The following is a 110,529-nucleotide window of genomic DNA, read 5'->3' on the forward strand; positions in this document are numbered from 1 at the left end:
CGGTGCCGGAGACGCCGAGCGCTCCGGCCAGACCCAGTGCGAGGTACCTCAGGGATGCGCGCATGGGCTCAGCCTGGCACCGGGGCCGCGCCCCCACCAGGGCCGACTCCTACATTTCGGCTACCGGCGCCGGCGTGCCCAGGCCCGGCGACGACGCGATCAGCCGGTGCACCACCATCTCGGCGTCCGTCGAGGGGTTGCCGAAACGGTGCATCGTGACGGACACGGCCTGCTCCGCGAGGAACGGGAGCATCTCCACGCGCGAGGCGCCGACCACCGGGCCGGCGAGCAGCGCGACCTCGGGCCGCTCCGCGAGCGCCCCGGCGAGGCCGGGCGCGGTGCCCACCACCCGGATCCGTCCGGCCCCGCTCGGGTCGGACCAGTCCGCGGCGACCCGGGCGAACGCCTCGTCGCCGCAGGGGTCCAGCACGGAGCGGAACAGTCCCTGCACCTCCGCGGGCATCTCCTCGGCGGGGGCGAGGACCGCGCGGGCGCCGGAGCGCACCGCGGCGAGCCCCACCCGGATCACGTCCGTGAGCGGGGCGTCCTCGGCGGCGCGCACGACGACGTCGCGCGGGCGGTAGCGGAACAGGTTGGCCTCGGACTGGAGGCCGGTGGGGTCGTGGGCGCGGCCGAACTCCCGCTCCCACCACGCCTGGTCCTGCTCGGCGCAGGCCGTCAGCCAGGCGGCGTCCGGCTCGGGCACGAGGGGACGGAGCTCGGCGAGGTGGTGGGCGACGGACTCGGAGGGCTCCACGCCGGTCTCCTCGGAGGAGTCCCCCTCGGACGGGGCTTCCTCGAACGGGGCCTTCTCGAACGGGGCCTTCTGCCACGATCCGAGCTGGACCAGGTAGTTCGGGCCGCCGGCCTTGGCGCCCAGGCCCACCGAGGACCGCTTCCAGCCGCCGAAGGGCTGGCGCTGGACGATCGCCCCGGTGATGCCGCGGTTGACGTAGAGGTTGCCGGCCGCGACGAGTTCCAGCCACGTGCTGACCTCGTCGGGGTCCAGGGAGTGCAGCCCGGCGGTCAGCCCGTACTCGACCGCGTTCTGCAGCTCGATCGCCTCCTGCAGGTCCGCGGCCTCCATCAGCCCCAGGACGGGGCCGAAGCACTCGGTGCGGTGGAAGAAGGAGCCCGGGGCCACCCCCGTCCTGATCCCGGGCCGCCACAGCCGCCCGGTGTCGTCGAGCTGCCGCGGCTCGAGCAGCCACTGCTCCCCCGGGTCGAGGCGGGTCAGGGCCCGGTGCAGCTTCTCGCCGGGCTCGGAGATCACCGGGCCCACCGAGGCCTGCAGGTTCTGCGGCCAGTCCACGACCATCGAGGACGCGGCGTCGAGCAGCTGCCGGCGGAACCGCCCGGATCCCGCCACGCTGCCCACGAGGATGCCGAGGGAGGCCGCCGAGCACTTCTGCCCGGCGTGGCCGAACGCGCTGGTCACGAGGTCCCACACGGCCCGGTCCCGGTCCGCGCTGGGGGTGATGACCAGGGCGTTCTTGCCCGAGGTCTCCGCGGTCATCGGCCGGCCCGCCCGCCAGGACTGGAAGAGCCGGGCCGTCTCGTAGGCGCCGGTGAGGACGATGCGGTCCACCCCGGGGTGGGAGACGAGCGCCTGCCCCACCTCCCCCTCGACGGAGTCGACGAGCTGGAGCACGTCCCGCGGCACGCCGGCCTCCCACAGGGCCTCGACCACGGCGGTCGAGCAGCGCCGGACCTCCGGGGCGGGCTTGTGCAGCACGGCGGCGCCGGCGGCCAGGGCCGCGACCGTCGAGCCGGTGGGGATCGCCAGCGGGAAGTTCCACGGCGGGGTGACCAGCACGAGCCGGTCCGGGACGAACCGGGCGCCGTCCACCGTCTCGAGCTCGAGGGCGCGGCGGGCGTACCAGCGGCAGAAGTCGATCGCCTCCGAGACCTCCGGGTCCGTCTGGCCCAGGGTCTTGCCCGCCTCCGCGCCGGCCACGGCCAGCAGGTGCCCCCGGCGGGCGGCCAGGACGTCGGCCGCCCGGTTGAGGATCTCCGCGCGCTCGCGGGCGCCGCGGGCGTGCCACCCCTCGGCGGCGTCCCGCCCCGTGCGCACGAGCCGCTCGACGTCCTCCGCGTCGACGGGATCGGGCACGGGCAGGGCCTCGTACCACTGCCGGTCCGTGATCCGGGCCGCGATCCGGTCCGCCCACGCCTGGTTCGCGGGCACGGAGACGTCGGTGTCCGGCTCGTTGCGGAAGGGCTCCTCCAGCGGCAGGTGCGCGGACCCGGCGTCGGGCGCGGTGCGGTCCTGGACCCGGGCGGGGGCCGGGGCGGCGTCGGCCCGCGGGTCCAGCGCCTCGAGAGCGGCGCGGAAGCGCTGCTCCTCCCGCGCGAAGACGTCGTTGTCCGGGGCCAGCTCGAAGATCCCCGACATGAAGTTCTCGTGCGAGGCGTTCTCCTCGAGCCGGCGCACGAGGTAGGACACGGCCACGTCGAACTCGGCGGGGCGCACGGCGGGCACGTAGAGCAGCAGCTGCCCGACGTCGGCGCTCACGGCCCGCGCCTGCTCTACCGCCATGCCCTGGAGCATCTCGAACTCGATCCGATCCGTCACGCCGCGGCGCTCGGCGAGCAGGTGGGCGAAGGCGATGTCGAAGAGGTTGTGCCCGGCCACCCCCAGCCGCAGCCCCGTCATCCGCCCGGGCACGAACAGCCAGTCGAGGACCCGCTTGTAGTTGGTGTCGGTCTCCTGCTTGCTGCTCCACGTGGCCAGGGGCCAGCCGTGCAGCTCGGCGTCCACGCGCTCCATGGGGAGGTTCGCGCCCTTCACGAGCCGCACCTTGATCCCCGCGCCGCCGGCCTCGACCCGCGCGGCGGACCACACCGAGAGGCGCCGGACCACCGCGAGCGCGTCCGGCAGATAGGCCTGCACCACGATCCCCGCCTCGAGGCCCCGCAGCTCCGGGTGCTCCAGGACGCGGGTGAACACCTCGGTGGTCAGGTGCAGGTCGGAGTAGACCTCCATGTCGAGGTTGATGAACTTGCTCCCGGCCGGGGCCTCGGCGGCGGCGCGGTAGACGGGCAGCAGCCGCTCGACGACCTTCGCCACTGTCCCCTCGAAGCCCCAGTGGGACAGCTGCGGGACCACGGAGGAGACCTTGACGGACACGTAGTCGACGTCGTCCCGGTCCAGCAGCGCCGCGGCGTCGGCGAGGTGCTTGTCCGCCTCCTCCGCCCCGAGCACCTCCTCGCCCAGCAGGTTGATGTTGAGGCGGTGGCCCTGGGCCGTCAGCCGCTTCACGGCCTGCCCGAACGGCTTGGGGCGGGCGTCGACGATCATGTGGCCCACGAGCTGGCGGAGCCTGGTCCGGGCGGCGGGGACGACCACCTGGGGCGCCGAGGCGGAGAGGGCGGCCCCGAGCCGGATCTGGGCGCGGTCCGCCGCGGGCATGGTGCGGGGCACGATCTCGGCGAGCGCGTGCAGGGCCCGCCCGGCGGCCCGCACGTCCTCGGTGCGCACCACCCGGTCCACGAAGCCGACGGTGAACTCGAGCCCGTGAGGGTCCTGCAGGACGGTGGCGAGCCGGTCGGCGGCGCCGCCGCGGTGCCGGCGGCCCTCGGCGGCGCGCACGAGCCACTCGCGGACCAGGGCGACGGCCTCGTCGGCCAGGGCGCGGGAATCGGGGACGGACGGGGCGTCGGCGGTCATGGCGGCACTCTCCTGGAGGCTCCGCCCGGCAGCGGTGCCGAGGCACTCCCTCGGCCGCCGGCCGCGTCCACCGGGCGTCACGGTGGCCGGTGAGTCCACGCTACGGCGGGAGCGGCCGGGGCGGAAGAGCCCTATCCGCCCGCCTGCCGCAGGATGTCCGTGGCGAGCCGGCCGAGGACGGCCTTGTGCGGGGCGAGCATGGCGTACCAGTAGGCGCGGCCGGCCGCGCCCGCCGGGCGGAACACCGTGGTCTGGCGGTAGACGGTCGTGCCGCCCGGCCCCGGTTCCAGGCAGATGTCCAGCCAGGCGTCCCCCGGCATCCGCACGACGGACCGCAGCCTGAGCCGCCGCGGCGGCTCGAGGGCCTCGACCGTCCACCAGTCCAGGCGTTCCCCGGCCGCCAGGTGGTCCGGGTCCTCGCGGTGGCGCAGCTGCCCGGGCGGGAGGCCCAGGCGGTTGGCCGTGGCGCGGGCGGCCCAGATGCGGTCGGTGCTGTACCAGCCGCGCTCACCGCCGATGCCCTCGACGACCGCCCACACCGCGTGCTGGTCCGCCGTGGTCGTGCGCTCCACGGTGTCGACGTAGAAACCCCGCGTCTGTGCCATGCCCCTATCCAAGCACGCGCTCCGGGCCCGGACGGGAATCCGGGCGTGGAGGGTCCCCGGCGGTCCGGCGCGGGCCCAGCAGGGCGCAAGGCGATCCCGCCTGGACGGACTCGAGGATCCGGCCCGGACGGTTCCGGGGAACTCAGGCCGGGTGGATCCCGAACCGTACGAGGTGCTCCAGCAGGCCGTCGGTGGTCTCGAGCCCCGGCAGCTCCTCCGGGGTCACCCAGCGCACGGCGTCGGCGTCGTCGCCGGGGCGCAGCGTTCCGCCGAGGAACGTGGCCGCGACGTCGTGCACCTCGTACTCGAGGTCCGGACCAGCGGGAACGCGCACCACCCCCAGCTCGCGCTCCGCGCGCACCCGGGCCCCGGTCTCCTCGAAGGCCTCCCGGACGGCGGCCTCGGCCACGGTCTCGCCGGGCTCCACCCGGCCGCCCGGCACACTCCAACGCCCGCGCTGGGGCTCCGCGCCCCGGCGGATCAGCAGCAGCCGGCCGTCCTCCCGGACGACCACCGCCGCGGCGGCCCGGACGATGCGCATGCCCCGACCCTACCGGTGGCGGAACCCTCCCCCTTTCCAGACCAATTCATTGAAATGCGCTCCCTGCGGTCCTACCCTGGGGACACCCCCCCCCATGGGGCCGGACTCGTCAGGACGAACGAGGAGGTGCCACCGTGACGTCGTCGATGCGGCGCTCTCGTGCCGCCGCCGTGCGCCTGGCGCTCCTCTCCGGCCTGGCCACCCTCGGATGGCTCCTGCTCGGGGCGTCCGGCGCGCACGCCGCGGAAGGTTCCGCGGGCGAGCTCGGCAGCCACTTCGGCGGCACGGTCCGCGACGTCCTGCCGGCAGAGCCCCTCGCCGTGGCGCCGCCCCCCGCACCAGCTCCACCGGTCGGGCTCCGCAGCGGTCCGGTCGTCGAGGAGGTCGTCGGCACGGTCCGCGGCCTCCCTGCAACGGGCGGGGAACTGGCCGCACCCGTGGCCGACGCCGCGGACGGCGCTGTCGCCTCGGTGCCCGTGGCCGGCGGCACCGTGGTGCCAGGAACCGTGGGCACCGCCACCCGGGAGAGCACCGGACCGGTCGAGGACCTCACCGTCACGGTGGGCGCGGCCGCGCGGCCCGTCACGGGGACCGTGGACGAGCCGCTGGACCGGGTGTCCGTCGTCGGCCATGACCCGGTCGCCGTTGCGGGCCTTCCGCCCCTCGGGCACACGCCGGTGGGCGCACCTGCCCTGCCCGCCACGCGGACGGCTCCGCTCGACACCGTGTTGCCGCCCGAGGCGCCTGGGACACCGGCCCGGTCGGACCCCGCCCCGTCGCGGGACGCCCCGCCGGAGGCCCGGGTCGTGAACGCCACCGCATCCGCAGAGCGCGGTCCGGCCGCGAGCGCCGAGCGCCAGCTGGGAGGGACCGTCACGCCGACTGCGGTGCCCACCAGCGGCACGGGCGCCTCCTCCTCCGCCGCCCTTCTCCGTTCGGCGGCTCGTCCGGAGACCGGCACCGGTGCCGCACCTCGCACCGGTGCTCCGGGGGTCGCTCCGGGCGGCACGGGCTCCTCGTCGTCGGGCACGGGCAGCGCCGGATCGCCGTTCGGCGACGCCGGGTCCGGCGCCTGGCCCGGCGTGCCGAGGGAGGCCGCCGTCCTCGACCTCACGGCTCGGCCGGCGGGCGGCCCGACCGTACTGCTTCGCGCTGCCGTGGAGGAGCTGCCGACGTCCCCGGCGTCCGACCCCGGTTCCACCCCTGATTGATGAGGTCTGTCCTGCCCGCCACGGGCAGGCGCAGTCCTTCCCGGTCGCCCTGCGGCCATCCCTCATCGCTCCAGGAGAACAGTCATGCACCAGGAAATTCGTCGCGGCCTGTACGGCCTCGTGTTCGCCGCCGGTCTGGCGGCCCTCGGCTCGTCGGAGGCATCGGCGGCCGAGACCTCGGGCCAGGCCGGCCTCGCCGGCGGCAACCAGATCACCCCCGTGATCACCGCCCCGGTCACCGTCCAGGGCAACCCCATCACCCTCATCGGCAACCCCACCACCAGCACCGGCAACGGCCAGGACCCGTCCGGGACCCCGGCCGGCGTTCCGGCCGGGGGCGGCAGCACGGGCGGGACCCACGGGATCGCCCCGGTCGGCGGAGAATCCGCCTCCGCCGGACTCGTCGGCGGGCCCACTCCTCCGACGGCCTCGGGGGCGGACGGCGCCCGGAGCGATGACCGGACCCCGTCCGCGGCCACTGCGTCGACCGCCCCCGCGGACCACGCCGGCGCTGTCGGGGCGATGGCGGCGGGCGGTGACGTCCGGGGGTCCGCCGCGGGAACCGGCGGGGCGCACGACTGTCGGACGCCCGGGGCACCCGCTGACGGTGCCGCGACCGGGTTCGCCGACGACTCCTCCGCCACCGGTACCGATCCGACCGACTCCGCGCCCCTGGCCGAGCTCGCCACCGGAGGCGGGATGCAGACGTGCAGCCCGGTGGTTGCCGGCGCCGCGACTCCTGCGGCCGCCACCACGGCGGCCGGGATCCCGGCGCCCGCCCTGGGGGCAGCGCTGCTGGCCCTGGTCGGCGGTGCGGCGGTCCACCGGTGGGACCGGATCCGCAAACTGCGGCGATAGCCGGACGCCGCGTCGCCCCGGGGTGGAGTCCTGTACAGCTCGCCCCGGGGCGCCGCGGCCGCCGTGGCCCAGGCGAGGCGCACGGGGGCGCGAGTAGAGTGCGAGTGCCGCCCAGCACACCGTCGTCCCACCGGAAGGGCCCTCCGTGACCGACTCCGTCCTGTCCCGCCTGCACGACCCCGCCCGGAAGGGCTTCGCCAGCGACAACCACGCCGGCGTCCACCCCGAGGTGCTCCAGGCCCTCGCGACCGCCAACGGCGGCCACGTGGGCGCCTACGGCGCGGATCCCTACACCGAGACGCTCCAGGACGTGGTCCGCCGGCACTTCGGGGAGCAGGCGGAGTGCTACCCCCTGTTCAACGGCACCGGGGCGAACGTCGTCGCGCTCGCGGCGATGACCGACCGCTGGGACGCCGCGATCTGCACGGCCACGGCCCACGCGCACGTGGACGAGTGCGGGGCCCCCGAGAAGGTCGCGGGCGTGAAGATGCTGGCCGTGCCCACGCCGGACGGAAAGCTGACCCCCGAGCTGATCGACCGGGAGGCGCACGGCTTCGGCTTCGAGCACCACGCCCAGCCGCGCGTCGTCACCGTCACCCAGTCCACCGAGCTCGGCACGGTCTACACGCCCGAGGAGCTGCGCGCGGTCTGCGAGCACGCGCACGGCCTGGGCCTGACGGTCCACCTGGACGGCGCCCGGCTCGCCAACGCCGCCGCGGCCCTGGAGGTCCCGCTGCGGGCCCTGACCACCGACGCGGGCGTGGACGTGGTCTCGTGGGGCGGGACGAAGAACGGACTGATGGGCGCGGAGGCCGTCGTGGTGCTCGCCCCGGACGCCGTGCGCCAGCCCCGGTTCGTGCGCAAGCTCTCGACCCAGCTGGCCTCGAAGATGCGCTTCGTGTCCGCGCAGCTGCTGGCCCTGCACACGGGGGACCTCTGGCTCGAGGCGGCCCGCCGGGCCAACGCGATGGCTCGGCGGCTGGCGGCCGGGATCGCGGAGGTCCCCGGCGCCCGGGTGACGCAGACCCCCGAGGCCAACGCGGTCTTCGCGGTGCTCCCGGCCGGCACCACGGCCCGGTTGCAGGAGCGCTGGCCCTTCTACGTGTGGGACCCGGCCGTCGGCGAGGTCCGCCTGATGTGCTCGTGGGACACCACCGAGGAGGACGTGGACGGGTTCGTGGCCGCGCTGCGGGAGGACATGGCCGCCGCCCACTGATCCCGGACGGCAACGGATGCCCGGCTGACCACGTCACGGCGTGGTCGGCCAGGCCCCCTCTGGTCACTCGGCGGCGGGGTCATACCGGGGTGGTGCAGGCCCCGGGGAACCGGTCGACGGCTCAGACGATCCCGGAGATGATGTCGTCCACGACGCGCTCCGCCCACCCGTCGATCCGGTCCGGGCTCTGCTCGCGCAGAGGGCCGTGGACGACGAGCTCGGCGAAGCCGTGCACGGTGCTCCAGCAGGCCCACTCCGCGCCCTCCCGTCGCCCAGGAGAGAGCTCGCCTGCCTCGACCATGCCGTCGAGGGCCTCCACGAGCAGCGCGAACGGAGGCGGCCGGCGGCAGGGGGAGTCGTCGAGCACGCCTTCGGGCGCTCCACGGGGTCCGAAGAAGGCCGTCTCGAACCACCCGGGCTCGGTCACGGCGAAGGCGATGTAGCCGAGCCCCACCCCGCGGAGCCGGAGCCGTGCCCGGTCCCGGGGGTCGACGTCCCGCGGGGCAGCCATCCGCGCGCGCATCTGCTCGGCCATCCTGTCCTGGATCTCCTGCGCCACCGCGGCCAGGAGCGCCTGCCGATCGGCGAAGTGCCGGTACGCGGCGTTCGGCGAGACCCCCACCTGCCGCGTGACCTCACGCAGCCCCAGAGCCGTCGCCCCCCGCACCCGCGTCGCGGCGAGACCGGCGTCGACCAGGGCCCTGCGCAGATCGCCGTGGTGATAGGAATCCCGGGTCCGTGGCACCCTTGACCCTCCTCCCGATCGGTGTGTACGGTGTACACACTCTACTTGTTCACGGTGTCCACTTGAAGACGGCGCACCGGCTGAGCACGGACGGAGGAGACCCGGCATGCGGGCTCTGGTCATCACCCAGAACAGCACCCTCGACGGCTCGGTCGAGATGCTCGACGACTGGTTCGATCTCTCGGGGGATCCGGATCATTTGGCCCTGACCCGTCGCCAGGGTCAGGACACCGATGCCTGCCTGCGCGGCCGACGGCTGTTCCCCGACGGTCAGGTCATTCCCCAGCTCCGGCTGCTCGACGCGCGATCGTTCGGCTCCGGCGTCACCTACACCGCGTACCAGCCGGCCCGAGGCCGGACACAGGAGGACACGTCATGACCAGTGCAGGACGGCCCCGCGTCGTCGATCAGGACACCTGGCAGCGTGAGCTCGACGCGCTGCGCGTCCGGGAGAAGGCCGCCACCCGCGAGCTGGACGCCATCGCGGCGCAGCGCCGCCGGCTGCCCATGGTCGAGCTGCCGGACTACACGCTGGAGGGCGAGGACGGGCCGGTGCGGCTCGTCGACGTCTTCGCCGGCAGGCGGCAGCTCATCACCTACCACCACATGTGGTTCCCCGGCGAGACCTGGCAGTGCGGCGGCTGCACGAGCTTCACCTCGCAGTTCACCCGCCTGGACTTCCTCGACAACTACGACGCCCGGTTCGTGGTCGTCACCCAGGGCCCGATCGACGAGGCCCTCGCCTACCGCCGCCGTGTCGGCAACCGCATGACCTGGTACTCGACCGCCGGCAGCCCGTTCGGCGCCGACGTCGGAGCGCCTCCGGGAGGCGGCTTCGCCCTGAACGTGTTCTTCCGGGACGGCGACACCGTGTACCGCACCTGGCACAGCAGCGGGCGCGGCGTCGAACAGGTCAGCCACACCTTCCCGCTCATCGATCTGCTGCCCTGGGGACGCCAGGAGGAGTGGCAGGACTCCCCCGGCGGCTGGCCGCAGTCGCCCACCTACAGCGGGTGGCTCGGGTCCGAGGACGTCGCCGCCCTCTACGGCCCAGAGTCGTGAGGTGCCCGGGCGGCCACGTCACGGCGTGGCCGCCCGGGCTCCGGCAGGATCACGCCGGGGTGACGTAGGCCCCGGAGATCCCCCCGTCCACCAGGAACGTGGCGGCGTTGACGAACGAGGCGTCGTCGCTGGCCAGGAACGCGACCGCCGCGGCGATCTCCTCCGGCTCCGCGAACCGCCCGGCGGGCACGTGCACGAGCCGGCGCTGGGCCTGCTCCGGGTCCGCGGCGAACAGGTCCTGGAGCAGGGGGGTGTTGACCGGACCGGGGCACAGCGCGTTGACCCGGATCCCCTCCCGGGCGAACTGCACGCCCAGCTCCCGGCTCATCGACAGCACCCCGCCCTTGGAGGCGCTGTAGGAGATCTGGGAGGTCGCCGCCCCCATGACGGCCACGAAGGACGCGGTGTTGACGATCGAGCCCTTCCCCTGCTCGCGCATGTACGGGATGGCGTGCTTGCAGCAGTGGAAGACGCTGGTGAGGTTGACCTCCTGCACCCGCCGCCACGCGTCGAGGCCGGTGTCCAGGATCGAGCCGTCGTCGGTGGGGTTGATCCCGGCGTTGTTGAAGGCGATGTCCACCGATCCGTAGGCCTCGAACGTCGCCGCGTAGAGCGCGATCACGTCCGCCTCGTCCGCCACGTCGGTGCGCACGAACAGCCCCCCGACCTCCTCGGCGGCCTCCTCCCCGGCCGTGGGGTTCAGGTCCGCGACGACGACGTGCGCGCCTTCGGCGGCGAGGCGGCGGGCCGCGGCGAGGCCGATGCCGCTGGCCCCTCCCGTGATGACGGCGCTGCGGCCGACCAGGCGGCGGGCGTTGACCTCCATGGGTTCTCCTTCGGTGGTGGGGGTTTCCCCGGGACGGGACGAGGGTGGTGCAGGGGCGCCGGCCGGTGGCGTCAGTCGGTGGCGAGGAACACGTTCTTGGTCTCGGTGAACGCCTGCGGGGCGTCGGGGCCGAGCTCCCGGCCGAAGCCGGACTGCTTGAAGCCGCCGAACGGCGTCCAGTAGCGCACCGAGGCGTGCGAGTTGACGGAGAGGTTCCCGGCCTCGACGGCGCGGGACACCCGCAGTGCCCGCCCGACGTCCCGGGTCCAGATCGACCCGGAGAGCCCGTACTCGGTGTCGTTGGCGATCCGGACGGCGTCCGCCTCGTCCTCGAAGGGCACCACGGCGAGCACGGGGCCGAAGATCTCCTCCCGGAACACCCGGGAGTCCGGGGACGGGGTGAGCACCGTCGGCGGGAACCACCAGCCGGGGCCCTCGGGGGCGGTGCCGCGGAAGGCGACCGGGGCGTCGTCGTCGAGGAAGCCGGCCACGGAGTCCCGGTGCGCGGCGGAGACCAGGGGTCCCATCCGCGTGCCCTCGTCCCACGGGTCCCCGCAGGCGAAGTCCCGCACGGCGGGCTCGAGCAGCTCCAGGAACTTCTCCAGCACGGAGCGCTGGACGAGCACCCGCGACCGGGCGCAGCAGTCCTGGCCCGCGTTGTCGAGAGCCCCGGCGGGGGCGGACGCGGCGGCCCGCTCGAGGTCCGCGTCCGCGAAGACGATGTTGGAGTTCTTCCCCCCCAGCTCGAGGGTCACGCGCTTGACCTGCTCCGCGCACCCGGCCATGATCCGCCGGCCCACCGCGGTGGAGCCGGTGAACACGACCTTGCGGACGGCGGGGTGGGTCACGAAGCGCTCCCCCACCACCGAGCCCTTGCCCGGCAGCACCGTGAGCACGTCCTCGGGCAGCCCCGCCTCCAGCGCGAGCTCCCCGAGCCGGATCGCGGTCAGCGGGGTGAGCTCGGCCGGTTTGAGCACCACCGTGTTGCCGGCGGCGAGCGCCGGGGCGAGGCCCCACGCGGCGATCGGCATGGGGAAGTTCCAGGGCACGATCACGCCCACCACGCCCAGCGGCTCGTGGAAGGTGAGGTTGACCCCGCCCGGGACCGGGATCTGCTGCCCCGAGAGCCGCTCGGGCGCCCCGGAGTAGTAGGTCAGCACGTCCCGGACGTTGCCTGCCTCCCAGCGGGCGTTGCCGATGGTGTGCCCCGCGTTGCGGACCTCCAGGCGGGCGAGGTGCTCGAGGTCGGCGTCCACCGCGTCGGCGAAGCGGCGCAGCAGCCGGGCGCGGTCCGCGGGGGCGACGGTCCGCCAGGTCTCGAAGGCCCGCCGGGCGCGCTCGATCGCCGCGTCCGTCTGCTCCAGGGACGTCAGCTCGACGGTGCCGACGACCTCCTCCGTGGCGGGGTCGATGATCTGCGTGGTGGTCATGGGATGCGGGTGTCCTCTCGCTGTAGAGCGTGGTCTGCCCGGCCGGTCTCCCCGGGCCGGTCCCGCCGGGCGCGGGCGTAGCCGTGCGCCACGCGGACGAAGCCCTCGAAGAGGCGGGGGTCCTTCCGGTTCTCCTCCGGGTGGAACTGCACGCCGAGCGTCCAGCCGCCCTCCGTGGTCTCGACGGCCTCGACCGTCCCGTCCACGGCGCGGGCGGTCACCACCAGCCCCTCGGCCACCGTCTCCAGGGCCTGGTGGTGGTAGCACGGGGACCACGCCGTCTCGCCCAGCAGCTCGCGGCAGCGGCTGCCCGGCTCGGTGGCGAACTCGACCTCCCCGTACCGGCCCGGCCCGGGCTGGTAGCGCGCGGCGTTCTCGTTGACGTCCGGCAGGTGTTGGATCAGCGTGCCGCCGAGCGCCACGTTGAGGATCTGGGCGCCGCGGCAGATCGCGAACAGGGGCACCCCGCGCTCCAGCGCCGCCCGGGTCAGGGCGAGGTCGTGCTCGTCCCGGGAGGGCTGGGACGCGGTGAGTTCGTGCCGTTCGGCGCCGTAGAAGCGCGGGTCCACGTCCACGCCGCCGATGACGACCAGCCCGTCCACGAGCTCCAGCACCCCCGGGTCCGTGCCCACCGGGGGGAGCAGCAGGGGCGTGCCCCCGGCCGCGGCGACCGCCTCCACGTAGGCGCCCGGGACGATCGCCGCCACGGAGCTCCAGACCCCCCAGGACCCCTCCTGGTAGTAGGTGGTCAGGGCGATCCGCGGCCGGTACCCGGTGCCGCCCGGCTCAGAGTCGCTCGAAGCCACGGCGCAGCTCCCAGTCGGTGACGGCCGCCTCGAAGGCCGCCAGCTCCACGTCGGCGTAGTGCACGTAGTGCTCGACGACGTCCTCGCCGAACAGCTCCCGCGCGAGCTCGGAGCCGGCCAGCAGGTCCCGGGCCTCGCGCATGGTCGAGGGCACCACGGGGGCGTCGGACTCGTAGGCGTTGCCCTCGGTCATCGGCTCCAGCTCGAGCTCCTGCTCGATGCCGTGCAGCCCGGAGGCCAGCATCGCGGCCAGCGCCAGGTACGGGTTCACGTCGCCGCCGGGGAGCCGGTTCTCCATCCGGGCGGACTGGCCGCTGCCCACGAGCCGCACGGCGCACGACCGGTTGTCCACGCCCCAGGCCACCGAGGTGGGGGCGAAGCTGCCCTCGACGAAGCGCTTGTACGAGTTGATGGTGGGGGCGTAGAACAGCGTGAACTCGCGCATGGTGCGCAGCACCCCGGCGATGAAGTGCTCGTAGGTGCGGGACCGGGCGTCCCGGTCGCGGTCCCAGAAGACCAGTTCGCCGTCGGGCCCGCGCAGGGACATGTGGATGTGGCAGGAGCTGCCCTCGCGCTCGTTGGGCTTGGCCATGAAGGTGATGGACTTCCCCTGCTGGTGGGCGATCTGCTTCGAGGCCAGCTTGTAGACCACGTGGTTGTCCGCGGTGACCATGCCCTCGTCGTAGCGGAACGCGATCTCGTGCTGGCCCAGGTTGCACTCGCCCTTCGCGGACTCCACGGTCAGTCCGGCCGCGTACATGGCGTTGCGGATCTCCCGCAGCAGCGGCTCGACCCGCTGGGAGCCCAGCACGGAGTAGTCCACGTTGTACTGGTTGGCCGGGACCAGGTTCCGGTAGTCGGCGTTCCAGGCGTCCTCGTAGCTGGTGTTGTACACGCAGAACTCCAGTTCGGTGCCGGTGACCATGGTGAAGCCCATGTCCCGGGCGCGGTCGAGCTGGCGGCGCAGCATGGACCGCGGCGACATCGGGATGGGCTGCCCGCCGTGGCCGGTGAGGTCGCACTGGATCATGACCTGGCCGGGGTTGTGCGGCATCAGCCGGATCGTGTCCAGGTCCATGTCGAACTCCATGTCCCCGTAGCCCGAGGACCAGCTGCTGATCGAGTACCCGCCCACGGTGTTCATCTCCGTGTCCACGGCCAGCAGGTAGTTGCAGCCCTCGGCGCCCTCGTCGAGCACCGAGTCCAGGAAGAACTGCGCGTGGTTGAGCTTGCCCTGGAGCCGGCCCTGCATGTCGGTGAAGGCCAGGACCACGGTGTCCACGAGCCCGTCGGCGACGTGCTGCCGCAGCTGCTCGACGGTGAGCATCCGGTCGTTGCGCGGGTGCTGGGGAGTCTCGGTCATGGGTCCGGTCCTTCGTCGCTGGGATCGCTGGGATTGTTGAGGTGGGTGGCGGTCGGGGCGGGGAGTCAGTGCAGGTCCGCCTCGGCGGAGCGGATCTGCGCGAACTCCTCCTCGGGGGCGTGGCCCACGAGGCGGTGCCGGCTGTAGAACCAGTAGTAGGCGAGGAACACCACGAACACGAGGGCGGTGATGGACGCGGCGAGCACGTCGACCAGGAACGTGGCGACCACGGCCACGAGCGCCAGCACCAGGGCGATGCCGGTGGTGACCACGCCGCCCGGGGTGCGGTAGCCGCGCGGCAGGTCCGGCTCGCGCAGCCGGAGCACGATGTGGGAGAGGTTCAGCAGCACGTAGGAGACGGTGGCGCCGAAGACCGCGATGTTGATGAGCAGTCCGCCGTCGCCGGTCACGGCCGCGAGCACGAAGCCGATGGTGCCCGGCACGATGAGCGCCACCCACGGAGTCCTGCGCTTGCCCGTCAGCGAGAGGAAGCGGGGCAGGTATCCGGCCCGGGAGAGGGCGAACAGCTGCCGGGAGTAGGCGAACATGATGGAGAAGAAGCTCGCGACCAGCCCGGCCAGACCCGCGTAGTTCACGATGGTCGCCATCACGCTGTCGGCCCCCGCCGCGGTGCGGATGGCCTCCGGCAGCGGGTTGTCCGAGGTGCTCATCGCCTCCGACCCGGCCGCCCCGGGCACCAGCACCAGCATGAGCGCGCCGGAGACCAGCAGAAAGACCATGGCCACGATGATCCCGCGCGGCATGTCCCGGCGGGGATCGGCGGTCTCCTCCGCCGCCAGGGGCACGCCCTCGATCGCCAGGAAGAACCAGATGCCGTAGACCAGGGCCGCCATCGCCCCGGCGTAGCCCATGGGCAGGAACGCGCTCGCCCCCACGGCGTCGTTCGGGACGATGTCGAAGAGGTTGGCGGCGTCGAAGTGCGGCACGAGCGCGACGACGGTCACCCCCAGCGCGAGGACCGCGACCACGGTGATCCCGAACATCAGCTTGAGCGCCTCACCCACCCCGTACATGTGGATGCCCATGAACACCAGGTAGGTCACGAGGTACACGGGCCAGGAGTTGGTGATGCCGAACAGGCCCAGCGCCTCGATGTAGCCGCCGATGAACGTGGCGATCGCCGCCGGTGCCACGGCGTACTCGATGAGCACGGCCATCCCGGTGGCGAAGCCCCCGAGCGGGCCGAGGGCACGGCGGGCGAACCCGTAGCCGGCGCCCGCCGTGGGGAGGGTGGAGGAGAGCTCGGCGAGGCCGAAGACCATGCAGGTGTACATCAGGCCCATGAGCACGAAGGCGATGAGCAGCCCGCCCCACCCGCCCTCGGAGAGCCCGATGTTCCAGCCGGAGAAGTCCCCGGAGATGACGTAGGCGATGCCCAGGCCCGCGAGCAGGACCCAGCCGGCGGCGCCGGACCGGAGCTGGCGGTGCTGGAAGTACTCGTCGGTGCGGGCGGGCTGTGCTGGGGATTCGGGCATGGGACGATCCCTCCGGGATTCCACAAAGGTCTGAAAACAGACGTTTGGCGCGAGTGGTCACAGTTTGTGGGGTGCCCCGCGCCCCGTCAAGACCCCGCGGCGGGAAGCCGGGCAGGGCACGGGACCGCGTCGCGGTGTCGCCGGTCGCGCGGATGCCGCAGAATGGTGGGCATGAACCAGACCAGCACATCGACTCCCGACCGCTCCGGCTCCGCCCGTTCCTGGGCCCTCATCGCCATCACGGCGGGCTTCCTCGTCTCCGCCGCCCTGATCATCGCGGTGGGCGTGGTCGCCATGGACCTCACCCACTAGGACCTCGGCCGGGCGTCCCGGCCGGGAGGAGCGCCACCGTGAGCGATCCCGTCCAGCACCCCCGCATCCGGCCCGTGCGCCAAGGCAACGCCTTCGAGGAGGCCGTGGAGCGGATCCTCGACTCGATCCGGCTCGGCCTGTTCCGCAGGGGCGAGCGGCTCCCGCCCGAGCGGGAGACCGCGGCGATGCTCGGGATCTCCCGCGCCACGCTGCGGGAGGCCCTGCACGAGCTCCAGTCCGCCGGGGTCCTGGACGTGGTGCGCGGCCGGTACGGCGGGACCTTCGTGACCGGTCGCACCGCCCTGCCGGACGAGGCCCACCCCCCGGTGGATCCCGCTGACGTCGAGGACGTGCTCGTGTTTCGCGCCGTCGTCGAGCCCGCCGCGGCGGAGCTGGCCGCGGCGGCGGCCCTCAGTGCGGCCGCCCGGGAGCACCTGCTCGCGTGCCTCCGGCAGGTCGAGGAGAGCTCACCGGAGGACTACCGCCCCGCCGACGCGCGCTTCCACATCGCCGTGGCCGAGCTGAGCGGGTGCCCCAGCCTGGTCCGCGCCGTCGCGGAGGTGCGGTCACGGGCCAGCGACCTGCTGGACCGGATCCCCGTGCTGGCGGTCAACCTCGAGCACTCCGACCGCCAGCACCGCGAACTCACCGACGCCGTCCTGGCGGGCGATGCCCCCGCCGCCCGCGCCGCCTCCCTCGCGCACCTGGAGGGCACGGCCGCGCTGCTGCGCGGCTTCCTCGGCCACGGGGAACAGTCCGACGACGCCCCCGGGGACGACCGCGGCCCGGTGTGACCCGCCGCCGTGCGAAGAACGGGCCGGCCTGTGGGACCGGTGCTTATACTCGTCCGCAGTGACACGGGGTGCCGGCGCCGCACGACGAGCCGGCTGAGATGACACCCGTCGAACCTGATCCAGTTAGGACTGGCGAAGGGATGTCCTGTCGGGACCGGCCGTGACCGGCCCGCGTCTCCTCGCCCTGACCCCAGGGAGACCCATGCAGATCGCAGAACAGATCGTCCTCGTCACCGGCGGAGCACGAGGGCTGGGCCGCAGCGTCGTCGAGGCCTTCGCCGCCGAGGGCGCGAAGGTCGTGGTCAACTACCGCGCGTCCCGGACGGCCGCGGAGGAGCTCGCGGAGCAGCACGGCCCGGACCGGGCCGTGGCGCTGGCTGCCGACGTCACCGACGCGGAGCAGGTCGCAGACATGCTCCGCGCGGCCCGGGAGCACTTCGGCTCCCCCGTCACCACCGTGGTCAACAACGCGCTGGCGGACTTCTCCTTCAACGGCGACTCCCGCTCCGGAGCCGAGGAGATCCGATGGGAGGAGTTCGAGACCCAGTTCGCCGGCAGCGTCCGCGGTGCCCTCAACACCGTGCAGCAGGCCCTGCCCGGCATGCAGGAGCGGGGTTTCGGCCGGGTCGTCAACGTCGGCACCAACCTGTTCCAGAACCCCGTGGTCCCGTACCACGACTACACGGCGGCGAAGGCCGCGCTGCTGTCCCTGACCCGCACCCTCGCCAAGGACCTCGGCGCGCACAACGTCACGGTCAACATGGTCTCCGGAGGTCTGCTGCGCACGACCGACGCGAGCGCCTCCACCCCGGAGGAGGTCTTCGACTACATCGCCTCCGCCACGCCCCTGGGCCGGGTCACCACACCGGCGGAGTTCGCCGACGCCCTCCTGTTCTTCGCCTCGCCGTGGGCGCGCTCGGTCACCGGGCAGAACCTGGTGGTCGACGGCGGGCTGGTCCTCGACTGATGGGGGCCGCCGTGACCGCGCCGCGACAGCTGCACCTCAACGCCTTCCTCTTCGGCGCGGGCCACCACCAGGCGGCCTGGCGGCACCCGGACTCCTGTCTGGAGCGGCTCGGGGACATCGCCCACTGGGAGGCTCTCGGGCGCACCGCCGAGCGCGGCCTCTTCGACGCCGTGTTCTTCGCCGACGGGCACAGCGCCGGCGATGTCGGGGACGGACCCCGGTGGTTCCTGGAACCCCTGACGGCCCTGGCCGCCATGGCCCGCGCCACGGAGCGGATCGGACTGGTCAGCACCGTCTCGACGACCTTCTGGACCCCGTTCCATGCCGCCCGCCTGCTGGCCTCGCTCGACCACATCAGCCGGGGGCGGGCCGGCTGGAACGTGGTCACCTCCATGTTCGACGCCGAGGCGCGCAACCACGGCCTCCCGGGAATGCCACCGCATGCCGACCGCTACGCTCGGGCGGCCGAGTTCATCGACGTGACCCATCGGCTGTGGGACTCGTGGTCCGACGACGCCCTGGTCGGCGACCGGAACGGCCCGTACGCCGACCCCGAACGCGTGACCCGGATCGACCACGCGGGCGAGTACTTCCGCGTGGACGGACCGCTGACCGTGCCGCGCCCGCCCCAGGGTCGTCCGGTCCTCTTCCAGGCGGGCGCCTCCGGGCCGGGGCGGGACCTGGCCGCTCGTTACGGTGAAGGCGTCTACGCCGTGGCCTACGACCTGGAGAGCGCCCGGGAGTACAGCACGGACCTGAAGCAACGGGTCGCCGCGGCCGGGCGGGACCCGGGGTCCGTGGCCGTCATGCCGGGGCTGGTCGCCTACGTGGGCTCCACCGAGGAGGAGGCCCGGGCCAAGCAGGCAGAGGTGGACGCCCTGCTGCCCGTGGAGCAGTCCCTGGCCCAGCTGTCCGCCTTCGTCCAGCAGGACTGCAGCGACTGGGAGCTGGACGCCCCGGTCCCGGAGCTGCCCCCGATCGAGGAATTCACCGGGCCGCAGGGCCGGTACGCCACGATCCTGCGGATCGTGGCGGTCGAGCGGCCCACGGTGCGGCAGCTGCTGGGCCGGCTGGCCGCCGGCGGCGGGCACTGCACGGTCATCGGCACCCCGGAGTCCGTCGCGGACCGGCTGGAGCTGTGGTTCCGCTCGGGCGCGGCCGACGGGTTCAACTTCATGCCGCCCCGGCTCCCGGACTCCCTCGACGACTTCGTGGACCACGTGGTCCCCGTCCTCCAGCGCCGAGGACTCTTCCGCACCCGGTACACCTCGTCCACGCTGCGCGGGCATCTGGGGCTGCCGCGGCCCGGCGGCGCTCAGTGACGTGCTGCGGAGCCCGTTGCGCCGGATGACTCCGGCGCAACGGGACGGTCGGTCAGCACGTCCTCGACCGGTCGGCGCAGGCTGTAGGGGAGTTTCGGGCCATGGCCGAAGCGCACGACCAGCTGAGCGCGCTCCTCGGTGAGACCGAGCCACGTCTCGAACCGGGGGCGCAGCCCGGGGACCTCGATCGGCTGGTTGATGAAGGCCGTGCGGAGGTCGAACGCTTCGGCCTGCAGCGCGAACCGCTGACAGGCCCGACCCGACTCCACCCCCGCGGACCGGTCGTCGCCCGGGGTGACGAAGACCGCCACGCCGGCGGAGCTCTTCAGGTGCTCGGCGTCGGCCTGCGCCTGCGACTCCGCCCGGAGGAGGATTCATGCCAGCAGCGTGCCCAGCGAGGTCGGCACGGGCGGCCGGCCGGTGGTGCGGCCGGCGAGCCCGTCCCTGCTCCGCAGCGCGGCGGCGGGGCTGAAGCGGATCCAGGACAGGAGTTCACGGCGGAAGGCCGTGCCGTTCAGCTGCACGAGGTCGCCGGAGGTCACGTGCTCGGCGACGGCTGCCAGTTGCCCGGGCTCGGTGCGCCGGAGGCACCGCACCTGACCCAGGTTGCCGGCCCGTTCGAGCGCCGCCAGGTCGCCCGCCCCGACGGGGCGGCCGTCGTAGGCTCCACGGGTGCACTGCCGCGTCTCGATGGCCGCCGCCAGCGGGGTCGCCGTCGCGGTCCCCGGCGCGCCGAGGGCCACGACCACGAGTCCCCGGCGGAGCCGGCCGAGCGGTACTTCGCCGCCCTGGCCGCGCGCTCGAAGGAACTCGTCTGGTTCGAGAACTCGGCCCATCTGCCCCATGCCGAGGAGAGGGACCGGTTCACCCGGTTCATGGTGGAGCACGTCCTGCCCGTCGCCACCCGCCACGTCGGCCGGTGACCTGCGGCTCCTCCGGCGGGACGCCGGAGGGTCGGACACGGGCGGACCGTTCCGGCCCGTCCGTGTCCGACCCGCCGGTCAGACGAACAGCGCGGTCGCCCGCATGAGGGTCATCGTCACTCCGTAGGCGAGCGGGACCCCGACGAGGACCCAGCCCAGTGCCAGTCGTGCACGGCTCATGTCATGCCTCCTTCTCGACGAGCTCGGTGTCGGACGGTGTGCTCTGGTGCTCGGGCTCGTGGTACTTGGCGTCCACCGGCTTCACCAGGAGATTGGCGACGAAACCGATGACCAGGAGCCCGACCATGGTCAGCAGCGCCGGCTGGTACGCCTGCGCCGTGAGCTCCCCGGGAGTGCCCTGGGCGTCGAGGAACGCATTGACGATGAGGGGCCCGGCGACGCCCGCCGCGGCCCAGGCCGTGAGCAGACGGCCGTGGATGGCACCCACCTGGAAGGTCCCGAAGAGGTCCCGCAGATAGGCCGGCACCGTGGCGAAGCCGCCGCCGTAGAACGAGATGATGACGAAGGCCAGCAGCACGAACAGCAGCGTGGAGGTCGAGCCGAACAGCGCCAGCACGGTGTAGAGGACCGCCCCGACGCCGAGATAGACCATGTAGATGCGCTTGCGGCCCAGCACGTCCGAGGTGGTGGACCACACGAAGCGCCCGCCCATGTTGCCGATGGACAACAGGCCCACGAATCCGCCGGCCACGGCCGCCGTCACGAGGGATGCGCCGTCCGCCTGGCGGAAGAAGTCCTGGATCATGGGAGCGGCCTGCTCGAGGATGCCGATGCCGGCCGTCACGTTGCAGAACAGCACGATCCACACCAGCCAGAACTGGCGGGTGCGGATCGCGTTGCGGGCCGAGACGTGGTTCTTGGTGACGAGGGCCTTCGACTTGACCTTCGACGGGTCGAAGCCCTCGGGCTTCCAGTCGGCGGCGGGGACCTTGATTGTGAACGCCCCGAAGAGCATGTACGCGAGGTAGACGACCGCGAGGGTCAGGAAGAGCTTGCCGACGGCGTCCCCGCTCGCCACCCAGCCCTCGGTGCCGGAGTTCGGGTCGTAGAAGTTGAGCAGGGCCGCGGAGAGGGGGCTGGCGATCAGCGCGCCGCCGCCGAAGCCCATGATCGCCATGCCCGTGGCCAGGCCGGGGCGGTCCGGGAACCACTTGATCAGCGTGGAGACCGGCGAGATGTAACCGATGCCCAGGCCGATGCCGCCGATGAACCCGTAGCCCAGGTAGACGAGCCAGAGCTGCTCCGTGAAGATTCCGAGCGCGCCCACCAGGAAGCCGCCGGACCACAGCAGCGCCGCGGTGAACATCGCCTGGCGCGGCCCGCCGGTGTCCACCCACGTGCCGAGGACGGCGGCGGACAGCCCCAGCATGACGATGGCGATGGAGAAGATGATGCCGATCTGGGTGAGGCTCGCGTCGAAGTGCGCCACCAGCGCGTTCTTGTACACGCTGGTGGCGTAGGCCTGACCGATGCACAGGTGCACCGCGAGGGCGGCCGGCGGTATGAGCCAGCGGTTGAATCCCGGTGGTGCCACCGAGTGCTGCCGATCAAGCCATCCCATGCCCCGACTCCTCATCTGCTGCGGACACTGCGCGAAAGGCGCGTTCCGGACGGACCTCATAGGTTCCGGCCCGGCACCCAAGGGTGAAGCATGTCACATCAACGAGAAAAATGGGAAGCAACCTGCCGACCGGCCCCGCGGACCGGGTCGTTCAGCCGCCGCGGAGAGACCGCCACGCACGCCGCCAGAAGGCGACGAACCCCTTGTCCGCCACGACCTGCTCGAGCCGTTCGATCTGCCGGGTCTGGGCGCGGACCACGTCCAGGAGTTCGTGCGCCAGCTCCTCGGCGGCGTCCAGCCGCCGGTGCAGGGCGCCGGCCTCCTCGGCGGCCGCGCGACGCAGGTAGAGCGGCAGGCCGATCCCGTGCTCCGCGCTCCACTGCCTCAGGTGGCGGTCGCGGACCGCCAGTTCGCCCCGCGCTGCGGAGGATCCGTCCGCCCGACCCTCCTGCGCGGGCGGGCGGACGGGGAGCAGGCCCACGGTGAACGTCTCGAGGAAGCGGAGCGTGAACTCCCAGTCCGCCGCCGCGTCGAGGGTCTCGTCGTAGTCGCCCAGCACTCCGTGCACCGCCCGCCGGTACAGGAACGGCGAGTCGACCGCGGTGCGGTCGCCGTCCAGCACGTCGGTGAGGGTGAGCACCTCCCGGTCGGACGGCACGAGGTCCCGTCCCGGCCGACCGGGCGGGACGTCCTGGCCGGCCCCGGGTCGCTCCCTGGTCGACACCACGACCCCGTCGTCGGTCACGAGCGGGTCCTCGAGGTGGGCCACGGCGCGCTGCAGGAGGGTGGGCGGCCAGGACTCGGCCCCGTGGTGCAGGACGACGAGCTCCGACTCCCCGGCCCGGAGACCGCGATTGGCGGCCGCCGCGGGGCCGAGGGCTCTGCGGTGGCGGAGGACCATGACGCGCCCCGCGAGCTGGTCCCGCCGTGACGCCAGGGCCTCGTCCACCTCGGCGGCATCCCCGCCGTCGTCCACGACGACCACCCGCCAGTCGGTGAACGTCTGCGCCAGGAGGTCGTCGACGGCGCGGTCCAGGCGCGCCGGGCCGTCGCGGTGCCGCAGCACGACGGCGACCGTGGGCCGCTCGGGCGGCACCTCCGGAACGGTGTACCGGCGGCGGAGAGCGCGCACCACCGGGGCACCGACCCCGCGCGGCGCGGCCGCCGTTGCCGGCGCGGCCTCCGGGTCCCGTCCGCGGAGCGCCCCGGCCACGTCGTCCCACCACCGGGCCGCGGCCTCCCGGACGGCCGGCTCGGCGTCCGCCAGCGCGGCGCGCACGGCCCCCCGGTGCTCCACGGCCTCCGTCGCCCACCGCTGGACGGCCGCGCGGGTGTCCCACGCCACGTCCCCCGGGCTGAGCAGCGACGCTAAGGGGACGACGCCGTCCTCCAGCCCCCACCGGCTCATCACTCCGTTCATGCTCTCCAAGGAATATTTGTCCGGGCCCACGGGCAGCACGACGGCGTGCGCCGCCAGGCCTAGGGCCGCGCCACGGGCGCACGTGGTCAGGACCCAGTCCGCCCGGAGCGCGGCGGCGTCCGCCTCCCCGGGTTCCGCGAGGACCCGGCGGACGTCGTCCCGCAGCAGCGCGGCCACGTCCGCCGCGAACTCCTCGTCGGCCGAGGCGCCGCCGCAGGCCAGGAGCGTGACCGTTCCTCCCGTTCGGTGCACCAGAGCATCCAGCAGAGCAGCGAGCACCGGCGCGACCTGCTCCGGCGGAAAGGGACCGGCCGGCCGCTCCACCGCGGCGACGACCCGCGGCGGTGGCGCCGGTTCCTCCGGCTCCCCCCGCTGCCCGGTCGACCCGTCCTGCGCCTGCTGCTCCTCGCCCGGCCGCTCCGGTTCCCGCCGCCGATCTGTCACCCCGCCCTGCTCTGGTGGGCGCGCCGGAGCAGGGGGACACGGGAGGAGGAGTGCGTCCTCCCAGCCGATGCGCAGGCCGGAGTGCTCGGGGCACAGTCGGCGGGCCACCGCCAGGGACGCCTCGTTCCGCAGCCCCACGAGGGAGGCGACCGAGAGCAGTCGGCGCACGGCGTCCTCGGGGACGGCGCCGGCGTCGAGGCCCAGCCCGACGACGACGACGGGCCGGCCGGCCTCCGCGGCGGTCCGCGCTCGGTCGAGCCAAGGACGGAGCTGGGAGTCGTCCACGAGGGCGTCCGACCCGAGGCCGGCCAGCAGGAGCGCCTCCCCCTCGGGCCGCCGTGCGGGAGCACCGCTTCCGGACTCGAGCTCCGGGACGTCGCCCCCGGGCGCCGCGAGCACCGGACCGGCCTCCGGATCGACGAGCCGGGCATCGAGGCCGCGCAGGGCGAGTTCCCCGAGGAGTCCGTGGAGCTCGCTCGCCGCCCCCGATCGGAGTCCTGGCCCGCCCGGTCCCGGGAGAACGTCGATGTGCATGACGGAACGGGCCTTTCCTCGACCGGTGCGTGCTCCCCCATTCTCCCAGCCGCAGCCTCCCCGGTTCGCCCGGGGCACGAGCGAGCCGGCCCCGCCGCCACCCGGGCCCCCCGGCACGACCGGTCCGGCGGCGTGCGGTGTGCGGAGTTGCAGGTCCGCACGGAATCGCCTTGCCCGCGCGCGGGCGGTTCCGCCACTGTGGAGGAACACACTGCACCATCTCCGCCGGCGGCGCCCGCCCGGAGGATCCCCGCCCCGATGCTCCGGCCCCACCGCCAGATATTCCGACCATGGAATATGGGTGGTCACCGCCGGCCTCTCCCGGAACGCGGACCTCTCGTTGCCGGAGCGGGCCGACGATCCCGACCGCGGAGATCCCGCCCACCTCACGGCGGGAGACCTCGAGGAGCCCCACCATGTTGAACGCCGCCGTGATCAGCCCCCAGCCCATGACGCGCATCGCGATGCAGCGCGAGGCCGTCGAGCACCCCGAGCACGGCGTGCGGGTGAGCGCGGTGGCTGGGAACGTCCCCGACTTCCTGGCCGACCCCTCGGGCGAGGAGATGGTGGTCCTGCTGAGCCTGAACACCCTGGACGGTCGCAGCCTCGTGCAGAACATCACGGACCTCACCGCGCAGGAGCACACCGTGGTGATGCTCGTGCCGCCGGACGACCTCGTCCGGGTCCGGTCCGCGTTCGCCTGCGGGGCGGCCGGAGCCGTGGGCAAGTGGGAGCCCATCAGGACCGTCTTCCGGACCATGCGCCTCTCCCGGCAGCTGGGGCACTTCGTGAGCGACGTGCTCCAGTCGTCCCTGGCCGAGCTGCCCAGCAGGGCTCCGGCGAAGCTCTCCGCCCGGGAGCGCCAGGTGCTTACGCTCTACGTGGAGGGCCTCCAGGAGCAGGAGGTGGCCGGGCTGCTGCAGATCGCGGAGTCCACGGTGGAGGAGCACCTCAAGCGCATCCGCCGCAAGTACGCCGTGGTGGACCGGCCGGCCCGCACCAAGCTCGAGCTCTACAAGCGGGCCATCGAGGACGGCATCATTCCCCCGGTGCTGCCACTCGCCTGAGCACGGGCCGGCCGTTCCGTCCCGCCACGGATCGTCCTGTCCGGCCTCCGCCCGGCCGAATGGTGTCCGGACCGTTGCGCCGGGACGGTTGTCCCGTGCCGAGGATGCTCCTACCCTGGTGGCAGCACCTTTGAGCGCCGTTCCGCGTCCCCCCGCACCGGAACTCCAGCCCCGGCGGGGTCGAGCGCCCGGACCGCTCCGAGTCCGCCCGAGTCCCGTCCGGCACCGCCGACGACGGTCTGCGCACCGTCGTCGAGCACGAGCAGCAGCCCGGGGGCGCGTGCCCCCGCCCACAGGAAGCCAGTCCCATGAATGCCGTGGACCGCGGGGAGCATGAGCACGAGACCGCCCGAGAGCTCGAGAAGTTGCGGACTCGCCTGACCGGGACGCTGGTCGAGCCCCACGACCCCCTCTACGACGAGGCGAGGCGGGTCTGGAACGGCATGGTCGACGTGCGACCCCGAGCCGTCGTGCAGGCGGGTGCCGTGTCCGACATCGACCCGGTGCTGGCCGCCGCGCAGCACACGGAGCTGCCGCTGGCCGTCCGCGGCGGCGGGCACAGCGTGGCCGGCCACGGGACCGTGGAGGGCGGACTCGTCCTGGACCTCGGCGCCCTGCGGCAGGTCGAGGTGGACCCCCGGACCCGGCGCGTGACCGTCGAGCCGGGCGCGACCCTCGCCGATGTCGACCGCGCGACGGTCCCGCACGGGCTGGCGGTGCCCCTCGGCGTGGTGAGCGCCACCGGGGTCGCAGGGCTGACCCTGGGCGGGGGCGTCGGCTGGCTGACGCGCAGCAACGGCCTGAGCCTGGACAACCTCGTGGACGCCGAGGTGATCGCCGGGACCCGGGAGCACCTGCACGCCAACGCGGAGCACAACCCGGATCTGTTCTGGGGCATCCGCGGCGGCGGGGGGAACTTCGGCGTCGTGACCTCCTTCACCTTCCGGGCCCGGGAGCTGCCCCCGTCCGTGCTGGGCGGGAACCTGTTCTACGGGCGCGAGAAGTGGCGCGCGGCCCTGCAGGCCTTCGCGCGCTGGACGGACGACCTGCCGGACGAGATGAACGGCATCATCTCGATCCTCCGGCTGCCGCCCAGCTTCGGGATGGGCGACCAGCCCTGGCTGATCATCGGCTTCGCCTGGATGTCGCCCGACCACGCCGAGGGCCTGCGACTGGTCGAGCGGCTGCGGGCCGACGCCCCACCGGACGAGGAGGAGGTCGGCCCCGTGCAGTGGCCCGAGTGGCAGTCGGCCATGGACGAGCTCTTCCCGAAGGGGGCGCGCGGCTACTGGAAGAACGCCTCGCTCTCCCGCCTGGACGACGAGGTGGTCGACGCCCTGCTCGGCGTGGCCTCCGAGATCACCTGGTTCGGCACGGGCATCGACGTCCATCACATGGAGGGGTTCTTCGGGCGGGTGCCCGCCGGCGCCACAGCCTTCCCCAACCGGTCCGCGCGGTACTGGCTCAACGTCTACGGCTTCTGGCCGGACGCCGCCGAGGACGTCCGCCTCACGGCGTTCGCCCGGAAGGCCCACGCCGCCGTGGAACCGTTCGCCGACGCGGGCCTGTACGTGAACTTCCTCGGCGCCGAGCAGGGCCCGGTCACCACCGAGGAGGCACGCCAGACCTACGGGGAGCGGACGCACCGGCGTCTCGCCGAGCTGAAGAACCGCTACGACCCGGGCAACCTGTTCCGGCTCAACCACAACATCCTGCCGAGCGCCGCCTGACGGCGCCCGCTGCCGGAAAGGGCCCGGTCGACGCCTCCTGGCAGGAGGTCGAGGCCCAGGACCCCACGGGTCGCGGCTGAGGGCTGGGGTCAGGGCGCGCCGAGCAGCCGCAGCACGGCCGCCGCGACCGCACCCAGGACCACGACCAGCAGGAACGGGGCCCGCAGCATCAGGGCCGCTCCCGCCACGAGCAGCGCGCCCAGCCGGGCGTCGAGCACCAGCGCCTGGCCGGAGCCGAACGCGTTCATGACCACGAGCGCGGCGAGCAGGCCCACGGTGACGGTGCCCGCCATGCGCCCGACGCGCGGGTCGTCCAGCACCCGGTCCGGCACGAGGTAGCCGACGAGCTTCAGGGCGTAGGCGAGCGCGCACGCCCCGAGCACCCAGACCCACATGCTCACGCCCCCGCCTCCTTCGCACCGGGGCCGGACGGCGCACCGGGGCCGGAGGCCGCGCCGGCGCCGGACGCCGCCCCGGCCGAGCCGGCCGGGCGGGAGCGGCCCAGGAACGCCGCGACCACGGCGGCCACGAGGATCGGCAGTCCCGCCGGCAGCACCGGGATCGTCAGGGCTGTGACGAGGCCGCAGACCACCGCGACCGCCACGGGTTCCCGGGCGCTCAGCCGCGGCCACAGCAGGCCCAGGAACGCGGCCACGGCGGCGCCGTCCAGGCCCCACCGGGCGGGATCGCCCAGGGCGTTGCCCAGCAGGGCGCCCAGCACGGTGAACAGGTTCCAGAGCACGAACACGCCCAGGCCCGCGGTCCAGAAGCCGCGCCGCTCCTCGACGGGGTGGACCTGGGAGGACGCGGCCGCGTTGGACTCGTCGATGGTGACGTGCGCGGCGAGGAGCCGGCGCCAGCCGCGCGGGCGGACGAGGGCGTTCATGCTCATCCCGTAGACGGCGTTGCGGATCCCCAGCAGCGTGGCGGCGCCCAGCGCCGAGGCGCCGGCGCCCCCGCCCGAGACCACGCCGATGAAGGCGAACTGGGAGCCGCCCGTGAACATGAGCGCGGACAGGGCGACGGTCTGCCAGAAGGTCAGTCCCGCCGCCACGGACAGGGCGCCGAAGGAGATGCCGTACAGCCCGGTGGCCACGGACACGGACAGCCCGATCCGGACCGCCGGCGAGGACCGCCAGTCGACCGGAGCCGCGTGGCTCATCGAGCGCCTCCGGCGGCGGCGACGGACGACCCGCCCGTGCCCGGCACGGGCTCCCCCACGGACTCGGCCACGGTTTCGTGCGGCGCGTCCGCGGCGCGGCGTCCCTGGGCGGTGTCGAGCGCGTCCAGGGCCTGGACGAGGGCGAGGTGGGTGAAGGTCTGCGGGAAGTTGCCGGTCATCCGCCGGAGCTCGGGCGACCACTCGGTGGAGAGCAGCCCGAGGTCGTTGGCGCGCGACAGCACGGAGTCCACGAGCTTCCGGGCGCTGTCCGTGCGCCCCGACCGCGCGTACTGGGCGGCGAGCCACAGGGACGCGCCGAGGTGCGGGTTGTCCTGGCCGGGGAAGCCGTCCACCCCGATGACCCCCGCGTACGCGTCGGGGTCGTCGGGCTCCACCGGACCCAGGACGTTGCGGTAGCGGTGGATGAGCCCGCTGGGGTGGCGCAGCTCCTCCTCGATCCGGCGCACGGTCCCGAGCATCCGCTCGTCGTCGTAGGCCACGAAGCCCACCTGCGGCAGCTGGAGCAGGGAGGCGTCCACGGTCTTCGCCCCGTAGTACTGGACGAAGGAGCCGACCTCGGGGTCGTAGCCGCTCGTCCAGATCTCCTCGGCGAGCGCGTCCCGCAGCTGCTCCCACAGCGGCGCGTCGCCGGGCAGGCCGTGCAGGCGCACGGCGTCCACGCCGCACTGGAGGGCCGCCCACATCAGCACGCGCGAGTGCGTGTAGTACTGCCGTTCGCCGCGCATCTCCCAGATGCCCTGGTCCGTGACCTCGTAGTTCTCCACGACGGAGCGCAGCATCGCCTGCTGCAGGGGCCAGGAGAGGTGGTCCTCCACGGCGCCGCGCCGGCGGAGCCTCTCGAACACCACCATGACGTGCCCCACGGCGTCCGACTGGTGCTGGCCCGCGGCGCCGTTGCCCTCGCGGACCGGCCGGGAGCGCTCGTAGCCGGGCAGGTCGAGCTGGTGCTCGCGCCCGCGGCGCTCCCCGGCGACCCCGTAGATGTTCTGCAGGTCGTGCGGGTCGCCCGCCACGGCGCGCAGCAGCCAGTTGCGCAGCTGCGCGGCCTCCCGGTCGTGGCCGTGGTCGAGCATGACCTCGAGGGCCATCGCGGCGTCCCGCAGCCAGGCGAAGCGGTGGTCCCAGTTGCGCTCCCCGCCGACGACGTCCGGCAGGGACGTGGTGGGGGCGGCCACGAGCCCGCCCGTCTCCTGGTGCATCAGCGCCCGCACCACGAGCAGCGAGCGCCGGACCACGTCCGAGCGCGGGGCCACGGCGTGACCGCGGACGGGGACGATGTGCACGGGCTCGTCCTCCCCGGCGGCCGGCGGGGAGTACAGCCCGGACCAGTCCTGCCACAGCTCCACGGTGCGGGTGAGCTGCTCGTTGACGTCGACGGGCGCCGGGGGCGTGCGGTGGGACGGGAAGTGGGTGAGGACGAAGTCCCGTGCCTGGCCGGCGGAGACGGTGAAGGTCCCGCGGTGGCGGCGCTCGTCGTCGTCGTCCGTGGACTCGGGGAGGGGCTCCCCGCGCAGCACGAGGGCGTCCGGGCCGGCCATGGCCACGAGCATGGGCGGTGCGGGGTCGCCGCCGCCGGGGTCCTCCTCCCCCTCGAAGCGGCTGATCCAGGGGACCACGGCGCCGTAGCCGAAGCGCACCCGCAGCTCGTGGTACATCTCGACCTCGCCCGTGAGGCCCTCGACGCGGCGGACCACGTCCGTGCGGGAGGTCAGCGGGAGGAAGTCGGTCACGCGCACGGACCCGGAGTCCGTGACCCACACGGTCTGCAGCACGAACGTGTTCTCCACGTAGAACCGCTCGGCGACCTGGGCGCCGCTCTCCTCCTCGTCGAGGACCTCGCCGTCGGGCCCCTCCGCGACCGTGCACGCGGGAGCGAGCAGCCACCGCCCGTGGTCGGGCTCCCCGAGCAGGGCGCCGAAGACCGAGGGGGAGTCGAACCGGGGCGCGCACAGCCAGTCGATGGACCCGGTGCGGGAGACGAGCGGACCCGTGCGCATGTTCGAGAGCAGGGCGTAGTCCTCGATCAGTGAAGCCATGCCTCAAGATTGGCACATTGCCGGGCCGCACCGGGCCGGGCGCTTGAACGATACCCCCAAGGGGTATACAGTGACGGCAGGACGACCGAGGAGGACCCATGACCCAGACCCTGCCGCCGCACGGCTACACCCAGGACAAGGACGCGTACCTCAAGCGCCTGCGGCGCATCGAGGGCCAGGTCCGCGGCATCCACCGGATGGTCGAGGAGGACAAGTACTGCATCGACATCCTCACCCAGATCTCCGCGATCCAGTCGGCGCTCAAGGCCGTGAGCCTCGGCCTGCTGGACGAGCACCTGAACCACTGCGTCGTGGGCGCCGTCGAGGCCGCCCAGGAGTCCGGGGACGTCGCCAGCGTCGACGACAAGCTCCAGGAGGCGTCCGCGGCCATCGCGCGCCTGCTCAAGAGCTGACCCCGCCCCACCGGACGGACGCACCGCCCCCACCGAACCACCCCACCGAACCATCCCCGCCGAACGAACCCACCGAACCCCCGAGGAGACCATCGTGCAGACCACCGTCAACGTTTCCGGCATGACCTGCGGCCACTGCGTCATGTCCGTCACCGAGGAGCTCACCGAGCTCGAGGGCGTCGAGTCCGTCGACGTCGACCTCGTGGCCGGCGGGGTCTCCCCCGTGGTCGTGACCTCCACCCGCGAGCTGTCCGAGGACGAGATCGAGAAGGCCGTCGAGGAAGCGGGGTACAGCGTTGCCTGAGACCCGCACGGCCGTCCCCACCGAGGTCGCCGGGCCGCTGCGCACCCTCGAGCTCGAGATCACGGGCATGACGTGCTCCTCGTGCGTCAGCCGGGTCGAGAAGAAGCTGGGCAGGCTCGAGGGCGTCGACGCCTCCGTCAACCTCGCCCTCGAGACCGCCACCGTCCACGTGCCCGAGGGCGTGAGCGACGAGCAGATCGTCGAGACGGTCGAGAAGGCCGGGTACGGGGCCGTCGTCACGAACGCGCCCGGGGACGACGACGCCGGTGCCGCGGACCGCTCCGACGCCATGACGAGGGTCGCCGGGCGCGAGGCGTCCTCGCTGCGCTCGCCCGAGTCCCTGCGCCGGCGCCTCCTCGTGGCGGCCGCGCTCTCCGTCCCGGTGTTCGTGATCTCGATGCTGCCCGGCTTCCAGTTCCCGCACTGGGGCTGGGTGGTCGCGGTCCTGAGCCTGCCGGTCGTGACGTGGGCGGCGTGGCCCTTCCACCGCTCGGCGGCGATCAACGCCCGGCACCTGACCTCCACCATGGACACCCTCGTGTCCCTGGGCGTGTCCGCCGCGTACCTGTTCTCGCTGTGGAACCTGCTGCGCGAGCCCGGCATGACGGCCGGCGCGATGCTCGGCCACACGATGGACATGAGCGGGCACCAGCTCTACTTCGAGACGGGCGCCCTCGTCACCGCGTTCCTGCTGCTGGGCCGCTACCTGGAGGCCCGGGCGAAGACCCGCTCCGGCGAGGCGCTGCGCGCGCTGCTGGAGCTGGGCGCGAAGGACGCGGTGGTCCTGCGGGACGGCGTCGAGACGAGCCTGCCCGCGGAGCAGCTGCGGCCGGGGGACCTGGTCGTCGTGCGCCCCGGCGAGAAGATCGCCACCGACGGCGTGGTCGTGGACGGCCGCTCAGCCGTGGACACCTCCCTGCTCACCGGTGAGTCCCTCCCGGTGGAGGTGGAGGTCGGGGACACCGTCACCGGGGCCACGATCAACACCAACGGCCGCCTGCTGGTCGAGGCCACCCGCGTGGGCGCCGACACCACCCTGGCCCAGATGGGCCGGATGGTGTCCCGGGCGCAGGCGAGCAAGGCCCCCGTGGCCCGGCTGGCCGACCGGATCTCCGGGGTCTTCGTCCCGGTCGTCCTGGTGATCGCCCTGGCCACGCTGGTCGGCTGGCTCCTGCTGACCGGGGACGTGCACGCGTCCTTCGTGGCCGCGGTCTCCGTGCTCGTGATCGCCTGCCCCTGCGCCCTCGGCCTGGCCACCCCCACGGCCCTGCTCACCGGCACGGGGCGCGGCGCGCAGCTGGGCATCCTGATCAAGGGCGCCGAGGTGCTCGAGGACACCCGCACCGTGGACACCGTGGTGCTGGACAAGACGGGCACCGTCACGAGCGGTCAGCTCTCCGTGGCGGCCGTGACGCCCGTGTCCGGGTACTCCCGGGACCAGGTGCTGGATCTCGCGGCCACCGTGGAGCAGCACTCGGAGCACCCCATCGCGCGGGCCGTGGCCGCGGCCACCCCGCACCGGTTCCCGGTCTCCGGGTTCGTCTCGGCCCCCGGCGGCGGCGTCCGCGCGCACGTGGCGGACGGGATGCACTCCCGCTCGGTGGTGGTCGGGCGCACCACCTGGCTGTCCGAGAACGGCGTGCGCCTGGACGGCGCCCAGCTCGACGCGCTGCGCCGCGCCCAGGAGGGCGGGTTCACCACGATCCTCGTGGCCGTCGACGGGGCCCTCGTCGGCTTCGTCGACCTGCGCGACACCGTCAAGGACGACGCCCGCGAGGCGGTCCGGCGGCTCAGGGGGCTGGGCCTGCGGCCCATGCTGCTGACCGGCGACAACGAGCCCGTGGCACGGGCCGTCGCCGCGGAGGCCGGCATCGCCGCCGAGGACGTCGTCGCGGACGTCAGCCCGGAGGGCAAGGTCGCGGTGGTCCGTGACCTCCAGGACGACGGCCGCGTGGTCGCCATGGTGGGCGACGGCGTCAACGACGCCGCGGCCCTGGCGCAGGCCGACCTCGGGATCGCGATGGGCGCCGGCACGGACGCGGCGATCGAGGCCGCGGACATCACGGTGGTGCGCAGCGACGTCGGCTCGGTGCCCACGGCCATCGCCCTGTCCCGCCGGACCCTGTCGATCATCAAGTCGAACCTGTTCTGGGCCTTCGCCTACAACACGGTGGCCATCCCCGTGGCCGCCGCGGGGCTGCTCAACCCCGTGATCGCGGGCGCCGCCATGGCCTTCAGCTCCGTGTTCGTGGTGCTGAACTCCCTGCGGCTGCGGCGCTTCGGCCGCTGAGCCCGCCGGGCACGACGGCGCCCCGGGGAGGACCACGGTCCTCCCCGGGGCGTCGTGCGTCCCGCGCGGTGCTGCTCAGGCGCCGGCCTGGCCGGGGTCGACCGGGCTGTCCTCGTTCTCCTCGAGCTCGGGCAGCTCGGACTTGTAGTCCTCCTGCGCCACGTCCGTGGCATCGCGGTCGGCGTCGACCTCCCGCTTGTCGGCCATCCTCTGCTGGACCTTCCGCTCGAACTCGTCGTCGCCCTCGGTGGGCGGTTCCGGCTGCTGGCTCATGCTGGTTCCCGTCGTCCGGTCTCGAGCAGGGCGCGGGGTCCGGCCCTGCTGCTCAGGTGCCGTCCCAATCTACCGAGGGGACGGACGGCCGCGACAGGGCTGTCCACGGAACATGATCCCCCGGCGCGGGGGTCCGGAACGAGCGGGGACCTGCGGCGAGCGGGCGCCGCGGGCGAGCGGGAGCTTCAGGCGCGCGGAGCGGGGCCGTCGTCGTCCGTGCCGTCCACCGGGCCGGTGCCGTCGGCGGAGCGGCGGCCGAGGAGGTCCTCGCCCTCGGTGTCGGGCCGGACGCGCTGGCCGAACTCGGCCTCGCCGGGGGGCCGTGCAGCCGCCTGCCGCCGGGCCCGGGCCTCGGCGTAGAGCTTGGCCGAGGAGCGGTTGACGCCCGTGCCCGTGCCGAGGTGGGGGTCGTTGGGCTTCTCGACGATCATCAGCGTGGCGCTGACCACGAGGGTCACGATGAACACGACACCGGCGGCGATGAAGGCGAGGTCCAGGCGCAGGGCGTTGTCCGTGCCGCCGCTGGCGAAGATCCCCACGGCGACGAACGCGACCGCCGCGAGCACGGCCGACAGGATCAGGGGGCCCTTGACGTCGGCCCGGGAGCCGCCTCTCGAGCCCTTGCGCTGTGCCACTGGTCCTCCTCGTGAACTGATGTCCCCGGCGGGCCGGGGCCTGCCGTGCGATGGCCCAGTCTACGCGGTCCCGGCGGGGGCCCGTCCCCGGCGGTCCTCGTGCCGGAGGGTGAGGGCGGCCAGCAGGTGGGTGACGCCGATGACCACCGCGGCGGCCCCCACCACCCCGAAGAGCGCCTTGGCGCCGAGGTCCACCACGAGCACGAGGCCCGTGGCGGCGAGGACCGTGACGAGTCCGGCGATGGTCCAGTCGCGGCCCAGCGGGAAGCTCGTGCGGAACTTCAGCCCGAGGGCCAGCTCGGTGAGCCCGGCCAGGCCCATGATGGACGCCGCGTAGACCACCAGCCACGCGGGGGTGTCGGCGCCCAGGATCGTGAAGACCCCGCCCAGGAGGTACAGCACGCCGTAGGACTGCGGGATCTGCCGGGTGGGGCCCATGTCCACGTGGTCGTTGCCGTTGAGGCGCAGCTGCAGGAGCACGCTCGCCGCGCCCGTGAGCACGAGGTACAGCCCCACGCCCCAGGCCACCACGGGCAGCGTCGGCTCCTGCCAGAACACGGTCACGCCGCCGAAGACCAGGGCCACGAGCGCGCGCAGCAGCGTGGGCGCGAACAGGTCGCGGTGGATGCCGGTGCTCGGATCGGGGTTCACGGTGCGCCTTTCGGGGGACGTGCCGGCCGGGAGGCCTGCGGGGCACCGGTCAGTCTAGCGAGCGGAGCCGTGCCCGGTCGCCGAGAGCACCCGGGCCAGGACCGCCAGGGCGTCCGGCAGGGCGTCGCCCTCCGGGGCGGCACCGGTGGCGCCGAAGCCGACGACGACGCCGCGGCGGCCGCCCCGCGCGCCGTGCGCCCAGTACGAGCCCAGCGCCGCCACCCGCACGCCCGCGGCGGCGGCACGGTCCACGACGTCCTGCTCCTCCAGCGGCACCTCCCCGGTGAACTCGAGGACGGCGTGCAGCCCTCCGTCCATGGGCACGGCCCGCACCCCGCTGACCCCGGCGAGGGCCGCGGTGAGCAGGTCCCGCCGGCGCCGGTACTCCCGCCGCATCCGGGCGGTGTGCCGGCGCAGTCCGCCGTCGGCCAGGAAACGGGCCATGGCGTCCTGGGCGACCGCGGAGGCGGGGTTGCCCAGGTCCGTGCGCAGCAGCAGCAGGTCCTCCCGGAGGGCGGGCGGGGCCAGCAGGTAGCCGACCCCCAGTCCGGGCGCGAGGACCTTGGTGAAGGAGCCCAGCGTGGCCACGTGGCCGCCGCTGCCGAGCAGCCGTCCCGGGGCGGGAGGCTCCGGGACGGCGCCCCCGGCGTGGTCGAGGGAGGACAGCGCGGGGAGCGGCTCGCCCACGTAGCGCAGCTCGGAGTCGTAGTCGTCCTCCACGATCAGCGCGTCGTGGGCGCGCGCCCAGCCGAGCAGCTCGAGCCGGCGGGCGGCGGGCATCGACGCCCCGAGGGGGTACTGGTGGCTGGGGGTCACGATCACGGCGTCCGGGGGCCGCTCGACCTCCCACTCCCCCGGACCGGCCCACGCGCCGGACGGCAGCCGGGCGGGGTCCAGCCCCTGCTCGTCGATCGGCACCGGCAGCACCTCGTGGCCGAGCCGCTCCGGCACCCGGCGCAGCGAGGGGTAGCCGGGGTCCTCGACGGCGACGCGCAGCCCGCGGCCCGCGTGGCCGCCGAGCACCGCGAGCAGGAGCTGGAGCCCGTCCCGTGCGCCCGCCGTGACGAAGAGGTCCTCCGGGTCCCGGACCACGCCGCGCATCAGCCGCAGGTGCTCGGCGATCTGACCGCGCAGCGGCTCCGAGCCCTGGGGCGGGGGCGCCCCCGTCCCGGCGGCGGCCGCGGCGTCCCGCCACGCGGCGCGCCACTGCGGGGTGGCCAGCCGGTCGGTGTCGGGCCGCCCGGGCGTGAGGTCGATCATGGGCCGCTCCCGGGTCCGGCGCGGCGGCACCGCGGGCGGGCGGGGGCCGGGCCGGGCCGCCGGGGGCTCCGCGCGGGAGCGGGCGAGGTCGGGGTGGACCACCGTGGCCCCGTTGGTCGCGTGCAGGTAGCCCTCGCCGTGGAGCTGGTCGTAGGCGGTGACCACGGAGCCGCGCGAGATCCCCAGCCGGGCGGCGAGCCCGCGCGTCGAGGGCAGCGCGTCCCCGGGGCGCAGGGCCCCGGAGACCACCAGCTCCCGCAGCTGCTGGACGAGCTGGGCGGGCAGCGGCGCGGGATCGGACCGGTCCACGCGCACGGGCAGCTCGACGTCGTGGGGATGCCGCACGGGAGCCTCCTCCTCCGGCAGTTCCTGTGGTCCAACAGATTCTATCGATGGTGGACCTGTCGGTGGACCACTTTCGGCCGGAGGATGGAGCCCATGACCGATCTGCAGACCACCCCTGCCCCGAACTCCGCCCGCACCACCGCCTCGGACGCGACCCCGCTCACCGGCTCCCCGCTGGTCAAGCGCGGTCTCGCCGACATGCTCAAGGGCGGTGTCATCATGGACGTCGTCACCGCCGAGCAGGCCCGCATCGCCGAGGACGCCGGCGCCGTGGCCGTCATGGCCCTCGAGCGCGTGCCCGCCGACATCCGCGCGCAGGGCGGCGTGGCCCGCATGTCCGACCCCGACCTGATCGAGGGCATCCAGGCCACCGTCTCGATCCCCGTCATGGCCAAGGTCCGCATCGGCCACTTCGTGGAGGCCCAGGTCCTGGAGCACCTGAAGGTCGACTACATCGACGAGTCCGAGGTGCTCTCCCCCGCCGACTACGTCAACCACATCGACAAGCAGCGCTTCACCGTCCCGTTCGTGTGCGGGGCCACCAACCTGGGCGAGGCCCTGCGCCGGCTCGCCGAGGGCGCCGCGATGATCCGCTCGAAGGGCGAGGCCGGCACGGGCGACGTCTCCGAGGCCACCAAGCACATCCGCACCATCCGCGGTCAGATCGCCGAGCTGCAGGCCCTCCACAAGATCTCCCCAGACGCCCTCTACGTGAAGGCGAAGGAGCTCGCGGCCCCGTACGACATCGTCCTCGAGGTCGCCCGCACCGGGAAGCTGCCGGTCGTGCTGTTCACCGCCGGCGGCGTGGCCACCCCCGCGGACGCCGCCATGATGATGCAGCTCGGCGCCGACGGCGTGTTCGTGGGCTCCGGCATCTTCAAGTCCGGCAATCCCGCGGCCCGGGCGCAGGCCATCGTGAAGGCCACCGCCTACTTCGACGACCCGGAGAAGATCGCCGATGCCTCCCGCGGGCTCGGCGAGGCGATGGTCGGCATCAACGTGGGCGACCTCCCCGCCCCGCACCGGCTCGCGGAGCGCGGCTGGTGACCTCCGGGCCCCGCGTCGGCGTCCTCGCCCTGCAGGGCGGGGTCGCCGAGCACGCCGCGATGCTGCGGGAGCTCGGCGCCGAGCCCGTGCTCGTGAAGACCGCCGAGCAGCTCGCCGGGCTGGACGCGATCGTCCTGCCCGGCGGGGAGTCCTCCACCGTGGACCGGCTGCTGCGCCTGTTCGGGCTGCGGGAACCCCTGCGGGAGGCCGTCCTCGGCGGCCTGCCCACACTCGGCACGTGCGCCGGGCTCATCCTGCTCGCGTCCGGCATCGAGGACCCCGCTCCCGGTCAGCAGTCCCTCGAGGTCCTGGACGTCACGGTGGCCCGCAACGCGTTCGGTCCCCAGACGGCCTCCGAGGAGGTCGTGCTCGCCTGGGGCGGCGGTGGGGACGTGGTGCGCGCCGCCTTCATCCGGGCCCCCGCGGTGACCCGCGTCGGCGAGGGCGTCGAGGTCCTCGCCCGGCACCGGGGCGCGGTGGTCGCGGTGGCGAGCGGGGCCGTCGTCGGCATCTCGTTCCACCCCGAGCTGACCGGGGAGACCACGGTGCACCGGCACCTGCTCTCCCTCGTGGCCGCCCGGCGCGGTCTCCCCGCCTGAACGGTTCCGCACCGCCCCATCAGCTTCGCACCGCCCCATCTGCTCCGCACTGCCCCAGCGGTCCCGCGCGCCCGGCGGTCTCCCGCTCCGTGCGGGACGGTCAGTAGCTGCCGGACGCCCCGCCGCCGGTGAAGCCGCCACCGCCGCCGAACGAGGAGCCGCCCTGCCCGTCCCCGCTCGGGCCGCCGCTCGAGCCGCCGGAGTACAGCGCCGGGTTCGCGAGGTAGAGCGGCAGCCACACGGCGGGGTTGGTGAGCGCGTCCGGCTTGCGGTGGTGGTAGCGGTACGTCCGGTACGCCGCGCGCTGCTCCTCGGTGAGCCGCAGCTCCGGGTCGCGCTGCCGGGCCGCCCGCAGCTCCTCGTCGGCGATCCGGCGCCGGCGGCGCAGGTCCGCGGCGATCCACCACGCCACCAGCACGCCGACCAGGCCGAAGCCGCCCGCGACCCAGCCGAGCAGGGCCCAGTCGAAGGGCTCCCGCGGCGGCTCCCTGCCCTGCGCGTAGACGTGGATCTGCTCGACGGCCTCGCCCAGGCCCTGGGCGTAGCGCCCGTCCGCGAAGGCCGGCGCCAGCACGTCCTCCACCACGCGTTCCGCCTCGTCGTCGGAGAACCGCTCGCGCACCCCGTCCGCCGACTCGATCCGCAGCTCCCGGTCCTCCGTGGCGGCGACCACGAGCACGCCGTTGTCCGCCCCGGCGTCGCCCACCTCCCACGCGGTGGCGACCTCGCGGGCGTAGTCCTCGATCGATCCGTCCGTCTCCGCCACCGTGAGCACGGCGAGGCGTGCGGCGTCCGTGCCGGCGCTGCGGTCCTCGATCAGGGCGTCGAGCCGGCGCTCCTGCTCCTCCGTCAGGACGTCGGCGGAGTCCAGGACGTTGGACCCGGCCGGCGGGTCGGGGATCTGCACCGGACCCGAGCACCCGGTGAGCGCGGTGACGGCCAGGGCGGTCACGGCCAGCGCTCTGCGGTCCACGGTGTGCTCCCGTCCGTCCGCGGCCGGTCCGCGGGCTCGTCCCCAGGATGGCCTGCCGACGCCGGTCGGCGGATCCGCCCGCAGGAGGAGCCCCCGGCCGCCCGTGGCCGGGGGCTCCTCCTGCGGGCGGACGGGTCAGTCCTTCTTCCGGGTCGGGACCACCATCACGGGGCCCTCGCCCTCGTTGAGCACGGCCTGGGACACGGAACCCATGAGCAGCCCCCGGAACCCGCCGTAGCCACGGCTGCCGACCACTACGAGCTCCGCCGACCGGCCGGCCTCCACGAGCTGGTCCGCGGGCCGACCGGAGAAGACGTAGGTCTCGACGTCCAGGTCCGGGTGGTCCTCCCGGACCGACGCCGCCACCTGGTCCACGAGGGACCGGGCGGGCTCGGTGAGCTGCTCGCGCACGGCCCGGTCGAGGTCGGCGGAGCCCGTCGGCATGCTCAGCGCCTCCGGGACCACGGTGATCAGCGCCAGGCCCGCACCGTGCCGGACGGCGTACCGGCCGGCCGCCAGGACGGCCGGGTTGTCCCGGCCGAGCCGGTCCACACCGACCGCCACGCGCCCCGCGAAGGGGCCGGCCGTGGCACGGGTGGCGCGCGCCTGTGGGTCCCAGCGGTCCGGGAGGACGATCACGGGACACTTCGCGTGCGCCGCCGCCGCGGCCGTGACCGACCCGAGGCGTCCGCGCACCCCGCGCCGGCCGCGGCGGCCGAGCACCAGGGACCCGGCCCTCTCCGACTCGTGCACCAGCACCCCGGCCGCGTCACCGCGCTCGACCAGCGCGACCGCCGGAACGCCGGCGTCCCGGGCCCGGCCGACGGCGGCCGCGGCGACCTTGTCCGCCTCCTCCTCGATCGCCTCCAGGAACGGCCCGTAGAGACTGGGGTCCACGGCGACGGGACGTCCCATGGAGACCACCACCTTGAGCTCGCCGGCGAGGGCGCCGGCCTCCTGGATCGCCCAGTCGAGGGCTCGTTCGCTGTTCTCGGAGCCGTCGTAGCCGACGACGATCTGCTCGGTCATGTGCCGCTGCCTCCTGGTCGCGCCGTGGGGGTGGGTGCCGGGAAGGAGCGCTCAGGAGCGGTGCGCGGGCACCACCATGACCGCGCCGGTGGCGTTCTCCAGCACCGCCTGGGACACCGAGCCGAGCAGCAGCCCCCGGAAGCCGCCGATGCCGCGGGAGCCCACCACGACCAGGTCCGCGGTGTGCGTGGCGTTCATCAGGATGCGGGCCGGGCGGCCCACGAAGATGTGGTGCTCGACCGTCAGCTCGGGGTGCTGGGCGGCGATCTCGTCGGAGATCTGGGTGAGCTTCTGGTCCGCCTCGTGGAAGTACCGGGCCTGGTTGAACTCGTCCTGGAACCAGGAGGGCGTGCCGGACAGGGCGCCGTTCACGGAGACCAGCGCCAGGGCCTTGCCGTGCTCCTGCGCGTACGCCACGGCCTGGCCCAGCGCCGGGCTGCGCGAGCCGAGGGCGTCCAGGCCCACGACCACCCGGCCGGTGAAGTCGATCTGGTCCGCCTTGACCGGCCCGTCGGCCTCGAGCGCGAAGTCGCCCGCGCTGCCGCCGCGCCGTTCGGAGTGCCGGATCTCCGCGGCCTCGGGGACGATGATGACCGGGCACTTGGCGTGCGCCGCGACCGCCGCGGACACCGAGCCCAGCCGGCCGCGCAGCGCGCCGCCGCGACCGCGCTTTCCCATGACCACGAGCGCGGCGTCGCCCGACTGCTCCACGACGGCCTTGGCGGCGTCCCCGCCCGCTTCCACGACCTCGACGGGCAGTCCCGCCTGCTCCACGGCCTGCCGGGCCTCGGCCAGGTGGTCGGCGTTCTCCTTCATCACGGCCTCGGTGAACCGCATCTCGAGGCCGGGGTCCCCCACCCCGATGACCGGGTAGGCACCCAGCAGTCGCACGGTCAGGTCCTGGGCCCGGGCCTCGTCGACGGCGCGCTCGAGCGCGTGCCGGGCCTGGTCGGAGCCGTCGATGCCGACGAGCACGACATTGTGCCCGGAGTCGGCGGTGAACTGGTTCTCTGCGCGGGAATCACTGTTCATATCTGCATCGTAGGTGATCTGCCGCACATTCCCGGGGTGCGCTCCGGCTTGTTACCGAGCGTTCCGGAGCAGCCAGGAGTCGCCGCGGGCGCGCAGCCCCAGGGTCACTGCCCGGGCCCCCAGATAGCCCCCGGCGTAGGCGGTCCACAGCCACACGAACCCCCCGGTCCCCGCCCCGGCGGAGAGCGCGACGAGCACCAGCAGCGGGGCGTAGACCGCGAGGTTGAGCACCCCGGCGACCGCGAGGTAGCGGGCGTCCCCGGCGCCGATGAGCACCCCGTCCAGGACGAAGACGTAGGCGGCCAGCGGCTGGCCGACCGCCACCACCAGCAGGGCCGCCGCGAACAGGGCCTGCACCGCGGGATCGGGGCTCAGCAGGAAGCCCAGTCGCGTCCCGACCAGGGCCACGAGGAGGCCCGTCAGCACGCCGAAGCCGAGCCCCCACAGGACCAGCCGGTTCATCAGGTCCCGGATCGCCCGGCGCTCCGCGGGGTCCTCGACGTCTCGCGCCCCCATGTCCCGGCCCAGCAGCGCCTGCGCCGCGATGGCGAGGGCGTCGAGGGCGAAGGCCAGGAAGTTGAAGACCGTCAGCACGAGCTGGTGCGCGGCGAGGTTCTGGGCGCCCTGCCCCGTGACCACCAGGACGGTCGCGAGGATGGCCACCCGCAGGGAGACGGTGCGCAGCATGAGCCAGGAGCCCACGGTGAGGTGCGAGCGCAGCCGGGGCCACGTGGTCGCGGGCCCCACACCGTGCTCGCGGGCGAGCCGGCGGAGGATCCGCAGGTACGCCAGCGCCATGGCCCACTGCACGGCGCTCGTGCCGATCGCCGCGCCGGCCACCCCCAGGCCCGCGCCGTGCACGAGCAGGAGGTTGAGCCCCGCGTTGGCCGCGGCCCCGATCCCCGCGATGAGCAGCGGGGTCCTGGTGTCCTGGAGCCCGCGCAGCACACCGGTGGCCGAGAGCACCAGGAGCATGGCGGTCAGCCCGGGCAGGGACCAGTGCAGGTAGACGACGGCGTGCTCCAGGACCTCGTCGCGCGCGCCCATCAGCGCCAGCATCGGGCGGCCCAGCACCCAGCCCGCCGCGGACAGGAGCAGGCCGAACCCCGCGGCCACCCACAGCCCGTCCCGGCCCACCGCCACGGCCTCCTGGAGCCGGCCCGCGCCGAGGTGCCGGGCGACCGCCGGGGTGGTGCTGTAGGCCAGGAAGACCATGAGCCCCACGACCGTCTGCAGCACGGCCGCGGCCACGCCCACGCCGGCGAGCTGGGGGGTGCCGAGGTGGCCGACGATCGCGGAGTCCGCCAGCAGGAACAGCGGCTCGGCCACGAGCGCCCCGAAGGCGGGGACGGCCAGGGCCAGGATCTGCCGGTTGAGGCCGCGGGGGCGGGAGGTCGTCGTCACCGGTCCAGGCTACCGACGGCTCCCCGCCCCCGCGGCGCACGCCCGGAGGGGCGGCGCCCCTCCGGAGCGGTGCTCAGAAGGGGTAGTGCGGGACGTCCGGGCTGATCGTGATCCACTGCGTCTCGGTGAACGCGTCGATGTTGGCGGTCGGCCCGCCGAATCGGGAGCCGGTGCCGGAGGCGCCCGTGCCGCCGAAGGGGGCGTTGGCCTCGTCGGCGACCGTCATCTCGTTGATGTGGATCTTGCCGGAGCGGATCCTGTCGGCGATCTTCATGGCCTCCCCGACGTCCCCGATGATGGACACCGAGAGCCCGTACTCGGAGGCGTTGGCGAACTCCACCGCCTCCTCGGCGCTGCTCACCTTCATCACGGGCGCCACCGGCCCGAAGATCTCGTCCTTCCAGGCCGTCATCTCGTGGGTCAGCTCGGAGAGCACCGTGGGGCGGTAGAACAGTCCGTCGTGGGAGCCCCCGGCCACCACCCGGGCGCCGGCGATGGCGGTCTCCTGCACGATTGCGTCGATGGCCTTGAGCTGGCGCTCGTCGATGATCGGGCCGAGGTGCACGGGCCCGCCGGAGGGATCCCCGACCACCAGGGCCTCCGCCTTCGCCGCGAGCTTGTCCACGTACTCGTCGTGCAGGTCCTCGTGCACCAGGTGGCGCCCGGTGGTCATGCAGATCTGGCCCTGGTGGAAGAAGGAGCCCATCGCCCCCACCCCGGCGGCCAGGTCCACGTCCGCGCCGGGCAGGACGATGACCACGTTGTTGCCGCCCAGCTCGAGGTGGGCGCGCTTGAGGTGCTGCGCCGCCGCCGCGCCCACGTGCCGGCCGGCGGCCGTGGACCCGGTGAAGGACACGACGTCGACCTGCGGGGCCTCGACCGTGGCGGCCCCGACGTCACCGCCGCCGGGCAGCAGCTGCAGGACACCGGACGGCAGCCCGGCCTCCTCGAAGACGCGCATGATGAGCGCGCCGCCGGTGACCGAGGTGCGGGGGTCCGGCTTGAGCAGCACCGCGTTGCCCAGGGCCAGGGCCGGGGCCACCGAGCGGATCGAGAGGATCAGCGGGAAGTTGAACGGCGAGATCACCGAGATCACCCCGACCGGCACCCGGCGGGACAGCGACCAGTGCGGGGCGTCGGAGGGCAGGTACTCCCCGTGCGGGTGGGTCGGCAGCGCGGAGGCCTCGTAGCACTCCGCGGCCGCGACCGAGGCCTCCAGCCCGGCCTTGGGCTGGATCGCCCCGGTCTCCCGGACCACCCAGTCCATGACCTCCTCGGCGTGCTCCTCGAACAGCAGGCCGGCGCGGCGCAGCACCCCGGCGCGCTCGGAGGGCTTCAGCGCCGCCCACTCCTTCTGCGCCGCCGCGGCCTTCTCGGCCGCCTCGTACACGTCCTCGGGGGAGGCGAAGCCGATCCGCCCGAGCGTCTCGTCCGTCGACGGGTTCGTGACGTCCTCGGTGCCGCCGCGACCCTCACGCCATCCGTTGACGTAGATCTTTCCGGTCCACACCGATGTGTCCAGCAGTGCCATGAGTCGAACTCCTCCGGTTCCGGCCGCGCGTCGGACCGCCGGACGGCGGGGTGACCCACGGCACACGTGCAGTGGGGATTATTCTGCGCCTTCCTGGGAAATTTCACGGAACGCCGCGCGCCGGGGGCTCACAGCCCCCGGAGTCGGTCCATCTCCCGGCGGTCCTTCTTGGTCGGCCGGCCGGTGCCCCGGTCCCGCCGCGGGACGGCCGCGTGCAGCGCCGGGGGCGGGGGCGGGCTGTGGTCGACGTAGGCCTTCGCGGCGACCGGCGCCCCGACGCGCTTGGTCAGCAGCTGCACCACCTCCAGGACCTGCTCGTGGCCGGGGCGGCGCACGGCCACCCGCTGGCCGGGCCGCACCGGCTGGGCGGCCTTGACCGACGTGCCGTCGATCTTCACGTGGCCGGCTCGGCACGCGGCCGTGGCGGCGGAGCGGGTCTTGAACACGCGCACCGCCCACAGCCACACGTCCACACGCACGCTCGCGGGGGCCTGCGGCGCGGTCATCGCCCCTCCTGGGTGCTGTGGCGCAGGTGCTCGGTGCGGGTCATGGGCCCATTGTGCCGAATCCACCGGGCACGGCCGCAGCCGGGCGGGTCGTCCCGGAGCCGTCGCCCGGAGTGGGGACAATGAATTGACTACCGACCAGTGGTGTGCAACATCCCGGCAACGCGTGAACACCTACACTGAGGCACATTCACCGGCGGGCCGCGCACCGGGCACGACGCCGTGCAGCCGGCGGCGGCCCGCCACCTCCCGAGGGAAGGACAGATCCATGAAGAGCAGGTTCCACGGGGCAGCGACCCTGTCCGTGCTGGCCGTCTCCGCGCTGGCCCTGAGTGCGTGCACGAGCACCGACGAGGGCGGGGAGGCCTCCGGCGGCGACACGGGCGCGAACGGCGGGGAGATCAGCCTGATCACCCCGGGCACGCTCACGGTGTGCTCGGACATCCCCTACCGCCCCTTCGAGTTCACGGAGGACGGGGAGACCGTCGGCTTCGACATCGACCTGGTGAACAACATCGCCGAGGACATGGGGGTCGAGACGGAGTTCCTCCGCACCTCCTTCGAGGGCATCCAGTCGGGTGTGGCCCTGGACTCGAACCAGTGCGACCTCGCCGCCTCCGGGATGACCATCAACGAGGAGCGCGAGTCCGTCATGGACTTCTCCGAGCCCTACCTCGACGACAACCTCGCGCTGCTGGTGGCCCCGGACGCCGACATCGACTCGGTGGCCGACGTCCAGGGCAAGCGCGTGGGCGTGCAGCAGGCCACCACGGGCGAGACCCAGGCCCAGGAGAACAACGCCGAGGTCGTGCAGTACGAGGACTCGGCCCTGATGATCCAGGGGCTCAACACCGGTGACGTCGAGGCCGTCATCGGCAACATCTCCGTGATGGGCCCGGCCATCACGGACAACCCGGAGCTGCGCCTGGTCGAGGAGATCGAGACCGGGGAGCAGCTGGGCCTGGCCGTGAAGACCGGCAACACGCCCCTGCTCGAGCAGGTCAACGAGTCGCTGGCGACCATGCGGGAGGACGGCACCCTCGAGGAGCTCGAGGGCAAGTGGCTGGGCACCGGCGAGGCCGCCGGAGCCGAGAGCCCGGAGCCGGCCGCGAGCTGACCCGTCGCCGCACCCGCCGGCCGGGTGTGGCGAGCACCACGGACGCCGTGGCCCGCGCGAGGCGGGCCACGGCGCCGTCGTCCGTAGGCTGGAGCCGGGCGGACACCGCCGCCCCGCGCCTCCCACCCCGCCACGACGACAGGGGACGCTCCCGTGACCACCGACTCCGGCCTCGAGCTGCAGCACGTCCATCCCGGCGTCCGCCCGCAGGACGACCTGTACCGCCACGTGAACGGCGGCTGGATCGAGGCGCACGAACTGCCGGAGGACCGCGCGTTCGACGGCGCCTCCGCGATCCTCACCGACCGCAACACGCAACGGGTGCACCAGATCGTGCAGGAGGCCCCCGCCGGGTCCCGGATGGCCGCGCTGTACCGCTCCTTCCTGGACGAGGAGGAGATCGAGCGCCGCGGCCGCGCCGCTCTGGACCCGGACCTCGCGGTGCTCGGCGCCGCCCGGGGCAAGGAGGGCCTCGCCCGCGCCTCGGCCGCCCTGCACCGCACCGGCGTGGACGGGCCGCTGTCCTTCTTCGTGGAGAACGACTCCCGGGACTCCTCCCGCTACTCGTTCTTCCTGCGCCAGGACGGGCTGTCCCTGCCCACGGACAGCTACTACACGGACCCGCTGCACGAGCGGCTGCGCACGGCGTTCACCGCCCACGTCGCGGCGATGCTCGAGCTGGCGGGCCTGCCGGCGCGCTGGGGCGTGCCCGCCGGGGACGCCGCGGAGACCGTGCTCGCCATGGAGACGCAGCTCGCCGCCGCCCACTGGGACACCGTCTCCGCGCGGGACGTCGAGGAGATGTACAACCCCGTGGACGTGCCCGGCCTGGAGGCCATGGCGCCCGGCTTCCCGTGGACGGCGTGGCTCGAGGGCACCGCCCCGGAGCGCGGCGCGGGGACCTTTGACCGGGTCATCGTGCGCCAGCCCTCCTTCGTGGCGCAGCTGGGCCTGCTGTGGCAGGAGTGGTCCGAGGAGCAGATCCGGATCTGGCAGTCGTGGCGGATCGTGTCCAAGCGTGCCCCGTTCCTGCCCCGGCCGTTCGTCGAGGAGAACTTCCGCTTCTACAGCACCGCCCTGTCCGGGATCACCCGTCCCCGCGAGCGCTGGAAGCGGGCCGAGTTCCTGGTCACCCGCGTCCTGGGCGACGACGTGGCGCGCGAGTACGTGGCCCGCTGGTTCCCACCGGCGCACAAGGCCCGGGTGGAGCAGCTCGTGGCGCACCTGCTGGCCGCGTACCGGGAGCGGATCTCCCGGCTGGAGTGGATGTCGGAGGCCACCCGGGCCCGCGCCCTGGAGAAGCTGTCCACGTTCAGGGTCAAGGTCGGTCACCCCGAGACCTGGCGGGACTACTCCTCCCTGGAGCTGGACCCCGAGGACCTGCTCGGCAACGTCCGGGCGGGGCTGGCGCTGGAGCACGACCGCACGGTCGGCAAGATGGGCACCCCCGTGGACCGCGGCGAGTGGTTCCTCTATCCCCACTGGGTCAACGCCTACTTCCACCCCGTGCTCAACGAGGTGGTCTTCCCCGCGGGGATCCTGCAGCCGCCGTTCTTCGACATCGAGGCCGACGACGCCGTGTGCTACGGCGCGATCGGCTCCGTGATCGGCCACGAGATCGGCCACGGCTTCGACGACCAGGGCGCCAAGTACGACTCCCGGGGCCACCTGGAGAACTGGTGGACCGACGAGGACCGCGCGGAGTTCGCCAGGCGCACCGCCGCGCTCGTCGCCCAGTACGACGGCTGCACGCCGCGCGGGCTGGACCCGGCCCGGCACCGGGTCAGCGGGGCCTTCACGGTGGGCGAGAACATCGGCGACCTGGGCGGGCTGGAGATCGCCCTGGTGGCCTACCGGATGTCCCTGGCCGAGCGGGGCCTGGACCAGGACAGCGCGCCGGTGCTCGACGGGCTGACCGGCGCGGAGCGCTTCTTCTACGCCTACGCGGCGCTGTGGCGCTCGACCGCCCGGGAGCAGGAGCTGGTCAACCGGCTGGCCACCGACCCGCACGCCCCGGACGAGTTCCGCTGCAACCGGGTGGTGCAGAACATGTTCGCGTTCCACGACACCTTCGGCACCCGCCCCGGCGACGACCTGTGGCTGGCCCCCGAGGAGCGCGTGAACATCTGGTGACCCGTCTCCGGCCCCGCTCCGCGGGGTCACGTGTCGGCGACCGGAGCGGGCTCGGTCGCCGACACGTGCACCCTCGCGGCCCGGGACCGCCCGGCCCGCGACGGGTCAGCCGGGCAGCGGCGTCGTGCGCGGCGGCACGGTGCGGCGGGAGCCGGTGGCCTCGAAGGCCGCGGCGAGGCGCAGGAGCGCGGTGTCGTCCCAGGCCCGCCCGGCGATCGTCAGACCGACGGGCATCCCGGTGTCGGGCATCGTGCCCATCGGCACGGTGACCGTGGGGATGCCGAGGTGCCGGGGCACGAGGTTGCCGTTGGCGACCCACACGCCGTTGCGCCAGGCGAGCTCCGCGGAGGCCGTGTTCACGTCGGCGTCGGCGGGCCCCACGTCCGCGACGGCGGGGAAGACCACGGCGTCGAGACCCAGCTCGTCCATCCACCGCTCCAGGTCGGTGCGGCGGGTCTCCTCCAGTCCGCGCAGCCCGTCCGCCAGGTGCGGGATCCCGGTCAGGACGGGGACCCCGTGCTCGCGCACGAAGCCCGGGTAGTCGGCGATGTCGTCGTCGAACCCGTCGTAGCGATCGGGCAGGGCACCCGCCGGGTGCGGGAAGACGAGGGCCCCGTCCACGTCGGCGAGCCGGTGCAGGGCCGGGTCGCCGTTGGCCTCGAGGAAGTCGTGCCACGCCCAGGCCGAGAGGTCCACGATCTCCCGGTGCAGGTACTCCGGGCTGACCAGGCCGCGAGTGGCGATCGTGGGAGCTCCGGGCCGGTCTCCCTCGTAGTTGCTCACCACCGGGAGGTCGACCTCGACCACCGTGGCGCCGGCCGCCTCGAGGTCGCGGCGCGCGGCCTCCCACAGCGCGAGCACGGACGGGCGCGTCTCGATCCGCCGGCCGGTGGGGCCGCCGATGCCGGGATTCTCGGCGGTGCCGGCCTCGGGGTCGGCGTTGACGTACATCCGCGGCACTCCCAGGCGGACGCCGGCCAGGACGCGCGCGGCGGCCACGGGGCCCGGGACGGCCAGCCCCGGGTAGGAGGCCGGCCGCACCGCCGACGCGGCCGGGATGTCGATCCAGGGCTGCACGCGCCAGAAGTCGCCGCGGGGCTCGGGGTCGTCGGCGACCACCACGTCGAGGACCTCGAGCAGGTCCGCCATGCTGCGGGTGTGCGGGACGACGACGTCCATGGTGGGCACCAGCGGCCAGTTGCCGCGCACGGAGATCACGCCGCGGGACGGGGTGTAGGCGCACAGGGCGTTGTTGGAGGCCGGGGCGCGGCCGGAGGACCAGGTCTCCTCGCCGAGGCCGAACGCGGCGAAGCTCGCGGCCGTGGCCGTCCCGGAGCCGTTGGAGGAGCCCGAGCCGAAGGCCGCCGTGAGGTACTGGCCGCTGTAGGGGCTCTCGGCCCGGCCGTAGACGCCGCGCTGCATGCCGCCGTTGGCCATCGGGGGCATGTTGGTCAGCCCGAGCAGCACCGCGCCGCCCGCCCGCAGCCGTTCGACCGTGAAGGCGTCGTCCAGGGCCACGAGGTGCTCGAAGGCGGGCGAGCCGGCCGCCACGGTGAGCCCGCGGACCCGGTAGCTGTCCTTGGCGGTGTACGGGATCCCGTCCAGCGGCCCGAGCACCTCCCCCCGGGCCCGCCGGGCGTCGGAGGCGCGGGCCTCGGCCAGGGCGTCGGGGTTGTCCACGACGACGGCGTTGAGCTCCGGCCCCCCGCGGTCGTAGGCCTCGATCCGGGCCAGGTAGGCGGTGACCAGCTCCTCGCTGGTCGTCCGGCCGGACTCCAGCGCCGCGCGCAGCTGCGCGATGCTCGCCTCCACGACGTCGAACGCGCTGTCCGGCCTGCCGTCGGCTGTGGTGCGGGGTCCGCTGTCGAGGCCGTTGCCGAACGCGCTCACCGGAGGGCCTCCTCGCCCGTGGCGGGCCGGCGGGGTGCGGGCTGCTGCTGGGTGATGCAGTGGATGCCGCCGCCGAAGGCGAAGATGTCGCGGGCGTCGACCAGTTCGACGGCCCGGCCGGGGTAGGCCTGGGCGAGGATCCCGGCGGCGACGGCGTCGTGCGGGTCGTCGAAGGCGCACAGCACGACCACGCCGTTGGCCACGTAGTGGTTGATGTAGGAGTAGTCGACGAACCCGTCACCGGCGTCGAGCACGGTGGGCGCGGGGACGTCGACGACGTGCAGCCGCCGCCCGCGGGCGTCGGTGGCCGCCGCCAGCATCGCGCGGAGCTGCCGGCCCACCTCGAAGTCGGGGTGGGCCGGGTCGTCCTGCCGGTGCACCAGGACGGTGCCCGGCCCGGCGAAGGCGGCGACGATGTCCACGTGGCCGCGGGTGCCGAACTCGTCGTAGTCCCGGGTGAGCCCGCGGGGCAGCCAGATGGCCCTGGTGGTGCCCAGGCGGGCGTGGATCTCGGCCTCGACCTGCTCCTTGGTGGCGCCGGGGTTGCGGCCGGGGTCCAGCTGGACGGTCTCGGTGAGCAGGACGGTGCCCTCGCCGTCGAGGTGGAAGCCGCCGCCCTCGTTGACCAGGGCGCTGGGCCGCACCTCGGCGCCGGCCCGCTCGGCGACGAAGCGTCCCAGGTGCTGGTCGTTGCCCCAGGCGGCCCACTCCTGGGCGCCCCAGCCGTTGAACACCCAGTCCACGGCGACCACCGATCCGTCGGGGGCGTGGGCGAAGGTGGGCCCGGAGTCGCGCAGCCAGGCGTCGTCCAGGAGGGCCTGAACGACCTCGATCCCCTCTCCCAGTGCGGCCCGGGCCGAGGCGGCGTCGCCGGGGGCGGCCACGACGGTCACGGGCTCGTGGCGGGCGATCGTGCGGGCCACCTCGGCCCAGGCACGCCGGGCGCGGGCCAGCGTCTCGCTGCCAGCCGGCCCGAAGGTGTCGTTGGGCGGCGGGAAGGCCATCCAGGTCCGCTCGTGGGGGTCCCACTCGGCGGGCATCACGGTGGCCGTCGCGGTGACGGCCTCGGTGCCGGGACGGGTGGCAGGGTGCATGGTCGTTGGCCTTCCGGGTGCTGGGGAGGTGCTGGTGGGTGCTGCGCGGGGACGGTGGCCCGGGGACGCGTTCCCGGGCCACCGCACGCTCCGCCGGCCGGTCCGGCTCAGTCGAGGACCGGCAGCTCGGTGGTCTCGAAGCGCTCCCGGAAGAACGAGGGGTTGCGCCGGTACTGGACGAGCATCACGGCGACCCCGAGCAGGAGCATGCCCACACCGAGGACGAACACGAGCCCGACCCCGCCGATCGCCGAGCCCGAGCCGTACTCCGGGTCCATGGAGTCGTAGGACGTCTGGACGAAGAAGATCAGCAGCAGGATCCCGCCGAGCAGCGGTGCCAGGAACTTCGTCAGGAACCCGTTCACGGTGTGGAATGCGTCGCGGCGGAAGTACCACACGCACGCCAGGGCGGTGACGCCGTAGTAGAAGCACACCATCATGCCGAGGGTGGTGATGGTGTCCCACAGGACGTTCTCGGAGACCACGCGCATCACGGCGTAGAAGACCGAGGCGATGACGGCCGCCGCGATCGTGGCGTAGCCCGGGGACTGGAAGCGCGAGGTGATCCGGGCGTACTTCGTCGGCAGCGCGCCGTAGTGGCCCATGGCGAGCATGGTGCGCGCCGGGGAGATCATCGTGGACTGCAGCGACGCCGCGGAGGAGGACAGCACCGCCAGGGACATGAGGATCGCGAACGGGCCCATGACCGGCCCGGCCAGAGCCGCGAAGACGTTCTCCTGGATCTCCTCGTTGCCCAGTCCGAGCTCGGCACCGCCCACGCCGGAGTAGGACAGCACGGCGAGCGAGACGGCCATGTAGAGGGCGACGATGACGAGGATGGTTGCGATGGCCGAGCGCCCGGGCCCGTTGGCGGACTCCTTGCTCTCCTCGTTGAGGGTCAGGACCACGTCCCACCCCCAGTAGATGAACACGGACAGGGACACGCCTGCGGCGAACGCGGAGAAGGACTCCACGCCGAAGGGGTTGAACCACTCGGAGCGCACGGCCAGGCCCTCGAAGGCGGTGCCGCCGCCCACGTGGCCGAAGGCCGCGGCGGCGAACCACAGCAGCACGATCATCTGGAAGACCACGAGGACGTACTGCACCACCTTGGTGGCCTCCATGCCGCGGTAGGAGATCCATGCCGCGAGCGCCACGAAGGCCAGGCAGGTGGCCACGTTGACGGGCACGTTGCGGGTCAGCTCCGCGATGGCGTCGTTGCCGGTGATCTGGGCGAGGGCCAGGTAGAAGAAGTCCACGGCGATGCCGGCGAGGTTGGAGAGCACCAGGATGGTGGCGGCGAGCAGCCCCCAGCTGCCCATCCATCCGATCCACGGACCGAAGGCCTTGGAGACCCAGGTGAAGGTGGTGCCGGAGTCCGGCATGGCCCGGTTGAGCTGCCGGTACCCCATGGCCACGAGCAGCATGGGGACGAAGCCGACCAGCAGGATGGCCGGGAGGTGGGTCCCCACCGCGGCTGCGGTGGGGCCGAGGGCCCCGGAGAGCGTGTAGGCGGGCGCGATCGTGGACACGCCGATGACCACGGAGCCGAGCAGCCCCACCGATCCCTTGCTGAGCCCCTTCTCGTGGTGCGTGCGCTGCTGGTCGACGAGCGGTGCGGTGCTCATGACGCGGTCTCCTTCTCGGTCCGGGCCTGATCGGCGTCCGGGGCGGACCGGGGCACGACGACCATCGGCACCGGGATGTGCTTGAGCAGCCGTGCTGCGGTGGTGCCCAGGAAGGTCTGCCGCCCCTGGGCCAGGCGGGACGAGCCGATGAGCAGGAGGCCGCCGGGGGCCCAGTCGACGTCCTGCGCGGCCTTCTTGAGGGTCCGCCCGGAGACGACCCGCACGGTCACGGGCCCGCTCCGGCGGGCCTCGGCCGCCGCGGCCTCCAGGTGGTCCTCGACGCGCCGGCGGATCTGCTCGGTGGCATCCGGGTCCGCGGCCTCGTCCTCGAGGAAGGAGATGAGCTCCAGCTCCAGGCCGGAGCGCTCGACCGCCTCGGCGGCCTCCCGGATGACCTGGTGCGCCCCGGGGCGGGTGCCCACGGCGGCGTAGAGCCGGGTGAGCCGCTCGTCCCCGGAACACCGGCGCGGGGCGAGCGCCACGGGGACCGGCGAGCTGTGCAGCAGCGAGTTCACCACGGAGCCCAGGGTGAAGCGGCCGCCGCCCGTGCCGGCGCCGACCACGATCATCGCGGCCCCGAGCTCGGCGGCAGCCTCGACCAGGCCGGCGGGCACGGACCGCGCCTCCCGCACGCAGGTGCGGGCCGTGATCCCCTCGGGCACCAGCGCGGCGGCCTCGCGCAGCCACTGGTGGGCCTGCCGGCGGAGCACGGTCGAGATGTCCCCCACCGGTGGGTAGACCTGCTGGTACGGGTCGTCCGCGCGCAGCACGAGGACGATCTCGAGCTCGGCTCCCAGGTCGCGGGCGAGCGCGGCGCCCAGCCGCACGGCGTCCCGGCTGCGCCGGTCGCCGCTGCAGCCGACGACGTAGCGCGGCACCCCGGCGGCGGTCATCGCTCCGCGCCCGTCAGGGAGTCGGCGCGGAGGACCTCGGCGGCGGCGAGGCGGCCCTGGCGCAGGGCGCCGTCGACGTGCTGGTAGCCCTCGGCGGCGAGGTCGGAGCAGGCCCAGCGGATCGGGCCCACCGGGGTGCGCTGGTGGGCGCCGTAGCGGTGCAGCCCGCCGAGGTCGTAGCTGGCGGCGTAGGCGCCGCGGGTCCACTCCTCGGAGCCGAAGTCGGACTCGTAGTAGACCACCGGGTGCAGGGCCTCCTCCCCCAAGTAGTGGGAGAGGGACTCGAGGATCAGCTGCCGCCGCTCCTCGGCGGTCAGGCCGAAGAGCTCGTCGGCCCGCTCGTCCGAGACGAAGCCGACCAGGGTGCCGCGGGAGTCCCCGTGGTTGGTGTTGTCGTAGACCTCCTGGGACAGCTCGTGGGCGCCGAAGCCGGTGCCGGACAGGCCCTTGGCCCGCCAGAAGGGCGTGTCGTAGACGGCGTGCACCTTGATCACGAGGCCCAGGGACTGGTGCTGGTGCATCTGGTGCTGCAACCGCGGCAGGGGCGGCTCGAAGGAGATCCGGGAGTAGAGGTTGGGCGGGACGGCCACGACCACGTCCTGGGCGCGCACGGTGAGCCGGTCGGACCAGACGGTCACCGGGGTGCCGGGGACGTGCTCGGCGTAGGTCTCGCCGTCGCCGGCCCAGCGGATCGTGCGCACCGGGGTGTCGAGGAGGACCACGTCCTCGCCGAGGTGGGCCGCCATGGCCTCGGACACGGACTGCATGCCGCCGACCACGCGCCGGTCGAGGATGAAGTCCTCGTCCACGAGGTTCGAGAAGGACCCGGCGGAGGCGGCCATGAGCACGGCCTGCAGCGCCGAGAACGCGTGCGCGGGCTTGGTGAGCATCCCGCCGGCCACGAAGATCCCGATGTTGTCGCAGGCGGCCTCGTCGTCGGAGTGCTGCCGCAGCCAGTGGTGGAAGGAGATCGTGTCCAGCTCCCGGGCCGCCGGGTGCGCCCACGGCTCGGTGGCGCCGATCTCGGCCACGAGCCCGTCCAGGAGCGCGACGAGCTTCTCCATCTCGGCGGTCGTGGACTCCCCGGCCGGGAACACGGAGCCGGTGTAGGTGTGACGGGTGCCGTCCGGCGCGAGGTAGACGGACTCGCCCTCCCGGTAGCGCTGGAAGGTCTCCAGACCGAGCTCGTCGACGAGGGCGAGCAGCTCGGTCTGGTCCGGCGAGATCCACTGCCCGCCGATCTCCAGGAACGCGCCGTCCACGGTCTTCGACCAGGTCCGCCCGCCCACGCGGTCGCGGGCCTCGAGGACGGCCACGGACTTCCCGGCGGCAGTGAGGCTGCGGGCCGCCATGAGTCCGGCGGGACCGGCCCCGACGACGACGACGTCGCGCTCGAGCGCGGTCCTGCTGCCCAGGGTGCGTTGATCGGTCACTGTGGTCTCCTTCACGCTAAAATGAACTGAGTTCATTAAGCGGTGGCGCACGGCCGCCCGTCAAGACCTGCGGCCGAGAAGTCCCCCGGCGGCGGAGCGCTACTTCTTCGTCCGGCGGCTCCCGGCGTGCCAGTCCTCCTCGGTCCCCGGCCGGTCCGGCGCGACGCCGAGGCCCCGCAGCTGCGGCGGCTCCCGGAGGCTGCGCTTGAGCTCGGCGAAACCGGGGAAGCGGGCGAGCGCCACCACGTGGTCCCACAGCTCGAGGGCCTCGTCCTCCTCCGGGAGCCGGCTGATGACCGGGCCGAAGAAGGCCACGCCCGCCGGCGGGCCGAAGTGGATGATGGGGGTCCCCACGTCCCGGCCGGTCAGGGCCAGCGCCTCCTCGGTCTCCGCGCGGACCACCGCGTCCAGGGACTCGTCCTCGAGGGCGCCGGCGAGCCCGGCCGGGAGCCCGGCGGCCTCGAGGACCGGCCCGAGGAAGGCCCGCGTGGCGCGGCGGTCCGTCCCGGGCGCGTCGGGGGCGGGCACCGGGTCGGCGTCGAAGGTGTGCGCACCGAGGGCCGCGTACAGCTGCCCCACGGCCTCGCGCCCGTGCTCGGCGCGGGTCCGGGCAGCCACCCGCAGCAGGTGCAGGCCGGCCGTGTGGCCCGCCTCGTACTCCGGCGGGAACCACGCGTCGTAGTCCACGTGCTCGTTGAGCAGGCGCAGGGAGATGAACCGCCAGTCCACCCGGTGGCCCCGCCGGGCGGCCACCGTGCGGACCCACTTGCTGGTCAGCCAGGCGAAGGGGCAGGTGGGGTCGAAGTAGAAGTGGAGGTCGGCGTCCGTCATCGTCCACACGCTAGGAGGGACCCCGCCGACGGTCAAGGACGCCGCAGCCGAGGACACGGCCGTCCGGCCGTCGACCTAGACTCGAGCTGACCGTCCCAGCCCGGTCACCGCCCTGAGTCGCCACCAGGACTCGCAGCACCACTCCCAGGAGGTTTCCGCCCATGGCTCCCGCCCGAACCCCTCCTCGCCGCCGCGGGCGCCCGAGCCAGCCGGTGCTCTCCGAGGAGCGGATCACGAAGGCAGCGATCAAGATCGTGGCCACCCGGGGCTACCGGCACCTGACGATGACCGAGCTCGCGCGCGAGCTGAAGGTCTCCACCTCGGCCCTGTACAACCACACGCCGTCGAAGCGCGAGGTGCTGATCCGGGTGCAGGACGCGATCAACCAGGGGATCGACTGCTCCGCCTTCGGCACCGTCCCGTGGGACCAGGCCCTCGAGAGCTGGGCGCGGTCCTACCGGGACTGCTACGCCCAGCACACGGCCATGATCCCGATCATGGCCGTCCAGCCCGTCGCCGACTCACCGCACACCCTGCAGATGTACGAGACCGTGGCCTCCGGCCTCGCGGACGCGGGCTGGGAGCGCGCCAGCATCGTGGACGTGATCGTCTCGATCGAGTCGCTCGTCTTCGGCGCCGCGTACGACGCCACGGCGCCCGCCGACATCTTCGACCCCGGGGAGCGGTCGGACCTCGCCCCGGTGTTCGCCGACGCCGTGCAGGCACGACCGGCGGACGCCACCGCCGCGGCCGACGAGGCCTTCGCGGCCGCCCTCACCGCCATGCTGGACGGCTTCCGGCTGCGCCTGGAGGCCGCCCGGGACCGGGCCGCCGGACAGGACTGATCCGCCGGACGGGAGCGGGCGGCCGGGTGGGACGCCCCCGGCCGCGCCGGCTCAGGCGTCCAGGGCGTGCATGACGTGCTTGACCTGGGTGTACTCCTCGACCGAGTAGAGCGAGAGGTCCTTGCCGTAGCCGGAGTTCTTGAACCCGCCGTGCGGCATCTCGGAGATCAGCATGACGTGGGTGTTGACCCACACGCACCCGAACTCGAGCTCGCGGGAGACCCGCATGGCCGTGCCGTGGTCGGTGGTCCACACGCTCGAGGCCAGGGCGTAGTCGACGTCGTTGGCCAGCTCGAGCGCCTCCTCCTCCGTGCCGAAGGGCTGCACGGTGAGCACCGGCCCGAAGGTCTCCTCCTGGACGAGGGCGTCGTCCTGGCGGACACCGGACACCACGGTGGGCTCGAAGAAGTAGCCGGGGGCGCCCTCCACCGGCTTCCCGCCGGTGACCACGCTCGCGTGCTCGGGCAGCTCGGCGAGCTTGCGGCACACGTCCTGGAAGTGGCGGGCGTTGTTGAGCGGGCCGTAGAAGTTCTTGGACTCGTCCGGGTCGCCCGTCACGATGTCCCGGGCGGCCGCGGCGAGCAGGCGCACGAACTCGTCGTGGGCGCTGTCCTGGACCAGCACGCGCGTCACCGCGGTGCAGTCCTGGCCGGCGTTGAAGGTGCCGAACTCCACGAGCGCCTTCGCGGCGGCGGGCAGGTCGGCGTCCGCGAAGACGACCGCGGGCGCCTTGCCGCCGAGCTCCAGGTGGCCGCGCGTGAGGTTCTGCGCGGCGGCGAGGGCCACGGCGCGGCCGGCGCGCACGGACCCGGTGATGGAGACCATGGCCGGCGTCCGGTGCCCGGTCATGAGCGCGCCCGTGGAGCCGTCCCCCAGCAGCACGTTGACCACCCCGGCGGGGAAGATCCCGTCGATGAGCCGGGCCAGGACCAGCGTGGACTCCGGGGTGGTGTCCGAGGGCTTGAGGACCACGGTGTTGCCGGCGGCCAGCGCCGGGCCGAGCTTCCAGACCGCCATGAGCAGCGGGTAGTTCCAGGGTGTCACCTGCGCCACGACGCCGACCGGCTCGCGCCGCACGTAGGAGGTGTGCCCGCTCATGTACTCCGCCGCGGCCTTGCCCTCGAGGGTGCGGGCGGCGCCGGCGAAGAAGCGGAGGTTGTCGGCGCCGGCGGCGACCTCCTCGTCGGCGATCATCTGCCGCGGCTGGCCGGTGTTGCGGTGCTGGGCGTCGACGAGCTCGGCGCTGTGCGCCTCGAGCGCGTCCGCGAGCCGGAGCAGCAGGAGCTGGCGCTCGCTCGGCGTGGTGCGCTTCCAGGTGCGGAACGCCTTCCGGGCGGCGGCGAAGGCCCGGTCCACGTCCGTGGCGTCCGAGACCGGGGAGACGGCGACCGTCGTGCCGGTGGTGGGGTCGACGACGTCGATCCGGCCCGTGCCGTGGGCGTCGACGAAGGCGCCGTCGACGTAGTTCTGCAGGACGTCGCTCATGGTGGTTCCTCTCTGCGGACGAGAACGCGGTGCCTGCCACTCTAAATGAGTGACGTTCATTTTAGAAGAGCGCGGCTGACCGGGGCCACCGACGACGGCGGACCCCCGCGGCCGAGGATGCTCGGCCGCGGGGGTCCGCCGCTGCGTGGGACTCCGGAAGGATCAGGCCTTCTGCACGGTGATCGACCACTCGGCCGCACCGCGCTTGCTGAACTCCGTGACGGGGTAGCCGTTCTCGGCCGCCCAGCGCGGAATGGCCTCGGTGCCCTGCGTGCAGTCGAAGTTGATGACGAGCTCGTCGCCGGCGGGCATCTCGGCCATCGCGGCCTTCGCCTCGACCACGGGGAACGGGCAGACGAGACCGTCGGTCTCGAGGATGTGCTGTGCCATGTGCGGTGCCTCCTGGGACTGGGGGTCGGTGGGGATCAGACGCCGGCCGGGACGCGGCCCGGGGCGGCGGACTTCTTGCGGGGGGCGATGAAGAGCTTGGCGGCCACGCCCGTGCCGAGGATCATGACGGCGAAGCTGACCCAGCCCTGCCACTCGAACGCGGCGGTGGCGACCAGGGCGTTGCCGATGGTGCACCCTCCGGCCCACGCCGCACCGACGCCCATGAGGGCGCCGCCGCCGATGGAGCGCACGATCGTCTGCGCGTCGGGGACGCGGATCTTGAACTCGCCCGAGCCCTTGGCCGCGATGAACGAGCCGATGAGGATGCCCAGGACCAGGAACACGCCCCAGTCGACGAGCTCGACGTCGCCCGTGGCCAGGTAGCTCGTGATGTTGGCGGACGGAGTGGTGATGCCGAGGCCGGACTCGCGGCCGGTGGCCCAGCTGGCGGGCCACGCGATGATCGCGATGAGGCCGATCACCACGGCGGTCGCGAACGGGTTCCACGCCTTCTCGAACAGCAGGTGGTTCAGGCCGGTCTTCTCCGGCGGGAGCGTGGCCATCCTCATCCGCGGCTTGGTGAGGTGGTGGCGGGCCCACACGCCGGCGACGCCGACCAGGGCGAGCACGAGCACCCACGGGGAGATGCCGAGGGTCTCGTGGATCGAGCCCTGGGTCCCGACCGTGACGCCGCGCATGGTCTCGGTGGTCCCGGCCAGCGGGCCGTACTTGGAGATGGTCGCGAACAGCGCGTAGAAGATGAGCGCGAACCAGGAGCCGACGAGACCCTCGGAGGCGCGGTAGTAGGTGCCGGTGGCGCAGCCGCCGGCGAGGACGATGCCGAAGCCGAAGATGAAGCCGCCGACGATCGTGGCCAGCCACGGGAAGGCCGAGGCCTCGAGGGTGATGACGCCGAGGGCGTTCAGCACCCAGATGCCGACCGCCTGGACGGCGATGGCCACGAAGAAGGCGGACAGCCACCACGTGTTCTTCGCGATCCAGACGTCGCGGAACGCGCCGGTGACGCAGAAACGGCCGCGCTGGAGAACGAACCCGAGGGCGGCGCCGATGATGAGACCTGAGATGAGCACCTGAGGACCATATGTTTTCCCGGACAAGCATTTCCAGGACCGCGTCATGCGCCGTAGCATAGTGATGCAGCACTCACCGCATTGTGACGCTCCATGGCCTCGCCGACCGGCGCGGACGGGAGAGTGTCCGGACGGAGCGCAGATGAGACGACCCCGGCCCGACGTCCCCGGCCCCGGCCAGGAGTCCGTGTGGGACTATCCGCGGCCGCCCCGGACGGAGCCCGCCCGGGAGCACGTGGAGGTGTGGCTGGGCGGCGAGCGCATCGCCTCCACCACGGCCGCGCTGCGGGTGCTCGAGACCAGCCACCCGCCCACCTACTACCTGCCCCGCGAGGCCTTCGCCGCGGGCAGCCTGGTCCCGTGCGAGGGGAGCTCGTGGTGCGAGTGGAAGGGCGCGGCGGCGTACTTCGACGTCCGGGGCGGGGACCGCACCGCGCCCCGGGCGGCCTGGACCTACCCCTCCCCTGCGCCCGGCTTCGAGTCCCTGCGCGGGCACGTGGCCCTGATGCCCGGGCTGATGGACCGGTGCCTCGTCGCCGGGGAGCAGGTGCTCCCGCAGGAGGGCGGGTTCTACGGGGGCTGGATCACCTCGCGGGTGGTGGGCCCGTTCAAGGGCGCTCCGGGTACCCGGGGCTGGTGAGCCCCGGTCGCCCGCCGGCCGGGGCGTCGGACTCCTCGACCGCCTCCTCGGCGGGCTCCTCGTAGGGGCGCAGCCGGATGAGGGCCAGGGCCGCGAGGGCGACGACCACCGCCACGCCGAGGTAGAGCTGCGTGGGGGTCCAGCCGGTGTCCAGCAGCGCGCCGACCGCGATCGGGGCCAGGATCGCCCCGGCGCGCCCGACCCCGATGCCCCAGCCCACGCCGGTGGTCCGGATGCCGGGCTCGTAGGTCATGGGCGCCACGGTGTAGAGGCCCGCGATGCAGCCGTTGATGAGCATGCCGACCACCACGCCGCTGGAGAACGCCAGCAGGGGCACCGACGTGGTGGTGATGAACAGCACGAGGGTCACTGCGGAGAGCACCGTGAAGGCCATCAGGGTCAGCCGCTCGTCCCACTTGGTGGTCAGCGCCCCGTAGAGCAGGGACCCGAAGGTGCCGCCCATCGTGAGCATGAGCCCGCCGATGATGCCCTGCTGCTCGGTCATCCCGGTCTCCACGAGGAGCCGGGGCGTCCAGGAGTTCGCGAAGTAGAAGCCGAACATGATGACGAAGAAGGCCGCCCACAGCAGGAGGGTCGCAGTGCGGTAGCGGCCGCTGAGCAGCATGCCGACGCTGCTCCGCCGCGCACCGTCGCCGGCCGGGACCGGGCCGAGCTCGACCTGGCCCTCGAGGCGGAGGCGCCGGGCGATGCGGTCGAGCTTCTGCACGGCGCCCGCCGGCCGCCGGGTGCGGAGGTAGTCGACGGACTCGGGCAGCACGGCCAGCACGAGCGCGATCGCCACGAGGGTGAGCAGGCCGCCGGTGAGGAACACGGAGCGCCAGCCGAAGGCGGGGATCAGCTGGGTCGCGCCCATGCCGCCGAGGGTGGCGCCCACGCCGTAGCCCGCGGTGAAGATGCTGACGGCCATGCCGCGGCGGCGGGCGCTGGCGAACTCGCTGGTGATCACCGTGGCGGAGGCGAGGATGCCGCCCACGCCCAGGCCGGTGACGACCCGCCACAGCCCGAGCTCGAGCACGGACCCGGCCGTGGTGGACAGGAACAGGCCGAGGGCGTTGACGGCGAGGGCCAGGACGAGGATCTTCCGCCGGCCGTACCGGTCCGCGAAGGGCCCGAGGACGAGGGAGCCCGCGGCCATGCCGATGAGACCGGCGCTGAGCAGCCAGCCCAGCTGGGAGCCGGAGAGCCCGAACTCCTCGGTCACGGACGTGGCCGTGAACGCCATGGCCAGGACGTCGTAGCCGTCGAGGGCGTTGAGGAACGTGGTCACCGCGATGATGAGCCACTGGTACGACGACATCCTGGATGCGTCGATCTGGTGTCGGATGTCCATGGAATGCCTCTCAGGGGACGTCGATGGTGAGGACGGCGGCCGGGCGCCCGCCGGGAACGGTCTCCGGCGCGGCGGAGACGACCCGCGAGACGCAGCAGCACATGGACGTGCCGGTCCGCTTCTGGCGGTCCGAGTAGAACACGTCGCGGTGGTCGATCTGCCCGGCCAGGCCGAGGACCTTGACCTGGCAGAGCCCGCACTCGCCCTTGCGGCAGTCGGACATCATGTCGAGGCCCTCCCGCTCGAGGGCCTCGAGCAGGGACTCGTCGGGGCCGACGACGGTCTCGGCGCCCAGCCGGGGGACGCGGACCACGAACGGCTCGGCCTCGAACCAGCCGCTGTTGCCGAAGGTCTCGTAGCGCAGGTTCGTGGGGTCCAGCTCCCGCCCGGCCCAGGCGCGGCGCACCGCGTCCATGAGCCGGATGGGGCCGCACATGTAGAGCTCGGCGCTCTCCGGCACGCCGGCCACGAGGGCCGGGACGTCGAGCGAGCCGCCCTCGTCGTCGACGTGCGCCTCGAGCCGGTCCCCGTGCAGGGCGGCCAGGTCGTCGAGGTAGGCCATGGCGGCCCGGGAGCGGGCGACGTAGACGAGGCGGTAGTCCGCGCCGAGCCGGCGCAGCAGCGCGGCCATCCCGGCGATCGCGGTGATGCCGATCCCGCCTGCGAGCAGGACGTAGGCGGGGGCCCCGACGCGCAGCGGGAAGTTCTGCAGCGGCTGGGTGATCTCGAGGACCTGCCCGGGCTCGAGTCCGTGCATGAACACGGAGCCGCCGCGGGAGGTGGGGGTGCGGAAGACGCTGACGGCGAGCTGCGCGCCGTCGTCGTCGGCGTCGACCACGGAGTAGGAGCGCACCTGTTGCTCGCCGTGGACGAGGACGCGGACGTCCACGTGCTCGCCCGGCCGCACCGGGCGGGGCTGGTCGGGGCGCAGGACGACGCGCCGGATGCCGGCGGCGACGTCCTCGACGGCGACGACGGCGGCGTTCTGCCAGACCTCGTGCTGGGAATCGGCCACGGTCGCTCCTCAGGCCCCGGCGGGGGCGGTCGGGGCGGCGGCGAGACGGCCCTCCGCCTCGAGCGCCCGCTCGAGGAGCCGGCGCACCCACATCCCGCCCATGTCGATGTTGAGGTTGTAGAACTCGTGGTCGGGGTTGGCGTCGATGGCCGCCTGCTGGGCCTGCAGCATGGCCTCGTCCTCGCCGAACACCCCGTGCACGCCGTTGCGCAGCTGGGTGGTGATGAGCTGGCTCTCCAGGCGGTAGTTGCGCATGAAGGCCCAGAAGTAGTGGCAGGAGCGGTCCGTCTCCGGGGTGATCGTGTTGATCACGTAGCCGTTGACCCCGCGGGAGCGGTCCCCCTCGGGCGCCCCGGTCCCGGCCTCGGCGACGCCGACGTCGATGCAGATGGTGGAGGGGAAGGTGTAGTGGATGATCTGCCAGCGGTCCACCTTGCCCTCGAAGCCGGGGAACTTGTCCCGCATGTTCTTGAGCCAGAAGGGCGGGGCGTCGATGTTGCGCATCCAGCGGGTCACGGTCACGGAGTGCTCGTCGTGGGTGGTCTCGAACTCCGACTCGGACAGCTCGTCCTGGCCGATGCTGGAGGAGTGCACGAACTCCTCGTGCGTGAGGTCCATGAGGTTGTCGAGGACCAGCTGGTAGTTGCAGGGGGCGTGGATGGTCTCGCCGTCGCCGGCCCACTCCGTGCTGTCCATCTGGTGCATGTCGGGCAGCAGGGCGGGGTCCGCCTGCGTGGGGTCGCCGAGCCAGACCCACACGTAGCGGTGGCGCTCGAGCACCGGGTAGGACGGCACGGTGGCGGAGGGGTTCAGCGTCTCCTGGGCGGGCATCGAGGTGCACCGCCCGGCGGCGTTGTAGCGCAGGCCGTGGTACGGGCACTGGATCTCGTCGCGGCCCACGAGCCTGCCCTGGGACAGCGGGGCGAGCCGGTGCCAGCAGGCGTCCGCCAGGGCCACGGGGCGGCCGTCCTCGGTGCGGTACAGGGCCAGCGGACGCCCCGCGACGGTGCGGGAGAGGATGCCCTTGCCGGTGATCTCGTGGTCCCACCCGGCGGCGTACCAGGCGTTGAGCGGATGGGACAGGAGCTTGGCGGTGGTGGTGGTCTTCGTGGCGGAGACGGTCATGGTGCGGTCCTCTGCTGGGCGGTCCGGGGAGAGCACGATCCACTTACTATCTCGATAGATAGTTGGTGGTGCAGGACACACAATACCTATGTACATAGTGAGTGACAAGGGTCACGGAGCGCAGCTCCCGGATAGGCTCTTCACGACGCCCCCTGCTTCGACGGAAGGAACCGCCCGTGAGCCTCCGCTCGGCCCTGCTGGCACTGCTCTCCTCGGGGCCGCTGACGGGCTACGACGTGGTCAAGCAGTTCAGCTCCTCCGTGGGCCACGTGTGGCACGCCCCCGACTCGCAGATCTACCCGGAGCTGCGCAAGATGCACGCGGAGGGGCTGCTCACGAGCCGGCCCGTCCCGTGGGGCTCGCGCGGGGCCACCAAGACGGAGTACTCGATCACGCCCGAGGGCGAGCGCGCCCTGCGGCAGTGGCAGGACCAGCCGCTCGGCTACGTCCGGGAGCGGGACCCCGCCCACCTGAAGGCCGCCTACTTCGAGTGGGCCTCCCCCGGGGCCGCGGCCGCGCAGCTGCGCGCCCACCTCGAGCACTACCGGGACCAGCGCACCCAGGCCCTCCAGCAGATCAGGGCGCTCCAGGACCGCACGAGCCCCACGCTCGCACGCCGGCTGGCGGCCAACCCCGAGGACCAGTGGGAGCGGATCACCCGGTTCAAGGTCTTCGCCTACGAGGGCCAGGTGGCCCGCGCCGACCAGGAGATCGCCTGGGCCGAGCACGGCCTGCGGCTGCTCGAGGAGCTGGGCGAGCTCGGCACCGCCTGAGACCCGGTCGCCACCCGGGTCCCCGCGCCGCGGACCGCCCGGGTCGCCCCGTGACGCACCCGGCCCCGTTCCCGGCCCCGTTCCCGCCGCGCGCACCGGCCCGTGCGTAGGCTGGTGGGACCCCCCTGCTCCCGGCCCCAGGACAGACCATGACCCGCTCGCCGCTGCCCCGCCCCCTCGTCCCGGTCCTGTGCGCCGCGCTCCTGCTGACCGGCTGCGCCCAGAGCGCCGGCCCGGGCTCGGCGGCGACGCCGGCCGCGGACGCGCCGTCGTCGACCCCCTCCCCGACCCCCACGCCGGAGGAGCCCGCGGAGCTGATCGGCGGAGGCACCGAGGTGTTCCCCGACCGGCGGATGGTGGCCCTCTACGGGCACCCCGGCACGCCGGGCCTCGGGGCGCTCGGCGAGCAGGGACCGCAGGAGTCGGCCGTCCGCGCGAAGGAGCTCGCCGCCCAGTACGAGCCCTTCAGCGAGGTGCCGGTGGTCCCCGCGTTCGAGATCATCGCGACCACGGCGTCCGCGGAGCCCGGCGAGGACGGCGACTACTCGCGGGAGTCGAGCGTCGAGGACCTGCGCCCCTACGTGGAGGCCGCCGCGGAGCAGGACGTCTACGTGGTGCTGGACCTCCAGCCCGGCCGGCAGGACTTCCTGAGCCAGGCGCAGCAGTACCAGGAGCTGCTCGAGCTGCCCAACGTGGGCCTGGCCCTGGACCCGGAGTGGCGGCTGGGACCGGACCAGGTGCACATGGTCCAGATCGGCTCGGTGGACGCGGCGGAGATCAACGCGACCACGGCGTGGCTGGCCGAGCTCACCCGGGAGAACGACCTGCCGCAGAAGGTGGTGGTCCTGCACCAGTTCGCGGAGTCGATGATCACGGACCGCCACCTCGTGGACGCCTCCCGCCCGGAGCTCGCGCTGGTCCTGCACGCCGACGGCCACGGCACCCCGGAGCTGAAGATGGGGACGTGGGAGCGGCTGCAGCAGGGCCTGCCGGAGGGGATCCGGATGGCGTGGAAGAACTTTTACGACGAGGACACGCCCACCTTCACGCCGCAGGAGACGTCCGCGATCGAGCCGCAGCCATGGTTCGTCTCCTACCAGTGAGCCCTGCCGACCCGCCTTCCTCCTGCCTACGATGAGGACGGGCGGCCCGGCAGCCCGCCGGACCGGCGACCGAGGAGGACCCATGAAGGCACTCGTCTACCACGGACCGGGCAGCAAGGCGTGGGAGGAGGTCCCGGCCCCCACCCTCCAGGACCCCACCGACGTCATCGCGAAGGTCGACACGACCACCATCTGCGGCACCGACCTGCACATCCTCAAGGGCGACGTCCCCGCCGTCGTCGACGGCCGGATCCTCGGCCACGAGGCGGTCGGCACGATCACCGAGGTCGGGGACGCCGTGACCGGGCTGGAGCCCGGCGACCGGATCATCATCCCCGCCGTCACCAACTGCGGGAAGTGCTCCTACTGCAGGAACAACCAGCCCTCCCACTGCCAGACCCTGGGCGGCGTGGGGTGGGTGTTCGGGCACCTCATCGACGGGACGCAGGCCGAGTACGTGCGCGTGCCGTTCGCCGAGACCTCCGTGCACAAGGTCCCCGAGGGGCTCGACGACGAGGACGTCCTGTTCCTCACCGACGCCCTGCCCACGGGCTTCGAGATCGGGATCCTCAACGGCAACACGAAGCCCGGCGACACGGTCGCGATCGTGGGCGCGGGGCCGGTGGGCCTCGGCGCGGTCATGACGGCCAACCTCTGCGGCGCCGGACGCGTCATCACCGTGGACCTCGACGAGAACCGGATGGACAAGGCGCTCGAGCTCGGCGCCACGGACAAGGTCAACGCCGGGGACCCGGACGCCGTCGAGCGGATCAGGGCGCTGTCCCCGGACGGTCTCGGCGTGGACGTGGCCATCGAGGCCGTGGGCGTGCCCCAGACGTTCCGGACCTGCCTGGACGTGGTGCGGCCCTACGGCACGGTGGCCAACGCGGGCGTGCACGGCAAGCCGGTGGAGCTGCCCCTGGACCGGATGTGGATCTCCAACGTGCGCATCAACATGGGGCTCGTGGACTGCCGCACCGTGGGCAACCTGCTGAACATGGTCCGGTCCGGCCGCCTGGACGCGAAGGCGATGGCCACCCACCGCTTCACCATGTCCCAGATGGAGGAGGCGTACGAGCTGTTCGGCAACGCCGCGCAGCACCAGGCGGTGAAGGTGGTCATCACGGCCGACTGAGCAGCCGGCCCGGCGCTTGCTAGCGTGTGGCCGTGCGGACCGACAGACTCCAGAGCCCCCGGCAGCGCAGGACCATCGACCGGCTGGCCCGGTGGCTCGTCCGCGCCCACGGGTCCGAGCCGGGCTGGGACGCGCTCGTGCTGGACGTCCTGAGCGTGGGCCGGGACCTGCGGCTGCAGGTGCGGGAGGTCCGCGGCGACCGCACGACCCGCCGCCCCGTGGACGTCGAGGGCCTGCGCAACGCCCCGCGGCGGATGGCCCGGGCCCTGCAGGAGGACTACGCCGATCTCGTCGACGGGTCGTGGCTCTCCGCCACGCTGATCGTCACCGTGGCGGAGCGGCGCTGGGAGCGCCCCGGCGTGGAGCTCGTGCTGAACTACGGCGACGACCCCGCCCTCCCGGCGCACGCCCCCCACCCGGTCGCCGCGGAGGACTGGCGGAGGCACCTCGGGCACTTCCGGAGGATGGACCGCAGGATCCCTGCCTGGCTGCGGGAGCGCCTGACCGAGGCCGGACTCGACGTCCCGGAGCGCTGAGCACGCGCTGTTCGCCCTGGGGGGAATGACCGCTTCCGGGGTGCCCCGCCGGTTCCCACAGCATGCTGAGCGCCTTAGGCTGGTAGCACCTGTTCACCGACCGGAGGGAGAGCCCATGGGACTCGGAGACAAGATCAGCAACGCCGCGGAAAAGGCGAGCGGCACCGCGAAGGAGAAGGTCGGCGACGCCACCGACAACCGCGACCTCCAGGCCGAGGGCCAGGCGGACAAGCTGTCCGGCAGCGCCAAGCAGGCCGGCGAGAACGTCAAGGACGCGGGCAAGAACTTCAAGGACGGAATCTAGCAGCACGGTTCAGCCGTCGAACCACACGGAGGGCCCCGGTGTCGCAGTCGACACCGGGGCCCTTCGCCGTGCTCCGCCTCCCCCGCCGCGCGGAGTCGCGTCCTGACCTCCCCCGCCGCGCGGAGTCGCGTCCTGACCTCCCCCGCCGCGCGGAGTCGCGTCCTGACCTCCCCCGCCGCGCGGAGTCGCGTCCTGACCTCCCCCGCCGCGCGGAGTCGCGTCCTGACCTCCCCCGCCGCGCGGAGTCGCGTCCTGACCTCCCCCGCCGCGCGGAGTCGCGTCCTGCCTGTCCCCGCGGCGAGGGGGCGCCATCTGACTTCCCCCGCCACGAGGGGTCGCATCCTGTCGGAATGCGCCGCTCGTACCGGCAGATGCCGACCCGCCGGCACGTGGGGGCCGCGGGTCGCGCCTCGTCACGCGGCGGCACAGCGCCTCCCGGTTGCGATGGCACATCGTGGATAGCCTGGGGCCATGCCGCAGACCTTCCCGGAGTCCCCGGAGTTCCCGCCCGGCTTCGAGGCGGAGCAGTGCGTCTGGGAGGCGCTGCGGGCGCAGCTCCCCGAGGACGCGGTGCTGATCTCCGGGCAGCGCATCACCGGGGACGAGGTCGAGGCGGAGCTGGACCTCCTGGTGCTGTGGCCGGGTGTGGGCAACGCGGTGATCGAGGTGAAGGGCGGGCAGGTCTCGGTCCGGAACGGGCAGTGGCACCAGTCCGGCCGGGGTGGGGCGCACCGGCTGAAGCGGTCGCCGCTGGAGCAGGCCCGGTCCGGGATGCACGCCCTCCTGGACTACTTGGGGCCCCGGTTGTCCCGTGGGGGCGGGCGGACCACGTTCTTCGCGGCCCTGCCCTACACGCGCCTGCCCGAGGACTGGGACGTCCCCGATGCCCCGCGGGACCGGCTGTTCGACCGCACCGACCTGGACGGCGTCGCCGGACGGCTGAACCAGGTGCTGCGCCGCAGCACGCAGGCCTACCGCCCACCGGACGCGACCACCGTGGAGCTGATCGTCCAGAACCTGCGCCGCACCCACCTGTCCGTGCGCAACGTGCAGGACCTCGCCCGGGAGCTCGAGGACTCCGGCAACCAGCTCACCCGGGAGCAGGAGCGCACCCTGTCCCTGCTGCGCTGGCAGCACCGCGCGCAGATCACCGGAGGCGCCGGTTCCGGCAAGACCCACCTGGCCATGCTCAAGGCCCGCCGGCTGACCCGCGACGGGCACCGCACGGCGCTCGTGTGCTACTCCCGGGGACTCGCGCGGTACTTCGAGCTGATGTCCCGGGCGTGGCCGGAGGAGGAGCGCCCGGCGTACATCGGGCTGTTCCACCGGCTGCCCGTCGCATGGGGCGCGGAGCCCGGCGAGGACGACGACCCCGACTACTGGGAGCACCGGCTCCCCCAGCGGCTGCGGGAGCTGGCCGCCGCCCGTCCGGACGGGGACCGGTTCGACGCGATCGTCGTGGACGAGGCACAGGACTTCGGGGAGCTGTGGTGGGAGGCGCTGGTCCAGTGCCTCGAGGACCCGGAGCAGGACGTGCTGTTCGTGTTCACCGACGAGCACCAGCGCATCTTCGACCGGGACGGGCACGCCCCCATCGACCTCAACCCGTTCCCGCTGGACGACAACCTGCGCAACACCGCCACCATCGCCCGGGCCTTCGCCCCGCTCGCCCGGGAGCCGCAGCGGTGCCGGAACGAGGAGGGCCCGGCGGTGCGGTTCGTCGACGTCGAGCCGGGGGCGGTCCTGGAGCTCGCCGACGACGCCGTGGTCGCCCTCCAGGACGAGGGGTGGGACCCGGGCCGCATCGCCCTGCTGACCACCGGCAGGCGCCACCCGGTGCAGCGGGAGATCGTGGACACGGAGGGCTTCGGCGCCTACTGGGACGGGCACTTCGCGGAGGAGGACGTCTTCTACGGGCACGTCCTGGGCTTCAAGGGCCTCGAGCGCTCGGCCGTGGTCCTGGCGGTCAACGGGTTCCAGGACATGGCCCGGGCCCAGCACATGGTCTACGTGGGCATGTCCCGCGCGAGGTCGTTGCTCGTCGTCGTCGGCCCCCGGGAGGTCGTGGAGGAGGCCGCCGGCCCGCACCTGATGGCCGCGCTCGACGCGGGCGAGGCATGGCGCCCGCCCGCGGGCTGACCCGGAGCCGCCCCGACCGACCGGCCGCTCCCGCTGGCCGCCCCGCCGGCGGAGCGGGTCAGGCGAGGTCGCTGATCAGCCGCGCCAGGATGTCGTTCATCGCCAGCAGCCCGATGAGCTCGTTGCCCTGCACCACCACCAGGCGGTTGAGGCGGAACCGGGCCATCAGCGCCGCGGCCTGGTTCACGGACAGGTCCTCGCCGACGGTGACCACCGGCTTGACGGCGGCGTCGTAGACGTTGAGGAGGTCCATGTCCCCCTCTTCCGCCACGATGGCCTGCAGCAGCTCGCTGTAGCTGAGCAGCCCGTAGCCGTCGTGCGGGTGCTGCGGCTCCACCACCAGGCTCTTGACCCGGCGGGTGCTCATGGTCGACAGCGCCTCCCGCAGGGTGCTGTAGGGGGAGATGGTGATGACGTCACGCACCATGACGTCCTTGACGGTCAGCACGGGGATCCTCCTGGAGGTCTCGGACGGGGCTCGGGCGGGGGTCGGGTCAGGCGCCCTCGCGGCGCATGTGCTCCTCGAACCGGGTGACCTGCTGCATGTCGATGCCGGTGAGGTGGTCGATGGGGACGCTGAAGGCGATGCCGCGGGAGCCGCCGTCGTCGACGAGCAGGTCGTGCAGCACCTTGAGGATGGGGGTGGCCAGATGCGTGCCCACGACCATCAGGAGCACGGACTGGGATCCCTCGAACGTCAGGCCGAAGAACGTCCGCTTGGTCTCGCCCCCGATGCCCTTGCCCGGGAGGATGGTCACGCCCGTGGCCCCGGCGCGCTGGGCCTGCTCGATGACGGTGTCCTCGAGCTCGTCGGGCGCGATGACCACCACGGCGGTGAACTTCATGTCGGCTCCTTCTGCGGTCGGGCGATCCTCTCCAGGATCATGGCGTACCCGAGCACCGAGATGATCGGGAAGATGGAGGCGAAGGCGATCAGGCCGAAGCCGTCGATCAGCACGTCCCGGCCCTCGATCGCGCCCGCGAGCCCGATGCCGAGGGCGGTCACCAGGGGCACGGTGACCTCCGAGGTGGTCACGCCCCCGAGGTCGAAGGCGAGGGCCACGACGTACTTCGGCGCCAGCAGGACGAGGACCATGACCACGGCGTAGGCCGCCATGATCACGTAGTGCAACGGTGCTCCCACGAGGATGCGGTACACGCCCAGGGTGATGCCGACCGCCACGCCGACGGCCACGACGAGCCGGATGGCGGAACCGCTGATCCGGCCGGGCGAGGCCGCCTCGGCCTGCTCGCCGATGGCCACCAGGGCCGGCTCGGCCATGGTCGTGGCGAAGCCGATGAGCAGGGCGAAGAGCAGGATGAGGGCGGGCGCTCCGCGCTCGATCAGCTGCTCCGCCATCATCGTCCCGATGGGGAACAGCCCCGTCTTGAGCCCGACGACGAACGCGTACAGCCCCACGAGGACCATCACGAAGCCCACCGCGACGCGCAGCGGGTGGGACAGGCTGCGCCGCAGCACGACGTACTGGAAGAACAGGGCCACGAGCACCATGGGCAGCACGTCCCGGACCATCTCCGCGAGCCCCAGGACGTGCCGCAGGGCCCAGTGCGCCGGGGCGCCCCCGGCCCCGGCGGCACTGACGGCCGCGGCGTCGCCGAAGGTGTAGACCCAGATCCCGTACAGCTGCACGCCGATCATCGGCACCATGACGCACAGGGCCACGAGGCCGAAGCCGTCCGAGAGCGCGCTGCGGCCCCGGATCGAGTTGGCCAGGCCGATCCCGATGGCGGCGATGAGGGGCACGGTGACGATGTTCGTGGTGACGCCGCCGGAGTCGTAGGCGAGGCCGACGATCTCCGGCGGGGCGACGTACGTGGCGACGAGGACGAGCGCGTAGCCGGGGAGCAGCAGCTTCTGCACGGCCCAGCCCCGGAGGATGCGCAGGATGCCGAGGACGAGCACCGCGCCCACGGACACGGCGATGACGAGGCGCAGGGTGAGGGCCCTGACCCGCCCCTCGCTCACGAGCTCGGCCTGCTCGGCCACGGCGATCAGCGCCGGTTCGGCGACCACGGCGGCGAAGCCGATGGTGAAGCCGAACGGGAGCAGCAGCCCCAGGGCGCCGCGGCGGGCGAACTGGTTGGCGAGGTTCTTGCCCACGGGGAAGACGCTCAGGTCCAGGCCGTGCAGGAACAGGGCGATGCCGACACCCACGATCAGCAGCCCGGCGACGAGCTGCAGGGGCCGGTCCGGGGCCTGCCGGAACACGGCCAGCTGGAACACCACGACCACCACCACGATGGGCAGCAGACTCCGCAGGGCCTTCAGGAACTCCCGGGAGAAGTGCGTGAGGTGCTCCATGGGCGCTGCCGGACCTCCTCCAGGGGGATCCGCGGACGGGCAGTGTGCCCTCCCAGTCTCCCGCGCCGCGCCCGCAGCCGTCTACCGGGTGCTGTCGGTGGCCTCGTCGGCGGACTCGACGCCGGCGAGCTCCTCCTGGGAGCCGTGCCCGGTGCGCGCCCGGGTGCGGGCGTCGACGGCCAGCAGGGCGAGGACGACGACGCAGCCGGCCGCGGCCGCGAGCAGCTGGACCCACCAGTCCCCCTCGGGGGAGAGCAGCGTGCGGTCCTCGAGCTGCCAGGGCCACAGGGTGCGCAGGGCACCGAGCATGAGTCCGGTGAGCGCCAGCATGGTGACGCGGTGGTGGTGGTCGAGGAGCCACTGCAGGCCCTTGACGATGACCACCATGCCCAGGGCCGCGCCGAGGAAGAACAGGGACAGGTAGCCGAGGTCGAGCTCGTCGACGGCCCGGAGCGTCGGCTGGTAGAGCCCGATCGTCAGGAGCAGGAAGGAGCCGGAGAGCCCGGGCAGCAGCAGCGCGGACACCGCGACCATGGCCGCGACCACGATGAGCAGCGGCGCGGGCGCCACCGTGGTGGGCGGGACGGACACGAGCACGAACGCGACCACCGCCGCGAGCGCCACCACGGCCGCGTCCCGGGCCCGCAGGGCCCCGCCCGCCAGGCGCAGGGGCACCCCGACGGAGGCCAGGACCATGCCGAAGAACAGCGCCCGCATGGTGACCGGGTACTCCTCGACGAGGTGGCTCATGGGGCCGGCCACGGTGAGCAGGGCCGCGACCATGCCGATCACCACGGGCACCACGATCCGCCAGTGGACCCGGGCCAGGTGGTGCCGCACCCCGGCGGCGCGGTCGGGCCCGAGCAGCGCCCGCTTGCCGGCGGACACCACGTGCCCGGCGGAGTTGATGAGCTCGTCGTAGATGCCGACCACGAGGGCCACGGTGCCGCCGCTGACCCCGGGGACGGTCTCGACCACGCCGATGAGCGCGCCGCGCACCACGTTGCCCGGGATGCTGCGGCGGACCTCCCCGCCGGGGGTGGTCGTGGCGGTGGTCGTGGTGGCCGGCGGTGTCGAGGGACGGTCCGGGGGCGACGAGGGCGTCACAGGTGCTCCTGGGCAGGGGAAGAGGGGATGCCTTCCAGGGTACCGGGGCCGGCCCCCGCCCCTGCGGCTCCTGGTGTGCCGTGGGTCACCCGTGCGTAGACTGGCCCGACCGCACGCGCCGTCGACCCAGGAGCCCGCCATGAGCCTCTACCACGTCGGTCCCGCCCCGGAGGGCGGCATGCCCCGCCGTCGCCGGCTGCTCGTGGCGGCGGGTTCCGCCGCCACCGGCCGCGCCCGGCGGGCCTGACCGGCCATGGGCGAGATCCTCGTCGCCACCGACCACGGGCGGATGCCCGCCCACGTGGCGGTGCCCGGGGGCCCGGGGCCCTGGCCCGGGGTGGTGCTCGTGCACGACTTCACCGGGATGAGCCAGGACCTGCACCACCAGGCGGACTGGCTGGCGGGCGAGGGGTTCCTGGCCGTCGCGCCGGACCTCTTCCACTGGGGCGGCCGGCTCCGCTGCCTGCGCACGGTCATGAAGGACATCGGCGCCCGCCGGGGACGCACGTTCGACGACGTCGAGGCGGCCCGGTTCTGGCTCGCCGCACGCCCCGACTGCACCGGACGGATCGGGGTCGTCGGCTTCTGCATGGGCGGCGGCTACGCGCTCGCGCTCGCCGCCGAGCACGGGTTCTCGGCCGCGAGCACGAACTATGGCGGGTGCCCCGAGGGCGCCGAGCAGTGGCTCCCGAGCGCCTGCCCGATCGTGGGCAGCTACGGCGGGGCGGACACCACGCCGCTGGGCGCCGACGCCGGCCGCCGCCTGGAGGGCATCCTCACGGAGACCGGGGTGGAGCACGACATCAAGATCTACCCCGGCGTGGGCCACGGGTTCATGAACGACCACGACCCCGAGGACGTCTCCCCGATGCTGCGGGTGCTCGGCCGGTTCAGCCGCACCGCCTACGACGATCCGGCCACCCAGGACGCCCGGCGCCGGATCGTCGCGTTCTTCGACCGGCACCTTCTCGAGCGGACCGGCCCGGACGTCCCGCAGGACTCCGACGGCTGAGCACCCGGCGCCGGCGGCCCTGCAACACGGATGACGGGGGACGACGACGAATTCACGACGTGTTGTTGTTCACGCGCCCGGCCGGGACGGCCGTCACAGAACGCCGCTCTCGACGCACCCCAGGCAACCGGTGCAGGTTGCCGAGCAGGCAGGGGTGTGACGAAGGTCAAGACGCCCGGGCCGTTTGTCAAATCAGGGTCACTGCGCAGGTCGCTCCGGACAGTGCACCATGGAAGAACACACGAACGAAAACTTGGATGGGAGGTGGCGGAATGACCGCTGCTGAGAAGTGGATGACCGACCTGAGCCAGATCCAGCCCGGCGACCGGCTCGAGATCTGGGACGAGTTCTACGAGAGCTGCGTCGGCACCGTGGGGCAGGTCTCGCACCCCCTGGGGGTCCTGTGGATCCTCGAGGCCGGCACCGGCGTCCGCCGGCTGTTCTCCTTCGAGGGCTGCCGCCTGCGCCCCGCGCCCCTGGCCCTCGCGGCCTGACCGGACACGGTCCACGACGCCCGATCGGCCCGGTTCGCACCGGCACCCGGTCGGGCGTCGTCGTGCCCTGGGCCCGTCCGGCCGCGCACGGCAGGATGGGGCCATGAGCATCCTCATCGGCCTGGACATCGGCGGCACCACGACCCACGGCCTGCGGACCGAGGACGGCCACCCGGTGCGGGAGGCGGTCGGCGGCAGCGCGAACGTGCAGAACGTCAGTCCCGTGGAGGCCTCCCGCGCCCTGGCGGACGTCCTCGGCGAGCTGGGGGCCACCGCCGCGGACGTGGTCGTGGCGGGGGCGGGCGGCGTCGACACACCCGCGGACGCCGAGGCGCTGCGCGCGCTCATCGCCCCGCACACGGGTGCGGCGCGGATCGTCGTCGTGCACGACACCCGGCTGGTCCTGGCCGCCGGCGGGTGCAGCACCGGCATCGCGGTCATCGCCGGCACCGGCTCCGCCGCCTGGGGCGCCGCCCCGGACGGCCGGGAGGCCCGCGCCGGCGGCTGGGGGCACCTGCTGGGCGACGAGGGCAGCGGCTACTGGCTGGGCCGCGAGCTCGTGCGCCGTGCCCTCGCCCGGCTCGACGACGGTCTGCGGCCCGACGCCCTGGACGCCGCGGTGCTGGCGCACTGCGGGCTCACCGAGCCCGGGGCGCTCATCGAGCGGTTCCACGGCGGCACGGACCGAGGGTTCTGGGCCGGGCTCTCCCGGGTCGCCTTCGAGGCCGCCGGGCACGACGACGACGCCCTGCACCTGGTGGACCGCGCGGCCGGCGCGCTGGCCGACCTCGCCGCCACCGTGTCCCGGCGGCTGGACCTGTCCGGCCCGGTGGTGGTGGGCGGTGGCCTGGCACGGCACCAGCCGCTGCTGCGGCGCCGGTTGCAGGAGGCCGCCGCGGCCCGCGGGCTCGGGGAGCTGCGGGTGCTCGACCGCGACCCCGTGCACGGCGCCCTGGCCCTCGCCGACCGCCGGTGACGGAGGAGCCGTTCCCGGGCCCTACCCTGAACGGGTGACCACCCTCGCTCCCGCCCGCAGCCCGAGACTGCGCCCGACCGTCTACGTGCTGGCCGCCGTCGTCTCCGTCCAGTTCGGCGGGGCCCTCGCCGCCGTCCTGGTGCCCCTGATCGGGGCGTCCGCCACGGTGACCATGCGGCTGCTCATCAGCGCGGTGATCATGTTCGCCGTCATCCGGCCGCGGCTGCGCGGCCGCAGCCGGGAGGCGTGGCGGTCCGGACTGTTCTTCGGGGCGGCCTTGGCGGGCATGAACTTCGCGTTCTACCAGTCCCTGGCCACCCTGCCGCTGGGCGTGGCCGTGACCATCGAGTTCCTGGGCCCCCTCACGCTGTCCGCGGTGCTCTCCCGCCGTGCCCGGGACGTCCTCGCCGTGGCGGCGGCCCTGTGCGGGATCGTGCTCATCTCCCAGGCCCTCACCGTGCCGTGGGCGGAGCTCGACCTCGCCGGCATCGCCTGGGCGGCGCTCGCCGGGGCGGGCTGGGCCGCCTACATCTTGGGCAGCCGGTCCGCGGGCCGGCACTTCGACCAGCTGGACGGTCTCGCCGTGGCCCTGGTCGTGGCCGCCGTCCTGGTCACCCCGGTGGGCGTCCTCACGGCGCACGCCCCCGCCCTGACGTGGGGCGTGCTGGGCGCGGGGGTGGGGATCGCGATGCTCTCCTCCGTGGTCCCCTACTCCCTCGAGCTGCTGGCGCTGCGGGCCATCCCGCCCAAGGTCTTCGGGATCCTGCTGAGCCTGGAGCCCGCGGTCGCAGCGCTCGCGGGCCTGCTGGTGCTCGGTCAGTCGCTCGCGGGCCTGCAGCTCGTCGGCATGGGCCTGGTGGTGGCCGCGAGCGCCGTGGTCATGGTGGGCGGGGACACGCCCGAGCTCGGGACGGACGCCCCGGCGAGCCCGGCACGCACGGAAAAATGATCAGCCACCTGTTCAATGTCGGACGTCCGTGGTGGGATGGTGCCATGGAAGCCAACGAGATCATGGACCGCATCCGCTCCGCCCGGGACCACGCCCTGGAGCAGGAGCGCGAGGAGCGCAGCAACATCGCCGACGCCGACACCGCGGACAAGCAGGGCGCCGCGAGCGTGCGCCTGGCCACCCGGCAGGCCGTGCGGGAGGCCCTCGACGACATCCTCGGCGAGAGCACCGACCCCGAGCAGGACGGCTGAGGGCCCGGGCGGCCGAGCTCTCGGACGACTGAGCACCCGGACGACCGAGCACCCGGACGGCATGACGAGCATCCCTGGAGCACTTCGATGATCCGCACGGCCGTGGTCGGCGCGGGCATCGTGGGCCTCGCCGCCGCGCACGCCCTGCGGGCGCGGGGCGTCGACGTCACCCTCTACGAGTCCGGGCCGCCCGGCGGCGGCCAGTCCGCCGGGCAGGGCCGGATCTTCCGGCACGCCCACGAGGACCCCCGGCTGGTGGCGTTCGTCGCCCGCAGCCGGGCCCTGTGGCGGGAGTGGGAGCAGGAGTTCGGCGTGGAGCTGGTCTCCCCCGACGGCGCCGTGGCGATCGGGGACGGCGTCGAGGAGAAGCTTCGCACCCTGGAGCCGTTCGCGGACGTCCCCGTGCGGCGCCTCTCGACCGAGGAGCTGCACGGCCTGCTGCCGCTGCTGGCCGACTGGACCGGCCCCGCGATGCTCGACGTCCGCGGCGGCGCCATCCGCACCCTCGACGCCGTCGCGGCGCTGGCGCACCGGCTCGAGGCGTCGATGCTGCGCGAGCACGTGCTCTCGGTGCGGCGCACGAGCGCCCGGTCGGTCGAGGTGCGCACCGGGACCACCTGCGAGACCTACGACCACGTGGTGCTGTGCGCCGGTCGGGGCACCGCCCCGCTGGCCCGCGGCGCCGGGCTCGACCTGCCCGTGGAGGTCGGCGCGCACGTCCGCCTCACCTTCGCGCCGGCTCCCGGCGGACCGGGCCCCGGCGCGGGCCGCGGCCTCCCGACCTTCCAGGACGGCAGCGGGGCCTTCGGCGAGACCGGTGTGTACGCGGCGCCCTATCCCGACGGCCGCCACTTCTCGGTGGGCCTCAGCGCCGACACGCCGGCCCATCCGGACGGCGGCCTCGCCGATCCCGCGGCGCTCGCCGGCCTGGCCGACCGGACCGTGGCCTACGTGCGGCGCGCCCTGCCCGGCCTGGACCCGCGGCCGGTCGACCACGTGCACTGCTGGGTCACCCGGCTGCCGTGGGGCGACGACGGCGTGGGGATCTGGTCCGAGGACGGGCTCACCGCCCTGGCCGGGCACAACCTGTTCAAGCAGGCCCCCGCGCTCGGTGAGGCGCTCGCGGAGACCGTGCTGACCGGCACGGTCCCCGGCCATCTCCGGCACGAGGAGCGGCTGGGCCGTCCGGCCGGCTGAGGCCGCCGCACCGCGCCGTGGTGGCCGCCGACGCGGATCGGCGTAGGCTCGGTGGGGGCCCGCCGACAGACAGGAGATCACCGGTGCCGTTCATCCTGGCCCGTCTGGTCCGCCGGCTCGGCCGCTTGCGGGCCTGGGGGCTGCCGCTGCTGATCATTGCCACGGTGTTCCTCACCAGCTGGCCGCTGATGGCCTGGGCCGAGCCCCCCGAGAACACGATCAGCGCCGCGGAGAACTACTGGTGGTGGTTCCTGGTCACCGCCTCCACCGTGGGCTACGGCGACTTCTTCCCCACCACTCTCGGCGGCCACCTGGTCGGTGTGTACGTCATCGTCGGCGGCATCGCCACGCTGACCATCATCTTCACCAGGATCGCCGCCGCGATCGAGAACGCGAAGGGACAGCGCATGAAGGGCCGGATCGACCTCGGCATGTCGGATCACCTGGTGATCCTCGGCCACACGGCCGGCCGCACCGAGCGGCTCGTGCAGGAGCTCACCGGGGACGGCACCGGGCCCATCGCGCTGTGCGCGTGGGAGGACGTGCCGGAGCACCCGATGCCCGAGCACCCCGGTGTCGGGTTCGTCCGGGGGGACCTCGCCGACGAGGCCGTGCTGCGCCGCGCGGACCTGCACCGCGCGGCACGCGTCCTCGTCGACGCACGCGACGACAACGAGGCCCTCACGCTCACCGTGGCGGTCACGCACGTGAACCCGGACGCCCACGTCGTCGTGACGCTGCGCGACATGGGCCGGGCCCGCAACTTCTCCTACGTCGACGACGACGTGCGGTGCGTGCAGTGGCACTCGCCGCGCCTGGCGACCGAAGAGCTGCAGGACCCGGGCATCGCCGCGGTCTACGCCGAGCTGATGACCCACGGCGGACGGAACACCTACAGCGCCCGGCTGCCCGCGGAGCTGGCCGGCAGCGGCTTCGGACGGGTGCAGGAGGCCATGGGTCGCGGATTCGGCGCCACCGTGCTCGCCGTCCAGCACGACGGCGCGCTGCTCGACCCGGAGTGGGAGACCCCGCTGCCGGAGGGCTCCGTGCTGTACTACGTGGGCCGGCGCCGTCTCTCGGCGGAGGAGATCGCCGGCTGCGGCTCGGCCTGAGGCGGACGCCCGGGGTCCCCGGCCTCGTCCTCCCCCGGCCGCACCCCACCTCGTCGAACAGGCCTCCGCGCTCGGCGGGACGCCGGCAAGAGCCGTGCGGAGCGGGCCGTTAGCGCGTCCGACCGGGCCCCTAGCCTGGAACGTGTCGGAGGTCACAGCGCACCGTGTCCGGGTCCCGGACCCCGCGGAGGACCCCCGGCGGCACCGTTGCACCCGACCCCCGGAAGGACCCCCGTCATGACGACGCACACCGAACCCTGGCCGGCCGGCACGCCCTGCTGGGTGGACCTGATGGCCTCCGACCTGGGCCGCACCCAGGCCTTCTACCGCGACGTGCTCGGCTGGACCTACTCCGAGTCCCAGCCCGAGTACGGCGGCTACTGCAACGCCCTGCTCGACGGGCGGGCGGTCGCCGGTCTCTCCCCCACCATGGAGGGCATGGAGAGCGCCCCGCACGTGTGGTCGGTCTCCCTGGCCACCGAGGACATCTCCGCCCACGCCGCCCGGGCGGTCGAGGCCGGGGCCACACCGGTGTACGAGCCCATGGAGGTCGGACCCTTCGGCTCCATGGGGATGTATGTCGACCGCACCGGGGCGGCCTTCGGCATGTGGCAGGCCCACGAGCACACCGGCTTCGGCGCGTACGGGGAGCCCGGCGCGGTGACCTGGTGCGACCTCATGACCGACGACCCTGCCGCCGCCCAGGGCTTCTACGCCGCGGTCTTCGGCTACACGTACCAGGACATCGGCGACGAGAACATGCCCTACGCCCTGTTCACCGTTCCCGGCGGGCAGATGCCCGCCGGCGGCATCGGCGGTCTCGACCCCCAGGCCGGTGACGCACAGCCCGGCTGGTCGGTCGCCTTCCAGGTCGAGGACGTCGACGCCGCCGTGCGGCGCGTGCGCGAGGCCGGAGGGTCGGTCGACCGGGAGCCCTTCGACTTCGAGTACGGGCGGATGGCGGTCGTCGCCGGGCCCGACCGGGAGGTCTTCATGGTGATGACGCCGAAGGAGGACATGTAGCCCCTGCGCCGGGGCGCCTCAGGCCCGGTCGAGGCGCCCCAGCGCCGCGGCGACCGGTCGGGCGCCGGCCAGGCCGGGGAGAGCGGCGAGATCCTCGTCGAGTCCCAGCAGTCCGGCACGGGCGGCAGGATCGGCGAACAGCCGGCGGACCCAGACCCCGGCCGGCACGGGGTCGCAGTAGCGGGTGCCCGGCCAGCGCCACCGGGCGGTCCCGGAGCGCGCCAGTCGGCGCGCGTTCGCGCTGCGGGCCAGCCGCGTCCCGGCCTCCTCGGCGAAGAACACCAGGTGCCGTTCCTTGAGGCGCACGATCTCGAGGGCCGTCCCGGCCAGCCGGGGCTCGGTGGCGCCCAGTCGGCGGTAGACCCCGGCGAGCACGGCGGTGTCGAGCCCTCCGGTGGCCATCTGTCCCCCGGTGACGTCGGCGGCCAGGAGGTTGCTCGCCACCGCGTCGATCGTCGGCCGGGCCCGCTCGTCCCAGATCCGCCGCCACCGGCCTCCGGCCGTGTCGCGGGGTTCCCGCGCCGCGCGCCCGTTGGCGGCGAGGACCACGGCGAGGGTCTCGGCGAGCCAGTGCTGCTCGTAGGCCCACGCGGTGAGGAAGGCGGTCACCCGGGACTCGGCGTGGGTGGGGGTGACCAGGAGGTCCCGCAGCCGGTCCAGCAGACCGCGTTCGACGCACCACAGGTGCGCCAGCACGTCGAGCGTCTCGGGCGGGAGCCCGCGCAGGCTCTCCGGGTCGAGGTCCGCGGGGCGCAGCTCGTGCGGGTCGCGCGCGAAGGCGCGCACGTCGAACCGGGAGCCGCGCACGTCGAACGCGGCGCTCGCGCTCACGCCGGCACGCCCCGGGCGTCCAGGGCGTCGGCCACGACGGTCAGGCCTGCCATCCCGGGCAGCTTCGCGATCTGGCGGTCGATGGCCTCGACCTCCTTGCGGCCCGCCGCCCCGGAGAAGAGGTGGCCCATGACGTGGGTGACCTCGTCCTCGGGCGAGACGCCGGAGCCGACGGGCTGCCAGGCCGTGCGCAGGGCCAGGCGGGCCAGTTTTTGTGCCTTCGGGTTGTCCTGCAGCCGGGCGCGCGCCTGGGTCGTGTAGAACGCGATGTGCTTGGTCTCCTGCGCGGCGATGCGCCGCAGCAGCGGGGCGAGCACCGGGTGGTCCTCGAGCGCGGCCAGACGCCGGTAGGCGGCGGCCGCGGACCGCTCGTTCACCGCGCCCCAGAGCATGTGCACGGCGACGAAGTCCGCGCCCACGATGTTGGACAGCAGCGACTGCTTGACCGGGCCGACCCGGTCGCGCCAGCCGAGCTTGACCCGCTTGGCCTTGAGCTCGTCGAAGGCCACGGTGATGCCGTGCAGGGCCAGGACGTGGGCGAGGGCCTCGCCGTGCCAGAACTCCTCCCGGTTCCACATGGTCATGAAGGTGCTGACCTCCGGGTCCTTGCGGGAGGGGCTGACGAGCATGTCCCGCAGATAGCAGACGGTGTGGAACTCGACGTCGCACATGTACCGCAGCGTGCGCAGCGTCTCCGGGGGCAGGGGGTCCTCGCGCAGCGCGTCGAGCCCCAGGTCTCCCCAGTGCAGACTGGTGGATTCGTCGGCGAACCGGTCGATGTCGAAGGCCATGACGCCTCTTCTCCTCCTCGATGGGGTGGTCTCACGAGGATGTTCGGCGCCGCGGCGGCATCGGATGGGTCGGAGGAGAGCCGGACGGGGATGCGACCGCGCCCGCTACGGCCGGCGGGCGGGGCTGAGCACCCGCGGGACGTAGCGGACGGGCTCGAAGGTCCTGGCCACGAGGTCCCGCAGTGCCTCCAGGGTGCCGGAGAGGACGCCGGCGGCCCGCAGCTGCACCAGGACGTTGCCGATCGCGGTGGCCTCGACCGGCCCGGCGTGGACGGTGCGGCCGGTGCGGTCGGCGGTGAGCTGGCACAGCAGGGCGTTCTGCGACCCGCCACCCACGATGTGCACGGTGCGGATGCTCCGCCCGGAGAGCCGCTCGGCCTGCTCGATCGTGGTGGCGTACGCCGCGGCCAGGGACTCCAGGATGGAGCGCACCACCTCGGCGCGGGTGCGCGGGGGCTCGGCGTCGTGCTCCTGGCACCAGGCGGCGATGCGGGCGGGCATGTCGCCGGGGGCGGTGAAGCGGGCGTCGGTGGCGTCGAACACGGGCACGGGACGGGTCACGGCGGCGGCCTCGGCGAGCAGGGCCGCGAGGTCGCTGCTGCGCTGGGCGTCGGTGGCCCCGGGTCCGTCCCAGGTGCGCATGGACTCGGTGAGCAGCCACAGCCCGGAGACGTTCTTCAGGTACCGCACCCGTCCGTCCACGCCGCCCTCGTTGGTGAAGTTCGCCGCGCGGCTCGCCTCGCTGAGCACGGGCGCCTCCAGCTCGATGCCGACCAGCGACCAGGTCCCGGAGGAGATGAAGGCCGCGTCCTCGGCGGTGCTCGGCACGGCGGCCACGGCGGAGGCGGTGTCGTGGGAGCCCACGGCGGTGACCGGCAACCCCGGGCCGGCGCCCAGCTCGGCCGCCACCGCCGGCAGCAGCGCACCGATGGTGGTGCCGGGGGCGACGACGGGGGCGAGGAGCCCCCGGGCGAGCCCGAGCTCGTCCAGCAGCCCGGTGTCCCACTGTCCGGTGCGGGCGTCCAGCAGTCCGGTGGTGGAGGCGTTGGTGGCCTCGGCCACCTGCTGCCCGGTGAGCCAGTAGGCGATGAGGTCGGGGATGAGCAGGGCCCGGTCGGCCACGTCCAGGTCCCCGGCGACCCGGTCGGCGGCCAGCTGGAAGACCGTGTTGAACGGCAGGTGCTGCAGTCCGTTGCGGGCGTAGAGCTCCTCCGGCGGCACCTGCCCGTGCACGGCCGCCACCCCGGCGGCGGTGCGCTCGTCCCGGTAGTGGTACGGCACCCCGAGCATCCGCCCGTTCCGGAGCAGGGCGTAGTCCACCGCCCAGGAGTCGACGCCGACGGAGACGACGTCGTCGTCCCCCCGCAGGGCCTGGGCCAGACCCGCGGTCAGGGACCGGTGGAGCTCGGTGATGTTCCAGTGCAGCCCGGCCCGGTCCCCCTCGTGCAGGCGCACGGGCTGGTTGGGGAAGCGGGCCACGTGGCGCAGGCGCAGGCGCCCGTCCTCGAGGCCGCCGAGGATCACGCGCCCGCTCGTGGCCCCCAGGTCGACGGCGGCCACCGCCGCGGTGGTGCGCACGAGGCTCACCGGAGGAACGCGGCGGCCACGCCGGCGTCGACGGGCACGTGCAGCCCCGTGGTGTGGGAGAAGTCGGCGGTGCACAGGGCGAACACCGCGTTGGCGACGTTCTCGGGCAGGACCTCCCGCTTGAGCAGGGTCCGCTGGGCGTAGTACGCGCCCAGCTCCTCCTCCGGCACGCCGTAGACGGCGGCGCGCTTGGCGCCCCAGCCGCCGGCGAAGATCCCGGAACCGCGCACCACGCCGTCGGGGTTGATGCCGTTGACCTTGACGCCGTGCCCGCCCAGCTCGGCGGCGAGCAGCCGGACCTGGTGGGCCTGGTCGGCCTTGGTGGCGGAGTAGGCGATGTTGTTGGGGCCGGCGAAGATCGAGTTCTTCGAGGAGATGTAGACGATGTCCCCGCCCATGTCCTGGTCGATGAGCACGCGGGCGGCGTTCTTGGAGACCAGGAAGGAGCCCTTCGCCATGACGTCGTGCTGCAGGTCCCAGTCCTGCTCGGTGGTCTCCAGCAGCGGCTTGGACAGCGACAGGCCGGCGTTGTTGACGACCAGGTCCAGCCCGCCGAAGGCCAGGACGGCGTCGGTGATCGCGGCCTGCACGGCGGCCTCGTCGGAGACGTCGACGGCGACCCCGACGGCCACGTCGGTCCCGCCGAGCTCAGCGGCGGCGGCACGGGCCCTGTCCGCGTCCAGATCGGCGATGACCACGCAGGCGCCCTCGGCGGCCAGGCGGGTGGCGATGGCCTTGCCGATCCCCGATGCCGCGCCGGTCACCAGGGCGATCCGGGTGGCCAGCGGCTGGGGCTTCGGCATGCGGGCGAGCTTGGCCTCCTCCAGGGCCCAGTACTCGATGCGGAACTTCTCGGCCTCGTCGATCGGCGCGTAGCGGGAGATGCCCTCGGCCCCGCGCATGACGTTGATGGCGTTGAGGTAGAACTCCCCGGCGACCCGGGCGGTCTGCTTGTCCTTGCCGAAGGAGAACATCCCGACGCCGGGGACCAGCACGATCGCCGGGTCCGCCCCGCGCAGGGCCGGGGAGTCCTCGGTGGCGTGGCGGTCGTAGTAGGCCTGGTAGTCGGCGCGGTAGGCCTCGTGCAGCTCCTTCAGCCGGGCGATCGAGTCCTCGACCGGGGCGCCGGCGGGCAGGTCCAGGACCAGGGGCTTGACCTTGGTGCGCAGGAAGTGGTCCGGGCAGGAGGTGCCGAGCGCGGCCAGGCGCGGGTGCTCCGCGGCGGCGAGGAAGTCCAGCACCCGGGCGTCGTCGGTGAAGTGGCCGACCTGCGGGCGGTCGTGCGAGGCCAGTCCGCGGATCACCGGGGCCAGGGCCGCGGCCTTGGCCCGGCGCTGCTCCTCCGGCAGGGCCTGGTAGCCGTCCAGGACCGGGCCGAAGGGCTCGGGCCTGGAGTGCTGGTCGATGTAGGCCTCGGCGGTGTCGATGATCCAGCGGGAGCGGGTCTCGGCCTCCTCGGACGTCTCGCCCCAGGCCGTGATGCCGTGCCCGCCGAGGACGCAGCCGATCGCCTGCGGGTGCGCGTCCTTGAGCGCCGCGATGTCCAGGCCCAGCTGGAAGCCGGGGCGGCGCCAGGGCACCCACACGACCTTCCCGCCGAAGATCTCGGCGGTGAGCCGCTCCCCGTCGGCGGCGGTGGCGACCGCGATGCCGGAGTCGGGGTGGAGGTGGTCCACGTGCGCGGCGTCGACCAGCCCGTGCATGGCCGTGTCGATCGACGGCGCCGCCCCGCCCTTGCCGTGCAGGCAGTAGTCGAAGGCCGCGACCATCTCGTCCTCGTGCTCGACCCCGCGGTAGACGCCGGTCAGCGCACGGACCCGGTCCAGCCGGAGCGCGGCCAGGCCCTTCTCGGTCAGGGTGCCGAGGTCCCCGCCGGAGCCCTTGACCCACAGCAGCTCGACGTCCTCGCCCGTGACGGGGTCGGTCGCGGTGCCCTTGGCGGACGTGTTCCCGCCGGCGTAGTTGGTGTTCTTCGGGTCCGCGCCGAGCCGGTTGGAGCGGGCGATCAGGTCGGCGACGACGGAGTGGGTGATGGTGTGCATGATCAGGGGTCTCTCTCAGATCGGTCGGCGAGAAAAGCGGAAGGAGAACGGGTGGGGCAGCCCGGCAGGACCGGCATCACGGTGGCCGGAGGCAACCAGGGGTCCGCAGTCGGAACGCGGGGCTCCTGCCACGCGGCGAAGGACGCGGAAAGGTCTCAGGAGGCCCAGGAGGCCTGGGTGCCGCCGAGGCGCTCGGCGGCCAGGCGCTGCTGGTGGCCCGAGGCGGCATAAGCGGCCATCGGGTCCGCCGGCAGCCCCCGGGACTCCCGCCAGGCCGCCAGGGCAGGCCGGACGTCGGTGTAGAAGGCGTCCATCAGCACCTGGTGGGCGCCGAGCACGTCCCCGGTCTCCTGTGCCGCAGTCAGCGCCACCCGGTCGAGCAGCAGCGCGCGGGCGGTCATCTCCTGGACGTTGAGCACCGAGCGGATCTGGCCGGGGATCTTCTCCTCCACGTTGTGGCACTGGTCGAGCATGAAGGCCACGCCCGACGCCGGGTCCAGGGCCCCGCCGCGGACGACCTCGACCATGATCCGGAAGAGCTGGAAGGGATCCGCCGCCCCCACGATGAGGTCGTCGTCGGCGTAGTTGCGGGAGTTGAAGTCGAAGGAGCCGAGCTTGCCCAGCCGCAGCAGCTGCATCACGATGAACTCGATGTTGGTGCCCGGGGCGTGGTGGCCGGTGTCCAGGCACACGAGTGCCCGCTCCCCGAGGGCGGTGACCTGGGCGCAGGCCGTGCCCCAGTCCGGGACGTCGGTGTGGTAGAACGCCGGCTCGAAGAACTTGTACTCCAGCACCAGCCGCTGCTCCGCCCCGACCTGGGCGTAGATCTCGGCCAGCGACTCCGCCAGCCGGTCCTGGCGCCCGCGCATGTCCTGCTGGCCGGCGTAGTTCGACCCGTCGGCGAGCCAGATCTTCAGGTCCCGCGATCCGGTCGCGGCCATGATCTCCAGGCACCGCAGGTGGTGGTCGACCGCCTTGGCCCGCACCGCGGGGTCCGAATGGGTCAGGGAGCCGAACTTGTAGGCGTCGTCCTGGAAGGTGTTGGAGTTGATCGTGCCGAGGGCCACCCCCTGGTCGGCCGCGTACCGGGCCAGGGCCCCGTAGTCGTCGACCTGGTCCCACGGGATGTGCAGGGCGACGGTCGGGGCCAGCCCGGTGAACCGGTGCACCGTCGCGGCGTCGGCGATCTTCTCCTCCACCGTGCGCGGGGTGCCCGGGGTGGAGAAGACCTTGAACCGGGTCCCGGAGTTGCCGAACGCCCACGAGGGCAGCTCGATGGCCTGGGCGGCCAGCTGGGGCGCGATGTCGTCGAACGAGGTCATGAGGATTCTCCTGGGTGCGGGTCATCGGTACGGGTCTGTGGAGGGCGCAGGACCGGGAGCTGGTCCTCGAGGTGGAAGACCTCGGTCAGCCGCCGGAAGCCCTGGTCGGGTGGGGTGTCGAGATCCTCGAAGAACGGGGCCATCTCGGCCTGCCACCGTGCGTTCACCTCGGTGGCGGCCATGCCGACCTGGGCGGCGGCTAGGTCCTCGGTCTCGAGGTATCCGATCAGCAGGCCGTCCTCGCCCAGGAACAGGGAGTAGTTGCGCCAGCCCGAGGCGTGCAGGGCCCGGAGCATGTCGGGCCAGACGGACGCGTGGCGTCGGGCGTACTCGGCGAGATGTTCCTGCTTGACCTGCAACCGGAAGCAGACGCGTTCCATGTCCGTCCTCTCATCGAGTGGTGCTGGTGCTGGGATCTGTGGTGGCGGGTCCGTGGTGCGGGAAGACGGTCGTGACGGTCCCCCGGTTCGGCGAGAGCCGGGGGGCTCCCGGTGCGAGGCGTACTGCCCTCGCACCGGGAGGCTGCCGACGGGTCAGAAGTCGTAGTCGTCGATGTTGTCGGCGGTGAACTCGGTCGGGGGGCCGACGACCACGATGCCGCCCTCCTCGACGGTGCGCTCCCCGAGCTCACCGGCGGTGAACGTGTCGCCGGGCTCACCGGTGATGGTGCCGTCCACGAGGGCCTTGGCCGCGTGAGCGGCGACCTCGCCGAGCTGGGCCGGGTCCCACAGGGCGAACTCGGTGACGGTGCCGTCCTTGACGAAGGAGCGCATCTCGTTGGGCAGGCCGAGACCGGTCAGCGCGACCTCGCCCTTGTGCTCGGAGGTCGAGAGGTAGCGGGCGGTGGCGGCGATGCCCACGGTGGTGGGAGAGATGATGCCTTTCAGGTCCGGGTGGGCCTGCAGGAGGCCCTGGGCCTCCTGGAAGGACTTGTTGTCGTCGTCGTCGCCGTAGACCTTGGCGACCAGCTCGATGTTCTCGTACTCGGGGTTGGAGGCGAGCTCCTCCTCCATGTACTTGATCCACTCGTTCTGGTTGGTGGCGTTGGCGGTGGCGGAGAGGATGGCGATCTTGCCCTCGCCGCCGATCTGCTCGGAGATCATCTCCAGCTGGATCAGGGCGACGTCCTTGGCGTTGACCTGATTGACGAACAGGTCCCGGCAGTCCGGGTTGGTGTCGGAGTCGAAGGCCACGATCTTGGCACCGGCCGACCGCGCCTCGCCGAGGGCCCCGCAGACGGCGTCGGGGTCGTTGGCCGCGATGGCGATGGCATTCGTTCCCGCCTGGGTCTCGGCGTTGATGAAGGTGACCTGGCTGGAGGCCGAGGCCTCCAGCGGTCCGACGACGTTGGCCTCGGCGAAGCCGGCGGCCTCGGCGGCCTCCTCCCCGCCACCGAGCACGACGTCGGTGTAGGGGTTGTTGAGCTGCTTGGGGATGAAGGTGATGGCGGCGTCGCTGACGGCCTCGCCTCCGCCATCACCCGCTGCGTCGGTCGAGCCCCCGCCGCCGCAGGCGGACAGGGTCAGGGTGCCGGCCATCGCGAGGGCCGTCAGCCCGGTGAGGCGCTGGGCGCGGGATCGGGTGGAGAACATGGGTGGTTCCTTCCTTGCCGGGGTGGCTCCGGCGGGCGGTGAGCGGGTGAGCAGGTGGTCAGGCGGGGTCCGGGAGGGCCAGCTGGTGACGGAGCCTTCGGGTGTGTCGCCACTTCCCGATGGCTGCGCCGATGCTGGGGGCCACAACCGAGGCGATGAGCAGTACGCCGGTGACGGTGACGAGGACGACGTCCGAGACCCGGTCCAGGCGCAGGGCGTAGTTCAGCGACCCGATGAGGAGCACGCCGGCCACGACCCCGGGCACGGTGCCCTTGCCGCCGAAGATGGAGACCCCGCCGAGCAGGACGGCGGCGATGACCGTCAGCTCCAGGCCGGAGGCGTTGTCGGAGCGGGCGGAGGTGTAGCGGAAGGTCCAGAAGATGCCCGCGGCTGCCGAGACGAGACCGCTGGTGAGGTAGAGCACGAACTTGGAGCGGTTCACGTTGATGCCGACGAAGCGGGCGGCGTCCTTGCTGTAGCCCATGGCGTAGAGCCCGCGGCCGAAGGCCGTCCTGTGGAGCACCAGCCCGGTGAGCAGCACGAGCAGGGCCACGGGGATCATGATGAGCGGGATGCCGCTGGCGCCCAGGCGGGCGGAGGCCAGGGCGGTCACCTCGACGGGGAAGTTGGCCACCGCGTCGTCGCCGATGATGACCAGGGCCAGGCCTCGGAACAGGGCCAGGGTGCCGATGGTCACGGCGAGGGAGGGGAGGCCGAGGTAGGCGATGAGCACGCCGTTGAGGGCTCCGGCGGCGAGCCCGCAGAGGAGCGCGACAGCGATCGCCGCCCAGATGCCCATGCCCCCGGCCCACAGCACGCCCAGGACGGCACTGGTCAGACCGGCGATGGAGGCCACGGAGAGGTCGATCTCCCCGGTGATGATGATCAGGGTCATCGGCATGGCGATCAGCAGGACGGCCACGACGTCGAGCAGGAGAAAACCGACGGTGACGGGTGTGGCGAAGCGCGGGACCGCGATCGCGGCGAAGAGGAGGAACGCCACGAGCAGATAGATCATCACGGCGTCGCGGCCGGCCCACCAGCGAGGTCCGGTGACGGTGTCGCCGGGCAGGGGCTTCGAGGTGTCGACGGCGGTGACGGAGACGGTCTCAGACATGGCGTCCCTCCTTTTCGCGAAGGTGCTTGGCCCGGCGCAGGCCGGCCAGGCGGTCGATGAGGATGGCGGCGAGGATCAGGACGCCGACGATGGCCTGCTGCCAGAACTTGTCGACCTGCAGGGCGGTCAGGGAGGAGGTGATGGTGTTGAGCAGCACCGCGCCGATCGCGGCGCCGAGGATGGTCCCGCTGCCGCCGAAGATGGCCACACCGCCCACCACGGCCGCGGCGACCACGTCCAGTTCCAGGCCGGCGCCGGTGGTCGCGCCGACCGCGTTGAACCGGCTCGTGTAGAGGACACCGGCGAGCCCTGCGAGGGCGCCGTTGGCGACGAACACGGTGAGGGTGCGCCTGGCCACCGGGATGCCGAAGAGCCGGGCGGCATCGGGGTCGGAGCCGATGGCGTAGAGGTCGCGCCCGGGGCGGGTGCTGCCCATGAAGACCGCGACGGCGACGACCACCACCAGGGCGAGGACCGTGATGACGGGGACGCCCAGGACGGTGTCCACGGACAGCGCGCCGAACTCGGCGGGGCGGTCCCCGGCGAAGTACTGGGTGCCGCCGGCCCAGGCATTGTTGAGACCGCGGAAGATGTAGAGGGTGCCCAGGGTGATCACCAGGGCCGGGACCTTGGCGAAGGTGACCAGGGCGCCGTTGACGGCACCGAGCAGGGCGCCGAAGAGCATCCCGCCGAGGAAGACCACTGGAATGGGCACCTCGGGTGCGATCGAGAAGACGGTGCCGGTGCCGAAGGCGACGAGTCCCAGCACGGAGCCGACGGACAGGTCGACGTTGCGGGTGATGATGACCATGGCCTGCCCCGCCGCGAGGATCACCATGATCGTGGCGTTGAGCAGCAGGTCCTTGGTGCCCTGAGGAGAGAGGAACGCGGGATTGTTGACGCTGGTGAAGACGACCAGCGCCACCAGGGCCACGATCACCGGCAGCTCCCGGTGCCTGAGCAGCCGGGAGAACCGGTCGCTCCCGCCGTGGGCGGCCCGCGGAGCGGGTGCGGGCGTGGACGCGGTGGCCGGTCGCTGGTCCAGGGGCGTGCTCATCGGTGGTCCTCCGTGGCTCCGGTGGCGGCATGCATGACGGTTTCGGGCGTGGCCTCTGCCCGGTCGAGGGTGGCCGTGATGCGGCCCTCGCGCATGACGAGCACGCGGTCCGCCATGCCCAGCACCTCGGGAAGCTCGGAGGAGATCATCAGGATGGCCAAACCCTCCGTGGCGAGTTCCGAGATCAGGCGGTGGACCTCGCTCTTGGTCCCCACGTCGATGCCGCGGGTGGGTTCGTCGATGATCAGCAACTTCGGTCCGGTGGCCAGCCACTTGGCCAGCACCACCTTCTGCTGGTTGCCGCCCGAGAGGGTAGAGACGGGCTGGTGCAGGGACGAGGTCTTCACCTGCAGCTTCCGGGTCCACTCCCGGGCGGCGTCGGACTCGGCACGCCCGTTGATCAGACCCAGGCGGGTGAACTTCTCACGCAGGGTCAGGGTCGTGTTGCGTCCGACGGACAGGTCCATGACCAGCCCCTGCTTGCGGCGGTCCTCCGGCACGAACCCGATGCCGGCGCCGATGGCCGCCTTCGGATTCCCGGCCCTCAGCGGCCGGCCGGCGACCTCTACGGTGCCGGCGTCGTAGGCGTCGATGCCGAAGACGGCCCGGGCCACCTCGGTCCGCCCGGACCCCACCAGTCCGGCCAGGGCGACGATCTCCCCGGCACGGACCTCGAAGTCGATGCCCGCGAACACTCCCCGGCGCTCCAGGTCCTTCACCGTGAGCACGGGCTCGCCGATCTCGGCCTCGAGCTTGGGGAACAGGGCGTCGATGTCGCGCCCGACCATGTCCCGCACGATCTCCTCCACGGTGGTCTCCGCGGTGCGGTGGGTGGCGATGTAGCGGCCGTCGCGCATGACGGTGATCCGGTCGGACAGGTCGAAGACCTCGTCGAAGCGGTGGGAGATGAACAGGATCGCCGCCCCGGCGTCCCGCAGGGCACGGGCGACCGTGAACAGGCGGTCCACCTCGCGGCCCGACAGCGCAGCGGTGGGCTCGTCCATCACCAGCACCCGGGCGTCGAGGGAGATCGCCTTGGCGATCTCGATGATCTGCTGGTCGGCGATGGACAGCCCCTCGGCCGTGCGGGCCGGGTCCAGGCCCACCCCCAGACGGTCGAACAACCCCGCCGCGTCCCGGCGCATCCGCGCGTGGTCCACGAGGCCGAGACGGTTCCGGGGCTGACGGCCGATGTAGATGTTCTCGGCCACCGACAGGTCGGGGAACAGTGTGGGCTCCTGGTAGATGACGGAGATGCCGGCGGCCTTGCTGTCGGCCACCGACCGGAAGGCCACCGGCTCGCCGGCCACCGAGAACTCCCCGGCGTCCGGGGCGTGCACCCCTGCCAGGATTTTCACCAGCGTGGACTTGCCCGCTCCGTTCTCCCCGCACAGGGCGTTGATCTCTCCGGCCCACAGCTCGATGGTCCCCTCGGCGAGAGCGACGACAGGACCGAAGGTCTTCAGAGCTCCGTGCAAGGCCAGGACGGGGCGGTCCCGGTGAGAAGCTGGTGCTGCCATGATGTGTTCACTTTCGTGATGAGGACAGGAGAGCGGTCTGTAAATCGTTTCAATCGGTGTGTGAACTAGATCATACGAACGGTGTAGTGTGGTGTCAATCACTGGATCACGAAGGGTTTTCGCAGATTGATCCGTTTCAAGGACGGCGGCGCGACCGCGACTTGTCCACGGCAGAGGAGGAGGGCGCGGTGATGAACGTCGGCGTCAAGGACGTCGCTCGGCTCGCAGGGGTCTCCGTGGGGACCGTCTCCAACGTCCTGAACCACCCGGCTCGCGTGACCCCGGCCACGCGGGAGCGGGTGCAGACCGCGATCGAGAAACTGGGGTTCGTGCGCAACGCGGCCGCCAGCCAGCTGCGGGCCGGCCTCAGCCGCAGTGTCGGCCTGATCGTGCTGGACGCCGCCAACCCGTTCTTCACCGAGCTGGCCCGGGGCGCGGAGGATCATGCCGCCTCTCAGGGCATCTATGTGCTGGTGGGGAACAGCGGGGAGGACGCCGACCGGGAGGCCGACTACCTGGACCTGTTCGAGGAGCAGCGCGTGCGCGGCGTGCTGATCTCCCCCGTCGGCGACGTGTCGGCGCGACTGGCCCGGCTCCGCAGCCGGGGCATTCCCACGGTCCTGGTGGACCGGCAGACCTATCGGGAGGACTTCTCGTCGGTGTCCGTCGATGACGTCGAGGGCGGGCGTCTGGCCGCGGCGCACCTGGTGTCCCTCGGCCGACGGCGGATCCTTTTCGTGGGGGGACCGATGAGCCTGCGTCAGGTCCGGGACCGCCTCGACGGGGCTCGAGAGGCACTGCGAGAAGCCGGCCTGCCCGGGCCCGACGTGCTCGAGACCGATGCCATGACCACCGCCGCCGGCCGCGCGGCCGCCGACGCCGTCCTTCGGCTGCCCGTGGACGGACGTCCCGATGCCGTCTTCGCCGCGAACGACCTGCTGGCGCTGGGCATGATGCAGGGGCTGCTGTTCCGCGGCTCCGTCCGGGTCCCGGAAGACATCGCCCTCATCGGCTACGACGACATCGATTTCGCCGCGTCCGCCGCCGTGCCCCTGAGCTCCGTGCGGCAGAACGCCGCCGAACTCGGCCGGACGGCAATGGAGCTGCTGCTGACCGAGGCTTCCAGCGGCCCCGGATTCGAGCCGAAACAGCTGATCGCCGAACCCAGACTGATCGTTCGTGCCTCTACCGCAGGACACGACTCCCCGGACGGACAACGGGCTGTCTAGCGCGATGAGATCGGCGCTCCGGCCGTGGCCGCCGCAGACCGGGGCACCGGTCGGGCCCCGACGGCTTCGGCGGTCCTGGTCGGCCCGTACGCCCCGTTCCGCGGGCCGACGCTGAGCACCCGCGCCGAGGCGGGCCGGAGACCCGCGGCGGACGGAACGCACCGCGCCGCCCAGCGCGCCCGGCACGGCGCGCGCGGGCCGACCCGCCCCGGCAGCGTGGTCCGACGTTCTGACCGGATCTCAGGCGGTCGTGAGCCGTTGCCGCAGCATCTCGGCCCCGTCTCCCGTCAGCCGGTCCAGCCCGGCGCGGCGACCCGTGAGCAGGAGCAGCAGCGCGGCGATCGGCCCCCGGATCTCGGGTCCCTCGCCCGCGGCCCATGAGACGTCGGTGGCCGAGAGGCGGAAGCCCTCCAGCGGGAGGTGCCGGAACACCTGCGCCTTGCGCGTGCCTCCGGAAGCCCGCACGCGCTCCGCCGCCGCGGCGGCTGCCTTCGGCGGCATCTCGAGCTCGAGGCCCAGCGGGACGGCGATGTCCTGTCCGTGCACCAGGATGTCGATCAGCGTCTCGAGGTTCGTCAGGCCCACGTTCGGCCGCCGGGAGCCCACGGAGGCGCTGACTCCCGCCACCAGGCGGTCCGCCGGGCGGCGGGCGCGGTCACGGGCGGACTCGCGGATGATGTGGTTGAGACCGCCCGGGTGCCGGAGCGCGGACCGCAGCGCGGCGACCGGACCCATCTGCTGCAGCGTCAGGTGGGCGGCGACGTCCCGCACCGTCCACCCCTCGCACAGCGACGGGCGGCCCCACTGCTCCTCGGAGAGCCCGGCCAGCAGGTCCGCCGTGCGCCGGCGCTGGAGATCGATCGCGGCCCACACGTCGTCGTCGTTCATGGTCTCGTCCCTCACCCCCGGGGCCGCCGCAGGGCCCCCTCGCGTCCATCGGAGTGACCCGATGATAGTTCCGTCACAGGGCTGTATCGAGAGGTGGGTGTGACAGATGGGCCGGACACCGGGGCGCTCGTGTCCATCAGAGGCCGGGACGGAGCTCGTGCCGCTCATCCGGGCGGAGGAGACCCGGACCGAGGCGGAGGGGAGTGCGCACCTGGGCGAACGGAGGATGCGCCGGTGGCGCGAGGCGCTCACGGCGCTGCGGGAGAGCACCGTTGCCTGCGCGGCGCCGGAGAAGCAGGAGTGAGGCTCAGTCTTCCTTCGGGATGATGATCCACAGGGCGATGTAGACCAGCTCCCCCACGCCCACCAGGCCGAAGATGACGAAGCCCAGGCGCAACAGGAACTTCGGCAGTCCGAAGCGGTTCGCCAGGGCAGCACAGACGCCGGCGATGAGCTTGCCGTTGCGGGGGCGGACCAGTGCAGAGTTCATGCCCGGAGTCTACCAACGCACCCCCCGGACACGCCCGGGGGCGGGGCCGCCCCCGGGCAGGCGTCAGAGGTCGACGACGCCCTTGTCGCCCTTGATCGTGTTGCCGGTGACCTTGGCCTTCACGAGGTTGGCCACCTGGGTGAGCTTGCCGCCGCCGGGGGTGTCCCAGTACTCGGCGGAGCGGCCGGTGACCTCGATGAGGACGTTGTTCGGGTTCTCGGGCCCGCCCTCGAGCCAGGCGCCGGTGAAGCTGTCCCACAGCTCCTTGAGCTTCGCCTCGTCGTTGAGCACCAGCGCCGTCCCGGTCAGCGAGACCCAGGCGCCGTTGCCGGCGTAGGCGACGTTCACGGACGGCCGCTGCTGCAGGTCCTGGACCTGGTCCGAGGTGCGCTCGGCGATGAAGTACACGGTGCCGTCGAAGTCCACCTCCTGGGTGGCCATCGGCTTGGCGATCAGGTTCCCGTGCTCGTCCGCGTGGGTGAGCATGGCGATCCGGGTGGACTTGATCAGCTCGCGCACCTTGGCGGTGCCGTCGTTCTGGTCGGTCATGGGGAGGTCCCTTCGTCGTTGGGCATCTGTACTGTGCCACTGCTGAAGTGTTCGACAACTGAGCCGACAACTGAACTGCCGGTCCGCGGCGCGGAGGGCCAGTCTATGAACTCGGGACGCCGCGCACGAGGGGTGCCCGGGGTGCGGCCGTGAGCACGGCGACGCCTCCGACGCGCGGGCCCCGCAGTCCGAGGGCCCGGGCGGCGGGACGGAGGCGCTGCGTCATGGGCGGGGTGCCTTTCGGTCGGACGGGGCGCTCTCCCCACTGTGTCGTGGACCGCGGTCCGGCACCAGCGCGGGGACCAGCCGTACCAGCACCACCATCCCCACCAGCTCGACCAGGGTCTGGGTGACGACGACGAACGGCGTGAGCGCGAGCCGCTCCGGCAGCGCCAGGGCCAGCGGGAGCACCACCAAGGAGTTGCGGGTGACCCCGCCGAACACCAGGGCCCGGGCGACGGGAACGTCCAGACGGGCGAGGCGGGCGGCGAGGATCCCGATCGGGACCATGAGCGCCAGGAAACCGGCGTAGAGCGGCACGACCGCCGCGAGGTCGGCCAGCTGCTCCCCTACTCCGCGCACCTGCGAGGCGATCACGGTGAAGAGGGTCAGCGCCATCAGCGGCACCATGGCCGCGGCCGTCGCGGACTCCAGCCGCCGGGCCGCCGCGGAGCGGGACGCCGCCCCCTGCACGGCCGCCGCCGCGGCCAGTGGCAGCAGGATCAGGAGCACGAACGCCTCCACGAAGGGGCCGAGCTCCACCAGGGCGACCGCTTCCGGGCCGGCGAGGAGCAGCAGATAGACCGGCAGGAGCAGCATCTGCGCGAGCATCAGCAACGGGGCGGCCGCCAGCAGCCGGTCGGCGGCACCCCCGCCGAGACCGGTGAAGACGATGACGTAGTCCACGCAGGGGGCCAGCAGCACCAGCAGCACGCCCAGCAGCAGCGCCTCGTGCCCGGCGACCGTCCGGGACAGCCCGAGGACCACGACCGGGACGACCACGAAGTTGACGGCCAGCAGCGCCGCCAGGAAGCGGAGGTCCGCGAAGGCCCGGCCCAGTGAGGCGAAGGGGACGGCCAGGAACGTGGCGAACAGCAGCAGTCCCAGGACCGGGGTGATGGCCGGGGCGAGCACGGGGGCGCCCGGCACCGTCCAGCCCACGAGGATCGCGGCCGCGATGGCGACCAGGTACACGGCCACCTGGTGGCGCTCCGCCCACGCGGCGGCGGTCAGTGCTGTCACCCGTCCCAGCCTAGGGGCAGGATCCCAGGGCGTGTCGGTGGTCGTCGGGTGCGAGAGAACGGACCCGTCGACGTCGGCGCTGTCCCCCAGGTGCTGTCCGTCGCACCGGCCGATGCGGCGACCACCTACCGGGCTCCGCCAGGCAGTGATCAGCTGGGGCACCGGGCAGCGCGCGTGGATCGGGCCCACCGGCTCCGGGCCGCGGACCCGGAGCCGGCGGGATGGAGGCGTCAGAGCCGGTTGATGGACGCGGTGACGGGGGCGTCGGCGGACTCCCAGAAAGTGGCCCCCTTGATTCCGGCCGCGGCAGGGTCGAAGAGCGGGTTCAGTCCCTGCTTCTGCTGGCGCTCGAAGTCCCGCAGGGCCTTGAGCGCAATCGGCAGGAGCAGGGCGATGGCCACCATGTTGAACCAGGCGATGAGGCCGTAGCCGATGTCGCCCATCATCCACACGAGTTCGGTGGTCCGCACCGTGCCGAGGTAGACCGCCAGCAGGACCGCGACCTGCACGATGCGGGCCAGGACGCCGCGGGAGCTGCCGGTGAGGTACACGATGTTCGTCACGCCGTAGTAGAAGTAGGACAGGATCGAGGTGAAGGCGAAGAAGAAGATCGCCACCGCCACGATGCCGCCGCCAAGACCCACCCCGGGGGCGATCGTGTCGACGGCGACCTGCGTGAAGGCTGCTCCCGGCTCCACGCCGGGGAGGTTCTCGGTGAGGGCGGGGCGCCCTTCGGGCAGGATGTTGTAGGCGCCGGTGGACAGGATCATCACACCGGTTGCCGTGCAGACCAGGACGGTGTCGACGTAGACGGAGAAGGCCTGGACCAGGCCCTGCTTGGCCGGGTGCGTGACGGAGGCCGCCGCACCGGCGTAGCCGCCCTCGCCGACGCCGGCGACGTTGGAGTAGAGGGAGCGCCGGACGCCCCAGGACACCGCGGCACCGATCATGCCGCCGTAGACGGCGTCCATTCCGAGTGCCGAGGAGACGACCATGCGCACGACCTCGGGAATGGTCTGGAAGTTCATGACCAGCACGATGACGGCGAGCAGGATGTAGGCGACGGCCATGGCGGGCACGACCGTCTGGGCGAAGTGGGCGATGCGCTTGGTGCCGCCGAAGACGACGAGAGCGGTGAGCGCGGTGAGGACCAGGCCGGAGATCCAGGTCGGGATGCCGAAGGCGGAGTCCAGGGAGGTGACGATGGTCGAGGACTGCACTCCGGGGATCAGCGTCGTGTAGCAGAGCACGGCCACGGTCGCGGCCGCGACGGCGAGCCACTTCATCCCCAGGCCCTTCTCGATGTACCAGGGGATGCCGCCGCGGTACTCCCCGTCGACCTTGACCTTGTAGATCTGCCCGAGCGTGGCCTCGGTGAAGGCGCTCGAGGCGGTGAGCAGGGCGGTGACGATCATCCAGAACAGGGCACCGGGTCCGCCGAAGGAGATCGCGGTGGCGACGCCGGCGATGTTCCCGACTCCCACCCGGCCGCCCAGGGCCATGGCGAAGGCCTGGAAGGAGGTCGTGCCGTCCTTCGACTCTGCCCGTGCGAAGAGGAACTTGATCATCGCCGGCAGCTGCCTCACCTGCACGGCGCGGGTGGCGATCGTGTAGACGGTGCCGCTGATGAGTGTGACGTAGACGAGTGGATTCCAGATGAGGTCATAGATCGTGCCGAGTGCTGTTTCCATGTGCTGCTCCGTCTGCGTGAAGGGAGTTCCATGTCCCCCGGGAGGTGTTTCTCGCATGTCCTCGGGGAGCGAATCCGTCAGCTCGGCCCCGGATGGTGACGGGGCGGGTCTGCGGCCTCTCCCTCGCGTCGGAACGTCTGCTGTGGGAGAGAGCGATTGCCTGGGTGTCGGATTGTCAGGCAATGTGTGTTGCAGGGAAGCTAAGCATGTGAGGCGCGACACGTCTACCCCTGGAGACGAGAAAGCTGTGACGTTTGCGTCAATGCGTCGAGATCATCTCCTCGAGGACGACGCACGCTGGACCGGCCGGTGAGCTCGCAGTGCGCCCTGGTCAGTGGGCCTCATGAAGGAGGGCGCTCGCCGGCGCGATCGACCCGGGCATGACCTGGAGATAGATGTACCGGTTCGCCGGCGGGACCGACCGTTCTCACGCAGTGGTGTCGGCGTCGACTTCCTGGAGCCGGTACCAGAGCAGGGCGACATGGAGTGCGGTGCGGGATTCGGCGTCGTCCAGGGACACGCCCAGCTGGTCCTGCAGCCTGGCCAGTCGCGCATAGAGGGAGGGCCGGCTCAGATAGCCGGTCCGGGCCAGGGCGGACTTGTTCCCGCCGTGGCGCAGGTAGAGCTCCAGCAGTTCCAGGCCTGCGGGGTCCTGCCCCTCGAGCAGCGGCGTGAGCTCGGCCTCGGCGAAGGTCCTGACGCGAGGGTCCGCTCCCAGCAGGGCGAGCAGACCCCGCAGCCGGACATCGGCGAAGCGGTAGTAGGGGCGCGGGCGGATCTCGAGGGTGGCGGCGATGTCAGCGACCTGTGCCGCCTCGTCCAGGCCGGAGGCGGCCTCCAGCAGTGTCCCCCGACTGGGGGCCACGCCCACCGTCCATGCGGCGTGCTGCGCGTGGACTTCGACCAACTGGGCGCAGATGCGCTCCACCAGGGGCTCGGCGAGCTGGCGGGCCGGCACTCCGACCAGCACGCCGAGGGAACCGGACTGCATGCTCGCAGCCAGCATGGAGCGACGAGCCTGACGGACGACGGCGGCCAGGTCCTCCAGCAGTGCCCTTCCCCGCAGTTGCAGCCCGGTCGGGTCCTCGTCGGGCGAGCGATCCAGTCGCACCACCACCGGGACGTAATAGGCGGCTGCCTCCAGCCCGAGGGCGGCCGCACGAGTCAAGGCTTCGTGCTCGGTCAGCGCACGGGGCTGGCGCAGCTCGTGCAGGAGGCCGGTCTGGGCCTGGTGCAGCAGCTCCCGCTCGTCGCGTCCCGCCATGCGCGCGAGAGTCAGCGCCTGTCCGGCGCGCTCCAGCACCTGGGCGGCGTCGGCGTCGTCGGGCAGGGCTGTGGGCACGACCAGCCGGCCCCACCGTCGGCCCCGGACGCCCACCGGGGTCTGGAGCCAGTCCTCCGCGCCGGCCCGCCGCCCGGTCTCCTCCCGGTACCCGACCCGGCGGGCACGCTCGGCCCAGTCGAGCAGCAGAGCCCCGGAGCCGACCCGAACGGCCTGGAAGGCCAGCACCCGGTGGGCGACGTCCTCGAGCACGACGGGAGCGCCGAGCAGCTCGGCCGTGCGGTCGACGATCTGCTGCTCGCTGGCGCTCTCGAGGCTGAGCTGGGTGAAGACCTCGTGGACGCGCCGTGCCCGCTCCACCCGGGCGAGCTGTTCGCCCACCAGCATCCGGTGCGCCACCTCGGTGACCCGGACGAAGCGGACGGAGCGGGTCAGCAGCACCACGGGCAGGGAGCGGCCCCGCACGGCGGCGCGGAGGACCTCGATCGCCCCGGTCGCCGGCTGCCCGGCCGCGTCGACGAGCTCGATCACCGCACCGACAGCCCCGGCCGCCTCCAGCTCGTCCAGGAACCGACCGGTCGCCTCGATCGATCCGCGGAAGGCCTGACCGGTGGTCAGCACCAGCTCGCCGCCTTCCAGCAGAGAGCCCACCCGTTCGGTGTCGGCGATGTGGACCCACCGCACCGGGGTGCCCGTGGCGTCTGCCCCACAGAGGACCTCGGGGGCACCGGCACGGATCTCGGCCAGCTCGAGCACGGTCCGCAGCGTCACCGGGGCGACCGTCGCGGCACCGCCGGGGTCCGGCCCCTCGGACAGCGAGTTCTCCACCACCTCCGGCGACGTCGCGGAGGAAGCCACGCCCCGCCCCGTCGCGCCACCCCTGCCCTGGCCGTCTGAAGCCTGCATTGACACATCGTAAGGTGCACAGCCAAATTTCGGACACCTTGTCGGTGGCATTACCGAACAGACCTCGTCAGGCTGATTGTCAGACAACGGTGCAGGATGTTTGTTGCGCCGACGACCCGCACGAAAGGACCCCTTTATGCAGACTGCCACGCAGACCGCCACCCGCACCGTGAGCCACTGGATCAACGGCGAGCTCGCCGCCGCCGGGCAGGACTCCCGCTTCGCGGACGTCACCAACCCGGCCACCGGACGGATCACCTCGCGCGTGGCCCTGGCCCCGACCCGCACGGTGAACGAGGCCATCACCGCCGCCGCCGAGGCGTTCCCGGGATGGCGGGACACCTCCATCGCCCGCCGCACCCAGGTCGTCTTCGCCTTTCGCGAGCTGCTCAACGCCCGCAAGGGCGAGCTCGCCGAGATCATCACCGCCGAGCACGGCAAGGTCCTGGACGACGCCCTCGGGGAGGTCTCCCGCGGCCAGGACGTGGTCGAGTTCGCCTGCGGCATCCCGCAGCTGCTCAAGGGCGGCTACACCGAGAACGCCTCCACCAAGGTGGACGTCCACTCGATCCGCCAGCCCCTGGGCGTTGCGGCGATCATCTCCCCGTTCAACTTCCCCGCCATGGTGCCGATGTGGTTCTTCCCCGTGGCCATCGCCGCCGGCAACACCGTGGTGCTCAAGCCCAGCCAGAAGGTCCCCACGGCCGCGATCTGGATGGCCGAGCTGTGGAAGGAAGCGGGTCTGCCGGACGGCGTCTTCAATGTCGTGCACGGCGACAAGGAGGCCGTGGACGCACTGCTGGACAGCCCGGACGTCGCCTCCGTGTCCTTCGTGGGCTCCACCCCGATCGCCCGGTACGTGTACGAGCGCGGCACCGCCAACGGCAAGCGCGTCCAGGCCCTGGGCGGGGCCAAGAACCACATGCTGGTGCTGCCCGACGCCGACCTGGATCTGGCCGCCGACGCCGCCGTCAACGCCGGCTTCGGCGCGGCCGGTGAGCGCTGCATGGCGATCTCGGCGATCGTGGCCGTGGAGTCCGTCGCCGACGAGCTGGTGGCGAAGATCGCCGAACGGACCCGCACGCTGCGCATCGGTGACGGCACCCGCGGGAGCGACATGGGCCCGTTGGTCACCGCTGCCCACCGCGACAAAGTGGCGAGCTACATCGACGCCGGAGAGCAGGCCGGGGCCACCCTGGTGGTGGACGGCCGCCAGGTGGACCCGGACGCCGAGGGCGAGGGCTTCTTCCTCAACCCCACCCTGTTCGACCACGTCACCGAGGACATGTCCATCTACACCGACGAGATCTTCGGCCCCGTGCTCTCCACGGTGCGCGTGGCCAGCTACGACGAGGGCGTGGCGCTGATCAACAGCAACCCCTACGGCAACGGCACCGCGATCTTCACCAACGACGGCGGGGCCGCCCGCCGCTTCGAGAACGAGATCCAGGTCGGCATGGTGGGGATCAACGTGCCGATCCCCGTCCCGATGGCCTACTACTCCTTCGGCGGGTGGAAGAACTCGCTGTTCGGCGACACCCACGCCCACGGCGCCGAGGGAGTGCACTTCTTCACCCGCGGCAAGGTGGTGACCAGCCGGTGGCTGGACCCGAGCCACGGCGGCCTCAACCTCGGCTTCCCGACCAACGACGCCTGAGGAGGGCACCATGACCGACACCACCACCGAGACCGCGGCCCTCACCGGCGAGGAGATCGAGGCCGGCCGCCGGGCCTACGAACTCGATCGCGCGCACGTGTTCCACTCCTGGTCCGCCCAGGGTTCTCTCGACCCCATGACAGTGCTCAAGGCCGAGGGCTCCTACGTGTGGGACGGCGAGGGCAACCGGCTGCTGGACTTCTCCTCCCAGCTGGTCAACACCAACATCGGGCACCAGCACCCGAAGGTGGTCGCAGCCATCGTCGAGCAGGCGCAGACCCTGTGCACCATCGCCCCGCCGCACGCCAACGCGGCCCGCTCCGAGGCGGCCCGGCTGATCGCCGAACTGGCTCCGGGGGACCTGAACCACGTGTTCTTCACCAACGGCGGGGCCGACGCCGTGGAGCACGCCATCCGCATGGCGCGCCTGCACACCGGACGACACAAGGTGCTCTCCGCCTACCGCAGCTACCACGGTGGCACCCAGCTGGCGGTCAACGTCACCGGGGACCCCCGCCGGTTCGCCAGCGACTACTCGGACTCCGGCGTGGTGCACTTCATGCCGGCCTACCGCTACCGCTCCTACTTCGACGCCACCACCGAGGCGGAGGAGAGCGAGCGGGCGCTGCGGCACCTGGAGGACATGATCGTGCTCGAGGGCGCCCAGAACATCGCCGCGCTGGTCCTCGAGTCGATTCCCGGCACCGCCGGGATCTACCTCCCCCCGGCCGGCTACCTGGAAGGCGTCCGGGAGCTGACCCGCAGGTACGGGATCGTCTACATCGCCGACGAGGTCATGGCCGGCTTCGGGCGCTCCGGGAAGTGGTTCGCCGTCGAGCACTGGAACGTGGTCCCGGACCTGATCACCTTCGCCAAGGGCGTGAACTCCGGTTACGTCCCCCTCGGGGGCGTGGCGATCTCGGAGGCCATCCACGACACCTTCCGGGACCGTCCCTACCCCGGCGGGCTGACCTACTCGGGTCACCCATTGGCGTGCGCGGCCGCGGTGGCGGCGATCAACGCCATGCGGGACGAGGGCATGATCGAGCACGCCGCGTGGCTGGGCGAGAACGTGTTCGGCCCCGGGCTGCGCGAGATTGCCCAGCGCCACCCCTCGGTGGGCGATGTGCGGGGCACCGGGTGCTTCTGGGCCGTCGAGCTCGTCAAGGACCGCACCACCAAGGAGCCCCTGGCGCCCTACGGCGGCTCCTCGCCCGCGATGACCGAGCTCGTCGCCGCGCTGAAGGCCGCCGGCCTGCTGCCGTTCGCCAACTTCAACCGCATCCACGTGGTGCCCCCGTTGAACATCAGCGAGGCCGACGCCCGCCGCGGTCTGGAGATCCTCGACGCGGCCCTGGACGTGGCCGACCGCCACGCCCAGCGCGCCTAGCCCCACCGGTGCCGCTGACCCGATCGGTCAGCGGCACCGGTGAGCGGGCGCAGGAGCCGCTCGGCCGGCCCCCGCTCCCGCCGCCGGGGCGAGCATGCACAGGGCTACCACCCGAGCGTGCTCACCCTTCCTCTTCCCACCCCAGTCCCGACTCCCTGGAGCTCGAGGGCGCACCAGGATCACCCCTGCCCCTCTCGAGCATCCCCTCCGCCGCCGCCTTTCGACCGTCGTCGACACCGACCCCTGCCGCAGGAAGGAAGACCATGCCCCACCTCGAGGACCGGATCATCGCCCCCTGTCTCAGCGGATGCTGGGAGGTGCGGACCCCCGGTGCGACGCGCACCGGGCTGCACGCCCCGAGCCGCTCCGAGGCCATGCAGTGGGCGTGGAACATCACCCGCAGCACCGGCGGACAGATCATCGTCCGCCGTGGCGACGGGTCATACGCCCACGGTCCGGCCGCACCGGCCCCGCCACCGGAACTGCCGGCCGCCGGGCCGACTGGGTCACGGGTCCCTCGGAAAGGCCTCGCCGCATGAGCGGCCACGTTGTGGGCAGCCGCGTCGCGAGCGCCTCCGGCGGGAACGGCGGTCGTCACCGGGGCTCCGAGTCCATGGGGCCGCGCCCGGGCTGTCCCGTCCAGGCATGGCGCTACGACGTGCTCCACTATCGGGGCGTGGTGGAGGAGACCCTGCTGAGCTCGGGCGTCCTGTGGATCCGGGAGGACGGGCTGGGACACCGGAAGATGATCGACCTCCAGGAGTACCACCTCCGCCTCGGCTAGCTCCGCCGGGCACCCACCGCTTTCCCCGAGCAAATCCGTGAAAGTGCGGCCCAAAGGTAGACGTGGCACTGATCACATGTCTAGGCTCAAACCAGCATAAATTGCCAGACAATCAAACAGCCATGAAGGTCGAGGCCCCGCTCTGGACCCGACGTCCCGCTCTGAGCCCGACGTCCTGCGCCGGGATCCCGGTCCACTTCCGGTGGACGAGAAGACGCAGGGTCCGCGCGCTTCGGGGGCCCCAGATGGCGGCCCGCAAGGAAGGAACGACATGCACGTTGTGGTCATCGGAGGTGGCGTGGTCGGGCTGACCACCGCCTACCACCTGGCGAGGGAAGGCGCGGAGGTCACCCTCGTGGACGCCCGCGGCACGGGCCTGGGCACCTCGGAGGTCAACGCGGGGTGGGTCTGCCCGGCGGAGTCCGCCCCCGTTCCCGGGCCCGGGGTGATCCTCAAGTCCATGAAGTGGATGCTGCGCCCGGACAGCCCGCTCTACATCAAGCCCTCCCTGGAGCCGGCGTTCCTGAAGTTCATGACCGGCATGTGGCGCCACTCCAATGCCAGGGCCCAGCGGGCCGGCTTCGAGGGTCATCTGACCCTGGCGAAGGAGACCCTGGAGGTCTTCGACGAGTACCGCGCCGACGGCATGGACTTCGAGATGCACACCGCAGGGTTGCTCATGGCCTTCAAGGAGGAGGAGAACCTGGAGCACCACCTGGACAACCTGGATTTGGCCCGGGCCTTCGACCGGGATCCGCGCGTGCTGCGCGGGGACGAGGTCCGTGAGCAGGAGCCCCTGCTTTCCGACGCGGTGATCGGTGGCATCTACTACCCGCACGAGCGCCACCTCGACCCCGGGGCCCTGACCCGTGCGCTGGCCAAGCGCCTCGTCGAGATGGGCGTCGAGATCGTCGAGAACGCCCCGATCGAGGAGGTCGAGACCTCTGGGGAGCGCATCACCGCGGTCCGTTCCGGAGACCGGCGCTGGACCGGTGACGCCGTGGTGCTGGCGGCGGGTGCCTGGACGGGGCAGGTCTCGAAGCTCTTCGGCCTCCTGCTGCCGGTGCGCCCGGGCAAGGGCTACAGCGTGGAGGTCCCGAAGTTCGGTCTGCGCAGCGCGGTGAACCTCTCCGACGCCAAGGTCGCGGTGACCCCTTTCGAGCACCGGCTGCGCCTGGCCGGGACCATGGAGTTCGGGGGGCTGGACGAGAACATCAACCAGGTCCGTGTCGATGCCATTCTGCGCGCCCCGCGCTCCTACTTCCGCGGCTGGGAACCGCCGACCGAGGCCGTCACGGCCCGCGCCGGCATGCGCCCCATGACCCCGGACGGCCTGCCGATCATCGGCCGGCTGGGCCCGATGTCCAACGCCTACGTCTCCACCGGCCACGGGATGATGGGCGTCACCTTGGCCCCGGGCACCGCCTCGGCCCTGACCGAGCTCATCCTCCACGGGCAGATGCCCTCCGCCCTCGACCCCTTCGCCGCCGAGCGATTCACCGGCCAGCGGCGAGCAGTCCGCTCCGCCGCCTGACACCCCTTACCGAAAGGACACTCACCATGAGCCACCGCAAGAACGTCGAACTGCGCGGCATCCTCGCCGCCGTCACCACCCCCTTCACCGCCGACGCCTCCGCCGTCGACGAGGACGCCCTGCGCCGCCACGTGGACCGTCTCGTCGAGGCGGGCATCCACGGTCTCGTGCCCACCGGCACCTCCGGGGAGTTCCCGACCCTGACCGACGCCGAGTACCGGCGCGTCATCGAGCTCTACGTGGAGGCCGCTGCCGGACGCATCCCCGTGGTCGCCGGCATCGGGGCGCTGTCCACCGAGCGGGCGATCTCCCTGGCCCAGCACGCCGAGACCGTGGGTGCTGACGCGCTGATGCTCGTCCCGCCGTTCTACGACCCGCTGGACTTCGACGCCCTGGTCGCGTTCCTCTCCGACGTCGCCGCTTCGGTGAACCTGTCGATCGTCTACTACCACGTGCCCGGGGTCACCGGCATTCCCCTCGAGGCCGGGCAGATCGCCGCGCTGGGGGAGATCGACGGCATCGACTACCTCAAGTCCACCTCCGACGACGCCATCGCGCTGGGGGATCTGCTCACCAACTACTCCGACAAGATCAAGGCCTTCAACGGCTGGGACACCCTGACCTTCTTCGGCATCGCCAGCGGTGCGGAGGCCTCCGTGTGGGGCGCGGCCGGGGTCGTGCCCGAGCTCGCCGTGGAGTTCTGGAACACCTTGGCCGAGCGGGGGGACCTGACCGCCGCGCGGGAGCAGTGGAAGACCCTGCGGGCGATCAGCGCCTTCCTGGAGTCGGTGAACTACCCGGCCGGGCTCAAGGCCGGCCTGGAGCTGCTCGGAGTGCCCGCCGGTCCCCCGCGCCGGCCGATCCAGCCGCTGTCGGAGGAGAAGAAGAAGCAGTTCGCCGAGATCCTCGAGACCGCCGGCGTCCTGAAGCCCGCCACGGCATGAGCGAGATCCTCAGCCTGGACACGGTCGAGGTGCACGCGGAGGGCGAACCGGGCCGGATCCTCACCTCGGCCGCGCGCTTCGTCCAGGGCGACACCATGGCTGAGCGCCTGCAGTACTGCCGGCAGCACCTGGACGGGCTGCGCCGGCTGGTGCTGCAGGAACCGCGGGGCTACCCCGCGATGTGCGCCGTGATCCTCCTGCCCCCGGTCAACCCGGGTTCGGACTTCGGGATCGTGGTGCTGGAGCAGGGCGGCTTCACCCCGATGTCGGGGTCGAACACCATCTGCGCCGTCACCGCCGCGATCGAGACCGGCATCATCGACCGCCCCGGACCCGTCGTCGAGGTGGCCATCGACACGGCGGTGGGCACGGTGCACGCCACCGCACAGGTGCAGGGCGGCAAGGTCCGCTCCGTCACGGTTGCCAACGTCCCGTCCTTCGCGGTGGAGCTCGACGTGCCCCTGGAGGTCCCGGAGCTGGGCACGGTCCCGGTGGACATCGTCTTCGGCGGCCAGTTCTTCGCCCAGGCCCGGGTGGCCGACCTCGGCCTGGTCCTGGACCCGTCCCGGGGCAGGGAGCTGGCCCGCGCCGGAGCACTCATCAAGCTGGCGGCCACCGAGCAGATCGACGTCGTCCACCCGGAGCACCCCGGCATCCGTGGCGTGAACCTGGTGATGCTGCACAGCGGCGACCCCGTTGCCGGCGAGCCCTCCCGCAACACCGTGGTGCTCACCAACGGACCGGTGCGGGCCGACGACCCGGCCAGCTGGACCGGTGTCCTGGACCGCTCCCCGTGCGGCACGGGCACCTCCGCCCGGATGGCCGCCCTCCACGCCCGGGGCCTGCTGGGGCTCGACGAGCCCTTCCGGCACCGCAGCATCATCGGCACCGAGTTCGTCGGCCGGCTGGTGGGCACGACCACCACCGGCGGGCGCCCGGCGGTGCTGCCCACCATCACGGGCCGCGGCTGGGTGACCGGCCACAGCCGGTGGGTGCTGGACGCCTCGGACCCATTTCACTGCGGCTACAGCGTCGGGGACATCTGGGCCCCCGGCGCAGCCGCCTCTCCCCTCGTCCCCACAGCAGCAAAGGACTGATCATGAGCGAGACCACCATCACCGCCTCCACCCTGCAGGGTGCGACGACGTCCGAAACGCCGGTGTCCGCCGGTCTCTACATCAACGGCCGGATGACCGCCGGCGCCACGGGCGAGACCTCCGAGGTCATCAATCCTGCCGACGGCACGGTCGTGGCGACCGTCGCGGTCGCCGGGGACCAAGACGTCGACGCGGCCGTGGAGGCGGCGCGGGCCGCGTTCCCGGGCTGGTCCGGAGCAGCACCGGTGGAACGCTCGGCGGTGCTGACCCGCTTCGCCGCGCTGCTCGAGGAGCGGGCCGAGGAGTTCGCGGTCCTCGAGAGCCGCCAGGCGGGCAAGCCGATCCGCCTGGCCCGGGAGTTCGACGTCCCCGGCACGATCGACAACGTGGCCTTCTTCGCCGGAGCCGCCCGCAACCTCGAGGGCAAGGCCGCCGCGGAGTACTCCCCGGACCACACCTCCCAGGTCCGGCGCGAGGCGATCGGCGTCATCGGCTCCATCGCCCCGTGGAACTACCCGCTGCAGATGGCCGCCTGGAAGGTCCTCCCGGCGATCGCCGCCGGCAACACCGTGGTGCTCAAGCCCGCGGAGAACACCCCGCTGACCACGCTGCTCTTCGCCGAGATCGCCACCGAGGCGGGCCTTCCGGACGGTGTGTTCAACGTCGTGTGCGGTGGTGGCCGCACGGTGGGGGCGCGGCTGCTGCGCCACCCCGAGGTGGACATGCTCTCCTTCACCGGCTCCACCGGGGTGGGACGCACCGTGCTCGACGCCGCGGCCACCACGGCCAAGCGGGTCCACCTCGAACTCGGCGGCAAGGCACCGTTCGTCGTGTTCGACGACGCCGACCTGGAGGCCGCCATCCACGGCGCGGTCGCCGGCAGCCTCATCAACGCCGGACAGGACTGCACCGCGGCCACCCGCGCGATCGTCCACCGGTCGGTCTACGAGGAGTTCGTGCAGGGCGTCGCAGCGCTCTACGCCGGGGTGCGGCTCGGGGCCACGGAGGACCCCGCCACCGACATGGGCCCGCTGATCTCGATGGAGCACCGGGAGAAGGTCACCGCCATGGTGGACCGCGCCCGCGAGTACGCCCGGGTCATCGGCGGAGGCGTCCCCGAGGACCTGCCGGCCGAGGGGTCCTACTACCGTCCGACCCTGGTGGCCGACGCCCCGGCCGACAGCGAGATCGTGCAGGACGAGGTCTTCGGCCCGGTCCTGGCCGTCATGCCGTTCGACACCGACGACGAGGCCATCGCCCTGGCCAACGACACCCCGTACGGTCTGGCCGCCTCGGCCTGGAGCCGGAACATCTACCGCGCCATGCGGGCCAGCCGGGAGATCCGTTCGGGCTGCGTGTGGATCAACGACCACATCTCCATCATCAGCGAGATGCCCCACGGCGGGATGAAGCAGTCCGGCTTCGGCAAGGACATGTCGACCTACTCCTTCGAGGAGTACACCGTGGTCAAGCACGTCATGTACGACATCACCGGGAAATCGGTCCGGGACTGGCACCGCACGGTGTTCTCCCTCGGCCAGTGACGGAGGTGAGGACAGGCGTGCGCGGACTCGAGGGCAGAACCTCGCTCGCGCCGGGTGCTGGAGGCGGCATCGAGCCGGCGCTCAGCGCCCGGCCGCAGGAAGTTGCCGCGCTGATGGCGTTCCTCGACTCCGACGAAGCCCCCTCCTCCTGCGGATCCATCGTCGAGAGCACCGGCGCACAGGCGGTGGCATGAACACGCCACTGCAGCCCCGGGCCATGCTCGAGGGCAAGACCGTGCTGGTCACCGGCGGATCCGGCGGAATCGGGCGGGCCACCGTGGAGATCATGCACCGGGAAGGCGCCCACGTGGTGCTGCACTACGCCCGAGGGGCCGCCGAGGCCCGGAGGACGCGGAAAGATCTGGGCGAGCGGATCCACCTCGTCCAGGGAGACCTGGCCGACGCGCAGCACCGGCACGACGTCTGGCAACAGGCCCTCGCCTGGCGCGGACGCGTCGATGTGCTGGTCAACAACGCCGGTGCCTGGCTGGCCTCCCCCCTCACCGACGACAAGGACTGGAGCCGGGGCTGGGACGCCAACCTGGCGCTGAATCTCCAGGCGCCGGCCGATCTGTGCCGGGCCGCCGTCCTGCACTTCCAGGAGCACGGTGGCGGGGCCGTCGTCAATGTCGCCAGCCGGTCCTCGCACCGCGGCGACGACGCCGAACACCTCGCCTACGGGGCCGCCAAAGGCGGGCTGCTTGCTCTCACCAAGGGGATCGCCCGTGGCTTCGCGGCCGACAACATCCTGGCCTACGCCGTGGCTCCCGGCTGGGTCGGCACGGGGCTCAGTGCGCACCTCTCCGACGAGCAGGACCGGCTCGACAGCCTCCCCCTCCGAGAGATGACCCCGCCGGCCGACGTGGCCGAGGTCATTGCCTTCCTGGCCTCTGGACGGTCCCGGCACACCACCGGGGCGACGGTCGACATCACCGGCGCGGACTACGTCCGCTGACATGACCGGCACGCCCCGGGCTGGACCACGTCCTGCCCCAGCGATGCCCTCCAGGATCCGGGCCACGTCCCGGGAGGCAGCGCCCAGAGCCCGCGGCGGGCGACGGACCAGCGGCAGGGGTCCCAGAGCCTGAACGGTGGTGTGCGCACGGCGGAAGGCCTCCCTCTGTCAGCACAGGGGGAGGCCTTCGTGTCGAGCCCGTTCCTCAGACGTCGAACGTCCTGCCCGTCTCCACTCCGTCGACCGAACGCACATAGGCGCGGGCCACCTCCGCAGCCGGCACCTGCGGGTAACCGGGGAAGAAGGGGTGGTAGGCCTCCGCCTCCGCCAGGACACTGGGGCTGACGACATTGATCCTGATGCCCCGCGGCAGCTCCGTGGCCGCGGCCATCACGAAGGACTCCACGGCGCCGTTGGCCAAGGACGCCGCGACCCCGGTGGCGATGGGCTCCCGGGACAGGACTCCGGAGATGAGGGTGAACGACCCGCCATCGCGAACGTGGGCGAGCCCCTCGGTCACGAGATTGACCTGACCCAGGACCTTCTCCTGTACCGCGGCCGCGTAGTCCGCCGCGACGAGTTCCGTGATCGGCTTGAACGGCACCGCCCCGGCGCAGCTGACGACGGCGTCCACAGGACCCACGCGCTCGAAGAGGGC

The 110,529-nt window shown here is 73.0% G+C and carries 107 protein-coding genes and 1 riboswitch (2 of these 108 only partly in view); of the genes, 46 read left to right on the top strand and 61 right to left on the bottom strand.

The window, feature by feature from the left end:
* From ggt to ACFYE3_RS06275, 4 genes are all read right to left on the bottom strand, one after another.
* Window positions 1-64 carry the 5' end (the start) of a gamma-glutamyltransferase gene (gene ggt, locus ACFYE3_RS06260; RefSeq protein ID WP_387607109.1) on the bottom strand. The gene continues 1,787 nt to the left of window position 1, outside the view, so only the first 64 of its 1,851 coding nucleotides appear in the window; its start codon is at window positions 62-64; its stop codon lies beyond the left edge, outside the window.
* A 45-nt stretch (window positions 65-109) separates the two neighbouring features.
* A complete protein-coding gene (locus ACFYE3_RS06265) occupies window positions 110-3,670 on the bottom strand; it encodes a proline dehydrogenase family protein (protein ID WP_387607110.1) in 3,561 nt (1,186 codons plus the stop codon).
* A gap of 131 nt (window positions 3,671-3,801) precedes the next feature.
* Window positions 3,802-4,275, bottom strand: a complete 474-nt coding sequence (locus ACFYE3_RS06270; protein WP_387607112.1) for a DUF2867 domain-containing protein — start codon at window positions 4,273-4,275, stop codon at window positions 3,802-3,804.
* A gap of 142 nt (window positions 4,276-4,417) precedes the next feature.
* Window positions 4,418-4,816 carry an NUDIX hydrolase gene (locus ACFYE3_RS06275; protein ID WP_387607113.1) on the bottom strand — a complete coding sequence of 133 codons (399 nt, stop codon included), beginning with the start codon at window positions 4,814-4,816 and terminating at the stop codon, window positions 4,418-4,420.
* Between the two features lie 134 nt (window positions 4,817-4,950).
* Here ACFYE3_RS06275 and ACFYE3_RS06280 point away from each other — a divergent pair, with 134 nt between their 5' ends.
* The 3 genes from ACFYE3_RS06280 (at window position 4,951) to ACFYE3_RS06290 (ending at window position 8,101) form a co-directional block, all read left to right on the top strand.
* On the top strand, window positions 4,951-6,027 hold the full coding sequence (locus ACFYE3_RS06280; protein WP_387607115.1) for a hypothetical protein: 1,077 nt from the start codon (window positions 4,951-4,953) through the stop codon (window positions 6,025-6,027).
* Between the two features lie 84 nt (window positions 6,028-6,111).
* Window positions 6,112-6,885 carry a hypothetical protein gene (locus tag ACFYE3_RS06285; protein WP_387607117.1) on the top strand — a complete coding sequence of 258 codons (774 nt, stop codon included), beginning with the start codon at window positions 6,112-6,114 and terminating at the stop codon, window positions 6,883-6,885.
* Window positions 6,886-7,030: 145 nt separating this feature from the next.
* Window positions 7,031-8,101 (top strand): threonine aldolase family protein, encoded by a 1,071-nt coding sequence (locus ACFYE3_RS06290; protein WP_387607119.1) that lies wholly within the window; start codon window positions 7,031-7,033, stop codon window positions 8,099-8,101.
* 121 nt (window positions 8,102-8,222) lie between these two features.
* Here the strand turns inward: ACFYE3_RS06290 and ACFYE3_RS06295 are convergent, their stop codons facing one another.
* Window positions 8,223-8,846 carry a TetR/AcrR family transcriptional regulator gene (locus tag ACFYE3_RS06295; protein ID WP_387607121.1) on the bottom strand — a complete coding sequence of 208 codons (624 nt, stop codon included), beginning with the start codon at window positions 8,844-8,846 and terminating at the stop codon, window positions 8,223-8,225.
* Between the two features lie 106 nt (window positions 8,847-8,952).
* On the opposite strand from ACFYE3_RS06295, the gene ACFYE3_RS06300 reads away from it, so the two are divergent.
* Together ACFYE3_RS06300 and ACFYE3_RS06305 are read left to right on the top strand one after the other, a co-directional pair.
* A complete protein-coding gene (locus tag ACFYE3_RS06300) occupies window positions 8,953-9,225 on the top strand; it encodes a hypothetical protein (protein WP_387607123.1) in 273 nt (90 codons plus the stop codon).
* Complete coding sequence (locus ACFYE3_RS06305) at window positions 9,222-9,908, top strand: DUF899 domain-containing protein (protein ID WP_387607126.1); 687 nt, start codon at window positions 9,222-9,224, stop codon at window positions 9,906-9,908. The genes ACFYE3_RS06300 and ACFYE3_RS06305 overlap by 4 nt, the downstream gene beginning before the upstream one ends.
* Before the next feature lie 49 nt (window positions 9,909-9,957).
* On the opposite strand, the gene ACFYE3_RS06310 is transcribed toward ACFYE3_RS06305, so the two are convergent.
* From ACFYE3_RS06310 to eat, 5 genes are all read right to left on the bottom strand, one after another.
* Window positions 9,958-10,734: a 3-oxoacyl-ACP reductase gene (locus tag ACFYE3_RS06310; RefSeq protein WP_387607127.1), complete on the bottom strand. Its 777-nt coding sequence runs from the start codon at window positions 10,732-10,734 to the stop codon at window positions 9,958-9,960.
* Window positions 10,735-10,805: 71 nt separating this feature from the next.
* Complete coding sequence (locus ACFYE3_RS06315; protein ID WP_387607129.1) at window positions 10,806-12,164, bottom strand: aldehyde dehydrogenase family protein; 1,359 nt, start codon at window positions 12,162-12,164, stop codon at window positions 10,806-10,808.
* Window positions 12,161-12,970, bottom strand: coding sequence for a gamma-glutamyl-gamma-aminobutyrate hydrolase family protein (locus ACFYE3_RS06320; protein ID WP_387607131.1), 810 nt, complete (start codon window positions 12,968-12,970; stop codon window positions 12,161-12,163). Before ACFYE3_RS06320 ends, ACFYE3_RS06315 begins: the two co-directional genes overlap by 4 nt.
* Window positions 12,951-14,333 (bottom strand): glutamine synthetase family protein, encoded by a 1,383-nt coding sequence (locus tag ACFYE3_RS06325; protein ID WP_387607133.1) that lies wholly within the window; start codon window positions 14,331-14,333, stop codon window positions 12,951-12,953. The genes ACFYE3_RS06320 and ACFYE3_RS06325 overlap by 20 nt, the downstream gene beginning before the upstream one ends.
* Before the next feature lie 65 nt (window positions 14,334-14,398).
* Window positions 14,399-15,829, bottom strand: a complete 1,431-nt coding sequence (gene eat / locus ACFYE3_RS06330; RefSeq protein WP_387607136.1) for an ethanolamine permease — start codon at window positions 15,827-15,829, stop codon at window positions 14,399-14,401.
* A 171-nt stretch (window positions 15,830-16,000) separates the two neighbouring features.
* Between eat and ACFYE3_RS06335 the strand changes: the two genes are divergently transcribed.
* The 4 genes from ACFYE3_RS06335 to ACFYE3_RS06350 all read left to right on the top strand — a co-directional run bounded on the left by ACFYE3_RS06335 (window position 16,001) and on the right by ACFYE3_RS06350 (window position 19,224).
* The gene (locus ACFYE3_RS06335) at window positions 16,001-16,141 is read left to right on the top strand and encodes a hypothetical protein (protein ID WP_387607138.1); all 141 of its coding nucleotides are present in this window, start codon (window positions 16,001-16,003) and stop codon (window positions 16,139-16,141) included.
* Between the two features lie 38 nt (window positions 16,142-16,179).
* A complete protein-coding gene (locus ACFYE3_RS06340) occupies window positions 16,180-16,935 on the top strand; it encodes a FadR/GntR family transcriptional regulator (protein ID WP_387607139.1) in 756 nt (251 codons plus the stop codon).
* Window positions 16,936-16,989: 54 nt separating this feature from the next.
* A riboswitch (TPP riboswitch) is annotated at window positions 16,990-17,093 on the top strand.
* A gap of 44 nt (window positions 17,094-17,137) precedes the next feature.
* Window positions 17,138-17,902, top strand: coding sequence for a 3-oxoacyl-ACP reductase (locus ACFYE3_RS06345; RefSeq protein WP_387607142.1), 765 nt, complete (start codon window positions 17,138-17,140; stop codon window positions 17,900-17,902).
* A complete protein-coding gene (locus ACFYE3_RS06350; RefSeq protein WP_387607145.1) occupies window positions 17,902-19,224 on the top strand; it encodes an LLM class flavin-dependent oxidoreductase in 1,323 nt (440 codons plus the stop codon). Before ACFYE3_RS06345 ends, ACFYE3_RS06350 begins: the two co-directional genes overlap by 1 nt.
* On the opposite strand, the gene ACFYE3_RS06355 is transcribed toward ACFYE3_RS06350, so the two are convergent.
* The 5 genes from ACFYE3_RS06355 to ACFYE3_RS06370 all read right to left on the bottom strand — a co-directional run bounded on the left by ACFYE3_RS06355 (window position 19,218) and on the right by ACFYE3_RS06370 (window position 24,127).
* Entirely contained in the window at window positions 19,218-19,535 is a 318-nt protein-coding gene (locus ACFYE3_RS06355) for a hypothetical protein (RefSeq protein ID WP_387607147.1), read from the bottom strand. The genes ACFYE3_RS06350 and ACFYE3_RS06355 overlap by 7 nt on opposite strands.
* Before the next feature lie 63 nt (window positions 19,536-19,598).
* On the bottom strand, window positions 19,599-20,060 hold the full coding sequence (locus ACFYE3_RS06360; RefSeq protein ID WP_387607148.1) for a hypothetical protein: 462 nt from the start codon (window positions 20,058-20,060) through the stop codon (window positions 19,599-19,601).
* Between the two features lie 165 nt (window positions 20,061-20,225).
* Window positions 20,226-20,327: an MFS transporter small subunit gene (locus ACFYE3_RS19100; protein ID WP_449274656.1), complete on the bottom strand. Its 102-nt coding sequence runs from the start codon at window positions 20,325-20,327 to the stop codon at window positions 20,226-20,228.
* Window position 20,328: 1 nt separating this feature from the next.
* Window positions 20,329-21,729, bottom strand: coding sequence for an OFA family MFS transporter (locus ACFYE3_RS06365; RefSeq protein ID WP_387607151.1), 1,401 nt, complete (start codon window positions 21,727-21,729; stop codon window positions 20,329-20,331).
* 151 nt (window positions 21,730-21,880) lie between these two features.
* On the bottom strand, window positions 21,881-24,127 hold the full coding sequence (locus tag ACFYE3_RS06370) for a glycosyltransferase family 2 protein (protein ID WP_387607153.1): 2,247 nt from the start codon (window positions 24,125-24,127) through the stop codon (window positions 21,881-21,883).
* 416 nt (window positions 24,128-24,543) lie between these two features.
* Between ACFYE3_RS06370 and ACFYE3_RS06375 the strand changes: the two genes are divergently transcribed.
* Window positions 24,544-25,194, top strand: coding sequence for a helix-turn-helix transcriptional regulator (locus ACFYE3_RS06375; RefSeq protein WP_387607156.1), 651 nt, complete (start codon window positions 24,544-24,546; stop codon window positions 25,192-25,194).
* Window positions 25,195-25,502: 308 nt separating this feature from the next.
* Window positions 25,503-26,924, top strand: a complete 1,422-nt coding sequence (locus tag ACFYE3_RS06380) for an FAD-binding oxidoreductase (RefSeq protein WP_387607159.1) — start codon at window positions 25,503-25,505, stop codon at window positions 26,922-26,924.
* Between the two features lie 89 nt (window positions 26,925-27,013).
* Here the strand turns inward: ACFYE3_RS06380 and ACFYE3_RS06385 are convergent, their stop codons facing one another.
* The 3 genes from ACFYE3_RS06385 to ACFYE3_RS06395 are packed head-to-tail and all read right to left on the bottom strand — an operon-like array spanning window position 27,014 to window position 30,143.
* Window positions 27,014-27,325 (bottom strand): AzlD domain-containing protein, encoded by a 312-nt coding sequence (locus ACFYE3_RS06385; protein WP_368831864.1) that lies wholly within the window; start codon window positions 27,323-27,325, stop codon window positions 27,014-27,016.
* Complete coding sequence (locus tag ACFYE3_RS06390; protein WP_387607161.1) at window positions 27,322-28,086, bottom strand: AzlC family ABC transporter permease; 765 nt, start codon at window positions 28,084-28,086, stop codon at window positions 27,322-27,324. Before ACFYE3_RS06390 ends, ACFYE3_RS06385 begins: the two co-directional genes overlap by 4 nt.
* On the bottom strand, window positions 28,083-30,143 hold the full coding sequence (locus ACFYE3_RS06395) for a glycoside hydrolase family 15 protein (RefSeq protein WP_387607163.1): 2,061 nt from the start codon (window positions 30,141-30,143) through the stop codon (window positions 28,083-28,085). Before ACFYE3_RS06395 ends, ACFYE3_RS06390 begins: the two co-directional genes overlap by 4 nt.
* Window positions 30,144-30,241: 98 nt before the next feature.
* On the opposite strand from ACFYE3_RS06395, the gene ACFYE3_RS06400 reads away from it, so the two are divergent.
* From ACFYE3_RS06400 to ACFYE3_RS06410, 3 genes are all read left to right on the top strand, one after another.
* Complete coding sequence (locus ACFYE3_RS06400; protein WP_156269099.1) at window positions 30,242-30,556, top strand: metal-sensitive transcriptional regulator; 315 nt, start codon at window positions 30,242-30,244, stop codon at window positions 30,554-30,556.
* A 94-nt stretch (window positions 30,557-30,650) separates the two neighbouring features.
* The gene (locus ACFYE3_RS06405; protein ID WP_368822383.1) at window positions 30,651-30,860 is read left to right on the top strand and encodes a heavy-metal-associated domain-containing protein; all 210 of its coding nucleotides are present in this window, start codon (window positions 30,651-30,653) and stop codon (window positions 30,858-30,860) included.
* Window positions 30,861-30,927: 67 nt separating this feature from the next.
* Window positions 30,928-33,150 (top strand): heavy metal translocating P-type ATPase, encoded by a 2,223-nt coding sequence (locus ACFYE3_RS06410; RefSeq protein ID WP_387607909.1) that lies wholly within the window; start codon window positions 30,928-30,930, stop codon window positions 33,148-33,150.
* A gap of 75 nt (window positions 33,151-33,225) precedes the next feature.
* Here the strand turns inward: ACFYE3_RS06410 and ACFYE3_RS06415 are convergent, their stop codons facing one another.
* The 4 genes from ACFYE3_RS06415 to pdxR all read right to left on the bottom strand — a co-directional run bounded on the left by ACFYE3_RS06415 (window position 33,226) and on the right by pdxR (window position 36,314).
* A complete protein-coding gene (locus ACFYE3_RS06415) occupies window positions 33,226-33,423 on the bottom strand; it encodes a hypothetical protein (protein WP_368831860.1) in 198 nt (65 codons plus the stop codon).
* Window positions 33,424-33,608: 185 nt separating this feature from the next.
* Entirely contained in the window at window positions 33,609-34,058 is a 450-nt protein-coding gene (locus tag ACFYE3_RS06420) for a hypothetical protein (RefSeq protein WP_387607166.1), read from the bottom strand.
* Window positions 34,059-34,118: 60 nt separating this feature from the next.
* On the bottom strand, window positions 34,119-34,709 hold the full coding sequence (locus ACFYE3_RS06425; RefSeq protein ID WP_387607169.1) for a DUF308 domain-containing protein: 591 nt from the start codon (window positions 34,707-34,709) through the stop codon (window positions 34,119-34,121).
* 54 nt (window positions 34,710-34,763) lie between these two features.
* Window positions 34,764-36,314: a MocR-like pyridoxine biosynthesis transcription factor PdxR gene (pdxR, locus tag ACFYE3_RS06430; protein WP_387607172.1), complete on the bottom strand. Its 1,551-nt coding sequence runs from the start codon at window positions 36,312-36,314 to the stop codon at window positions 34,764-34,766.
* 93 nt (window positions 36,315-36,407) lie between these two features.
* Here pdxR and pdxS point away from each other — a divergent pair, with 93 nt between their 5' ends.
* Window positions 36,408-37,361: a pyridoxal 5'-phosphate synthase lyase subunit PdxS gene (gene pdxS, locus ACFYE3_RS06435; protein ID WP_387607174.1), complete on the top strand. Its 954-nt coding sequence runs from the start codon at window positions 36,408-36,410 to the stop codon at window positions 37,359-37,361.
* Window positions 37,358-37,960, top strand: a complete 603-nt coding sequence (pdxT, locus tag ACFYE3_RS06440; protein WP_387607177.1) for a pyridoxal 5'-phosphate synthase glutaminase subunit PdxT — start codon at window positions 37,358-37,360, stop codon at window positions 37,958-37,960. The genes pdxS and pdxT overlap by 4 nt, the downstream gene beginning before the upstream one ends.
* 100 nt (window positions 37,961-38,060) lie before the next feature.
* On the opposite strand, the gene ACFYE3_RS06445 is transcribed toward pdxT, so the two are convergent.
* The 6 genes from ACFYE3_RS06445 to ACFYE3_RS06470 all read right to left on the bottom strand — a co-directional run bounded on the left by ACFYE3_RS06445 (window position 38,061) and on the right by ACFYE3_RS06470 (window position 44,435).
* Window positions 38,061-38,933, bottom strand: a complete 873-nt coding sequence (locus tag ACFYE3_RS06445) for a TPM domain-containing protein (protein WP_387607179.1) — start codon at window positions 38,931-38,933, stop codon at window positions 38,061-38,063.
* 135 nt (window positions 38,934-39,068) lie between these two features.
* Window positions 39,069-39,962, bottom strand: a complete 894-nt coding sequence (locus ACFYE3_RS06450) for a universal stress protein (protein WP_387607180.1) — start codon at window positions 39,960-39,962, stop codon at window positions 39,069-39,071.
* Window positions 39,963-40,013: 51 nt separating this feature from the next.
* Entirely contained in the window at window positions 40,014-40,994 is a 981-nt protein-coding gene (locus ACFYE3_RS06455) for a universal stress protein (RefSeq protein ID WP_387607182.1), read from the bottom strand.
* 51 nt (window positions 40,995-41,045) lie between these two features.
* On the bottom strand, window positions 41,046-42,398 hold the full coding sequence (locus tag ACFYE3_RS06460; RefSeq protein WP_387607185.1) for an MATE family efflux transporter: 1,353 nt from the start codon (window positions 42,396-42,398) through the stop codon (window positions 41,046-41,048).
* A 73-nt stretch (window positions 42,399-42,471) separates the two neighbouring features.
* Window positions 42,472-43,929: a benzaldehyde dehydrogenase gene (locus ACFYE3_RS06465; RefSeq protein WP_387607187.1), complete on the bottom strand. Its 1,458-nt coding sequence runs from the start codon at window positions 43,927-43,929 to the stop codon at window positions 42,472-42,474.
* Between the two features lie 128 nt (window positions 43,930-44,057).
* Entirely contained in the window at window positions 44,058-44,435 is a 378-nt protein-coding gene (locus tag ACFYE3_RS06470; protein ID WP_017832942.1) for an RNA-binding S4 domain-containing protein, read from the bottom strand.
* Window positions 44,436-44,703: 268 nt separating this feature from the next.
* On the opposite strand from ACFYE3_RS06470, the gene ACFYE3_RS06475 reads away from it, so the two are divergent.
* Both ACFYE3_RS06475 and ACFYE3_RS06480 read left to right on the top strand, forming a co-directional pair.
* Window positions 44,704-45,552 carry an ABC transporter substrate-binding protein gene (locus tag ACFYE3_RS06475; protein WP_387607188.1) on the top strand — a complete coding sequence of 283 codons (849 nt, stop codon included), beginning with the start codon at window positions 44,704-44,706 and terminating at the stop codon, window positions 45,550-45,552.
* Between the two features lie 153 nt (window positions 45,553-45,705).
* The gene (locus ACFYE3_RS06480) at window positions 45,706-47,685 is read left to right on the top strand and encodes a M13 family metallopeptidase (RefSeq protein ID WP_387607191.1); all 1,980 of its coding nucleotides are present in this window, start codon (window positions 45,706-45,708) and stop codon (window positions 47,683-47,685) included.
* Between the two features lie 105 nt (window positions 47,686-47,790).
* Here ACFYE3_RS06480 and ACFYE3_RS06485 read toward each other — a convergent pair whose 3' ends face one another.
* From ACFYE3_RS06485 to ACFYE3_RS06510, 6 genes are all read right to left on the bottom strand, one after another.
* Window positions 47,791-49,497 carry an amidase gene (locus tag ACFYE3_RS06485; RefSeq protein ID WP_387607912.1) on the bottom strand — a complete coding sequence of 569 codons (1,707 nt, stop codon included), beginning with the start codon at window positions 49,495-49,497 and terminating at the stop codon, window positions 47,791-47,793.
* A gap of 74 nt (window positions 49,498-49,571) precedes the next feature.
* Window positions 49,572-50,669 (bottom strand): agmatine deiminase family protein, encoded by a 1,098-nt coding sequence (locus ACFYE3_RS06490; protein WP_387607194.1) that lies wholly within the window; start codon window positions 50,667-50,669, stop codon window positions 49,572-49,574.
* A gap of 107 nt (window positions 50,670-50,776) precedes the next feature.
* Complete coding sequence (locus ACFYE3_RS06495; RefSeq protein ID WP_387607197.1) at window positions 50,777-52,297, bottom strand: APC family permease; 1,521 nt, start codon at window positions 52,295-52,297, stop codon at window positions 50,777-50,779.
* Complete coding sequence (locus ACFYE3_RS06500) at window positions 52,294-53,190, bottom strand: universal stress protein (protein WP_387607199.1); 897 nt, start codon at window positions 53,188-53,190, stop codon at window positions 52,294-52,296. The genes ACFYE3_RS06495 and ACFYE3_RS06500 overlap by 4 nt, the downstream gene beginning before the upstream one ends.
* On the bottom strand, window positions 53,187-54,623 hold the full coding sequence (locus tag ACFYE3_RS06505) for a flavin monoamine oxidase family protein (protein ID WP_387607202.1): 1,437 nt from the start codon (window positions 54,621-54,623) through the stop codon (window positions 53,187-53,189). Before ACFYE3_RS06505 ends, ACFYE3_RS06500 begins: the two co-directional genes overlap by 4 nt.
* A gap of 99 nt (window positions 54,624-54,722) precedes the next feature.
* Entirely contained in the window at window positions 54,723-55,454 is a 732-nt protein-coding gene (locus ACFYE3_RS06510) for a mycothiol-dependent nitroreductase Rv2466c family protein (RefSeq protein ID WP_387607205.1), read from the bottom strand.
* Between the two features lie 161 nt (window positions 55,455-55,615).
* On the opposite strand from ACFYE3_RS06510, the gene ACFYE3_RS06515 reads away from it, so the two are divergent.
* Window positions 55,616-56,299, top strand: a complete 684-nt coding sequence (locus ACFYE3_RS06515) for a TetR/AcrR family transcriptional regulator (protein WP_387607207.1) — start codon at window positions 55,616-55,618, stop codon at window positions 56,297-56,299.
* 51 nt (window positions 56,300-56,350) lie between these two features.
* Here the strand turns inward: ACFYE3_RS06515 and ACFYE3_RS06520 are convergent, their stop codons facing one another.
* The 3 genes from ACFYE3_RS06520 to ACFYE3_RS06530 all read right to left on the bottom strand — a co-directional run bounded on the left by ACFYE3_RS06520 (window position 56,351) and on the right by ACFYE3_RS06530 (window position 59,265).
* Entirely contained in the window at window positions 56,351-57,784 is a 1,434-nt protein-coding gene (locus tag ACFYE3_RS06520) for an aminobutyraldehyde dehydrogenase (RefSeq protein WP_387607209.1), read from the bottom strand.
* Window positions 57,785-57,946: 162 nt separating this feature from the next.
* Window positions 57,947-58,174: a sulfurtransferase TusA family protein gene (locus ACFYE3_RS06525; RefSeq protein WP_368822971.1), complete on the bottom strand. Its 228-nt coding sequence runs from the start codon at window positions 58,172-58,174 to the stop codon at window positions 57,947-57,949.
* A gap of 35 nt (window positions 58,175-58,209) precedes the next feature.
* Window positions 58,210-59,265: a YeeE/YedE family protein gene (locus ACFYE3_RS06530; RefSeq protein ID WP_387607212.1), complete on the bottom strand. Its 1,056-nt coding sequence runs from the start codon at window positions 59,263-59,265 to the stop codon at window positions 58,210-58,212.
* A gap of 142 nt (window positions 59,266-59,407) precedes the next feature.
* On the opposite strand from ACFYE3_RS06530, the gene ACFYE3_RS06535 reads away from it, so the two are divergent.
* Window positions 59,408-59,905, top strand: coding sequence for a DUF427 domain-containing protein (locus ACFYE3_RS06535; RefSeq protein ID WP_387607214.1), 498 nt, complete (start codon window positions 59,408-59,410; stop codon window positions 59,903-59,905).
* On the opposite strand, the gene ACFYE3_RS06540 is transcribed toward ACFYE3_RS06535, so the two are convergent.
* The 3 genes from ACFYE3_RS06540 to ACFYE3_RS06550 are packed head-to-tail and all read right to left on the bottom strand — an operon-like array spanning window position 59,874 to window position 63,396.
* The gene (locus ACFYE3_RS06540) at window positions 59,874-61,256 is read right to left on the bottom strand and encodes an MFS transporter (RefSeq protein WP_387607215.1); all 1,383 of its coding nucleotides are present in this window, start codon (window positions 61,254-61,256) and stop codon (window positions 59,874-59,876) included. The two genes, ACFYE3_RS06535 and ACFYE3_RS06540, sit on opposite strands and share 32 nt — an antisense overlap.
* 10 nt (window positions 61,257-61,266) lie before the next feature.
* Complete coding sequence (locus ACFYE3_RS06545; RefSeq protein WP_368831834.1) at window positions 61,267-62,271, bottom strand: PDR/VanB family oxidoreductase; 1,005 nt, start codon at window positions 62,269-62,271, stop codon at window positions 61,267-61,269.
* Between the two features lie 9 nt (window positions 62,272-62,280).
* Complete coding sequence (locus ACFYE3_RS06550) at window positions 62,281-63,396, bottom strand: aromatic ring-hydroxylating dioxygenase subunit alpha (protein ID WP_387607217.1); 1,116 nt, start codon at window positions 63,394-63,396, stop codon at window positions 62,281-62,283.
* 176 nt (window positions 63,397-63,572) lie between these two features.
* On the opposite strand from ACFYE3_RS06550, the gene ACFYE3_RS06555 reads away from it, so the two are divergent.
* The 6 genes from ACFYE3_RS06555 (at window position 63,573) to ACFYE3_RS06580 (ending at window position 69,386) form a co-directional block, all read left to right on the top strand.
* Window positions 63,573-64,169: a PadR family transcriptional regulator gene (locus ACFYE3_RS06555; RefSeq protein ID WP_387607219.1), complete on the top strand. Its 597-nt coding sequence runs from the start codon at window positions 63,573-63,575 to the stop codon at window positions 64,167-64,169.
* Window positions 64,170-64,318: 149 nt separating this feature from the next.
* A complete protein-coding gene (locus ACFYE3_RS06560) occupies window positions 64,319-65,272 on the top strand; it encodes a hypothetical protein (protein ID WP_387607221.1) in 954 nt (317 codons plus the stop codon).
* 82 nt (window positions 65,273-65,354) lie between these two features.
* A complete protein-coding gene (locus tag ACFYE3_RS06565; protein ID WP_387607222.1) occupies window positions 65,355-66,407 on the top strand; it encodes a zinc-dependent alcohol dehydrogenase family protein in 1,053 nt (350 codons plus the stop codon).
* Between the two features lie 32 nt (window positions 66,408-66,439).
* A complete protein-coding gene (locus ACFYE3_RS06570) occupies window positions 66,440-66,943 on the top strand; it encodes a hypothetical protein (RefSeq protein ID WP_387607225.1) in 504 nt (167 codons plus the stop codon).
* A 115-nt stretch (window positions 66,944-67,058) separates the two neighbouring features.
* Window positions 67,059-67,247, top strand: coding sequence for a CsbD family protein (locus tag ACFYE3_RS06575; protein ID WP_344123695.1), 189 nt, complete (start codon window positions 67,059-67,061; stop codon window positions 67,245-67,247).
* A 471-nt stretch (window positions 67,248-67,718) separates the two neighbouring features.
* Window positions 67,719-69,386 (top strand): NERD domain-containing protein, encoded by a 1,668-nt coding sequence (locus ACFYE3_RS06580; RefSeq protein ID WP_387607227.1) that lies wholly within the window; start codon window positions 67,719-67,721, stop codon window positions 69,384-69,386.
* A 58-nt stretch (window positions 69,387-69,444) separates the two neighbouring features.
* Here the strand turns inward: ACFYE3_RS06580 and ACFYE3_RS06585 are convergent, their stop codons facing one another.
* From ACFYE3_RS06585 to ACFYE3_RS06600, 4 genes are all read right to left on the bottom strand, one after another.
* The gene (locus ACFYE3_RS06585; RefSeq protein WP_387607230.1) at window positions 69,445-69,834 is read right to left on the bottom strand and encodes a CBS domain-containing protein; all 390 of its coding nucleotides are present in this window, start codon (window positions 69,832-69,834) and stop codon (window positions 69,445-69,447) included.
* A 46-nt stretch (window positions 69,835-69,880) separates the two neighbouring features.
* Window positions 69,881-70,231 (bottom strand): P-II family nitrogen regulator, encoded by a 351-nt coding sequence (locus tag ACFYE3_RS06590; RefSeq protein ID WP_387607232.1) that lies wholly within the window; start codon window positions 70,229-70,231, stop codon window positions 69,881-69,883.
* Window positions 70,228-71,709 carry a DUF1538 domain-containing protein gene (locus ACFYE3_RS06595; RefSeq protein WP_387607235.1) on the bottom strand — a complete coding sequence of 494 codons (1,482 nt, stop codon included), beginning with the start codon at window positions 71,707-71,709 and terminating at the stop codon, window positions 70,228-70,230. The genes ACFYE3_RS06590 and ACFYE3_RS06595 overlap by 4 nt, the downstream gene beginning before the upstream one ends.
* 81 nt (window positions 71,710-71,790) lie before the next feature.
* Window positions 71,791-72,816 carry a DUF368 domain-containing protein gene (locus ACFYE3_RS06600; RefSeq protein ID WP_387607237.1) on the bottom strand — a complete coding sequence of 342 codons (1,026 nt, stop codon included), beginning with the start codon at window positions 72,814-72,816 and terminating at the stop codon, window positions 71,791-71,793.
* A 253-nt stretch (window positions 72,817-73,069) separates the two neighbouring features.
* Between ACFYE3_RS06600 and ACFYE3_RS06605 the strand changes: the two genes are divergently transcribed.
* The 8 genes from ACFYE3_RS06605 (at window position 73,070) to ACFYE3_RS06640 (ending at window position 79,830) form a co-directional block, all read left to right on the top strand.
* Window positions 73,070-73,828: a dienelactone hydrolase family protein gene (locus ACFYE3_RS06605; RefSeq protein ID WP_387607240.1), complete on the top strand. Its 759-nt coding sequence runs from the start codon at window positions 73,070-73,072 to the stop codon at window positions 73,826-73,828.
* 272 nt (window positions 73,829-74,100) lie between these two features.
* Window positions 74,101-74,322 (top strand): hypothetical protein, encoded by a 222-nt coding sequence (locus tag ACFYE3_RS06610; RefSeq protein ID WP_368822958.1) that lies wholly within the window; start codon window positions 74,101-74,103, stop codon window positions 74,320-74,322.
* Between the two features lie 103 nt (window positions 74,323-74,425).
* The gene (locus tag ACFYE3_RS06615) at window positions 74,426-75,298 is read left to right on the top strand and encodes an N-acetylglucosamine kinase (protein ID WP_387607242.1); all 873 of its coding nucleotides are present in this window, start codon (window positions 74,426-74,428) and stop codon (window positions 75,296-75,298) included.
* Window positions 75,299-75,332: 34 nt separating this feature from the next.
* A complete protein-coding gene (locus ACFYE3_RS06620; protein WP_387607244.1) occupies window positions 75,333-76,247 on the top strand; it encodes an EamA family transporter in 915 nt (304 codons plus the stop codon).
* Window positions 76,248-76,291: 44 nt separating this feature from the next.
* The gene (locus ACFYE3_RS06625) at window positions 76,292-76,498 is read left to right on the top strand and encodes a hypothetical protein (protein ID WP_344123675.1); all 207 of its coding nucleotides are present in this window, start codon (window positions 76,292-76,294) and stop codon (window positions 76,496-76,498) included.
* An 87-nt stretch (window positions 76,499-76,585) separates the two neighbouring features.
* Window positions 76,586-77,695, top strand: a complete 1,110-nt coding sequence (locus tag ACFYE3_RS06630) for an NAD(P)/FAD-dependent oxidoreductase (protein WP_387607246.1) — start codon at window positions 76,586-76,588, stop codon at window positions 77,693-77,695.
* 83 nt (window positions 77,696-77,778) lie between these two features.
* On the top strand, window positions 77,779-78,807 hold the full coding sequence (locus ACFYE3_RS06635) for an ion channel (RefSeq protein ID WP_387607247.1): 1,029 nt from the start codon (window positions 77,779-77,781) through the stop codon (window positions 78,805-78,807).
* 237 nt (window positions 78,808-79,044) lie between these two features.
* Window positions 79,045-79,830, top strand: coding sequence for a VOC family protein (locus tag ACFYE3_RS06640; protein WP_387607248.1), 786 nt, complete (start codon window positions 79,045-79,047; stop codon window positions 79,828-79,830).
* Between the two features lie 18 nt (window positions 79,831-79,848).
* On the opposite strand, the gene ACFYE3_RS06645 is transcribed toward ACFYE3_RS06640, so the two are convergent.
* The 10 genes from ACFYE3_RS06645 to ACFYE3_RS06690 form a co-directional block, all read right to left on the bottom strand.
* Entirely contained in the window at window positions 79,849-80,661 is an 813-nt protein-coding gene (locus ACFYE3_RS06645) for a hypothetical protein (protein WP_387607250.1), read from the bottom strand.
* Window positions 80,658-81,452: a ferritin-like domain-containing protein gene (locus ACFYE3_RS06650; RefSeq protein ID WP_387607253.1), complete on the bottom strand. Its 795-nt coding sequence runs from the start codon at window positions 81,450-81,452 to the stop codon at window positions 80,658-80,660. Before ACFYE3_RS06650 ends, ACFYE3_RS06645 begins: the two co-directional genes overlap by 4 nt.
* A 105-nt stretch (window positions 81,453-81,557) precedes the next feature.
* Window positions 81,558-83,030: a rhamnulokinase gene (locus tag ACFYE3_RS06655; protein WP_387607915.1), complete on the bottom strand. Its 1,473-nt coding sequence runs from the start codon at window positions 83,028-83,030 to the stop codon at window positions 81,558-81,560.
* Window positions 83,031-83,035: 5 nt separating this feature from the next.
* Window positions 83,036-85,081 carry a bifunctional aldolase/short-chain dehydrogenase gene (locus ACFYE3_RS06660; protein WP_387607256.1) on the bottom strand — a complete coding sequence of 682 codons (2,046 nt, stop codon included), beginning with the start codon at window positions 85,079-85,081 and terminating at the stop codon, window positions 83,036-83,038.
* Window positions 85,082-85,236: 155 nt separating this feature from the next.
* Complete coding sequence (gene rhaI / locus ACFYE3_RS06665) at window positions 85,237-86,403, bottom strand: L-rhamnose isomerase (protein ID WP_387607258.1); 1,167 nt, start codon at window positions 86,401-86,403, stop codon at window positions 85,237-85,239.
* Window positions 86,400-86,783, bottom strand: a complete 384-nt coding sequence (locus ACFYE3_RS06670) for an L-rhamnose mutarotase (protein ID WP_387607261.1) — start codon at window positions 86,781-86,783, stop codon at window positions 86,400-86,402. Before ACFYE3_RS06670 ends, rhaI begins: the two co-directional genes overlap by 4 nt.
* Window positions 86,784-86,936: 153 nt before the next feature.
* Window positions 86,937-87,995, bottom strand: a complete 1,059-nt coding sequence (gene rhaS / locus ACFYE3_RS06675) for a rhamnose ABC transporter substrate-binding protein (protein ID WP_387607262.1) — start codon at window positions 87,993-87,995, stop codon at window positions 86,937-86,939.
* A gap of 58 nt (window positions 87,996-88,053) precedes the next feature.
* Window positions 88,054-89,112 carry an ABC transporter permease gene (locus ACFYE3_RS06680; protein WP_387607265.1) on the bottom strand — a complete coding sequence of 353 codons (1,059 nt, stop codon included), beginning with the start codon at window positions 89,110-89,112 and terminating at the stop codon, window positions 88,054-88,056.
* The gene (locus tag ACFYE3_RS06685; protein WP_387607268.1) at window positions 89,105-90,169 is read right to left on the bottom strand and encodes an ABC transporter permease; all 1,065 of its coding nucleotides are present in this window, start codon (window positions 90,167-90,169) and stop codon (window positions 89,105-89,107) included. Before ACFYE3_RS06685 ends, ACFYE3_RS06680 begins: the two co-directional genes overlap by 8 nt.
* Entirely contained in the window at window positions 90,166-91,689 is a 1,524-nt protein-coding gene (locus ACFYE3_RS06690) for a sugar ABC transporter ATP-binding protein (protein ID WP_387607270.1), read from the bottom strand. The genes ACFYE3_RS06685 and ACFYE3_RS06690 overlap by 4 nt, the downstream gene beginning before the upstream one ends.
* A gap of 191 nt (window positions 91,690-91,880) precedes the next feature.
* Here ACFYE3_RS06690 and ACFYE3_RS06695 point away from each other — a divergent pair, with 191 nt between their 5' ends.
* On the top strand, window positions 91,881-92,918 hold the full coding sequence (locus ACFYE3_RS06695; protein ID WP_387607918.1) for a LacI family DNA-binding transcriptional regulator: 1,038 nt from the start codon (window positions 91,881-91,883) through the stop codon (window positions 92,916-92,918).
* Window positions 92,919-93,158: 240 nt separating this feature from the next.
* Here ACFYE3_RS06695 and ACFYE3_RS06700 read toward each other — a convergent pair whose 3' ends face one another.
* The gene (locus tag ACFYE3_RS06700) at window positions 93,159-93,806 is read right to left on the bottom strand and encodes a maleylpyruvate isomerase family mycothiol-dependent enzyme (RefSeq protein ID WP_387607273.1); all 648 of its coding nucleotides are present in this window, start codon (window positions 93,804-93,806) and stop codon (window positions 93,159-93,161) included.
* A gap of 157 nt (window positions 93,807-93,963) precedes the next feature.
* Here ACFYE3_RS06700 and ACFYE3_RS06705 point away from each other — a divergent pair, with 157 nt between their 5' ends.
* Window positions 93,964-94,110, top strand: coding sequence for a hypothetical protein (locus ACFYE3_RS06705; protein ID WP_387607275.1), 147 nt, complete (start codon window positions 93,964-93,966; stop codon window positions 94,108-94,110).
* A 3-nt stretch (window positions 94,111-94,113) separates the two neighbouring features.
* Here ACFYE3_RS06705 and ACFYE3_RS06710 read toward each other — a convergent pair whose 3' ends face one another.
* The 5 genes from ACFYE3_RS06710 to ACFYE3_RS06730 form a co-directional block, all read right to left on the bottom strand.
* Complete coding sequence (locus tag ACFYE3_RS06710; RefSeq protein WP_387607277.1) at window positions 94,114-94,296, bottom strand: PspC domain-containing protein; 183 nt, start codon at window positions 94,294-94,296, stop codon at window positions 94,114-94,116.
* A 63-nt stretch (window positions 94,297-94,359) separates the two neighbouring features.
* A complete protein-coding gene (locus ACFYE3_RS06715; RefSeq protein WP_387607279.1) occupies window positions 94,360-94,845 on the bottom strand; it encodes a pyridoxamine 5'-phosphate oxidase family protein in 486 nt (161 codons plus the stop codon).
* Between the two features lie 222 nt (window positions 94,846-95,067).
* Window positions 95,068-96,087 (bottom strand): arsenic resistance protein, encoded by a 1,020-nt coding sequence (locus tag ACFYE3_RS06720; RefSeq protein ID WP_387607282.1) that lies wholly within the window; start codon window positions 96,085-96,087, stop codon window positions 95,068-95,070.
* A 230-nt stretch (window positions 96,088-96,317) separates the two neighbouring features.
* Complete coding sequence (locus tag ACFYE3_RS06725; protein WP_387607284.1) at window positions 96,318-97,778, bottom strand: alanine/glycine:cation symporter family protein; 1,461 nt, start codon at window positions 97,776-97,778, stop codon at window positions 96,318-96,320.
* A gap of 427 nt (window positions 97,779-98,205) precedes the next feature.
* The gene (locus tag ACFYE3_RS06730; RefSeq protein WP_387607287.1) at window positions 98,206-99,966 is read right to left on the bottom strand and encodes a PucR family transcriptional regulator; all 1,761 of its coding nucleotides are present in this window, start codon (window positions 99,964-99,966) and stop codon (window positions 98,206-98,208) included.
* Between the two features lie 136 nt (window positions 99,967-100,102).
* On the opposite strand from ACFYE3_RS06730, the gene ACFYE3_RS06735 reads away from it, so the two are divergent.
* The 10 genes from ACFYE3_RS06735 (at window position 100,103) to ACFYE3_RS06780 (ending at window position 109,871) form a co-directional block, all read left to right on the top strand.
* Window positions 100,103-101,623, top strand: a complete 1,521-nt coding sequence (locus tag ACFYE3_RS06735; RefSeq protein ID WP_387607288.1) for a CoA-acylating methylmalonate-semialdehyde dehydrogenase — start codon at window positions 100,103-100,105, stop codon at window positions 101,621-101,623.
* Between the two features lie 10 nt (window positions 101,624-101,633).
* Complete coding sequence (locus ACFYE3_RS06740) at window positions 101,634-103,013, top strand: aspartate aminotransferase family protein (RefSeq protein ID WP_387607290.1); 1,380 nt, start codon at window positions 101,634-101,636, stop codon at window positions 103,011-103,013.
* A 263-nt stretch (window positions 103,014-103,276) separates the two neighbouring features.
* Window positions 103,277-103,552, top strand: a complete 276-nt coding sequence (locus ACFYE3_RS06745; RefSeq protein ID WP_387607293.1) for a DUF2188 domain-containing protein — start codon at window positions 103,277-103,279, stop codon at window positions 103,550-103,552.
* Window positions 103,549-103,797: a hypothetical protein gene (locus tag ACFYE3_RS06750; protein WP_387607295.1), complete on the top strand. Its 249-nt coding sequence runs from the start codon at window positions 103,549-103,551 to the stop codon at window positions 103,795-103,797. The genes ACFYE3_RS06745 and ACFYE3_RS06750 overlap by 4 nt, the downstream gene beginning before the upstream one ends.
* A gap of 271 nt (window positions 103,798-104,068) precedes the next feature.
* Window positions 104,069-105,331: an NAD(P)/FAD-dependent oxidoreductase gene (locus ACFYE3_RS06755; protein WP_387607297.1), complete on the top strand. Its 1,263-nt coding sequence runs from the start codon at window positions 104,069-104,071 to the stop codon at window positions 105,329-105,331.
* Between the two features lie 26 nt (window positions 105,332-105,357).
* Window positions 105,358-106,275: a dihydrodipicolinate synthase family protein gene (locus tag ACFYE3_RS06760; protein WP_387607300.1), complete on the top strand. Its 918-nt coding sequence runs from the start codon at window positions 105,358-105,360 to the stop codon at window positions 106,273-106,275.
* On the top strand, window positions 106,272-107,372 hold the full coding sequence (locus ACFYE3_RS06765) for a proline racemase family protein (RefSeq protein ID WP_387607302.1): 1,101 nt from the start codon (window positions 106,272-106,274) through the stop codon (window positions 107,370-107,372). The genes ACFYE3_RS06760 and ACFYE3_RS06765 overlap by 4 nt, the downstream gene beginning before the upstream one ends.
* A 2-nt stretch (window positions 107,373-107,374) precedes the next feature.
* Entirely contained in the window at window positions 107,375-108,916 is a 1,542-nt protein-coding gene (locus ACFYE3_RS06770; protein ID WP_387607305.1) for a gamma-aminobutyraldehyde dehydrogenase, read from the top strand.
* 17 nt (window positions 108,917-108,933) lie between these two features.
* Window positions 108,934-109,110 (top strand): hypothetical protein, encoded by a 177-nt coding sequence (locus ACFYE3_RS06775; protein WP_387607306.1) that lies wholly within the window; start codon window positions 108,934-108,936, stop codon window positions 109,108-109,110.
* Window positions 109,107-109,871, top strand: coding sequence for an SDR family NAD(P)-dependent oxidoreductase (locus ACFYE3_RS06780; protein WP_387607308.1), 765 nt, complete (start codon window positions 109,107-109,109; stop codon window positions 109,869-109,871). Before ACFYE3_RS06775 ends, ACFYE3_RS06780 begins: the two co-directional genes overlap by 4 nt.
* Before the next feature lie 205 nt (window positions 109,872-110,076).
* On the opposite strand, the gene ACFYE3_RS06785 is transcribed toward ACFYE3_RS06780, so the two are convergent.
* Window positions 110,077-110,529, bottom strand: partial view of a short chain dehydrogenase gene (locus tag ACFYE3_RS06785; RefSeq protein WP_387607309.1) — the 3' portion only. Its footprint extends 141 nt past the window's final position; the window shows 453 of its 594 coding nt (coding positions 142-594); its start codon lies off the right edge, out of view; its stop codon occupies window positions 110,077-110,079.

Origin of the sequence: Kocuria arenosa (genome assembly GCF_042879215.1) — a bacterium.
In the GTDB taxonomy this organism is placed as follows: Bacteria; Actinomycetota; Actinomycetes; order Actinomycetales; family Micrococcaceae; genus Kocuria; species Kocuria arenosa.

What these genes read in the sequence shown, in the direction of transcription:
- ACFYE3_RS06370 (WP_387607153.1), bottom strand. Translation starts at nt 24,127, where the DNA reads ATGCACATCGACGTTCTCCCGGGACCGGGCGGGCCAGGACTCCGATCG.
- ACFYE3_RS06415 (WP_368831860.1), bottom strand. Translation starts at nt 33,423, where the DNA reads ATGAGCCAGCAGCCGGAACCGCCCACCGAGGGCGACGACGAGTTCGAG.
- ACFYE3_RS06410 (WP_387607909.1), top strand. Translation starts at nt 30,928, where the DNA reads ATGACGTGCTCCTCGTGCGTCAGCCGGGTCGAGAAGAAGCTGGGCAGG.
- ACFYE3_RS06575 (WP_344123695.1), top strand. Translation starts at nt 67,059, where the DNA reads ATGGGACTCGGAGACAAGATCAGCAACGCCGCGGAAAAGGCGAGCGGC.
- ACFYE3_RS06525 (WP_368822971.1), bottom strand. Translation starts at nt 58,174, where the DNA reads ATGGCACAGCACATCCTCGAGACCGACGGTCTCGTCTGCCCGTTCCCC.
- ACFYE3_RS06300 (WP_387607123.1), top strand. Translation starts at nt 8,953, where the DNA reads ATGCGGGCTCTGGTCATCACCCAGAACAGCACCCTCGACGGCTCGGTC.
- ACFYE3_RS06725 (WP_387607284.1), bottom strand. Translation starts at nt 97,778, where the DNA reads ATGGAAACAGCACTCGGCACGATCTATGACCTCATCTGGAATCCACTC.
- ACFYE3_RS06650 (WP_387607253.1), bottom strand. Translation starts at nt 81,452, where the DNA reads ATGGCCTTCGACATCGACCGGTTCGCCGACGAATCCACCAGTCTGCAC.
- ACFYE3_RS06630 (WP_387607246.1), top strand. Translation starts at nt 76,586, where the DNA reads ATGATCCGCACGGCCGTGGTCGGCGCGGGCATCGTGGGCCTCGCCGCC.
- ACFYE3_RS06660 (WP_387607256.1), bottom strand. Translation starts at nt 85,081, where the DNA reads ATGCACACCATCACCCACTCCGTCGTCGCCGACCTGATCGCCCGCTCC.
- ACFYE3_RS06390 (WP_387607161.1), bottom strand. Translation starts at nt 28,086, where the DNA reads ATGAGCCACGCGGCTCCGGTCGACTGGCGGTCCTCGCCGGCGGTCCGG.
- ACFYE3_RS06550 (WP_387607217.1), bottom strand. Translation starts at nt 63,396, where the DNA reads ATGACCGTCTCCGCCACGAAGACCACCACCACCGCCAAGCTCCTGTCC.
- ACFYE3_RS06275 (WP_387607113.1), bottom strand. Translation starts at nt 4,816, where the DNA reads ATGCGCATCGTCCGGGCCGCCGCGGCGGTGGTCGTCCGGGAGGACGGC.
- ACFYE3_RS06265 (WP_387607110.1), bottom strand. Translation starts at nt 3,670, where the DNA reads ATGACCGCCGACGCCCCGTCCGTCCCCGATTCCCGCGCCCTGGCCGAC.
- ACFYE3_RS06710 (WP_387607277.1), bottom strand. Translation starts at nt 94,296, where the DNA reads ATGAACTCTGCACTGGTCCGCCCCCGCAACGGCAAGCTCATCGCCGGC.
- ACFYE3_RS06310 (WP_387607127.1), bottom strand. Translation starts at nt 10,734, where the DNA reads ATGGAGGTCAACGCCCGCCGCCTGGTCGGCCGCAGCGCCGTCATCACG.
- ACFYE3_RS19100 (WP_449274656.1), bottom strand. Translation starts at nt 20,327, where the DNA reads ATGAGCCGTGCACGACTGGCACTGGGCTGGGTCCTCGTCGGGGTCCCG.
- ACFYE3_RS06640 (WP_387607248.1), top strand. Translation starts at nt 79,045, where the DNA reads ATGACGACGCACACCGAACCCTGGCCGGCCGGCACGCCCTGCTGGGTG.
- ACFYE3_RS06380 (WP_387607159.1), top strand. Translation starts at nt 25,503, where the DNA reads ATGAATGCCGTGGACCGCGGGGAGCATGAGCACGAGACCGCCCGAGAG.
- ACFYE3_RS06515 (WP_387607207.1), top strand. Translation starts at nt 55,616, where the DNA reads ATGGCTCCCGCCCGAACCCCTCCTCGCCGCCGCGGGCGCCCGAGCCAG.
- ACFYE3_RS06760 (WP_387607300.1), top strand. Translation starts at nt 105,358, where the DNA reads ATGAGCCACCGCAAGAACGTCGAACTGCGCGGCATCCTCGCCGCCGTC.
- ACFYE3_RS06765 (WP_387607302.1), top strand. Translation starts at nt 106,272, where the DNA reads ATGAGCGAGATCCTCAGCCTGGACACGGTCGAGGTGCACGCGGAGGGC.
- ACFYE3_RS06345 (WP_387607142.1), top strand. Translation starts at nt 17,138, where the DNA reads ATGCAGATCGCAGAACAGATCGTCCTCGTCACCGGCGGAGCACGAGGG.
- ACFYE3_RS06375 (WP_387607156.1), top strand. Translation starts at nt 24,544, where the DNA reads ATGTTGAACGCCGCCGTGATCAGCCCCCAGCCCATGACGCGCATCGCG.
- ACFYE3_RS06605 (WP_387607240.1), top strand. Translation starts at nt 73,070, where the DNA reads ATGGGCGAGATCCTCGTCGCCACCGACCACGGGCGGATGCCCGCCCAC.
- ACFYE3_RS06595 (WP_387607235.1), bottom strand. Translation starts at nt 71,709, where the DNA reads ATGGAGCACCTCACGCACTTCTCCCGGGAGTTCCTGAAGGCCCTGCGG.
- ACFYE3_RS06770 (WP_387607305.1), top strand. Translation starts at nt 107,375, where the DNA reads ATGAGCGAGACCACCATCACCGCCTCCACCCTGCAGGGTGCGACGACG.
- ACFYE3_RS06350 (WP_387607145.1), top strand. Translation starts at nt 17,902, where the DNA reads ATGGGGGCCGCCGTGACCGCGCCGCGACAGCTGCACCTCAACGCCTTC.
- ACFYE3_RS06610 (WP_368822958.1), top strand. Translation starts at nt 74,101, where the DNA reads ATGACCGCTGCTGAGAAGTGGATGACCGACCTGAGCCAGATCCAGCCC.
- ACFYE3_RS06285 (WP_387607117.1), top strand. Translation starts at nt 6,112, where the DNA reads ATGCACCAGGAAATTCGTCGCGGCCTGTACGGCCTCGTGTTCGCCGCC.
- ACFYE3_RS06360 (WP_387607148.1), bottom strand. Translation starts at nt 20,060, where the DNA reads ATGGGCCGAGTTCTCGAACCAGACGAGTTCCTTCGAGCGCGCGGCCAG.
- ACFYE3_RS06780 (WP_387607308.1), top strand. Translation starts at nt 109,107, where the DNA reads ATGAACACGCCACTGCAGCCCCGGGCCATGCTCGAGGGCAAGACCGTG.
- ACFYE3_RS06490 (WP_387607194.1), bottom strand. Translation starts at nt 50,669, where the DNA reads ATGCACCCTGCCACCCGTCCCGGCACCGAGGCCGTCACCGCGACGGCC.
- ACFYE3_RS06625 (WP_344123675.1), top strand. Translation starts at nt 76,292, where the DNA reads ATGGAAGCCAACGAGATCATGGACCGCATCCGCTCCGCCCGGGACCAC.
- ACFYE3_RS06560 (WP_387607221.1), top strand. Translation starts at nt 64,319, where the DNA reads ATGACCCGCTCGCCGCTGCCCCGCCCCCTCGTCCCGGTCCTGTGCGCC.
- ACFYE3_RS06510 (WP_387607205.1), bottom strand. Translation starts at nt 55,454, where the DNA reads ATGACGGACGCCGACCTCCACTTCTACTTCGACCCCACCTGCCCCTTC.
- ACFYE3_RS06715 (WP_387607279.1), bottom strand. Translation starts at nt 94,845, where the DNA reads ATGACCGACCAGAACGACGGCACCGCCAAGGTGCGCGAGCTGATCAAG.
- ACFYE3_RS06315 (WP_387607129.1), bottom strand. Translation starts at nt 12,164, where the DNA reads ATGACCACCACGCAGATCATCGACCCCGCCACGGAGGAGGTCGTCGGC.
- ACFYE3_RS06395 (WP_387607163.1), bottom strand. Translation starts at nt 30,143, where the DNA reads ATGGCTTCACTGATCGAGGACTACGCCCTGCTCTCGAACATGCGCACG.
- ACFYE3_RS06700 (WP_387607273.1), bottom strand. Translation starts at nt 93,806, where the DNA reads ATGAACGACGACGACGTGTGGGCCGCGATCGATCTCCAGCGCCGGCGC.
- ACFYE3_RS06670 (WP_387607261.1), bottom strand. Translation starts at nt 86,783, where the DNA reads ATGGAACGCGTCTGCTTCCGGTTGCAGGTCAAGCAGGAACATCTCGCC.
- ACFYE3_RS06685 (WP_387607268.1), bottom strand. Translation starts at nt 90,169, where the DNA reads ATGAGCACGCCCCTGGACCAGCGACCGGCCACCGCGTCCACGCCCGCA.
- ACFYE3_RS06735 (WP_387607288.1), top strand. Translation starts at nt 100,103, where the DNA reads ATGCAGACTGCCACGCAGACCGCCACCCGCACCGTGAGCCACTGGATC.
- ACFYE3_RS06270 (WP_387607112.1), bottom strand. Translation starts at nt 4,275, where the DNA reads ATGGCACAGACGCGGGGTTTCTACGTCGACACCGTGGAGCGCACGACC.
- pdxS (WP_387607174.1), top strand. Translation starts at nt 36,408, where the DNA reads ATGACCGATCTGCAGACCACCCCTGCCCCGAACTCCGCCCGCACCACC.
- ACFYE3_RS06565 (WP_387607222.1), top strand. Translation starts at nt 65,355, where the DNA reads ATGAAGGCACTCGTCTACCACGGACCGGGCAGCAAGGCGTGGGAGGAG.
- ACFYE3_RS06535 (WP_387607214.1), top strand. Translation starts at nt 59,408, where the DNA reads ATGAGACGACCCCGGCCCGACGTCCCCGGCCCCGGCCAGGAGTCCGTG.
- ACFYE3_RS06305 (WP_387607126.1), top strand. Translation starts at nt 9,222, where the DNA reads ATGACCAGTGCAGGACGGCCCCGCGTCGTCGATCAGGACACCTGGCAG.
- ACFYE3_RS06400 (WP_156269099.1), top strand. Translation starts at nt 30,242, where the DNA reads ATGACCCAGACCCTGCCGCCGCACGGCTACACCCAGGACAAGGACGCG.
- ACFYE3_RS06495 (WP_387607197.1), bottom strand. Translation starts at nt 52,297, where the DNA reads ATGAGCACCGCACCGCTCGTCGACCAGCAGCGCACGCACCACGAGAAG.
- ACFYE3_RS06520 (WP_387607209.1), bottom strand. Translation starts at nt 57,784, where the DNA reads ATGAGCGACGTCCTGCAGAACTACGTCGACGGCGCCTTCGTCGACGCC.
- ACFYE3_RS06325 (WP_387607133.1), bottom strand. Translation starts at nt 14,333, where the DNA reads ATGACCGAGACTCCCCAGCACCCGCGCAACGACCGGATGCTCACCGTC.
- eat (WP_387607136.1), bottom strand. Translation starts at nt 15,829, where the DNA reads ATGCCCGAATCCCCAGCACAGCCCGCCCGCACCGACGAGTACTTCCAG.
- ACFYE3_RS06750 (WP_387607295.1), top strand. Translation starts at nt 103,549, where the DNA reads ATGAGCGGCCACGTTGTGGGCAGCCGCGTCGCGAGCGCCTCCGGCGGG.
- ACFYE3_RS06455 (WP_387607182.1), bottom strand. Translation starts at nt 40,994, where the DNA reads ATGAACAGTGATTCCCGCGCAGAGAACCAGTTCACCGCCGACTCCGGG.
- ACFYE3_RS06580 (WP_387607227.1), top strand. Translation starts at nt 67,719, where the DNA reads ATGCCGCAGACCTTCCCGGAGTCCCCGGAGTTCCCGCCCGGCTTCGAG.
- ACFYE3_RS06540 (WP_387607215.1), bottom strand. Translation starts at nt 61,256, where the DNA reads ATGGACATCCGACACCAGATCGACGCATCCAGGATGTCGTCGTACCAG.
- ACFYE3_RS06500 (WP_387607199.1), bottom strand. Translation starts at nt 53,190, where the DNA reads ATGACCGCCGCCGGGGTGCCGCGCTACGTCGTCGGCTGCAGCGGCGAC.
- ACFYE3_RS06740 (WP_387607290.1), top strand. Translation starts at nt 101,634, where the DNA reads ATGACCGACACCACCACCGAGACCGCGGCCCTCACCGGCGAGGAGATC.
- ACFYE3_RS06470 (WP_017832942.1), bottom strand. Translation starts at nt 44,435, where the DNA reads ATGACCGCGCCGCAGGCCCCCGCGAGCGTGCGTGTGGACGTGTGGCTG.
- ACFYE3_RS06695 (WP_387607918.1), top strand. Translation starts at nt 91,881, where the DNA reads ATGAACGTCGGCGTCAAGGACGTCGCTCGGCTCGCAGGGGTCTCCGTG.
- ACFYE3_RS06475 (WP_387607188.1), top strand. Translation starts at nt 44,704, where the DNA reads ATGAAGAGCAGGTTCCACGGGGCAGCGACCCTGTCCGTGCTGGCCGTC.
- ACFYE3_RS06680 (WP_387607265.1), bottom strand. Translation starts at nt 89,112, where the DNA reads ATGTCTGAGACCGTCTCCGTCACCGCCGTCGACACCTCGAAGCCCCTG.
- ACFYE3_RS06755 (WP_387607297.1), top strand. Translation starts at nt 104,069, where the DNA reads ATGCACGTTGTGGTCATCGGAGGTGGCGTGGTCGGGCTGACCACCGCC.
- ACFYE3_RS06690 (WP_387607270.1), bottom strand. Translation starts at nt 91,689, where the DNA reads ATGGCAGCACCAGCTTCTCACCGGGACCGCCCCGTCCTGGCCTTGCAC.
- ACFYE3_RS06465 (WP_387607187.1), bottom strand. Translation starts at nt 43,929, where the DNA reads ATGGCACTGCTGGACACATCGGTGTGGACCGGAAAGATCTACGTCAAC.
- ACFYE3_RS06730 (WP_387607287.1), bottom strand. Translation starts at nt 99,966, where the DNA reads ATGCAGGCTTCAGACGGCCAGGGCAGGGGTGGCGCGACGGGGCGGGGC.
- rhaS (WP_387607262.1), bottom strand. Translation starts at nt 87,995, where the DNA reads ATGTTCTCCACCCGATCCCGCGCCCAGCGCCTCACCGGGCTGACGGCC.
- ACFYE3_RS06450 (WP_387607180.1), bottom strand. Translation starts at nt 39,962, where the DNA reads ATGACCGAGCAGATCGTCGTCGGCTACGACGGCTCCGAGAACAGCGAA.
- ACFYE3_RS06590 (WP_387607232.1), bottom strand. Translation starts at nt 70,231, where the DNA reads ATGAAGTTCACCGCCGTGGTGGTCATCGCGCCCGACGAGCTCGAGGAC.
- ACFYE3_RS06745 (WP_387607293.1), top strand. Translation starts at nt 103,277, where the DNA reads ATGCCCCACCTCGAGGACCGGATCATCGCCCCCTGTCTCAGCGGATGC.
- ACFYE3_RS06365 (WP_387607151.1), bottom strand. Translation starts at nt 21,729, where the DNA reads ATGGGATGGCTTGATCGGCAGCACTCGGTGGCACCACCGGGATTCAAC.
- ACFYE3_RS06615 (WP_387607242.1), top strand. Translation starts at nt 74,426, where the DNA reads ATGAGCATCCTCATCGGCCTGGACATCGGCGGCACCACGACCCACGGC.
- ACFYE3_RS06335 (WP_387607138.1), top strand. Translation starts at nt 16,001, where the DNA reads ATGAACCAGACCAGCACATCGACTCCCGACCGCTCCGGCTCCGCCCGT.
- rhaI (WP_387607258.1), bottom strand. Translation starts at nt 86,403, where the DNA reads ATGACCTCGTTCGACGACATCGCGCCCCAGCTGGCCGCCCAGGCCATC.